At 42.8% G+C, this 115,343-nt stretch carries 106 protein-coding genes and 2 tRNA genes (2 of these 108 running past the window's edge); 56 read left to right on the top strand and 52 right to left on the bottom strand.

Annotated features, from left to right (window positions below; translation table 11 throughout):
- Nucleotides 1–651 carry the 3' end of an ABC transporter ATP-binding protein gene (locus tag P2G54_RS13595; RefSeq protein WP_275872024.1) on the top strand. Its footprint begins 1,146 nt before the window's first position, so 651 of the gene's 1,797 nt are visible here — the last part of the coding sequence; its start codon lies beyond the left edge, outside the window; it ends in the stop codon at nucleotides 649–651.
- Between the two features lie 66 nt (nucleotides 652–717).
- Nucleotides 718–1,041, top strand: coding sequence for a hypothetical protein (locus P2G54_RS13590; protein WP_275872022.1), 324 nt, complete (start codon nucleotides 718–720; stop codon nucleotides 1,039–1,041).
- Between the two features lie 39 nt (nucleotides 1,042–1,080).
- Here P2G54_RS13590 and P2G54_RS13585 read toward each other — a convergent pair whose 3' ends face one another.
- The 7 genes from P2G54_RS13585 to hemW form a co-directional block, all read right to left on the bottom strand.
- Nucleotides 1,081–2,448: a peptidylprolyl isomerase gene (locus P2G54_RS13585; protein WP_275872020.1), complete on the bottom strand. Its 1,368-nt coding sequence runs from the start codon at nucleotides 2,446–2,448 to the stop codon at nucleotides 1,081–1,083.
- A 49-nt stretch (nucleotides 2,449–2,497) separates the two neighbouring features.
- Complete coding sequence (locus tag P2G54_RS13580) at nucleotides 2,498–4,480, bottom strand: peptidylprolyl isomerase (protein WP_275872019.1); 1,983 nt, start codon at nucleotides 4,478–4,480, stop codon at nucleotides 2,498–2,500.
- A gap of 88 nt (nucleotides 4,481–4,568) precedes the next feature.
- Complete coding sequence (locus P2G54_RS13575; RefSeq protein WP_275872017.1) at nucleotides 4,569–4,982, bottom strand: ATP-binding protein; 414 nt, start codon at nucleotides 4,980–4,982, stop codon at nucleotides 4,569–4,571.
- 2 nt (nucleotides 4,983–4,984) lie between these two features.
- Nucleotides 4,985–5,320 carry an STAS domain-containing protein gene (locus tag P2G54_RS13570; RefSeq protein WP_275872016.1) on the bottom strand — a complete coding sequence of 112 codons (336 nt, stop codon included), beginning with the start codon at nucleotides 5,318–5,320 and terminating at the stop codon, nucleotides 4,985–4,987.
- An 18-nt stretch (nucleotides 5,321–5,338) separates the two neighbouring features.
- Entirely contained in the window at nucleotides 5,339–7,402 is a 2,064-nt protein-coding gene (locus P2G54_RS13565; protein WP_275872014.1) for a GAF domain-containing SpoIIE family protein phosphatase, read from the bottom strand.
- Nucleotides 7,403–7,505: 103 nt separating this feature from the next.
- On the bottom strand, nucleotides 7,506–7,817 hold the full coding sequence (locus tag P2G54_RS13560; RefSeq protein ID WP_275872013.1) for a DUF721 domain-containing protein: 312 nt from the start codon (nucleotides 7,815–7,817) through the stop codon (nucleotides 7,506–7,508).
- A 7-nt stretch (nucleotides 7,818–7,824) separates the two neighbouring features.
- Complete coding sequence (gene hemW, locus P2G54_RS13555) at nucleotides 7,825–9,015, bottom strand: radical SAM family heme chaperone HemW (RefSeq protein WP_345795476.1); 1,191 nt, start codon at nucleotides 9,013–9,015, stop codon at nucleotides 7,825–7,827.
- On the opposite strand from hemW, the gene P2G54_RS13550 reads away from it, so the two are divergent.
- The 8 genes from P2G54_RS13550 to gldN all read left to right on the top strand — a co-directional run bounded on the left by P2G54_RS13550 (nucleotide 8,993) and on the right by gldN (nucleotide 18,277).
- A complete protein-coding gene (locus P2G54_RS13550) occupies nucleotides 8,993–10,696 on the top strand; it encodes a BamA/TamA family outer membrane protein (RefSeq protein WP_275872011.1) in 1,704 nt (567 codons plus the stop codon). The two genes, hemW and P2G54_RS13550, sit on opposite strands and share 23 nt — an antisense overlap.
- 63 nt (nucleotides 10,697–10,759) lie before the next feature.
- On the top strand, nucleotides 10,760–11,815 hold the full coding sequence (locus P2G54_RS13545; RefSeq protein WP_275872009.1) for a DUF4271 domain-containing protein: 1,056 nt from the start codon (nucleotides 10,760–10,762) through the stop codon (nucleotides 11,813–11,815).
- 27 nt (nucleotides 11,816–11,842) lie between these two features.
- Nucleotides 11,843–12,616, top strand: coding sequence for a uroporphyrinogen-III synthase (locus tag P2G54_RS13540; RefSeq protein WP_275872008.1), 774 nt, complete (start codon nucleotides 11,843–11,845; stop codon nucleotides 12,614–12,616).
- Between the two features lie 75 nt (nucleotides 12,617–12,691).
- Nucleotides 12,692–13,669, top strand: coding sequence for a type IX secretion system membrane protein PorP/SprF (locus tag P2G54_RS13535; RefSeq protein WP_275872006.1), 978 nt, complete (start codon nucleotides 12,692–12,694; stop codon nucleotides 13,667–13,669).
- Nucleotides 13,670–13,837: 168 nt separating this feature from the next.
- On the top strand, nucleotides 13,838–14,932 hold the full coding sequence (gene gldK, locus P2G54_RS13530; RefSeq protein ID WP_275872004.1) for a gliding motility lipoprotein GldK: 1,095 nt from the start codon (nucleotides 13,838–13,840) through the stop codon (nucleotides 14,930–14,932).
- Nucleotides 14,933–14,978: 46 nt separating this feature from the next.
- Nucleotides 14,979–15,776, top strand: a complete 798-nt coding sequence (gene gldL / locus P2G54_RS13525) for a gliding motility protein GldL (protein WP_275872003.1) — start codon at nucleotides 14,979–14,981, stop codon at nucleotides 15,774–15,776.
- A gap of 38 nt (nucleotides 15,777–15,814) precedes the next feature.
- Entirely contained in the window at nucleotides 15,815–17,428 is a 1,614-nt protein-coding gene (gene gldM / locus P2G54_RS13520) for a gliding motility protein GldM (RefSeq protein WP_275872001.1), read from the top strand.
- A gap of 30 nt (nucleotides 17,429–17,458) precedes the next feature.
- Entirely contained in the window at nucleotides 17,459–18,277 is an 819-nt protein-coding gene (gldN, locus tag P2G54_RS13515) for a gliding motility protein GldN (RefSeq protein ID WP_275871999.1), read from the top strand.
- Between the two features lie 16 nt (nucleotides 18,278–18,293).
- Here gldN and uvrC read toward each other — a convergent pair whose 3' ends face one another.
- The 3 genes from uvrC to P2G54_RS13500 form a co-directional block, all read right to left on the bottom strand.
- A complete protein-coding gene (uvrC, locus tag P2G54_RS13510) occupies nucleotides 18,294–20,099 on the bottom strand; it encodes an excinuclease ABC subunit UvrC (protein WP_275871998.1) in 1,806 nt (601 codons plus the stop codon).
- 64 nt (nucleotides 20,100–20,163) lie between these two features.
- Nucleotides 20,164–22,470, bottom strand: coding sequence for a transglycosylase domain-containing protein (locus tag P2G54_RS13505; RefSeq protein WP_275871996.1), 2,307 nt, complete (start codon nucleotides 22,468–22,470; stop codon nucleotides 20,164–20,166).
- On the bottom strand, nucleotides 22,463–25,093 hold the full coding sequence (locus tag P2G54_RS13500; protein WP_275871994.1) for a tetratricopeptide repeat protein: 2,631 nt from the start codon (nucleotides 25,091–25,093) through the stop codon (nucleotides 22,463–22,465). Before P2G54_RS13500 ends, P2G54_RS13505 begins: the two co-directional genes overlap by 8 nt.
- Before the next feature lie 144 nt (nucleotides 25,094–25,237).
- Between P2G54_RS13500 and P2G54_RS13495 the strand changes: the two genes are divergently transcribed.
- The 8 genes from P2G54_RS13495 (at nucleotide 25,238) to atpG (ending at nucleotide 30,946) form a co-directional block, all read left to right on the top strand.
- Nucleotides 25,238–25,471 carry an AtpZ/AtpI family protein gene (locus P2G54_RS13495; RefSeq protein ID WP_275871992.1) on the top strand — a complete coding sequence of 78 codons (234 nt, stop codon included), beginning with the start codon at nucleotides 25,238–25,240 and terminating at the stop codon, nucleotides 25,469–25,471.
- Between the two features lie 45 nt (nucleotides 25,472–25,516).
- Nucleotides 25,517–25,900, top strand: coding sequence for a hypothetical protein (locus P2G54_RS13490; RefSeq protein ID WP_275871990.1), 384 nt, complete (start codon nucleotides 25,517–25,519; stop codon nucleotides 25,898–25,900).
- A 19-nt stretch (nucleotides 25,901–25,919) separates the two neighbouring features.
- Nucleotides 25,920–26,963 carry a F0F1 ATP synthase subunit A gene (gene atpB, locus P2G54_RS13485; RefSeq protein WP_275871988.1) on the top strand — a complete coding sequence of 348 codons (1,044 nt, stop codon included), beginning with the start codon at nucleotides 25,920–25,922 and terminating at the stop codon, nucleotides 26,961–26,963.
- 38 nt (nucleotides 26,964–27,001) lie between these two features.
- On the top strand, nucleotides 27,002–27,262 hold the full coding sequence (atpE, locus tag P2G54_RS13480; protein ID WP_073572558.1) for an ATP synthase F0 subunit C: 261 nt from the start codon (nucleotides 27,002–27,004) through the stop codon (nucleotides 27,260–27,262).
- A 75-nt stretch (nucleotides 27,263–27,337) separates the two neighbouring features.
- Nucleotides 27,338–27,832, top strand: coding sequence for a F0F1 ATP synthase subunit B (locus P2G54_RS13475; RefSeq protein WP_275871982.1), 495 nt, complete (start codon nucleotides 27,338–27,340; stop codon nucleotides 27,830–27,832).
- 10 nt (nucleotides 27,833–27,842) lie between these two features.
- Nucleotides 27,843–28,403, top strand: coding sequence for an ATP synthase F1 subunit delta (gene atpH, locus P2G54_RS13470; RefSeq protein ID WP_275871980.1), 561 nt, complete (start codon nucleotides 27,843–27,845; stop codon nucleotides 28,401–28,403).
- 25 nt (nucleotides 28,404–28,428) lie between these two features.
- Complete coding sequence (atpA, locus tag P2G54_RS13465) at nucleotides 28,429–30,006, top strand: F0F1 ATP synthase subunit alpha (RefSeq protein WP_275871978.1); 1,578 nt, start codon at nucleotides 28,429–28,431, stop codon at nucleotides 30,004–30,006.
- 64 nt (nucleotides 30,007–30,070) lie between these two features.
- Nucleotides 30,071–30,946 carry an ATP synthase F1 subunit gamma gene (atpG, locus tag P2G54_RS13460; RefSeq protein ID WP_275871976.1) on the top strand — a complete coding sequence of 292 codons (876 nt, stop codon included), beginning with the start codon at nucleotides 30,071–30,073 and terminating at the stop codon, nucleotides 30,944–30,946.
- 78 nt (nucleotides 30,947–31,024) lie between these two features.
- Here the strand turns inward: atpG and P2G54_RS13455 are convergent, their stop codons facing one another.
- The 5 genes from P2G54_RS13455 to P2G54_RS13435 all read right to left on the bottom strand — a co-directional run bounded on the left by P2G54_RS13455 (nucleotide 31,025) and on the right by P2G54_RS13435 (nucleotide 36,401).
- Nucleotides 31,025–31,429 carry a DoxX family protein gene (locus P2G54_RS13455; protein WP_275871973.1) on the bottom strand — a complete coding sequence of 135 codons (405 nt, stop codon included), beginning with the start codon at nucleotides 31,427–31,429 and terminating at the stop codon, nucleotides 31,025–31,027.
- A gap of 118 nt (nucleotides 31,430–31,547) precedes the next feature.
- The gene (locus tag P2G54_RS13450; protein WP_275871971.1) at nucleotides 31,548–32,795 is read right to left on the bottom strand and encodes an FAD-dependent oxidoreductase; all 1,248 of its coding nucleotides are present in this window, start codon (nucleotides 32,793–32,795) and stop codon (nucleotides 31,548–31,550) included.
- A gap of 106 nt (nucleotides 32,796–32,901) precedes the next feature.
- Nucleotides 32,902–33,906 carry a 4-hydroxyproline epimerase gene (locus P2G54_RS13445; RefSeq protein ID WP_275871969.1) on the bottom strand — a complete coding sequence of 335 codons (1,005 nt, stop codon included), beginning with the start codon at nucleotides 33,904–33,906 and terminating at the stop codon, nucleotides 32,902–32,904.
- A 94-nt stretch (nucleotides 33,907–34,000) separates the two neighbouring features.
- The gene (locus tag P2G54_RS13440) at nucleotides 34,001–35,446 is read right to left on the bottom strand and encodes an aldehyde dehydrogenase (NADP(+)) (RefSeq protein WP_275871968.1); all 1,446 of its coding nucleotides are present in this window, start codon (nucleotides 35,444–35,446) and stop codon (nucleotides 34,001–34,003) included.
- 64 nt (nucleotides 35,447–35,510) lie between these two features.
- Nucleotides 35,511–36,401: a dihydrodipicolinate synthase family protein gene (locus P2G54_RS13435; RefSeq protein ID WP_275871966.1), complete on the bottom strand. Its 891-nt coding sequence runs from the start codon at nucleotides 36,399–36,401 to the stop codon at nucleotides 35,511–35,513.
- A 131-nt stretch (nucleotides 36,402–36,532) separates the two neighbouring features.
- Between P2G54_RS13435 and P2G54_RS13430 the strand changes: the two genes are divergently transcribed.
- Nucleotides 36,533–37,393, top strand: a complete 861-nt coding sequence (locus P2G54_RS13430; protein WP_275871964.1) for an AraC family transcriptional regulator — start codon at nucleotides 36,533–36,535, stop codon at nucleotides 37,391–37,393.
- Here P2G54_RS13430 and P2G54_RS13425 read toward each other — a convergent pair.
- Together P2G54_RS13425 and P2G54_RS13420 are read right to left on the bottom strand one after the other, a co-directional pair.
- Nucleotides 37,383–38,441 (bottom strand): SMP-30/gluconolactonase/LRE family protein, encoded by a 1,059-nt coding sequence (locus P2G54_RS13425; protein ID WP_275871962.1) that lies wholly within the window; start codon nucleotides 38,439–38,441, stop codon nucleotides 37,383–37,385. The genes P2G54_RS13430 and P2G54_RS13425 overlap by 11 nt on opposite strands.
- A 23-nt stretch (nucleotides 38,442–38,464) precedes the next feature.
- Nucleotides 38,465–39,889 (bottom strand): M20 family peptidase, encoded by a 1,425-nt coding sequence (locus P2G54_RS13420; RefSeq protein ID WP_275871960.1) that lies wholly within the window; start codon nucleotides 39,887–39,889, stop codon nucleotides 38,465–38,467.
- 316 nt (nucleotides 39,890–40,205) lie between these two features.
- Here P2G54_RS13420 and P2G54_RS13415 point away from each other — a divergent pair, with 316 nt between their 5' ends.
- Complete coding sequence (locus P2G54_RS13415; RefSeq protein WP_275871959.1) at nucleotides 40,206–41,888, top strand: DUF885 family protein; 1,683 nt, start codon at nucleotides 40,206–40,208, stop codon at nucleotides 41,886–41,888.
- A 289-nt stretch (nucleotides 41,889–42,177) separates the two neighbouring features.
- Here P2G54_RS13415 and P2G54_RS13410 read toward each other — a convergent pair whose 3' ends face one another.
- The 10 genes from P2G54_RS13410 to P2G54_RS13365 all read right to left on the bottom strand — a co-directional run bounded on the left by P2G54_RS13410 (nucleotide 42,178) and on the right by P2G54_RS13365 (nucleotide 52,743).
- A complete protein-coding gene (locus tag P2G54_RS13410; RefSeq protein ID WP_275871957.1) occupies nucleotides 42,178–42,879 on the bottom strand; it encodes a Spy/CpxP family protein refolding chaperone in 702 nt (233 codons plus the stop codon).
- Between the two features lie 26 nt (nucleotides 42,880–42,905).
- Nucleotides 42,906–43,232 (bottom strand): hypothetical protein, encoded by a 327-nt coding sequence (locus P2G54_RS13405; RefSeq protein ID WP_275871954.1) that lies wholly within the window; start codon nucleotides 43,230–43,232, stop codon nucleotides 42,906–42,908.
- Complete coding sequence (locus tag P2G54_RS13400) at nucleotides 43,213–43,707, bottom strand: RNA polymerase sigma factor (protein ID WP_275871953.1); 495 nt, start codon at nucleotides 43,705–43,707, stop codon at nucleotides 43,213–43,215. The genes P2G54_RS13405 and P2G54_RS13400 overlap by 20 nt, the downstream gene beginning before the upstream one ends.
- Nucleotides 43,708–43,779: 72 nt before the next feature.
- Nucleotides 43,780–44,436, bottom strand: a complete 657-nt coding sequence (locus P2G54_RS13395; RefSeq protein ID WP_275871951.1) for an outer membrane beta-barrel protein — start codon at nucleotides 44,434–44,436, stop codon at nucleotides 43,780–43,782.
- A 35-nt stretch (nucleotides 44,437–44,471) separates the two neighbouring features.
- Nucleotides 44,472–47,231 (bottom strand): TonB-dependent receptor, encoded by a 2,760-nt coding sequence (locus tag P2G54_RS13390; RefSeq protein ID WP_275871949.1) that lies wholly within the window; start codon nucleotides 47,229–47,231, stop codon nucleotides 44,472–44,474.
- Nucleotides 47,232–47,446: 215 nt separating this feature from the next.
- On the bottom strand, nucleotides 47,447–48,181 hold the full coding sequence (locus P2G54_RS13385) for an MIP/aquaporin family protein (RefSeq protein ID WP_275871947.1): 735 nt from the start codon (nucleotides 48,179–48,181) through the stop codon (nucleotides 47,447–47,449).
- Nucleotide 48,182: 1 nt separating this feature from the next.
- Nucleotides 48,183–49,682: a glycerol kinase GlpK gene (glpK, locus tag P2G54_RS13380; RefSeq protein ID WP_275871945.1), complete on the bottom strand. Its 1,500-nt coding sequence runs from the start codon at nucleotides 49,680–49,682 to the stop codon at nucleotides 48,183–48,185.
- A gap of 68 nt (nucleotides 49,683–49,750) precedes the next feature.
- Nucleotides 49,751–51,316, bottom strand: coding sequence for a glycerol-3-phosphate dehydrogenase/oxidase (locus P2G54_RS13375; protein WP_275871943.1), 1,566 nt, complete (start codon nucleotides 51,314–51,316; stop codon nucleotides 49,751–49,753).
- 130 nt (nucleotides 51,317–51,446) lie between these two features.
- On the bottom strand, nucleotides 51,447–51,947 hold the full coding sequence (locus P2G54_RS13370; protein ID WP_275871941.1) for a phosphoglycerate mutase family protein: 501 nt from the start codon (nucleotides 51,945–51,947) through the stop codon (nucleotides 51,447–51,449).
- A gap of 61 nt (nucleotides 51,948–52,008) precedes the next feature.
- Entirely contained in the window at nucleotides 52,009–52,743 is a 735-nt protein-coding gene (locus P2G54_RS13365) for an RluA family pseudouridine synthase (RefSeq protein WP_275871939.1), read from the bottom strand.
- Nucleotides 52,744–52,854: 111 nt separating this feature from the next.
- On the opposite strand from P2G54_RS13365, the gene P2G54_RS13360 reads away from it, so the two are divergent.
- Nucleotides 52,855–54,042 (top strand): DUF4221 family protein, encoded by a 1,188-nt coding sequence (locus P2G54_RS13360; protein ID WP_275871937.1) that lies wholly within the window; start codon nucleotides 52,855–52,857, stop codon nucleotides 54,040–54,042.
- A 73-nt stretch (nucleotides 54,043–54,115) separates the two neighbouring features.
- On the opposite strand, the gene P2G54_RS13355 is transcribed toward P2G54_RS13360, so the two are convergent.
- From P2G54_RS13355 to ubiE, 4 genes are all read right to left on the bottom strand, one after another.
- A complete protein-coding gene (locus P2G54_RS13355) occupies nucleotides 54,116–54,742 on the bottom strand; it encodes a M15 family metallopeptidase (RefSeq protein ID WP_275872146.1) in 627 nt (208 codons plus the stop codon).
- 114 nt (nucleotides 54,743–54,856) lie between these two features.
- Nucleotides 54,857–55,615, bottom strand: coding sequence for an SDR family NAD(P)-dependent oxidoreductase (locus P2G54_RS13350; RefSeq protein WP_275871935.1), 759 nt, complete (start codon nucleotides 55,613–55,615; stop codon nucleotides 54,857–54,859).
- Between the two features lie 98 nt (nucleotides 55,616–55,713).
- Nucleotides 55,714–56,442, bottom strand: coding sequence for a porin family protein (locus P2G54_RS13345; protein ID WP_275871933.1), 729 nt, complete (start codon nucleotides 56,440–56,442; stop codon nucleotides 55,714–55,716).
- 23 nt (nucleotides 56,443–56,465) lie between these two features.
- Nucleotides 56,466–57,188: a bifunctional demethylmenaquinone methyltransferase/2-methoxy-6-polyprenyl-1,4-benzoquinol methylase UbiE gene (gene ubiE, locus P2G54_RS13340; protein WP_275871930.1), complete on the bottom strand. Its 723-nt coding sequence runs from the start codon at nucleotides 57,186–57,188 to the stop codon at nucleotides 56,466–56,468.
- Nucleotides 57,189–57,311: 123 nt separating this feature from the next.
- On the opposite strand from ubiE, the gene yihA reads away from it, so the two are divergent.
- The 3 genes from yihA to P2G54_RS13325 are packed head-to-tail and all read left to right on the top strand — an operon-like array spanning nucleotide 57,312 to nucleotide 58,736.
- Nucleotides 57,312–57,923, top strand: a complete 612-nt coding sequence (gene yihA, locus P2G54_RS13335) for a ribosome biogenesis GTP-binding protein YihA/YsxC (protein WP_275871928.1) — start codon at nucleotides 57,312–57,314, stop codon at nucleotides 57,921–57,923.
- A 38-nt stretch (nucleotides 57,924–57,961) separates the two neighbouring features.
- A complete protein-coding gene (locus P2G54_RS13330; protein WP_275871926.1) occupies nucleotides 57,962–58,384 on the top strand; it encodes a DUF5606 domain-containing protein in 423 nt (140 codons plus the stop codon).
- Nucleotides 58,385–58,427: 43 nt separating this feature from the next.
- Nucleotides 58,428–58,736 (top strand): hypothetical protein, encoded by a 309-nt coding sequence (locus P2G54_RS13325; protein WP_275871924.1) that lies wholly within the window; start codon nucleotides 58,428–58,430, stop codon nucleotides 58,734–58,736.
- 34 nt (nucleotides 58,737–58,770) lie between these two features.
- Here P2G54_RS13325 and P2G54_RS13320 read toward each other — a convergent pair whose 3' ends face one another.
- The 4 genes from P2G54_RS13320 to P2G54_RS13305 form a co-directional block, all read right to left on the bottom strand.
- On the bottom strand, nucleotides 58,771–60,702 hold the full coding sequence (locus P2G54_RS13320; protein WP_275871922.1) for an OmpA family protein: 1,932 nt from the start codon (nucleotides 60,700–60,702) through the stop codon (nucleotides 58,771–58,773).
- Nucleotides 60,703–60,740: 38 nt separating this feature from the next.
- A complete protein-coding gene (locus P2G54_RS13315) occupies nucleotides 60,741–61,229 on the bottom strand; it encodes a hypothetical protein (protein ID WP_275871920.1) in 489 nt (162 codons plus the stop codon).
- Nucleotides 61,230–61,306: 77 nt separating this feature from the next.
- Nucleotides 61,307–62,098, bottom strand: a complete 792-nt coding sequence (locus P2G54_RS13310) for a (Fe-S)-binding protein (protein ID WP_275871918.1) — start codon at nucleotides 62,096–62,098, stop codon at nucleotides 61,307–61,309.
- Nucleotides 62,099–62,166: 68 nt separating this feature from the next.
- Complete coding sequence (locus P2G54_RS13305) at nucleotides 62,167–63,501, bottom strand: 4Fe-4S dicluster domain-containing protein (RefSeq protein ID WP_275871916.1); 1,335 nt, start codon at nucleotides 63,499–63,501, stop codon at nucleotides 62,167–62,169.
- 103 nt (nucleotides 63,502–63,604) lie between these two features.
- Here P2G54_RS13305 and P2G54_RS13300 point away from each other — a divergent pair.
- The 7 genes from P2G54_RS13300 to P2G54_RS13270 all read left to right on the top strand — a co-directional run bounded on the left by P2G54_RS13300 (nucleotide 63,605) and on the right by P2G54_RS13270 (nucleotide 68,458).
- Nucleotides 63,605–63,677: transfer RNA gene (locus tag P2G54_RS13300), tRNA-Phe, on the top strand.
- A 273-nt stretch (nucleotides 63,678–63,950) separates the two neighbouring features.
- A complete protein-coding gene (locus tag P2G54_RS13295) occupies nucleotides 63,951–64,442 on the top strand; it encodes an RNA polymerase sigma factor (protein ID WP_275871914.1) in 492 nt (163 codons plus the stop codon).
- A complete protein-coding gene (locus tag P2G54_RS13290; RefSeq protein ID WP_275871911.1) occupies nucleotides 64,439–64,870 on the top strand; it encodes a hypothetical protein in 432 nt (143 codons plus the stop codon). The genes P2G54_RS13295 and P2G54_RS13290 overlap by 4 nt, the downstream gene beginning before the upstream one ends.
- A 3-nt stretch (nucleotides 64,871–64,873) precedes the next feature.
- The gene (locus P2G54_RS13285) at nucleotides 64,874–65,416 is read left to right on the top strand and encodes a DUF4252 domain-containing protein (protein ID WP_275871909.1); all 543 of its coding nucleotides are present in this window, start codon (nucleotides 64,874–64,876) and stop codon (nucleotides 65,414–65,416) included.
- Nucleotides 65,417–65,447: 31 nt separating this feature from the next.
- Nucleotides 65,448–65,942 (top strand): DUF4252 domain-containing protein, encoded by a 495-nt coding sequence (locus P2G54_RS13280; protein WP_275871907.1) that lies wholly within the window; start codon nucleotides 65,448–65,450, stop codon nucleotides 65,940–65,942.
- Nucleotides 65,943–66,178: 236 nt separating this feature from the next.
- A complete protein-coding gene (locus tag P2G54_RS13275) occupies nucleotides 66,179–67,300 on the top strand; it encodes a hypothetical protein (protein WP_275871905.1) in 1,122 nt (373 codons plus the stop codon).
- Between the two features lie 594 nt (nucleotides 67,301–67,894).
- Nucleotides 67,895–68,458 carry a hypothetical protein gene (locus P2G54_RS13270; protein ID WP_275871903.1) on the top strand — a complete coding sequence of 188 codons (564 nt, stop codon included), beginning with the start codon at nucleotides 67,895–67,897 and terminating at the stop codon, nucleotides 68,456–68,458.
- Nucleotides 68,459–68,574: 116 nt separating this feature from the next.
- Here P2G54_RS13270 and P2G54_RS13265 read toward each other — a convergent pair whose 3' ends face one another.
- The 3 genes from P2G54_RS13265 to P2G54_RS13255 are packed head-to-tail and all read right to left on the bottom strand — an operon-like array spanning nucleotide 68,575 to nucleotide 72,122.
- On the bottom strand, nucleotides 68,575–70,308 hold the full coding sequence (locus P2G54_RS13265; protein ID WP_275872143.1) for a M14 family metallopeptidase: 1,734 nt from the start codon (nucleotides 70,306–70,308) through the stop codon (nucleotides 68,575–68,577).
- A gap of 12 nt (nucleotides 70,309–70,320) precedes the next feature.
- A complete protein-coding gene (locus P2G54_RS13260; protein WP_275871901.1) occupies nucleotides 70,321–71,916 on the bottom strand; it encodes a M14 family metallopeptidase in 1,596 nt (531 codons plus the stop codon).
- Entirely contained in the window at nucleotides 71,913–72,122 is a 210-nt protein-coding gene (locus P2G54_RS13255; RefSeq protein WP_275871898.1) for a hypothetical protein, read from the bottom strand. The genes P2G54_RS13260 and P2G54_RS13255 overlap by 4 nt, the downstream gene beginning before the upstream one ends.
- Nucleotides 72,123–72,130: 8 nt before the next feature.
- On the opposite strand from P2G54_RS13255, the gene P2G54_RS13250 reads away from it, so the two are divergent.
- The 9 genes from P2G54_RS13250 (at nucleotide 72,131) to P2G54_RS13210 (ending at nucleotide 83,075) form a co-directional block, all read left to right on the top strand.
- The gene (locus tag P2G54_RS13250; RefSeq protein WP_275871896.1) at nucleotides 72,131–72,961 is read left to right on the top strand and encodes a universal stress protein; all 831 of its coding nucleotides are present in this window, start codon (nucleotides 72,131–72,133) and stop codon (nucleotides 72,959–72,961) included.
- A gap of 6 nt (nucleotides 72,962–72,967) precedes the next feature.
- On the top strand, nucleotides 72,968–74,203 hold the full coding sequence (locus P2G54_RS13245) for a cation:proton antiporter (RefSeq protein ID WP_275871894.1): 1,236 nt from the start codon (nucleotides 72,968–72,970) through the stop codon (nucleotides 74,201–74,203).
- 102 nt (nucleotides 74,204–74,305) lie between these two features.
- Nucleotides 74,306–75,334 (top strand): ferrochelatase, encoded by a 1,029-nt coding sequence (hemH, locus tag P2G54_RS13240; protein ID WP_275871892.1) that lies wholly within the window; start codon nucleotides 74,306–74,308, stop codon nucleotides 75,332–75,334.
- Nucleotides 75,335–75,472: 138 nt separating this feature from the next.
- Nucleotides 75,473–76,636, top strand: coding sequence for an MFS transporter (locus tag P2G54_RS13235; RefSeq protein ID WP_275871890.1), 1,164 nt, complete (start codon nucleotides 75,473–75,475; stop codon nucleotides 76,634–76,636).
- Between the two features lie 66 nt (nucleotides 76,637–76,702).
- A complete protein-coding gene (locus P2G54_RS13230) occupies nucleotides 76,703–77,305 on the top strand; it encodes a DUF2179 domain-containing protein (protein ID WP_275871889.1) in 603 nt (200 codons plus the stop codon).
- The gene (locus tag P2G54_RS13225) at nucleotides 77,305–78,012 is read left to right on the top strand and encodes a methyltransferase (protein ID WP_275871887.1); all 708 of its coding nucleotides are present in this window, start codon (nucleotides 77,305–77,307) and stop codon (nucleotides 78,010–78,012) included. The genes P2G54_RS13230 and P2G54_RS13225 overlap by 1 nt, the downstream gene beginning before the upstream one ends.
- Nucleotides 78,013–78,127: 115 nt before the next feature.
- Nucleotides 78,128–79,594, top strand: a complete 1,467-nt coding sequence (locus P2G54_RS13220) for an IPT/TIG domain-containing protein (RefSeq protein WP_275871885.1) — start codon at nucleotides 78,128–78,130, stop codon at nucleotides 79,592–79,594.
- A 29-nt stretch (nucleotides 79,595–79,623) separates the two neighbouring features.
- A complete protein-coding gene (locus P2G54_RS13215; protein WP_275871883.1) occupies nucleotides 79,624–82,008 on the top strand; it encodes a TonB-dependent receptor in 2,385 nt (794 codons plus the stop codon).
- A gap of 5 nt (nucleotides 82,009–82,013) precedes the next feature.
- Entirely contained in the window at nucleotides 82,014–83,075 is a 1,062-nt protein-coding gene (locus tag P2G54_RS13210) for a DUF4249 domain-containing protein (protein WP_275871881.1), read from the top strand.
- A gap of 13 nt (nucleotides 83,076–83,088) precedes the next feature.
- On the opposite strand, the gene P2G54_RS13205 is transcribed toward P2G54_RS13210, so the two are convergent.
- On the bottom strand, nucleotides 83,089–84,423 hold the full coding sequence (locus tag P2G54_RS13205; RefSeq protein WP_275871879.1) for a saccharopine dehydrogenase C-terminal domain-containing protein: 1,335 nt from the start codon (nucleotides 84,421–84,423) through the stop codon (nucleotides 83,089–83,091).
- Between the two features lie 121 nt (nucleotides 84,424–84,544).
- Between P2G54_RS13205 and P2G54_RS13200 the strand changes: the two genes are divergently transcribed.
- From P2G54_RS13200 to P2G54_RS13170, 7 genes are all read left to right on the top strand, one after another.
- Nucleotides 84,545–85,024, top strand: coding sequence for a cytidine deaminase (locus P2G54_RS13200; RefSeq protein ID WP_275871877.1), 480 nt, complete (start codon nucleotides 84,545–84,547; stop codon nucleotides 85,022–85,024).
- A 3-nt stretch (nucleotides 85,025–85,027) separates the two neighbouring features.
- Complete coding sequence (locus P2G54_RS13195; RefSeq protein WP_275871875.1) at nucleotides 85,028–85,672, top strand: alpha/beta hydrolase; 645 nt, start codon at nucleotides 85,028–85,030, stop codon at nucleotides 85,670–85,672.
- Nucleotides 85,673–85,755: 83 nt separating this feature from the next.
- On the top strand, nucleotides 85,756–86,193 hold the full coding sequence (locus P2G54_RS13190) for a UPF0158 family protein (protein WP_275871873.1): 438 nt from the start codon (nucleotides 85,756–85,758) through the stop codon (nucleotides 86,191–86,193).
- Nucleotides 86,194–86,281: 88 nt separating this feature from the next.
- Nucleotides 86,282–86,770: a GNAT family N-acetyltransferase gene (locus tag P2G54_RS13185; RefSeq protein WP_275871871.1), complete on the top strand. Its 489-nt coding sequence runs from the start codon at nucleotides 86,282–86,284 to the stop codon at nucleotides 86,768–86,770.
- Between the two features lie 73 nt (nucleotides 86,771–86,843).
- On the top strand, nucleotides 86,844–87,140 hold the full coding sequence (locus P2G54_RS13180; RefSeq protein ID WP_275871869.1) for a hypothetical protein: 297 nt from the start codon (nucleotides 86,844–86,846) through the stop codon (nucleotides 87,138–87,140).
- A 165-nt stretch (nucleotides 87,141–87,305) separates the two neighbouring features.
- The gene (carB, locus tag P2G54_RS13175) at nucleotides 87,306–90,125 is read left to right on the top strand and encodes a carbamoyl-phosphate synthase large subunit (RefSeq protein WP_275871867.1); all 2,820 of its coding nucleotides are present in this window, start codon (nucleotides 87,306–87,308) and stop codon (nucleotides 90,123–90,125) included.
- Nucleotides 90,126–90,149: 24 nt separating this feature from the next.
- Nucleotides 90,150–90,407, top strand: a complete 258-nt coding sequence (locus P2G54_RS13170) for a DUF4834 family protein (RefSeq protein ID WP_275871865.1) — start codon at nucleotides 90,150–90,152, stop codon at nucleotides 90,405–90,407.
- A gap of 13 nt (nucleotides 90,408–90,420) precedes the next feature.
- Here the strand turns inward: P2G54_RS13170 and P2G54_RS13165 are convergent, their stop codons facing one another.
- Together P2G54_RS13165 and P2G54_RS13160 are read right to left on the bottom strand one after the other, a co-directional pair.
- Entirely contained in the window at nucleotides 90,421–91,608 is a 1,188-nt protein-coding gene (locus P2G54_RS13165; RefSeq protein WP_275871863.1) for a class I SAM-dependent methyltransferase, read from the bottom strand.
- Entirely contained in the window at nucleotides 91,608–92,597 is a 990-nt protein-coding gene (locus P2G54_RS13160; RefSeq protein ID WP_275871861.1) for an aspartate-semialdehyde dehydrogenase, read from the bottom strand. The genes P2G54_RS13165 and P2G54_RS13160 overlap by 1 nt, the downstream gene beginning before the upstream one ends.
- Before the next feature lie 200 nt (nucleotides 92,598–92,797).
- Between P2G54_RS13160 and P2G54_RS13155 the strand changes: the two genes are divergently transcribed.
- Nucleotides 92,798–95,281: a lamin tail domain-containing protein gene (locus P2G54_RS13155; protein WP_275871859.1), complete on the top strand. Its 2,484-nt coding sequence runs from the start codon at nucleotides 92,798–92,800 to the stop codon at nucleotides 95,279–95,281.
- Between the two features lie 67 nt (nucleotides 95,282–95,348).
- On the opposite strand, the gene P2G54_RS13150 is transcribed toward P2G54_RS13155, so the two are convergent.
- On the bottom strand, nucleotides 95,349–96,416 hold the full coding sequence (locus tag P2G54_RS13150; RefSeq protein WP_275871857.1) for an isoaspartyl peptidase/L-asparaginase: 1,068 nt from the start codon (nucleotides 96,414–96,416) through the stop codon (nucleotides 95,349–95,351).
- Between the two features lie 180 nt (nucleotides 96,417–96,596).
- Here P2G54_RS13150 and P2G54_RS13145 point away from each other — a divergent pair, with 180 nt between their 5' ends.
- Together P2G54_RS13145 and scpB are read left to right on the top strand one after the other, a co-directional pair.
- Nucleotides 96,597–96,980: a TraR/DksA C4-type zinc finger protein gene (locus P2G54_RS13145; RefSeq protein ID WP_275871856.1), complete on the top strand. Its 384-nt coding sequence runs from the start codon at nucleotides 96,597–96,599 to the stop codon at nucleotides 96,978–96,980.
- A 3-nt stretch (nucleotides 96,981–96,983) separates the two neighbouring features.
- Nucleotides 96,984–97,544, top strand: coding sequence for an SMC-Scp complex subunit ScpB (gene scpB, locus P2G54_RS13140; protein WP_275871854.1), 561 nt, complete (start codon nucleotides 96,984–96,986; stop codon nucleotides 97,542–97,544).
- Between the two features lie 43 nt (nucleotides 97,545–97,587).
- Here scpB and P2G54_RS13135 read toward each other — a convergent pair whose 3' ends face one another.
- The 4 genes from P2G54_RS13135 to era form a co-directional block, all read right to left on the bottom strand.
- Nucleotides 97,588–98,211 carry a SprT-like domain-containing protein gene (locus P2G54_RS13135; protein ID WP_275871852.1) on the bottom strand — a complete coding sequence of 208 codons (624 nt, stop codon included), beginning with the start codon at nucleotides 98,209–98,211 and terminating at the stop codon, nucleotides 97,588–97,590.
- Nucleotides 98,212–98,360: 149 nt separating this feature from the next.
- Nucleotides 98,361–98,561, bottom strand: a complete 201-nt coding sequence (locus P2G54_RS13130; protein ID WP_275871850.1) for a hypothetical protein — start codon at nucleotides 98,559–98,561, stop codon at nucleotides 98,361–98,363.
- 76 nt (nucleotides 98,562–98,637) lie between these two features.
- A complete protein-coding gene (gene der / locus P2G54_RS13125) occupies nucleotides 98,638–99,951 on the bottom strand; it encodes a ribosome biogenesis GTPase Der (RefSeq protein ID WP_275871848.1) in 1,314 nt (437 codons plus the stop codon).
- A gap of 2 nt (nucleotides 99,952–99,953) precedes the next feature.
- Complete coding sequence (gene era / locus P2G54_RS13120) at nucleotides 99,954–100,847, bottom strand: GTPase Era (RefSeq protein ID WP_275872141.1); 894 nt, start codon at nucleotides 100,845–100,847, stop codon at nucleotides 99,954–99,956.
- Nucleotides 100,848–100,967: 120 nt separating this feature from the next.
- Here era and P2G54_RS13115 point away from each other — a divergent pair.
- A tRNA-Met gene (locus P2G54_RS13115) sits at nucleotides 100,968–101,040 on the top strand.
- Nucleotides 101,041–101,243: 203 nt separating this feature from the next.
- Here P2G54_RS13115 and P2G54_RS13110 read toward each other — a convergent pair.
- Entirely contained in the window at nucleotides 101,244–104,198 is a 2,955-nt protein-coding gene (locus P2G54_RS13110; RefSeq protein ID WP_275871846.1) for a triple tyrosine motif-containing protein, read from the bottom strand.
- A gap of 237 nt (nucleotides 104,199–104,435) precedes the next feature.
- Here P2G54_RS13110 and P2G54_RS13105 point away from each other — a divergent pair, with 237 nt between their 5' ends.
- Both P2G54_RS13105 and P2G54_RS13100 read left to right on the top strand, forming a co-directional pair.
- Nucleotides 104,436–105,866 carry a hypothetical protein gene (locus tag P2G54_RS13105; protein WP_275871844.1) on the top strand — a complete coding sequence of 477 codons (1,431 nt, stop codon included), beginning with the start codon at nucleotides 104,436–104,438 and terminating at the stop codon, nucleotides 105,864–105,866.
- Between the two features lie 69 nt (nucleotides 105,867–105,935).
- Complete coding sequence (locus P2G54_RS13100; RefSeq protein WP_275871842.1) at nucleotides 105,936–106,802, top strand: glycoside hydrolase family 16 protein; 867 nt, start codon at nucleotides 105,936–105,938, stop codon at nucleotides 106,800–106,802.
- 57 nt (nucleotides 106,803–106,859) lie between these two features.
- Here P2G54_RS13100 and P2G54_RS13095 read toward each other — a convergent pair whose 3' ends face one another.
- On the bottom strand, nucleotides 106,860–107,495 hold the full coding sequence (locus tag P2G54_RS13095) for a GDSL-type esterase/lipase family protein (RefSeq protein WP_275871840.1): 636 nt from the start codon (nucleotides 107,493–107,495) through the stop codon (nucleotides 106,860–106,862).
- Between the two features lie 104 nt (nucleotides 107,496–107,599).
- Here P2G54_RS13095 and P2G54_RS13090 point away from each other — a divergent pair, with 104 nt between their 5' ends.
- Both P2G54_RS13090 and P2G54_RS13085 read left to right on the top strand, forming a co-directional pair.
- Nucleotides 107,600–108,487, top strand: coding sequence for a hypothetical protein (locus P2G54_RS13090; protein ID WP_275871838.1), 888 nt, complete (start codon nucleotides 107,600–107,602; stop codon nucleotides 108,485–108,487).
- A 1-nt stretch (nucleotide 108,488) separates the two neighbouring features.
- Complete coding sequence (locus P2G54_RS13085; RefSeq protein WP_275871836.1) at nucleotides 108,489–109,082, top strand: class I SAM-dependent methyltransferase; 594 nt, start codon at nucleotides 108,489–108,491, stop codon at nucleotides 109,080–109,082.
- Here P2G54_RS13085 and P2G54_RS13080 read toward each other — a convergent pair.
- The 3 genes from P2G54_RS13080 to P2G54_RS13070 form a co-directional block, all read right to left on the bottom strand.
- On the bottom strand, nucleotides 109,079–110,428 hold the full coding sequence (locus tag P2G54_RS13080; RefSeq protein WP_275871834.1) for a neutral/alkaline non-lysosomal ceramidase N-terminal domain-containing protein: 1,350 nt from the start codon (nucleotides 110,426–110,428) through the stop codon (nucleotides 109,079–109,081). The two genes, P2G54_RS13085 and P2G54_RS13080, sit on opposite strands and share 4 nt — an antisense overlap.
- Nucleotides 110,429–110,431: 3 nt before the next feature.
- Nucleotides 110,432–111,595 carry an AIR synthase related protein gene (locus P2G54_RS13075; RefSeq protein WP_275871833.1) on the bottom strand — a complete coding sequence of 388 codons (1,164 nt, stop codon included), beginning with the start codon at nucleotides 111,593–111,595 and terminating at the stop codon, nucleotides 110,432–110,434.
- Between the two features lie 175 nt (nucleotides 111,596–111,770).
- Nucleotides 111,771–112,754: a D-alanine--D-alanine ligase gene (locus P2G54_RS13070; protein ID WP_275871831.1), complete on the bottom strand. Its 984-nt coding sequence runs from the start codon at nucleotides 112,752–112,754 to the stop codon at nucleotides 111,771–111,773.
- A gap of 143 nt (nucleotides 112,755–112,897) precedes the next feature.
- Here P2G54_RS13070 and P2G54_RS13065 point away from each other — a divergent pair, with 143 nt between their 5' ends.
- Nucleotides 112,898–115,084, top strand: coding sequence for a S9 family peptidase (locus P2G54_RS13065; protein WP_275871830.1), 2,187 nt, complete (start codon nucleotides 112,898–112,900; stop codon nucleotides 115,082–115,084).
- A 55-nt stretch (nucleotides 115,085–115,139) separates the two neighbouring features.
- On the opposite strand, the gene P2G54_RS13060 is transcribed toward P2G54_RS13065, so the two are convergent.
- A protein-coding gene (locus tag P2G54_RS13060; protein WP_275871828.1) for a hypothetical protein crosses the window boundary here: on the bottom strand, nucleotides 115,140–115,343 show its 3' portion. It continues 36 nt past the right edge of the window; the window shows 204 of its 240 coding nt (coding positions 37–240); its start codon lies beyond the right edge, outside the window; the stop codon is at nucleotides 115,140–115,142.

The following is a 115,343-nucleotide window of genomic DNA, read 5'->3' as shown; positions in this document are numbered from 1 at the left end:
GTCATTGGCACAACGGGCTCGGGTAAATCTACCATTGCCAACCTGCTCATGCGGATGTATGACCCTACCGAAGGAGGTATCCAAATCGATGGGAAACCAATTGAGGAATTCGATATCTCTTTCCTTCGTAAAAATATTGGTTTCGTTCCCCAGGATGTGTTTTTGTTTTCGGATACCATTGGAAATAATATCGCTTTCGGACTGGATGAAGCGAATCAGGAAATTATTGAACAAGCCGCTAAGGACGCAGATGTGTATCAAAATATTATCGATTTCCCCAAAGGATTTGACACCATGCTTGGGGAGCGGGGGATAACTCTATCTGGGGGGCAAAAACAACGGGTTTCCATTGCAAGAGCTATAGCAAAAGGTCCAAAAATCTTGATTTTGGATGATTGCCTTTCTGCTGTGGATACAAAAACAGAAAATGTGATCCTGAATGCCATGAAGAAAATCATGGAAAACAGAACCTCCGTGATCATTTCACATAGGGTCTCTTCAGCCAAACTTGCAGATCAGATCATCGTGCTGGATGATGGCAAAATTATAGAAAGAGGAAACCATCAGGAACTCATGAATCTCAAGGGAACCTATGCCGAACTTTACGAAAAACAAACTCAGGCCGGAGAGGCTGTAGACTCTGAATTGTAATTCTGAATTCCGGGATTTTTTGGCTAAAAGTCACTAACTTGATTGTTCACCAGTTGATTTTTAGACATGGAAGAGCAACATAAAAAAGGAATTAAGGAAATCGAGGCCACGCTCCAGGAAATTGGGCATAAAATAGAGGAACTCGTAAAGAAAGGCACAAGTGCAGGTCAGGATGTCAAGGAAGAGATCGAGAAGAAGATACGGGACCTGAAAGAAAAAAAGACCACACTTGAGGAGGAACTGCGGAAAGCCAAAAAAGTCGTAGAGCGGGAATATCAGGAAAGAAAGAAGGAATACGAACCCAAACTCAAAGAATCCAAAGGGTTTTTGCTGGAAGCTTTCAAGCAATTGGGATTTGCCTTTGAGGCCCTTTTCGGGAAAAAGGCCTAAGCAAAAAAGAGGCGACCGAATTTTCGGTCGCCTCTTTTTTTATCTTTCCTGCAGGGCATTGCAACGATCATATGCCGGGTCAATATCTATAAAGACATCCTCTTTGGCAGTCACAAACCAAGTACTTAAAATCTCATCCTCTTTTTTCCTTAGGGTAGCGGCTTTCAGCTTCTCATAGTCATCGTTTAAGTTGGCCCGATGCGCTGAATACTTATTCCTATAGTAGAGAATACGCACTTTTGTTCCTTCTCTGGGATCCTCGAATCGAATAGGCTTGGTGAGGGTTCCAACTTCCATACTGTCCAATGTGAAATAAAGAACAGGATCCTCGAGTGTTCTAAGAGTTAATCGGTTTGAATTGGTCCCAGGATCTGTGAAGAAACCTCCGTTATCGGATGTGTTACGGTCTTCTGAATAATCCTTAGCAGCTTTGGCAAAATCTAATCTTCCAGCCTCTATTTCTGTTCTCAGGCTGTCAAGGTATCTTTCGGTTTTTTGAATATCCTCTTCAGAGGCTTTTGGGATTCTGAGAATATGTCTGGTGTTGAATGCCCCGTTTTTAGTTTCCAACAATTGGATCATGTGAAAGCCAAAGTCAGTTTCTACGGGATCACTGATCTCGCCTTGTCTTAAGCCAAGTGCTGTAGCTTCGAATTCCGGAGCCAATTCCCCTCTTCTGAAAAAGCCCAAATCTCCGCCTTGTGCCGCTGAACCGGGGTCCTCCGAATAGCTTCTTGCAAGGTCAGCAAAATCAGCTTTTCCAGATAAAACATCCTCCTTGAACTGCTTTAATTGATTATAGATGTTCTCTTTTGTCTGTTGGTTTACTTCAGGCTTTTTGACGATTTGGCCTACCGTCACCTCTGCAGAAAAGAAAGGTAGAGAATCTGAAGGGATACTTTCGAAAAAGGACTTCACTTCTGCCGGAGATACAGTAACTCCCTCAGTGATGTTTGTTCTCATTTTCTGGACAATCATCTGCTCCTTTATCATATCCTCCATCTCACTTCGGAGTTGCTCGGCAGTTTTTCCATACATTTCCAAAATCATGTTTTCATCTCCTCCAAACTGCTGGAGCACCATGGAAAAGCGGCGCTCTGTTTCCAGGGTAACTTCCGGTTCAGAGACCATTACAGAGTCAATTTCTGCTTTGGCCACCATGAGTTTGTTGATGAGAAGAGATTCAAAAATCTCACAGCGAGTTGGAGGGGTAATTCCCTGTTGACTTTGGGCGATCGCCTCTATATAGGTTTGCTGTACATCAGACTCCAACAAAATGTTGTTGTCAACCTTGGCTACAATTTTATCCAGAACCTGCCCGGTCTGGGGAGGTGTCTCTTGGGAAAAAGCCTGGTTGAAAGTGATGCAGCTTAATGCGATAATAGAAAGTCGGCTTAATTTATTCATGTGTATATACTTTCCGGATTAAAGACCGGTGTAATTATTTCTTGCTAAATTATTGATTGAGTGCGATAAAAGCTTCCTCAAGAACTTCTGTGTTGATTTTTACTGGATATTTTTTTTGGAGCTTTTCAATAAGCTGTTTGTCCAAATATTCTTGGTAATCCCGGATGACCATACCTCTGCTTTCCTCAAATTTTCTGTCTCCCTCAGGCATTTTCTCTCCAAGCAAAACCAGATAATGATCTCCATTGAGCTCAATTTCCTGATAGGTTAATTCCGGATTAATCTGTGACAATACCGGGTGGGACGGGATTTCAAACAATCCATATTCAGTTTGATAAGCAAGCGGATGGTTAGTCTTGTACTCGGATTCGAAGGAGTTGACCAGTTCTTCGCTATAAACTTTGTTTTGGAGGTTGTTTCTTGCAGTAGTCAATCGGTCTCTGTCCAGGATTTTTACGATCAATGCATTTGCCCGGGATTTCCATTGATAGTTTTTTTGATGATCCTGAAAGAAAGCTTTTTGTCCCACTGTGTCTTGGATTCCCTTTTGCCACACTTCCTCATTCATCAGGGAAAATAGAAGAATACCATCTCTGTATTCTTTCAGCAGCATTTGGTATTCCTTGTTGTTGGCTTCCAAGTCACGCTCTTCCATTTCTGCCAAAAGACTCCCTGCAAAACGGTCATACCAAATAGTGAAGGATCCGCCTTTTGTCCGAGGGCTTACTTCATCGATTTCCATGTACTCTAGCAAGTCTTTGCCTGTATAGCTCTTTTGGTTCAGTTCAAAAATCTCTAAATCCTCAAGTCCCATAGTCTTCATTTGGCTGGCGAATTCAGATTTTGGAACTTGATTTAAGGAAGTTTCGAGTTTGGATACATTGGAATCATTTTCCTTAAATCCATATCTGGATTTCTGTATGGCAAGTACCTGGGACTGGATCATGCTCGATCTGGAGTCCCTGAGGATTCTCGAACGAATTATATCTTCCATTTCATCAAAAGAAGCCAATGGCTGCTTGTCCTCCAGCCTTAGAATATGGTAGCCATATTGAGTTTTCACTGGAGGAGAAACCTCCCCTTCTTCAGAAAGTGAAAATGCCGCCAATTCGAATTCGGGGATCATGGTGCCAACACTGAAATAGGGCAAGAGTCCTCCTTTTTGGCTGGTTGAGGGGTCTTCTGAATAGTTCTTGACAATGTCTTCCCAAATGGTGGTAGGTTTTTGGATTTCGGCATAGATGTCGGAAATCTTTCTTCTTGCCTGATCCTCACTGTTGGGGTTGTTAGGATCTACCCGAACCAAAATATGAGAAACCCGAACCTGACCGGGGTTGGGCATCCGTTCTTTTACTTCAATGATATGGTATCCGAAGCTGGTCAGTACTGGGTCAGAAATTTGTCCTGGCTGAAGGTTGTAGGCCGCGTCTTCGAATGGTTGTACCATTTGAAGGGACGTGAAATAACCCAGGTCTCCTTTGTTCACTCTAGCTGAAGGATCATCTGAATATTTTTCGGAAAGTTCCTGGATATTTCCTCCATTCTGGATTTCCTGCTTCACCTTCAAGGCCATTTTCAGCACAATAATACTGTCCTCGGAACTCGCACTGGGAGGGAACTGGAATAAAATGTGACTTGCTCGTATCACTTCCTGCATTCTGGAATAGGCTTTTCTAAGCTCACCTTCTTCCAATGAATTTTTGATGAGGTAGGGGGCTTTTAAGTTTTCCTTGAAAGATTCAAACTCCCGCTTAAATTCCTGAGTTTGGTCCAGTCCCAAAGCTTCTGCCTCCTTGACTTTTAATTTGTAATTGATGAAAAGGTCCAGGTTTTCTTGGAACTCTTCTTTCGTAATGGAAGCGGAATTTGCACTTGAGCTTTTTCCTTTTCCGATGAGGTAGATCAATTCATCCTTGGACACAGGCTGCCCTCCCACGGTTAGGAGTGGGTCATTTTGTGCTAAAACCTGTTCAGTGCCAAGTGTTGTAAAAAGCAGAAAATATAGTATTGCCGACAGAGCTCGGATATTCATGTATCAGAAGGCTGATTTGGAGATGCAATGTTACAAATTTATTAGGATTTCAGGGGAAATGCCTTTGAGGATTAGGATTTAACAAGAATTAGGATCGAAATCTTTTGATCAAGCGGCAGATATTGGTGCCCTGCTTGGATTCAAACTCGATTTCATCCATAATTTTCTTAACCAAAATAATGCCTAAGCCTCCTTTTCTCTTCTCTGAAATTACTTTTTTGAGGTCCGGTACCTCATAATCCAATAAATTAAATGCCTGTCCTTTGTCTTTGATTTCAAAAACCAATTTGTCCGGAAAATCCTGTACTTCCAGATTTATGTGGTTTTGTTCATTGCATTGATGGGAGTGGATAATGAGGTTTGCACATACTTCCTCTACGGCCAAAGTGACTTGATGCCGGTCTTTGGCAGCAATGTCCAACTTTTCCAGGGTGTCCTGAAGAAATGCCCTCAGGTCAGCCAGAGCAGTTGTACGGCAGGCTATCTGAATTTTGTGCTGCATTTTCAGTCTTCCCTAAGTGCGGTTGTCTTGTCCGGGAAAATGGAAATCAATTGGTCAAGTCCAAGGATTTTGAATACTTCTAAAACCCTTGGGGTCAAAGAGTAAATTTTCAAACTGATACCGTTTTCCTGAAAATCTTCTAAATAAGACATAAATACCCCTAGCCCTGCAGAGGAAATATATTCAAGCTTACTCCCGTCCACAAGGATAGATTGTGCTCCATTGTCAGCAAGAGAGCGAATGGATTCATCCAGTTGGATGGAGTTGCTGGCATCGATTTCACCTTCCAGAAGAAGGATGCTGTGATTTTGATCTTGTAATACTTCTATTGAAAGCATTTGTTTCATGTTTTGCACTTAGGTGAATTTCACAACCATCAGTGAATAATCATCATCTATCATTCCATCCCCACCCACAAATTCGTGTAGGGAATCAATCAGTTTCAATTGGATTTCTTTGGGACTGAGTTGGCTGTGGGCTTCCACAATGGATTGGATTAATCCTGTTCCAAACTGCTGGGAATTCTGGTTTTTGGCTTCCACTATCCCATCGGTATACAGTACCAAAATATCTCCTGACTGATATGAAAACGTCATTTCTTCAACGTGGTTTTCATATTGCATGTTTCTTAAAATACCTAAGCCCAGTCCATCAGGCATCAAAAACTCCGCCTTCCCACTGAGGTGATGATGGAGAAGGGTAGGCAAATGCCCAGCTCTGGAGTGACAAATGGTTTGTTCTTTGGTATTGATAATAAATATGGAGGCAGTAATAAAGTGGTTTTTTTCCAGGCATCTGCTCAATGCTGAGTTGGCCTGTATCATAAACTCTCCAGGGGAAAGTCCAAGCTGGATCAAGCTTTGGAATATCCCTTTCATCTGGGACATATGAAAGGCAGCTGAGGTTCCCTTTCCTGAAACATCCCCCATTACTAGGACAAAACGATCTTCATCCAATTGATAGGTGTCGTAATAATCCCCTCCAACCTCATCGGCAGCGTTGGAATAGGCTGTGATTTCGAAAGCCTTATTATGGTCCAGCCGGGTTGGGAGCAGTGATTTCTGAACTCTTTGGGCAATCTTTAGCTCTTCCTGGTAGCGTTCGTTTTGAATGGCCTGGTTGAGAAGGCGGTGGTTTTCCACTGCAATACATGCCTGCCGGACGAAGGTGCTAATGATGTTGGTCATCTCTTTATTGAATCCCTCTTTTACCTCCTTGCAGAGGATCATTTTCCCAATTATCTCTTTATTGACCACCAAGGGAGCAATTAGCGCTGATTCAAATTTGGGATGAGCTAGACGGATTGCCAAAAGGCCAAGGTTTTCAGGCTTTTCTTCACTTTCCCATTCGGTCACCTGTTTATGGGAATTAATTACTTTCCTCAATTCTTCCAAGGTATCCTGTTCCAAAAAGCGCAAATTAGAAATTTCAGTATGGGAGCTTTCATGCTGCAGTTCAAGCCATGCCCCGTCGGCATACGATGCACTCATACAGGAATCCACCAAAATATCCAAAACCTGCTCCTCGCTCTCTTCAGGTTTGATAGACTGACTAAGCCTCTGAAAGTTGATAGCTTCGGTCAGCTTCTGCTCAAATACGGAAGAAGTGGGTAGGTTGAAAAGCGTGACCAAAAAACTAAACAGAGCATAGACAAATACAAATACAAAGAGGATAATCAGGAAAAGATTGTCCATCAGATTGACCGGATAGGTCTGTTGCTGGCTGCTGTAGGAAAATGTCTGAATAAAAAGGAATCCCGTGCTCAGCAATATCAGAAAGAGGAAAAGAAGAGACTTCCATTTTTCTTTGAAAGTCAGATAAGGAATCCATTTCAGATTAGCAGATAGGATTAGGCCCAGTCCCGAAAGCAAGACCATTCCGAAAATAAAGCTATAATCAAAGGTGTTCTGATTGAAAAAAATAAAGAACATGGCCAGTAGCTGGGCAAATTCAAAGGTTTGCCACTGCTTGACCACTTTCTTGCTTCTTTGATAGAGTATAAGGTTTTTCCATAATATACTCGCAGAAATCAGAAAGGCTGTTACGAGGGCAAAATGAATGTGGTAGAAGAAGTTTTTCAAAAAAGGCTCTTGACCTAATTTACTGTCGCCCAGTACCTGATAGAAAAGATCGATTAGGATCATACTCCCAGAAGCAAATATTCCCGTGGAAGCTGCTCGCCAAATGAGATTTAGAAAATCATTTTGGGTGTTTCTGCTAATGGAATAGTTGTAGAACCAATAGACAGTAAGGAAAAATAGAATCTCAAGAATCCAGGTGAATTCTTGGGCGATTCCAGAGTCAATTTCATTGATGGTGCCAAAAAGCCTAACCAAGTCCACAAACAGCAAGGCCAGCCAGACAAGTATGGCCAGTAAAAAGCTGAGCTTTCCGATATTTAGGTTGGGCAGTTTCGGCATGGATTTACTCCCCCAATATTACTCAAAGGGAATGGAAAATGTGGCTAATGAACTAGATACCTAACTTGAGCTTTGTTAAAAATTACAAAAAGAGAAGGAATACTCACAGACAAATAAGTTCACTTACTATCCCTTCACCGACTTTTTCTTCTATAAGCCTGAGTATTTTACTCTTATTCATCTGTATTTCTCTCTTGACTGGGCCAGATGTCAATTTCACATAGAGCTTTTTATCTCGGATGAAAACAGATTCAGTACGGTCAGCAATAGTTTTTCCCACCAACTCTTTCCATTCGTGAATCAGTGATTTTTCCCGAAATTTTCCCTCCAGACGGTAAGCTTTCAAAAGCTCATTGAATGCTTCTTCTAAGGGTGCAGCTTCCTTTTTTCTACCGTTATTACTACCGTTGTACATTTTAAATTTAAATGAAAAGGGCCTCTGCGATGCTATCGGCAAGGATCTTTCCGGATTTGCTCAAAGATAGGTTTTTATCTTTCCAAATCAGCCAACCTTCGGAGCCCATTTGTTCTATCTCCCGCTTTTTCAAATCAAAAAGATCTGTCTTAAAATCCTCTCGGATCAAATCCAGGTCTATTCCCCAACTGGTCCTCAACCCGGTTAGAATGTATTCATTTAGCAGATCGGATTCACTCAACTCTTCGGTTTCAAATGGCAATTGACCGGTTTGAATATGCTTGAGATAGAGTGCATTGTTGGCTATGTTAAATCCTCTTTTTTTTCCGTCGAAGGAATGAGCTCCGGGTCCCAAACCCAGATAGGAAACTCTTTTCCAATAATTAGTATTGTGAATGGCATATTGTCCGGGCTTGGCAAAATTTGAAATTTCATATTGCTCGTAGCCAAATGCCTCTGTTTTTTCCTGTAAAATCTCGAATTGCTCAGCAACAAAATCCTCATCCGCAGGTTGAAACTTCCCTTTTTGACTCCAATTGCCCAGTGCGGTTCTAGGCTCCACTGTTAGAGAATAACAGGATAGATGGCTGGGGTCGAGTTTCAAGGCGGTTTCCAAATCTTTGTTCCAAAGGGAATGATCGGAATAGGGAAACCCGTAAATCAGGTCTATGCTGAATTTTTCAAAGCCTGCTTTTCTTGCTTTCTCGATAGCCTGAAGGGATTCCTTTGAATTATGAGCCCTGTTATAAAAACGAAGGACCTTATCGTCGAAACTCTGAATTCCAAGGCTTAGCCTATCTATTCCTAATGCTTTCCATGCTTCAAGCTTTTCTTGACTCAGATCATCCGGATTGGCCTCCAGAGTGACTTCAATGGGGGAGCTTTTAAACAGGGATTTGGCTTTTTCGAGAATCAAACCAATTTGTTCGGCATCGGGTAGAGAAGGGGTCCCTCCTCCGAAATAAATGGTTTCAATGGCCTCTCCATTCAAATAATCTTTCCTCATTTCCATTTCTTCCACAATAGAAAGAACCATTTCTTCTAGACGGGAGGTATTCGTGCTAAAGTGAAAATCACAGTAATGGCATGCCTGCTTGCAAAATGGAATATGGATGTAGATGCCTGCCAATTCGAATTCTTTTAATTTGCAAATATAATCTTTCCCAGTCCTGACATTGAAAAACTTCTTTTGGTTCATTCAGATTGCAATTCTTGCACTTGGCAATACGGCCTTTGCTCAGGACTCTGTTTGGTTAAGTGTAAAAGAAAATGGACAGGAGGAGCAAAGGGAATGGCAGGAGTTCAAGGATTTTGAAAAAGGGGAAAGATTTCTTGATTCACTTTTGAAAGATTACCAGTTGAAGGGATTTCCGGGAGCATTCTTTGACAGGATGAACATTGGAAAAGATTCCGTTTTGATTTTGGTCAAAACGGGTCCAAAAATCCAAAATGTAATCCTACGCAAAGGGAATGTTCCACAAGGCTTTTTGAATCAGGATTTTCCTTTGGTCCTTTCTTGGAATGAACTCAATTCGGTGTTAGGGCAGGTATTGAATCAGGCAGAAAATGAAGGATATCCCTTTGCAACGGTCAAACTGGATAGTATTTCCAGAGAGGAGGGAAGCCTGGATGCTTCAATGGCCTTTGATTGGGGGCCGATGATTCTTTGGGATAGTCTGAAGCTTGGAGATGGAAGCAAAACAGCACCGGTATACGCCCAATTGCTTTCAGGCTTGGGTCCCGGGGACCCTTTTTCTCAGAAAGATCTGGATTTGGCGGAGCGGAATCTCCGAAGATCTAATTATTTCAGGCTTAACGGGACTCCGGAATTGTATTTTCGCCAGAAAAAGGCCCAACCAATTTTCAACCTTATCGAAAGGAATGCCAATGTATTGGATGGTGTGATAGGAGTTCTTCCCAATGAAAATGAACCCGGAAAAGTTCTTTTTACAGGGCAATTTGATCTTGAGTTGAGGCATTTAGGAGGAAGAGGAAGAGATGTGGAGGTACATTGGCAGCGATTCAATCCCCTTACTCAAAACCTCAGCCTCAAGCTAAAGGAATCCTTTGTATTCAACTCATTATTGGATGTTTCTGCGGATTTTTCCCTTCTTAAGCAAGACAGCAGCTTTTTGAACCGTGTTTTCGGAATTGATTTTGCGTTTCGTGCCAATCCTCATTTGTATTTCCGTTTTTTCAACAGGAGGCAGGCTAGTGATTTGATTTCCACTTTGGCTTATAAAAATGCCGAGACTTTGCCCGATCTGGCTGATTTCAGGTGGAATCAGTTTGGGGTATCCATGGATATGAATTTGTTGGACGATCCTGTTTTTCCGAGAAGGGGGGCTCGGTTTGTGGGCGAGTTTTCTGCGGGCAACAAACGTATTTTGCAAAATACGGGAATTCCTGAGTCTGTTTATTCAGGTATAGACCTTAAGACTCCCCAGTATATGGGGAAAATTAGTGCAGAACAACACGTGTTTCTAAAGCCTCATTGGGGGGTATTTTTGGGTGCATTTGCGGGTTGGATAGAGAACAAGAACCTTTTGGTAAATGACCTGTTTCGTCTTGGTGGATTGAAGAGTATCCGCGGATTCAACGAAAACTATTTTTATGCAGGGAGATATATGTATTTGAATTTCGAACAGAGGCTTTTTTTTGGGAATGACTCGTATCTCCTGGTTTTTGCTGATGCGGGCATCTTAGAAAACCCTTATTTTGCAAATGAAATGGAAAAGCCAGTGGCTTTGGGAACTGGGATTAATCTTGAAACCGGTAATGGAGTGTTTAGATTTATCTACGCTGTTGGCAAATCCCAGGAACAGCCCCTGTCTCTTTCTTTGTCGAAAATTCATTTTGGGTATCTAGCGAGATTCTGATTTATGCGATTTTGTGTCCGGTTTGTGATTGTTTACTTGATGTTTTTAAGTACCATACCCACTATGGCCCAGGTAGTAGAAGATTGGTCCGATAGATGGCAGCAACCCAACTCTAAAGATTTTTTCTACTCCAATGACCGGATAAGCGTAGAGTTGGATCTCAATACCTTTCCTCTTTCCTACCTTCAACTCAAGGTTCCTGCGGAGACAGTGGTTTTCAGCGGAGAGAAACTTTGGTTTCATGCCAAAGCAGATACAGTATTATTTAGGAAAGTGCAGGAGCTTTCCCAAGAGTTAGAAAGTGGAGAAATTCTGCTGACCTTATTCAAGGAGGGAATTTCCCGAGATGAAGTTATTTTGAAAAAAGTATTGGGAAAGATACAGGAGGAAGGAGTTCGGGACAGTGATGAATCTTTGTTTTTGGTCAGAGATGTTTTGCCCCAAAATCTTCGCGACTTTTTTGTGGTTGCAATATTGGTGATTTTATTGATTTTGGCACTTTACAAACTTGCCCACCCGTACCTTTTTGAGGTGATGGCAAAACCTCAGAATATTCTGAATGCGGAAGATTTTTCAGAGACCGGGAGTTTGCAGAAATTCTTTTCTCTGGATGTCCTACTATTTGTCTTGCTGGTCAATATGATTCTTGCCTTGGCATTTACAGTAGGGTTGGCGATTTTTCATGAAGAGGAGCTTTCAGCTTTGATTGGGCTGGATTTTTCAGGTTTAATGTTGCTCTGGGGGATTGGCTCTTTAGGCTTGTTGTTGTTGACTGTGTTTAAGTTTATTGGGATTCGGGTTATTGCTTATTTATTTGACTTGGCCAAGCTGGAATTTGCACATTTTTTCTACTTGCTGAGACTGATAGCGTTAGGCGGAGGAGTTTTGATCTTGGTTTTGGCCTTTTATCTGGTTAATGATTTTCAGGGGATGCGTAGGGTGCTTGAAGTTTCTTTTTTAAGCTTATTCTGGGTATATCTTTTTGGGGTTGCTGCCTTAATGTTAATAATGATGAATAGGCTTAGCTTTAAGAAATACCATTTATTTACTTACCTTTGCATCGCCGAATTAGTGCCTTTTTTGATTCTATCGAAATGGATCATGGAATTAGGTCAATAAGTCAAACTTTAAAAGGATTGAACAAGCATGAGTGCAGCTATCAAGGATAGGTTTAAGCCAGTCAAAAGTATTCTTGTCTCCCAACCGAAGCCAAGTGATGTAAATTCCCCATATTTTCAGCTTGCAGAAAAATACAATCTCAAGATCGATTTTAGACAATTTATAAAGGTGGAGCCTGTACCACCCAAGGAATTTAGAAAGCAAAAAATTGACATATTAAAGCATACCGCAATTATTTTTACAAGTCGGAATGCGATTGATCATTTTTTTGCGATCTGTAAGGAGTTTAAGATTGAGATGCCAGCCGATATGAAATACTTCTGTATTTCAGACCAAACGGCCCATTACCTTCAGAAATACATTGTTATTCGGAAGAGAAAGCTTTTCGTAGGGCAAAAAACTGCTGAGGATTTGTTTGATTATTTCAAAAAGCATAAGTCCGAGAAATATTTGTTCCCTTGTTCCGATATCAGAAAGGATGATATTCCTGATTACATGAATAAAAACGGGATTGCATTTACAGAAGCTATTATTTACCATACCGTTGCGGCAGATCTATCTGACTTGGCAGATGTTAAATATGATATCCTTGCTTTCTATAGTCCTTCTGGGATAAAGTCCCTGAAACAAAATTTCCCTGATTTTGAGCAGGGTAATACTAGGATTGCAGCTTTTGGCCCCACCACTGCCCAGGCAGTCAGGGAAATGGGATTGATTTTGGATATTGAAGCTCCGCTTCCGAATGCACCAAGTATGACTGGAGCTTTGGAACTTTATATCAAAAAGGCCAATAATTTGTAATTCTTAGAATCAAAACCTGTGGTTTTTCAGTTTAAATTCTTACAATAGTTATAAATCTGGCTAAACCACAATAAAATGATTCAAAGCTTTCGTTGGAAGTACTTTTTTGGGGGCCTATCCTTTCTTTTCTTTTTTATCGGAAGGGAGGTAAAAGCCCAACAGGATGCCCAGTTTACCCAGTATATGTATAATGGCATGTACTATAATCCAGCATTTGCTGGGAAAGACGTAGGCTTGCGGTTTTCTGCATTGCATCGTAGCCAATGGGCTGGATATACTACTTCAACAGGATCCGGGGGGGCTCCTACTACCCAATTATTAACTGCACAGGGTAGATTGGAAGGGAAAAATACGGGGTATGGCCTCACTGTTGTCAATGATCAGATTGGCCCCTCGAGTAACCTGGAAGTCAACCTTCAGGGTGCTTTCCACAAAAAACTAAAGAGAACTACTTTTAGTGTAGGTGCATATGCAGGTATGTTTTCCTCATCAATAAACTATGGAGAACTCGTGGTGGTCAATCCTGAACCTAATCTACCTACCACCGGAAGGGAGAATTCCATGAATTTGAACTTTGGTTTTGGTATTTTGGCTGATCGAGGGGACTTTTATGTAGGCTTAAGTAGCAGGCATGTAAATGAACCTGATTTTGATTTTGGAGAGGGGGAATATGGAAATCAGCTGAAAAACCACTCCTATTTGCTTTTTGGTTATAGATTACGTCCAATTGGACAACTGACAATTGAGCCTAGCTTCCTCCTAAAAACCGTTTCATTTAATAATTTTTCCTATGATGTTAGCGTTATGGTTTCCCATCAAAATAGAATTAGTGGGGGGCTTGCTTTTCGCGGTGAAGAGTCGGTTTCGTTACTGTTAGGATATTCCTTATTAAAGGATAACTCCCTGACCTTGGGATATGCTTTTGATTTGGTAGTTAGTGGATTAGATGCAAAGTCTCCGACCAGCCATGAATTGATGATGAGATATAAATTAATCACGGCAAAAAAAATGGTTGAAAGAGTGATCCAAAGAACTCCAAGATTCCGGTTTTGAGAATACAATTAATTTGTCTAAAAGGTCAATTGGCAATAAATAATTATAGAAAAAAGTGATTTTAAAATTGGCAGGTTATTTGCATAATTCCTTAAAATTCAGCTAAATTTCGAGCTTAGCGTAGTTTTTTAACTGGCCATTTATTTGATGATATAAAAAATGTGATTTATGTATAATAAATTTAATTTTCGCTTTACACCAATTTTATTAGGGTTGGTTTTAGTGACATTTCTACAAGGATGTGGACTTTTAAATAAGAAGGGTTCAGCCAGCGAAAAGTTAAATCGTAGAGGGGAAGTAACAGGGGTTCCCAAGCGGGTTGCATGGCAGCAAAATCTCCCGATTGAGATGGTTCCTGTAAAGGCCGGTACATTCTGGATGGGACAGTCCGATGAGGACATTGCTTTTACCCAATCCTCTATGAACAAGCAGATCACTATTTCTGAATTTTTTATGGATAAGTATGAGGTGTCCAATAATAAATACAGACAATTTTTAGAGTCAGTGAAAAGCGGCGAGTATGCAAACTCAACCCCAACCACTTTGAAGGATCCTCCTCAATTGAATTATGATGAATTGAGACCGGACACAACCGTTTGGACCAGCAGTTTTACTTTCCATTACGGTGATCCATTGATGGAGTTTTATTTTGATCATCCAGCTTTTGACAATTATCCTGTTGTAGGAGTAAGTTGGGAACAGGCAAAGAAATATGCTGAATGGAGAACATATTACCAAAATGCCAACGATGATGCCGAATTTGATGCTCCAAGCTTCCGACTTCCAACTGAAGCAGAATGGGAATATGCAGCAAAAGGAGGTAAGGATGTGGCCAAATACCCTTGGGGAGGTCCGTATCTAAAAAACAAGAGAGGTTGTCTGATGGCAAACTTCAAACCTGGTAGAGGAAACTACATTGATGATGGATTTGCTTACACTGCTCCAGTCGATGTGTTTTTTCCAAATGGATTCGGTTTGCATAATATGTCAGGTAATGTTGCCGAGTGGGTGATGGATGCCTATTCTACTACTTCCAGATCCTTGACTTGGGATTTGGATCCAGTATATAATGTGGAATCAGAGCCTAGAAAAGTTGTAAGAGGAGGTAGCTGGAAAGATATCGCTCATTACTTAGAGACCTCCACCAGAACCTATGAGTATCAAGATGTGGCTCAGGCACACATTGGTTTTAGAACCGTAATGACATTTATTGGTAGATCAGGATCAATGGATGTCGCTGCTTCCAAACGAAGAAGAAGATAAAATATACAAACCATAAAAAACCCTAACCTTAATTTTATTTTGACACATGGCTAGAAACAAATCATTTTCTGAAAAATTTTATTTTAATGTGATGCCAAAAATCTATGGCATCGGTGCGGCAGTCGTAATTCTTGGAGCGATGTTTAAAATCCTCGATTGGCAAGGAGCCAGTTTGATGATTGGTGTCGGACTAAGTACAGAAGCCTTGATCTTTTTTCTTTCTTCTTTTGAGCCAAAGCCACATGAAGTCGATTGGACAAAGGTTTATCCTGAGTTGGCAGATGAAGCTGCCCCAGCCAAAAGAGCTCCAAAAGCGGCTTCAGGCGAAAGTGTTTCGCAAAAACTTGACGATATGTTGGCCAATGCCAAAGTTGGTCCAGAATTGATCGAGAGTCTGGGCAAGGGTATGCAAAACCTAGCCAGTTCAGCCGAAAAAATGGGGAATCTTGCAGATGCGGCGGTAGCTACCAACGAATATGCTACTAATGTAAAAACTGCTGCAAAAACCCTTGTGGATATGAACGCCTCCTATGGCAAAACTGCTGCGGCCTTGACTGAAATGTCCACAGCTTCTCAAGATGCTAAAGAGTATCATACCCAGGTATTGGCAGTGACCAAGAATCTTTCCGCTTTGAATGCAGTATATGAAATGGAATTGCAGGATGCGAACAGTCATGTGAAGACCCTTAATAAATTCTATTCTAACATGACTTCGGCAATGGAAGGTCTCAGTGAAGCCGGTAAAGAAACAGAAGCATTCAAAAATGAGCTTGCCAAGCTTAATCAAAACGTAAGTTCACTCAATAAGATTTATGGTGGAATGCTCTCCGCTATGAAAGGTTAATTTCTCTTCAATCATTAAAAACCATTAGCTACTAAAAAATGGCAGGAGCAAAAGAGACACCTAGACAGCGGATGATCGGGATGATGTACCTAGTACTGACAGCTTTGCTGGCATTACAGGTAAGTAACCAGATCCTCCAGAAATTTGTATTGATCAATGATGGGTTAGAGAGAACTTCCCGAAATTATATCAATAAGAATGAGTCCACAGTAGAAAGTATAGAATATACCGTGGAGCAGCAGGGAAACAATGAAAAGGATGTTCCCAAGGTTGCAGCGGCGAAGGAAATTAGGACAGCGACTTCTGAGATCTACACTTATCTTGAAGAGCTGAAGCAAGCCTTGATCCAGCAGTCCAATGCGAGAAATGAGGAAGGGCAGTTTGTCAACGCAAGTTTGAAAAACACAGAAGTTCCTGGAAATATGTTCGCCAATAATGGCAAGGGTGAAGAAATGAAGCAAATGCTGAATGCTTACCCCGTAAAAGTTCAGGAGATTTTGAGTAAGGTTGGAATTACCAACGTTAGCTTTGAGGAAATAGCAAAAGATGCCAAGGATATTGAGTTGTTTGCTAATGATATGGAAGCTAGAAATAAGGATTTTGTGGCTTTGAACTTCGTAAAGTCTCCAGTTGGGGCAGTAATGGCTCTGATTTCCAGATATCAGAATGAAGTTTTGAACATAGAGAGTGAAGCTTTGACTTCAGTGGCCAATACTATTGGTTCCTTTTATTTCAAAGCAGATATCACTGAGGCTAAGATTTCAGCGGTTTCCAATGTGGTAGCAGCGGGTACCAAGTTTGAAGGTACTATGTTTATTGCCTCAAGTTCTTCTTCCGCAGTTCCTACCATGAATCTGGAAGGGGGATCTGTAACAGTTGATGAAAAAGGATTCGGTAGAATCGAATTTACTGCTACTCCAGCATCAGAGTATGACGATCGTGGATTAGCCAGAAGAGTTCTTAAGGGGGAGATCATTACTAATGTCGGGGGAGAAGATAAAGTTCTTCCTGTAGAATACGAGTACTTCGTTGCTCAGCCGGTCATCAAGGTTTCCTCAGAGGTTGTTCAGCAATTGTATGCTGATTGTGCCAATGATTTGTTGATCGAGGTGCCTGCTTTGGGTAATACCTATGCTCCTGATTTTTCAGTGAGCAATGGACAATCCATCAAAGGACAGAAACCTGGCCAGGTTACAATCATCCCGGGTGCTTCCGGAAAAGTAAATATTGGAGTCAGCAGTGGAGGAAATAGAATTGGTGAGGTGGTTTATGACATTAAGCCAGTCCCTGCCCCATCTATCGTCCCTGCGATGTCCAATGGATCTCCAGTTGACTTAAGTCAGGCACAAGCTATAGGGTCTTTGACCGGATTGAAGATTCAGGCAATTCCTGAGCCGACTTTCGGTAGAACTATGGCTAGAGATGCCAACTTTGAGGTTACTGGTGGAGAGGTAAGATTGTTGAGGAACGATGTTCCAAGACAAACTATCCAAATCACTAACGGAAATAACCTTGCAATGCGTCAATTGCTTGAAAGTGCTAGACAAGGTGATGATATCGTTGTTGTGGTGAATCAGGTGACCAGAACCAACTTTAGAGGAAACAAAATTCCTTCTACTTTGAATCAAATCATCCGAATTGGAGTGAAGTAATTCTTCGGTTTGGATCCAGAAAATATAATTATGAAAAATTTTCTTCAAAAACTGATCTTATCCGCTCTCGGCATCATTGCATTTTTGCCGTTTTCGAGTGAAGCTCAAGTGGCTGCCACTAGTGTTAGTCCTTCAGGATATGGTGATCGGCAGTTCCAGATGGATACGGTGTTTTCGATCAAAAAAATACGGGAAGATGACAAGATGTACCAGATCGGTGTATGGAGAAGAATCGACCTCAGAGAAAAATACAATAACCCTTTGTATGGATCCGGTGATGCCAGAACCAATGGAATCATCAGTTACCTCTACAAAGCCGTTGTTGAGGAAAATGCTCTGGAGGTATTTTATGATGAGGAATTCACACAACCTCTTTCTATTTCAGAATTCCAGGAGAATTTCTGGTTGAATGCAACAGGTGACAGTATTTTTGTCAAACAGTTGTATTACTTGGACTTTAAAGAGGACTTTGTTTTTGACAAGCATCACTCAGATATCGTATTTGATATCAAATACATTCATTTGGTAATGCCATCTGAAACCAACTCTAATGCTGGGCAAAAGACGATTGCCTACATCAGGTACAAGGATTTCTATAATTATTTTAAGGATCATCCTGAGGCTCGTTGGATCAATGTTAGAAATATTTCGAAAGACTTGACTTATGAGCAGGCTTTTGATGCTAGAATTTTCAGGTCGGTGGTACGGAAGTTTACCAATTTGGATGAAGCTTTGATTGCAGATATGGTCAAACCAGACCACCCTAATCCGGATATGCAGGCTTATTTGGATGCCTTAGCTTTCGAATACAAGTTATTAGAATTTGAAAATTCCTTATGGGAGTGGTAAAAATAAAGGGGCTTATTTAAGCCCCTTTATTTTTTTCTTTCCATTCCATAAGGCTTTTTGCCTTACTTCTGCCAATGACCTTTGCAATTTCATCTTCTGTCGCTTTACTTATTTTTTTAACGGATTTGAAGTGGCTCAGAAGTTTATTTGCGGTGTTTTCTCCAATTCCAGCAATTTCCGTAAGCTCTGTTCCAAAGGCATTTTTGCTACGAACTTTTCTATGAAAGGTGATTGCAAAGCGATGTGCTTCGTCTCGGATTCGTTGCAGTAAGCGAAGGCTTTCAGATTTTTTATCAATATGTATTGGATAGGAGTCTCCCGGAAAATAGATTTCTTCCAGCCTCTTCGCGATGCCTATGATGGGCATTTTCCCATAAATCCCCAGTTCTTTTAATGCTTCTACCGCAGAAGATAGCTGTCCCTTTCCTCCATCGATCACAATCAACTTGGGAAGGGGCTTTTCTTCCTCCAAGAGCCGCTTGTATCTTCGGGTCACGATCTCCTTCATACTGGCGAAGTCATTGGGCCCCTCGACAGTTTTGATGTGAAAATGGCGGTATTCTTTCACTGCTGGCTTTCCGTTAAGGAAACAAACCATACTGGCAACGGGGCTTGTTCCTTGGATGTTTGAGTTGTCAAAGCATTCTATGTGATCTGGGATTTCCGGTAGATTGAGGTCTTGTTGTAACTGACGGATTACTCTGTCTTTTTTGTCTTGGTTCAGTCCCTGCAAAAGCGCTTTTTCTTTTTTGAAGAATAGGGCATTTTTCACTGAAAGCTCCAGTAGTTTCTTTTTGTCCCCGATTTTTGGAGTTACCAAATTGAGTCCTTCAATAGGATTACTGATTTCGATGTTGACCAAAACTTCTGCCGCATCGCTTTGGAATTGATCCTGAAGACGGATTAAAGCAGTCAATAAAACCTCTTCATTGTCCTCATCCAGTTTCTTTTTTAATTCAACGTTTTTGGAAACAATCAAGGCCCCGTTTTTAACTCTCATGTAGTTGACAAATGCATATTTCTCCTCAGAAACTATACTGCAAATGTCCAGGTTTGTAATGTTGGGGTTGGCAATTAGAGATTTGGCCTGGTACTTTTCCAAAAGCTCCAGTTTTTCTTTCATCCTGTGTGCCTTTTCAAATTCCAGATTTTCCGCGAATGATTGCATCTGTTGTTTGAAATAGGACTTGGCAATACCCAGATTCCCTTTTAAAACATGTTTTGCGTGTTCCAAATCCTCCAGATAATTCTTCTCAGACTGTTTGCCTACGCATGGACCTTGGCAATTTCCTATATGATACTCCAGACAAACTTTGTATTTGCCCTCTGCGATTTTATATGGAGAAAGATCCAGTTTACAGGTTCTGATAGTAAACAATTCCCGAATAAGTTCCAGAACATTGTTCATGGCCTTGACACTTGCAAAGGGTCCGAAATACGTTCCCCGTTTTGGGATCATTTTACGAGTTGGAAAAATTCTTGGGAAGTTTTCCTTCGGGATTAGTAGATATGGGTAAGTTTTGTCATCCCTTAACAGGATGTTGTACTTGGGCTGGGATTTTTTGATGAGATTGTTTTCCAGAAGCAATGCATCAAACTCGGAATCTACCAGGGTAATTTCGATGCGCCTGATCTCTTTCACCATTCTTCTGGTTTTGAGATTGACACCGGTATTTTTATTGAAATAGCTACTTACCCTCTTTTTCAGACTTTTGGCTTTCCCCACATAGATGAGTTCATTGGCTTCATTGAAATACCTGTATACCCCTGGGTGGTCGGGTAGGTTGTTGTGTTCTTCCGGAAGAAATGATGAAGATTGCATTGGCCTAAAATTAAAAAAACAGCCCGGGATTCAGGCTGTTTTCAATTATTTTGAGAAGGATACTTTAGAAGTCGTTTTTCTTGGCATCATAGTCAAACTCGACCATTCGCTGGCTCTCTTTCTCATAGACATCACAATCTATTTCAATGCTTAGCGGTCGCTCAGGTCTTGGGAAAGGTCCCTTGGTATAGCCCAAGCTTTCGTCTGCATAAACCTTTTCCATGTATTTTACCCAGATAGGCCTTGCGGTTCTACCGCCTTGACCATCAATCCAACTTCTGAAGTGAATCGCTCTGTCGTCTCCACCGGTCCAGGCTCCAGAGACTAAATCCTTACTGATACCCATATACCATCCGTCTGAAGCATTTTGGGTAGTGCCGGTTTTACCTCCTAGTTCGTTTCCTTCTCGGAGAGACCAAAGGACTCCTTGGCTGGTTCCTGATTCTTCTTCAAATCCTCCTCGGAGCATATAGGTCATCAAGTAAGCATGCTCCTCGCTCATTGCAGGGCGTTTTTTAGGAGTAAACTGCTGGATCACATTGCCATTTTTATCCTCAATTCTATCAATATAAAATGGAGTGGTATATTCTCCTTTGTTGACAAAAGTCCCAAAAGCTCCCACCATCTCGAAAACGGAAACGTCATTAACCCCAAGAGCCAAAGCAGGAACTTCTTCAAGGTCACTGGTGACTCCCAGTCGTTTGGCAGTTTCAACCACGATTTTTGGGCTGAGTTTTTTCATCATGTAGGCCGTGACTGAGTTCACGGACTGAGCCATCGCCTTTCGGATGGTCATTTTCTCATAGGAAAATTTGCCGTCAGCGTTGGAAGGACTCCAAGCTGGTTGCCCCGGTATGTAAACTTCCACCGGCTGATCGATCACAGAATAGCAAGGGCTATAGCCGTTTTCTATGGCAGCGGCGTAGACAAATGGTTTGAAGGTAGATCCAGGCTGTCTCTTTCCCTGTTTGACGTGATCGAATTTGAAATACTTGTGGTCAATTCCCCCAACCCAAGCTTTGATATGCCCCGTGTGAGGATCCATACTCATAAATCCTGTTTGAAGGAATTTTTTGTAATACCTCAGAGAATCCATAGTACTCATTAAGGTATCGATTTCTCCTTTTTCCCATGAAAAGACCTTCATCCTTTTCTTTTCATTGAGTTTGATGTTGATGGAATCGACATCGTCTTTGTATTGGAGCTTCAGGAGCCTATAGGCTTCTGTTCTTTTTACTGCATCTTCTATGAAATTGGGGATGACCCGGTTTTCACTGTCAATCCAAGGGTCCCGATTCCCCATTTCCCTGTAGAATTTCTTTTGGAGCTCGGACATGTGCTCCGACACAGCTTCTTCAGCGTAGCGCTGCATTCTACTGTCAATGGTGGTGTAGATTTTCAAACCGTCACCGAAAAGGTCATAGGTACTGCCATCTGACTTGATATTTTCCTTTGTCCATCTTAGAAGATCAGCTTTGATCACTTCCCGGAAATAAGTAGCGAGTCCCTTGTTGTGGTTCGCTACATTGTAGTCAAGTTCTATAGGTAATTGGGATATGGAGTCGTATTCCGCCTTGGTCAGCTGATCATTCTTCACCATTTGATTCAGGACAGTGTTCCTTCTTCTTAGTGAGTTCTCAGGATTGTAAACAGGGCTATAATAAGTAGGAGCCTTAAAAAGACCTACCAAAACAGCTGCTTCTTGGACATTAAGCTCCGAAGGCTTCTTGTTGAAGAATGTCTCCGCTGCAGTTTTGATCCCGTAAGCATTGGAGCCAAACTCGGAGGTATTCAGATATAGCGTGAGAATTTCATTCTTGGTATAAGCTCTTTCAAGCTGGGTGGCTACAATCCATTCTTTAGTTTTGATGATCAGCATTCTCAAGCCCGGAACCGAACTGAGATATCCTTGGTTTGCATCAGTCCTCGTCTTGAAAAGATTTTTTGCAGTTTGCTGACTGAGAGTGGATCCCCCACCGGCACTTTGTCCCAAGAGGATGGATTTCACAAAAACCCGGATCATGGCGGTCATGTCAATACCTGAGTGATTTTCAAATCTCACATCCTCGGTAGAAATTAGAGCATTGACCAAATTGGGTGAAAGCTCATTGTAATTGACCGGGCTTCTGTTTTCCCGGTAATAAGTGCCCAGCAATACTCCATCCGCTGAATACAGCTCGGAGGCTACTTCACTTTCTGGATTCTCCAGTGCTTCAAAGTCAGGCAGTGGACCAAAGAGCCCTAGAAAATTGACACTGACCATCCACACGAAAAGGATGAATCCGAAGACTCCAGCTCCAAACAGAATCCAAAGATATTTAATGGTTTTTCGTGCCCAGGTTGCGGTTTCGGTTTTTGTTGCTTTACTCATTCGTTTTCAAATTAGCCTCAAAGAAGGCTCTGTATTCTTCAATGTTTTTGGTTCGGTTTAGTACCTGGAAGTTTTCTATAGAGATAAAGAATGCATTCTTTTTCACTTCTTCCGGAAGGCTATCGGACTCGAACTCTTCCATAAACTTATTATAATATTCTCTGGCCTTTTCGGCATTGTTAAATGGACTGATTATGAAGATTGCCGTCTCCCTGTTCATGTTCATGTTTCCTGTCCTAAGTCTAGCATTGGAGAAATTCCTGGTGTGGAAACTTTCCAATGCCCCTACTAATCCCTGTGCGGCTGCGGACTGGTCCGGAGTCATATGCAAAACAACAATATGAGTCTGACTTTCATCCAATTTGAATGGAGAGTCTATTAAAGGCACTCTGACTGCAGTCGAATCCGTAATTGGTTTCTGGACCGCTGTTGAATCAGTTGCTGGAGATTGTTGCGGATTCAGGTTTGCCAATTCTTCCTGAGACAACAGGGGCATCAGCATATTCCTTGCCAATTCCACCAAGGCCTCATCTTTTGAATTTTCAATATAGGTCTCCAGTCTTTCCCTGTACTTGGTTTTGGCTTCCGTTTTTCCCGTGATCATGATATCCAGCAACAACAATCGTTCTGTATTGCGGGTCAGGGGGAATTGTTCCAATGTAGTCTTGATTAGCTGTCTTGCAGCAGTATAATTACCTCCATAATAGTCATTGTATGCTTTTTCATAATTTTTGGAGGACTCCAAATAGGCCAGGTTTCCGGAGGCGGCGTCAGGGTTATTGACTGAGAATGTATACCTCGACTCCGGGAATTCACTGTTTAATCTTCCCACATATTGTTGAAAATTCCCATTCAACTCTTTTTGCCCCAGATAAAGTAGATAATAGGCTTCTGGTTTTTTGTTGCTGTTTGGATACTCCCGTACCAAAGTCTCAAGGTTATCTATGCTTTGCTCTGTTTCTTTCAGCTCAAAGTACAGCAGCTTGCCCAACTCAAAATAAGATTCTTCCAGTTCCAGGTTGATGCCGTTTAGGGCCTCCGGAGATCTTGGGATATTTGCCAATAGGCTTTCCAGACTCGGCAACTGATTCAAAGGATTGTTTTCTTCTTCCAAAGCGGTGGAATCAGACTCTGTTTCTTCAGGAGTTAGGGTTTGGTTTTGGAAAAGAACGGCACTTCTTCTCCAATTGTCCTGAAGAGGTCTGTTGCCCCAGGTGCGGTAAAAATCAATCGAGCCTTGCTGCATGGCCATCGCGTTGTCAAAATAAAAGGAAGAACCGCTTCCCCTGTCTGAAAATGCTAGGAGGTTGTCGAAAATACTGCTGCTTTTTGGTTTTTCTTTGGCCCGGGCTTCTTCAAGTAACCTTTCCTCCTCAGCCTCGATAAAATTCATCGCTACCAATTCCTGCTCCTCTTTTGATAATTTACTTAGTCTGAGCAGGCTGTCATTGGCCTGGATTCGCTCAAAATGAAAAACAAACTGGTCCAATGTGGTTTTTTGATCAGCAATCTCTAGAGCTACCGGATCATCTTCCTTTATAAAGGTCAAGGCACTGTCGAGGTAATATTTGGTAGCCCGGTAGTCCTGAAATTCATTCAGGTTGATTTGTGCGAGTTTTTGGTAGATGTAGCCTTTAAGTCTTGGATTACTGCCGGGCTCTTTGGCTGCCTGATGAAGGAGATCCAAGGTAAGCGGAAGGTCCCCCTGTTTTTCTTCGAACAGGGCCCTTTCGTATACGACTACATCTTTTAGGTCCTTGTTTTTAGGATCCTTGTAAAGGTCTTCGTAATAGTTTCGAACCTTTCTCAGGTCTTTTGAAGCGTTGAGCTCTGCCACTTGCTGGGCATATAACTGGGCATAAAAGCTGCGTTCATAGGGAGGGTTTCCCTCTTGAGCTTTTTTGTAAAAATCATATGCCAAAGCATCCAGTCCTTCTCTTTGATATCTTTGGGCCAAGATAAAATTGATTCGAGAGGCTTCTTTGGCATCTTTACTGTATTCTATTGCCTTGTCCAATGCGCCTATGACTCCGCTGCGGTCCGCTCTGTTTTCATAGTAATAGGCCAAGGTTCTATACAGTTCATATCGGTTCTCATCGCTGATCCCGCTTTCCTTGGATAAGTAATCGATGGTAAAGTTGGCTTTTTCGAATTCGCCCAAATCCACATATAGTTTCAAAAGGCTTACTAAAGCCTGATGCCTGAGTTCCTTGTCCTTGCTGTTGACATTAACATATTTAAAGGTGTTCTGGGCATCGTCGAAATGGGATTGCAGGTAATCGATTTTTCCTAATAGAAAATAGCTGTCATCTACCCATTTCGAAATTCGGTGCCATTCTATGGCTTTAGATGCTAATTCTCGGGCAGATTGTAGCTTTTCCGAATTGGCCTGAATGGTCGAGGAGTCATATGGAATGAAGACGGGAAGTATTTGTGTGTAGTCCTCCTTGAAATTCTTTTTGACTTCAGCTTCTACCTCCTTGATTTTGACATCCGCCAAATAATAAGCATTGTAGTGGGAGGTGAGGTTGTGAAATGCCCGGTTTGTGAAGGTGTTGCGTTCAGAGGAACAGGCTCCTGCTAAAAATAAGATGACCAGCGAAAGTCTTGAAAATTTGCTCATGAGTGGATTTGCCCAATTTCAATACCAAAATAGGGGATTTGGTGTACTTAGCGAACGAATAATAGGATGTATTATTTTCAAAATTGAATTTCCGGGGAATTCTCCCTCGTATTTTGGTAATTTTAAGAAAACTTCCACTTTCCGATGAGCGAGAAAATTCCCGAGAGGAAACAACAAAAATCCGGTCCTCCAGCGTTTGTCAAATACCTGGGCTTGTCTTTTCAATTGTTTGCTGTGATAGGAGCGGGGACATTTTTGGGTTGGTGGATACAGCAGAAGAGTGAGATGAAGTTCCCCTTGTGGCTCTTATTGTTTTGTTTTTTGTCCATTGTTCTGGCTTTTTATCAACTCTGGAAATCCATGCAGGAGGATGAATAGGCCCTTTTCAAAAATTAAGGTAATTTTGCAGTCAATTTCCTGACTATGAAGCTGACCAAAAATTTCCATTTTAAATTTCTGCTGCTTACCGGAGTGATTGTGCTGTTGGTTTACGGACTTCAGAATCTTTTGCCTCAGACCGTTCATGAAAAGATCTGGGCCATACTTAGTTTCCTCGCAATCATGTCTTATGGGGTAGGTTTTGTCACTTTGTGGCTCTATAAGAAATCTCCAGAAAATTTCCTGCAAGTCAAGCTTTTAGGTATGATTGTTAGAATTTTGGCCTCATTAGCTTTCATTACAGTGCTTGTATTAGGGGGTATGGAAAATATTATTTTGTTTATAGCTGATTTCTTTATCATTTTTTTGATCTATATGGTTTTTGATATATACTCCTTTATGTCTAACTTGCGCCCGATTTCGAAGTAGCCCTCAAAAAAACGAGTTGATGACGCGCAAATTTCTGGCCCTAAGTCTTTTAATTTCAGCACTTTTGCTGAGTGTTTCTAGCGCGGTATTCGCGGCTGGATCTGAGACTGAAGAAAGTAATGAAAGTCCGACGGAATTTATCATGCACCACGTGAAAGATTCCCATGAATGGCATTTTTTCAATATTGGACATACTCATGTCACTCTTCCTTTGCCGGTAATTACCTATGCATCGGATAGAGGATTGGAGTTTTACATGTCTTCCGATTTCCAGAATCATGAAACTCATCTATTTGGTGAAGAAAATGCCCATAACGGAATCTATATTGATAGTCATGAGCATTTGGGAAGAGTAGACGGTGGTTCTATCTATGATTTTTCCATCACCAAGAACGTTGCAATGATGTTCATTGTGATTCTTTTGGTTGCTTATGTGGCTCTATCCGCTGCTCGTCACTATAAAAAACACGGAGCTGTTGCGCCTAAAGGTGCCGCTTCTATCGTGGAGCCGATTGTGATTTTCGTTCGTGATGAAATTGCAGAAAAGGCAATTGGTCCCAAATACAAGAAGTTTGTTCCTTATTTGCTGTCATTGTTTTTCTTTATTTGGATTGGTAACCTTTTGGGCTTGATGCCTGGTGCTGCCAACTTGACTGGAAACATTGCAGTTACCTTCACCCTTGCTATTCTAACCTTCATCTTGGTTAATATCAATGGTAATAAAGATTATTGGAAGCACGTCTTTGCAACTCCTGGAGTTCCTGCGCCTCTACTTCCGATTATTGTCGTAGTAGAATTCATTGGTCTATTTACTAAGCCTTTTGCCTTGATGGTCCGTCTCTTTGTAGCGATCACGGCAGGTCACATTGTGATTTTGGCATTCATTGCATTGGTGTTCATTTTCGAATCCTATGCGATTGGGGTAGTGAGTACCCTTATGGTTACCTTTATCAATATGATTGAATTGCTTGTTGCGACCATTCAGGCTTATGTATTTACCCTATTTACAGCAATGTATATTGGGGGAGCAGTAGCTGAGCATGCGCATGACGATCATCATTAATTAGAAATTTCTTTGTTCAATTTATAAATCTAACGTTTATGTTAACTTCTATCTTGTTGACTGCTGGATTGGCTCTTATGGGTGCTGGTATCGGTGCAGGAATTGTTGCGATTGGCGCAGGACTTGGTATCGGTCGTATCGGTGGCCAGGCTATGGAATCTATTGCTCGTCAGCCTGAGGCTGCTGGTAAGGTTCAAACAGCTATGCTGATCATCGCAGCTTTGATCGAGGTGGTTTCCCTGTTTGCAGTAGTAGTTTGTCTACTTATTGCTTTGAACGCAGGCGGTATCGCTTTCTAAGAACAAAAGAACAGGGATTGGCGCTAGGCCAATCCCTCCTTTATTGAACAAAACCGAAATTATACACAATACATCATGGATCTGATTTCACCTAGTTCCGGCCTGATTTTCTGGCAATTATTTGGCTTCTTGGCCTTGTTGTTTATCCTGGTTAAGTTTGCTTGGAAGCCAATGCTCGCAGCTTTGGAAGAAAGAGAGTCAAGCATCGAAAACGCATTGAAATCTGCTGAATTAGCCAGAAACGAAATGGCTAATTTGAAGGCTGAAAATGAAAAGCTTTTGGCTGAAGCAAGATTGGAAAGAGATGCTATTTTGGCTAAAGCTCAGGAAGCATCCAACAAAATGATCGAGGAAGCCAAGGAAGAAGCTGGAAAACAAGGAGCCCAGTTGATCGAGAATGCAAAGGCAGTGATCGAGACTGAGAAGAAAGCTGCTTTGGCCGAAGTAAAAACCCAAGTTGCTGTTCTGACTCTTGAAGTAGCTGAAAAATTGCTTAGAAAGAATTTGTCAGACGATAAGGCTCAGAAAGAGCTGGTTGATGAATTTGTGAAGGACCTTAAGTTAAACTGATAAACCTCCCATGTCAAACCATAGAGTAGCATCCCGGTATGCCAAATCTATTCTAGAGCTTTCCATCGATATGGGAAAGTTGGAGGAGGTATTCGCCGATTTTCAGAAGCTTTCTAAGATAGGTTCAGAAAATCGGGAATTGGAGCTTTTGCTCAAAAATCCAGTGGTAAAGTCCGACAAAAAGCTTGCTGTGTTGAAAGCCTTGATGCAGTCATCTGCTCAGGAAATCACTTTGGGCTTTTTGGACATCGTATCCCGTAAAAACAGAGAGGAAATTCTTTTGGATGTTGCCAAAGAATTTGTCAATCAATATAACCAACACAAATCCATTCAGGTAGCCGAATTGACTACTACCTTCCCGATTGATGAGAAGTTGAGAAATGAATTTGTTGAGGTAGTTAAGCAGATTTCGGGACGTAAGACTGTTCAATTGGTGGAGAAAATCAGCCCAGAATTGATCGGTGGATATGTTCTCAAAGTAAATGACCGTCAGTTGGACGAGTCTCTAAGTGGTAAACTGAGAATCTTGAAAAACCAGTTTAGCCAAAATCACTACGAAAGTAAAATCTAATCAAAAAGCATTAATAAATTCTATCATGGCAGAAGTAAGACCAGATGAGGTTTCGGCGATCTTAAGAGAGCAACTCTCAGGAGCCAGAACAGAGGCCGAACTTGAAGAAGTTGGAACGGTTCTCCAAGTGGGGGACGGTGTAGCTCGTATCTTTGGACTTTCTAAGGCTCAGGCCGGGGAATTGCTGGAATTCGACAATGGTCTGAAAGCAATGGTACTGAACCTTGAGGAAGATAATGTAGGTGCTGTACTCTTTGGTGATTCCAAAGAAATCAAGGAAGGAGATACAGTAAAAAGAACAAAAAAGATTGCTTCCATTCAGGTTGGTGAAGGAATGTTGGGCCGCGTAGTGGATACCTTGGGTAACCCAATCGACGGAAAAGGTCCTATCTCCGGCGACTTGTACGAAATGCCTTTGGAGCGTAAAGCACCTGGTGTAATCTACAGACAGCCTGTAACTGAACCTCTTCAAACTGGTATCAAATCAATTGATGCAATGATTCCAATTGGTAGAGGCCAGCGGGAATTGGTAATCGGTGACCGTCAGACAGGTAAGACTGCGGTAGTAATCGATACCATCCTCAACCAGAAAGAATTTTATGACAAAGGCGAGCCAGTATTCTGTATCTACGTTGCTGTAGGGCAGAAGGCTTCCACTGTTGCCGGTGTGGTAGCAGCTTTGGAAAAAGGCGGAGCCCTTCCTTATACAGTAGTAGTTTCTGCAGCTGCTTCTGATCCAGCTCCAATGCAGTTCTTTGCTCCGTTTACCGGTGCAGCTATCGGAGAATTCTTCCGTGACACCGGACGTCCTGCTTTGGTGGTTTATGATGATCTTTCTAAGCAAGCTGTTGCTTATCGTGAAGTTTCCCTATTGCTAAGAAGACCTCCGGGACGTGAAGCTTATCCTGGTGACGTGTTCTACCTTCACTCAAGATTGTTGGAAAGAGCTGCGAAGATCAATAAGTCTGATGCAATTGCGCAGCAGATGAATGACCTTCCTGAGTCTATCCGTCCTTTGGTGAAAGGTGGAGGTTCTTTGACTGCACTTCCAATTATCGAAACTCAGGCTGGTGACGTTTCTGCTTATATTCCGACTAACGTAATCTCCATTACTGACGGTCAGATCTTCTTGGAAACAAACTTGTTTAACTCTGGTATCCGTCCAGCGATCAACGTGGGTATCTCCGTTTCCCGTGTAGGTGGTAATGCGCAGATCAAATCCATGAAGAAAGTAGCTGGTACCTTGAAATTGGATCAGGCTCAGTTCCGTGAATTGGAAGCTTTTGCGAAGTTCGGATCTGACTTAGATGCAACTACAAAAAGAACCATCGAAAGAGGTAGAAGAAACCAGGAAATTCTGAAACAAGCTCAGTACTCTCCAGTTTCTGTTGCCAATCAGGTAGCTATTATTTATGCCTCTACAAAAGGTTTGATGGATTCCGTTCCTGTAGAAAAGGCAAGAGCATTCGAGAAAGAATTCTACACTTTGCTGGAGACTTCTTATCCAGAGGCTTTGCAGTTGATCTTGAAAGGAGATATCGACGGTGCGGGTGAGATCTTGAAGAAAGCAGCAGCTGAACTAGCTCCAAAATTCGCTAACTAATTGAATTGAATTCCGGAAGGTGAAAGCCTTCCGGGTATCTATACGCAAGTACTAAGAAAGCAAAATGGCTAACCTTAAGGAAGTAAAGCAACGGATCACATCAGTAGTCTCCACTCAGCAGATTACGAAAGCCATGAAAATGGTGTCCGCCGCCAAGCTCAGAAGAGCACAGGACAAGATCATTCAGATGCGTCCTTACTCTCAAAAACTTACTCAGATCCTGAACAATGTTTCTGCGGCATCTGAGGGAGCAGCTGATATTGTTTTCGCCGAAAAGCGCGAAGTCAATAAGGTTTTGATTATCCCTGTTACTTCTGATAAAGGGCTTTGCGGTGCTTTCAACTCCAATATTATCAAGGCTGTTAACCAGGCCGTATCCGAGCAGTTTGCAGGAAAAGAAATCACTATTCTTCCTGTAGGAAAGAAAGCTTTTGAAGCTTTCAAAAAGCGTGATTTTGCTCTTGTTTCCGATTTCTATCAGATTTTCTCCGATTTGAATTTCGATACTGCCAGAGCTGCTGCCGAGTATGCTATGAATGCTTTTGTAGCAGGTGAATTTGATCAGGTGGTTTTGGTGTTCAATGAGTTCAAGAACGTAGCAACCCAGATTGTGAGAACTGAACAGTTCTTACCTATGGCAAAGGAAGAAAACGAAGAGACAACATCAGGAGCTGAATCGGATTATATCCTTGAACCTTCAAGAGCTTATATCATTGAGGAGTTGGTTCCAACTTCTTTGAAAATCCAATTCTACAAGGCGGTCTTGGAAAGCAATGCTTCCGAGCATGGTGCCCGAATGACGGCCATGGACAAGGCTACTGAAAATGCCGGTGAGTTGCTGAAGGAGTTGCGGTTGATGTACAACAGAACCCGTCAGGCGGCCATTACCAACGAAATCCTAGAGATTGTGGCTGGTGCCAACGCTTTGGGAGGTAAATAATCTTACGAGAAATCAAAAAGAAACCACAACTCGAAAGGGTTGTGGTTTTTTGTTTATTGCAGTTGATGCTAGGGCACTTTAGTTATAATTGTACTTATTTTTTTTGGTCAGACTATCCAGCGAAAATCTTCCCCCTCCGAAAACAAGAAGACCTAAAAATGTCAAGAAAAACATCAAGGGAAGTTCTTTTCTTGAGAAAGGGTCATCCCAATGTGCATAGAAAGCGGCTGTAAGCATGGTGATCATTATGGGAATAGTGGCTAGGCGTAGCTTGAAGCCGATCATTACCAGAATAGCACAAATAACTTCTGCAAATGTGGCAAGCCCAAGCGAAATTTCAGGTCCCAAGCCAAATGGATCAGCAAATTTTATTTCATCCGCCATCAGTCGGTTGATTTTTGGAATACCGTGGGTTAGCAACATTCCCCCTGCTCCTAAGCGAATAATCAGTAATACTAAAGCCTTATCTATTGTTTCTTTCATTGGATTTATTTTACTCTAAAAATATTAGTTTTTCCAAATCAGAAAAGCCGAATTTTTTGGACGGCAAATGAATGTTGTTTTTAAAATGAAATACTTGCCCGTTTAAGTTTTCCTTTTTTCAAGCATATCTCCCTACCTCAAAGCCTGAAATTAGGAGAGAGGTGTCTTTTTGTAGGTGTAGTTCTGCCAGGATTTTTCCGGTAGCAGGGGCAAGAGAAACTCCCATCATTCCATGCCCACTGCCTACTAGAACGTTGGAATATCCTGGAGCAAACCCGATGTAGGGAAGTCCATCTGGAGAACAAGGGCGAAGACCTTTCCAGATTTGGTTTTCTGAAGGAAACTTGGCTTGAAAGTCAGGATAGTATCGGTTGATGCTTTCAAAAATCCCTTTCACCCTGTTCATGTTTATTTTTTGGTTGGTACCTGCAATCTCTAAAGTGCCTCCAAAACGGACTTTATTTCCATAGGGGCTTACGGCGACTTTCATTTCTGTCAGGATGGTTGCCTGCTTGATCTCAGGCTGGTTTTCCTGAATAAAGGAATAGCCTTTGCCTCCCATCATGGGAAGTGAGAAATTTAGCATTTTGGCCAACTCTCCAGACCAGGAACCACCGCAGAGTAGCACCTTTTCAGCTTCCAGTTTTCCTTGATCCGTTAAGACAGCAGTTACCTTAGTTCCTGATTTTTCGAAGCCTAAAACCTCTGTATTGGTATGAAATCTCACCCCTTTTTCGGTCAAATAGGTTTTTAGAAAACTATAAAGAGCGCTTGGATTCAAATGTGCATCCCCTGGAAATAAGACAGCTCCTTTTGCCTTTACTTCCAGGTTGGGCTCTACTTTTTGGATATCCTGTGGGCTGAGTATCTCAGCTTCAAGACCATATTTTCTGGCCAAATGGGCAAATTCCACCTCCTCTTTTTCCACAGCATCGGTCTTATAAACCATCATCAATCCTTTTTCCTGAAGGGCAAGGGCTACCTCAGGATGTTCTTCACGGAAATTCAGATAGAGAGATTTGCTCAGAAGGCCGAGGTTTTTCAAAAAAGGAATAGCCTTGGCTACCTGCTTTTCATTGGCGGCTCTGAAAAACAACAAAGACCATTGAAGCAATTTGTAGTCCAGACGGGGATGGATGTAAAAAGGGCTTTTTGAGGAAAACATCCAGGAAATCCCCTTACTGATCATTCCGGGTGCAGAAAGAGGGATGATGTGACTGGGGACAATCATTCCTGCATTGCCTGTGGAGCAATTTTCCGCCATATCCGTTCTGTCAATGATCGTGACTTCAATCCCTTCTTTTTGAAGGAAATAGGCGGAGAATAGTCCCACAATTCCCCCGCCGATGATGATGGTTGGTTTCATAGTTGAAGCAAAGCTGCGAACTCTACAGAATCTCGCAGGTTTTTAAATTTTCTTTCTGTCAATACTCCAATTACTGAGCTGGTTTAGATCCTCAAAATCTCTTGGATTAAATCACCTGAAATCCATGAACGTAGGGGTCGTCATCGTCTAGGATGATGGTATTGTATCCATAGACTTTTGCCCAACCCTCAATGCTCGGGACAATGGCTGACTTTCCGGCAATTTCAGTTTCTTCTTCGATTCTGCCGATAAATTTTGACCCAATGAAACTTTCGTGCACGAATTCATCTCCGGGCTTCAGCCAGCCTTTTGCATGCCATTGGGCCATTCTTGCGGAAGTTCCGGTTCCACAAGGAGAGCGATCAATGGCTTTGTCTCCGTAAAATACCGCATTTCGGGCAGTGCTGCCTTCATCCAGGGTTTTTCCAGTCCACATGATATGAGACAAACCCCTGATCCGCTCATGTTCGGGATGGACAAAGTCATACTTTTCATTCATCTTTTGGCGAAGGTTTCTCGCCATAGAAATGAGTTGTTCGGCTTTGAAATTCTCCAGACCGGGGAAGTTTTCCTGTGGATCAACTATACAATAGAAATTCCCTCCATAGGCCACATCCACCTTCAATTTCCCCAGTTCTTCAATTTCGATTTCCAGTCCTTCTGCCGCCAAATAGCTTTTCACATTGGTGAGTTTGACGGATTTGACTTTTTTCCCTTCTTGTTTGTATTCGACCAAAACCAATCCCGCTGGGGCTTCCATTCTCAGGAACCCAGGAGTTTTTGGATAAATAAGGCCTTCTTCAATGGCAACGGTGATGGTTCCGATGGTTCCATGTCCACACATTGGGAGACAGCCTGAAGTTTCTATAAATAAGATGGAAAAGTCATTTTCCGGATCATGAGGAGGAAATAGCATGGAGCCAGACATCATATCATGTCCTCTTGGTTCGAACATCAATCCTGTCCGAATCCAATCATAGTTTTCCATGAAATAATGCCGCTTTTCCAGCATGGTGTTTCCTTTTAAAAAAGGAACACCCCCTGACACTACACGTACCGGATTTCCACAGGTATGTGCATCAATACAAGAGAAGGTGTGTCTTTCAGACATAGTGAATCAATAATGAGGCTTTAATTCTTTGTAGAATAAGTGAGACTCGGGTAAGGGTTTGAAGGAGTTCAGTTGAAGCTTTATTTTATCGTACTTATTTTTCCCACTTGCCATTGACCATTCTCCAAATGCCCAGAGGATTTCCATCCCTTAATGCATCTGGGAGGAGTTCTTCCGGCATGTCCTGAAATGCGATTGGCCGCGCAAATCTTTTGATGGCATAGGCACCTACCGATGTGCTTCGTGAATCTGTGGTGGACGGGTAAGGGCCTCCATGCTGCATGGCAAAACCGACTTCCACACCTGTAGGAACTCCTTTAAACAGCAGTCTTCCACATTTTTCTTCCAGGAGGTTTAGGAGGAAAAGTTGGTCTTTCAGTTCTTCATCTTCAGCCCAAATGGTAATGGTCAACTGTCCATGGAGTTTCGTAGCGATTTCCAAAAGGTCATTCTGATCCTGGTAAACTACCATCATGGCAAAGGCACCAAATACCTCCTTTTGGAAAAGATTGTCCTTCAACCAATCTGAAGCCTTGATCTCGGCAAGAGCAGTACTTCCGTTGATCAGGTGCTTGGGATCTGCGACTTTGACCCAGCGAAGTTCTTCCCGGGACTGTAGAAATTGAATGGAGTCGTAATATGCCTGAGCGATTCCAGGGTGAAGCATGGGAGCAGAGGCAATGCCATTGAGTTCAGCTGCTATTGCTTTTTCATAGGCCTTGGCTTGGGACTCGGGCACGAAAATCAGTCCTGGGTTGGTACAAAACTGTCCTACTCCGAGAGTGAGGGAAGCCACGAAGGACTTGGCCAGACTTTCAATGTCATTAGCAAGCTTTTTCGGAAAGCAGAAAATAGGGTTAACCGAACCCATCTCCGCAAAAACAGGAATTGGTTCTTCTCGTTGGTTTGCTAGATCAAACAGCGCTTTTCCTCCACCATGGGAACCGGTAAATGCCACTGCTTTTGTTACGGGATGTTTGACTAAGGCCTGGCCCACATCTATTCCCCCTTCCACATGCGTAAAAATGCCTGCGGGTAAACTCGTTTTCAAAAGAGCTTGGTGGATGCAATCTGCTACCTTTCGGGAAGTTTCCGGATGGGCAGGGTGTGCTTTATAGATTACCGGACATCCCGAAGCAAGTGCCGAAATGGTATCCCCTCCGGCAGTAGAAAAAGCCAAAGGAAAATTGCTCGCACCAAAAACCACAACAGGACCCAATGGAGTCAGAAATCTTCGGATATCTGATTTGGGCAAGGGGCTTCGATTCGGGTCAGCCGGGTCAATTGTAGCTTCCACCCAACTTCCTTCTTTGACCAGATTGGCAAAAAGTCTGATTTGTCCCACAGTTCGCCCCAATTCACCGTTGATTCTTCCTTCCGGAAGATTGGATTCTTGCACCGCCAGTGGGACGATTTCTTCCCGGTTTTCTTCAAGAATTGTAGCCAAGGTTTCCAAAAAGGCTCCTTTTTCCTTTCCAGAAAGGTTTTTGTAGAAAAGGAAAGCCTCTTGGGCATCTGCAAAAATTTTATTTAGGTCCATGGTTTTTTAGGTTTTGGAAATCCAATTGTGCTCTATACCGAAAATATTTTGATCTAGATGCGAATCAGATAACAGGTCTATTTTTGATTCCTTCTTTGATAATGCGTTCGATTCTTTCCCGTTCTTCACCGATCAAGGTCAATCTTGGGGCTCGTACATATTCACTTCCGATTCCACAGTGCTGCTCGGCGAGCTTGATATACTGAACTAGTTTAGGATGAATATCGAGTTCCAATAAAGGTAAAAACCATCGGTAGATTTCCCGAGCTTCTTCGATTTTTCCTTCGTTGACAAGGTTATAAATAGTTACTGTTTCTTTTGGAAATGCACATACCAAACCTGCTACCCAGCCTACGGCTCCCATGAGTAATTCTTCCATTGCCAAAGTATCCACTCCACAAAGGATCTGAAACCTGTCCCCAAATCGGTTGATCATACGAGTGACATTGGAGATATCTCTTGTCGATTCTTTGATTGCCTGAATATTTGAACACTCAGCCAATTCAGCAAACATGTCAATAGTCACCAAAGTCTTATAATCCACCGGGTTGTTGTAGATCATCATCGGAAGCTTGGTGGCACTGGCAACTGTCTTGAAATAGGTCACTACTTCCCTCGCATCAGCTGCATAGCGCATCGGAGGGAGGATCATCAGGCCAGAAGCCCCCAGTTCTTCTGCCTTTTTGGCCCAGAATAGTGCATCTTGTGTGGCACCTTCAGCGATATTAAGAATAACAGGTACTTTTCCGTTTACATAGTTGACCGTTTCAGCAGTCAGTTGAATTTTCTCTTCCTGGGAAAGGACAGAGCTTTCACCCAATGTGCCTCCGAGAATAATTCCATGGACGCCGGATTCCAGTTGAAAATCCAGGTTTTTGAAAAATAAATCCATGTCCAAACTGCCGTCCGCATGAAATTTGGTAGTTACCGCAGGGAATACGCCTTTCCAGTTCATAGTTTTTTTATTTCAAAATTACCATGCTCGCTTTCCTCTTTCTTTCACCCGGTTAATCATTTATAATACTATATTGATAATTAAATTGATTTTGAAATCAGATTCTATTTAATACTATACCAATTTCTTGGATGGCAAAGATCATTTCCTTTCAAATACCCAAGTCTCAGAGGGAATTTGTCCGCTTTCAGGAAGACCGAGGCTGGCATTTTTACGATAGGCTCCACCAACATCCCCAACTTCAACTGACGGTGATTTTGGAAGGGAGGGGACAGTTTCTAAGTAGGGATTATGTGGGAAGGTTTCAGCCGGGTGATGTTTTCTTTTTGGGAGAAAATGCTCCTCATGTTTTCCGAAGTGATCCAGCCTATTTTGAAGAAAATTCGGATATGATTTCGGCTGGAAATACTGTCTTTTTTGACTTTCAGGCCTTGGGTAATGCTTTAGGGGAGGTAGAAGATCTTCAAAGCCTGAAAAAATTTACGGAAATGAAGAGTTCCTGCTTCCAGATTTTCGGGGAGAGCAATGAGAAAATCAGCGAAATTCTCCGGGTTTTTGGAGACAGTTCTGGATTGGGGAGATTTCAGTTGGGGATTCAGCTTCTGTCCCTGATCGAAAATGCAGGTAAGGAAATGAAACCCTTGAATCAGGTGGGCGTTTTGCCGGAACTTTCTGAAAAAGATGGAAACCGGATGAACCAAGTAATGCAGTTTATTTTCGAAAACTGTTTTGGAGCCATTTCCTTGGAGGAGGCAGCAGCAACGGCCAATATGAGCAAAGAAGCTTTTTGCAGGTTTTTTAAGCTCAGGACCAGGAAGACCTTTACCCAATACATCAATCAGCTCCGGATCAGTGAAGCACAGAAGCTTTTGGAGGAAACTGATTTGGGAATTGCAGAGATTGCTTTCCGGGTGGGTTTTGAAAACCTATCCTATTTCAACCGGAGTTTCCGAAGGGTTACGGGAAAGACCCCAAGGGAATTTAGGGGCTAGATTTTTTCAGTACCAGCATTTTTTGGTCCATCACATTTCCCAAAAAAAGGAAGTCCCCGAAAAGTACAGCCACCGAGGAGGCTGACATAGTCTCTCCGGAATCAATCCAAACCTTTTCGATTGGACTTCTTTCTCCTTGTTGATAAGTTACCTTGATAATTTCAGAGGGAGCCAATTCTTTCTTTCCTGCCGCATAGGCTGAAAATGTCATTAAATCAGGATGTGACCCAATCCAAAGGTTCCCAGCTTCATCCAGTTCAATATTGTCCACGCCAGTCCCAGCGTCGATATCCTCAATTTGACTCAAATCTCCATTTGAGTTTATGTCAAAAACCCGGATCAGAAATTTTCTGGAACTTGCAACAAATAAAAGATCCTTGTCAGAGTCATACTGAAGTCCATTGGGGTAGCCCATTCCTTCAGCAACGATTCTGAAATTTTCTCCGTCAAAATACCCCACATTGGCTACAGCTACTCCAAGGTAATTTTCCGCAAATATTCCCAGCCTGGAAGTATTGCCATGATCATTGGAATAGTAGAATTGATCTTTTCCCACCAAGACCAAGTCATTTGGGGAAATCAACAAGGGGTCCCGAAGAGTACGTTCATGCTGAACCGCTCCCTCTTGAATTGAAAATAACTCAACGGAATGTTTTCCCTTTACATGATTGATTACGGCGAGTTGATAGTGGTGTGGACCAAGCTCAAATAGGCTAATTCCATGAGGGAAAAGGGTCAAATCAGAGGGGAGGGGAATGCGTTGTGGTTGAAAAGGAGTTTTGCTCAAATCCAACCAATACAGGTCATGAATCCCCTCTTCACCGTCTCTTTTCTTGGCTCTGTCATCTACTGATAGTATTAAAAAACTATCTTTCCTCGAAATTGCCAAATCCTCGACTCCGGGTAAATTGATGGTTTGAAAAACCTCTCCAAATTCATTTTTTGGCTCAATTTTCCGAAAAAAACCTGTACTCCAAAAGGTGTAAAGTAGGAAGGCGATACCCATAAAAAGAATGATTCCAATGCTTGCAAGTATCTTTTTTAGCATAGCAGCTATTTTTGTTTGAGTGCTTAAAAGTTTCTGATCAAATGGTAGCTAAACTGGATAATCTCCTTGTAGTTTTCTTTGCTTATTTTTTCATCAATTCCATGAAAGCGCTCCATGGATTTTGAGTCGATCCACATGGGGTAGAAACGGTAGACTTCTTCGGAGATTTCATAGAAATAGCGGGAATCCGTGGCTCCTCCAAGCAAACCAGGTACTACTATAGTTCCAGGATATAGGCTGCGAATGGTTTTTTCCAGGATTTTGTAAGATTCAGAATCTACAGTTGACACCTTGGGTGGATTAGTCAAAAAGCCGACTGGCTCTACACGTACCTTATCGGAAACGGTGCTCTCGATGTGTGCTTGGACCGATTCAATGGTTTCGCCTGGGAGTATTCTAAAATTGATGGTGGCTTCGGCAACTGTTGGGATGACGTTATTTTTCACTCCTCCATTGATGATGGTAGGAGCTGTGGTGGTATGGGCATTCAAACCTGTCAGGAGTTGCTTTTTAAATAGCCAAGGATTAGCAAAGGCCATTCGGGTTAAAAAAGGGAGTTCTGGACCTATGTATTCCAGTTGGGAATCAATCGGAGGAATCAACTTATAGGGCAATTGGTTGTTTTCTAAGTCTACAATCGCCTGAGCTAGGATGCCGATTGTATTTTCCCGAGGAGGAGCTGAGCTATGCCCCCCGTTGGTTTCTACAATCAGCCGAAAAGAGGCAAACCCTTTTTCTCCCAAATTCACCATAGCTACAGGGGCATCTACACCAGGGACCATGTTTTCGGCAATATATCCGCCTTCATCCATGGTCATGGCTGCATGAACCCCTTGAGCCTTGAGGTGTTCGGCAATTTTTGCAGCTCCCTTTGGACCGCCTACTTCCTCATCGTGCCCTGAGGCAATGTAAATGGTGCGAGTAGGTTGGTAATTTTCAGAAAGCAATTTTTCTACTGCCTCCATCACGCCTATCAGGGTGCTTTTATCATCCATAGTTCCCCGGCCTATGATATGAGTATCCGTTATTTTCCCCTCAAAAGGTCCGGCTTCCCATTGATTCAAGGTAGGCTGATCAACCGGAACCACATCCTGATGGGACATGAGGATAATCGGCTTTAGGGATTCATCGGATCCTTTCCATTTGTAAAGAAGGCTATACGTATTGATTTTTTCTAGACTTAGGTTGGCATGAGTGAGGGGAAATGTCTCCTCCAGAAAACGGTGGAAACCAAAAAACTCCGCTGAATCTGGGATTGCATCCTCGCTGAAGGAAATGGTTTTGAATTGGATGGCTTTGGATAAGTTTTGGAACACTTCATCCGAAATGGCCACTTTTTCGATGGGTTCGGGATCGACTTGCTTGGAACTGAGCCTTAAGGTATTGAACAATAGTACGGCTAGTACTACAACAAATGCGATCAGAAGACCAAGGAATAATTTCTTCATAGGGGTGGTTTTAATTGAGGTTCACTGTAGAAAATGTATGGATTTACTGTAGAGTGAACTTTGAACAAGTTAATGATAAACCAAATCGATTGGCATACTCTGTATTTTTTTTTCAATCATTTGATTTATAGTAAGTTGAAACTCAGTCAAAAAGTACTTTTCACCTTTTAGATCCAGAAATGGGATAAATGGATAGAGGGAAATGCCAAATTTTTTTTAACTAGTTACTTTCTCAAAGGAGTGGTGGTAAGTTACTCGAACGCCTTTTCTTCCAAAATATCCTTTTGAGAAAAATAATTTTAACCAAATAACCTGTATGAAAAGACTTTATATAACCCTTTTTCTGTGTTTAAACTTGGGATTTTCCTGGGCTACCGAACTGGTGGATATGATCCAAACCTATCAGGCTGATCGGGGTGCTTTGGGAAGACTTTATACCAATCGTCTTTCGGATGAGTATTTCTCCAGAATGGAAAGTTTCAATCAGGAATACTTGGATGCCCTTCAAAAGAGGGATTACAGTTCTCTCTCCGAGGACGGTAAAATAGACTATGTGCTTTTCCGCAATTATCTCGAAAAGGAACAGGCTGAATTGGAATTGGACAAGAAGGCCTTCGAGGAAGTGAAGGCCGTTTTGGCATTTGGAGGTCCTCTTGAGGAGTTTGTGAAAGGAAGAAGAAGGGCTGTAACTCCGGATGCACAAAAATTGGCCCATGACTGGAATCAGGTAGCTATTCAAGTGGATGCCCAGCTAGCCAAGCTTTCCGGCTTACCTAAATACAATAGTTGGCAAAAGGCTGATTTGGCTGCTAGGGCGGTGGAGTCTCTAAATAGGGTGACTGCTGAGGCGTATGGATATTATTTTGATTATCATCCTGAATTCACTTGGTGGATGCCTGAGCCTTGGAAAAGATTGGACGCTAGCATGAAGGCTTATGCCAAGACTTTGCGGGATCATTATACCAATTCAGTGAAAGATGACGGTAGTGGAATCATCGGAAGACCAATAGGTAGGGAAGCCTTGGAAAAACAGCTGGCCTTTGAGATGATCGCCTATTCTCCCGAAGAATTGATTGCAGAGGCTGAAAAGCAGTTTGCCTGGTGTGAGAAGGAAATGCTGAAGGCTTCCAATGAACTTGGTTTTGGAAATGATTGGAAGGGAGCTCTGGAGATGGTAAAAGAAACCTATTTGCCCGCAGGGGAGTGGCCGGCGGAAGTAATTCGATTAGCGGAGGAAGCCACTGCCTATATGGAAGAAAATGATTTGATCACAGTTCCTGCCATGGCCAAGGAAACCTGGAGAACAACCATGATTTCCGCGGAAAGACAGCGGGTGAGCCCTTTCTTCCTGGGTGGGGAAGTGATCCAGATTTCCTATCCTACTTCTGAAATGAGCCATGAGGATAAGATGATGTCCATGAGGGGAAATAACCCTCATTTTTCACGGGCAACGGTTCAGCATGAGTTGATTCCGGGACATCATTTGCAGCAGTTTATGAGCCAGCGTTACATGCCTCACCGCAGAATGTTCCGTACGCCTTTTTGGACTGAAGGGTGGGCGCTGTATTGGGAATTTGTGCTTTGGGATAGGGATTTCCCGAGAGATCCCAAGGATAAAGTAGGCATGCTGTTTTGGAGAATGCACCGTTGTGCGCGTATCATTTTCTCTCTCAACTATCACCTGGGCAACATGACCCCACAGCAATGCATTGACCTCTTGGTGGATAAAGTGGGCCATGAATATGCCAATGCTGAAGCGGAAGTCCGGCGTTCCTTTGAGGGAAGTTACGGTCCTCTATACCAGATTGCTTATATGATCGGAGCCTTGGAGATTTATTCTTTGAGAAATGAAATGGTGGATTCAGGTAAAATGGGCGAAAAGGAGTTTCATGACATGGTCATGCAGCAAAATAATATGCCAATTGAAATTCTTAGAGCAAAGGTTACTGGACAGCCACTTGGAAAAAATCACAAAGCCAGTTGGAAGTTTTTAGATTAAATTCTCTCAAGATTTGAAAATTAAGCATTTAATACTAGGTTTCTAAAAATTAAAAACCTTTGTATGGAATATTTAAAAACTATTGGTTATCTGCTTTTTGTTGGAATTCAGCTTGCATTTATTTTAGGGGTTTTCTGGTTGGTATTTTATTATTCCTGGAAGACTATAAGGGAGTTTAGAAATAGAAAGGGCTGATGGGTTCATATTTTCCCAGACGTACATATAGAACGAAAAAAAGAAGGCCGAATCAGCCTTCTTTTTTTCGTTTAAACTTAACCAATATGAAGATTTAGTTTTCTGGGGTTTGTTTTAGGGTAATGATGACCACTCCATTTTTGCCTTCCACACCATATTTTTTCAAAGCCTCTTCCCCTTTGAGAACTGACATACTATTTATATCCTTTGGATTGATGTTACTAAAGGAGTTTACTTTTTTCAGGCCAGTTTTGGTTTCTATAAAGTAGAGTGGCTGCTCTCCGTTGCCATTGACACTTACGGCTACTTTGGGAGAACTGCCAGCTGTCCCAGAAACAGAGGAGGCCAAAGGAACTCCGTCCACGATCGTAACTGGTTCTGTGGAGGCTGAACCTTTAATTCGGATCATGGTTGGCTTATTGAGAATTTCTTTCTGTTCCTCTGTAAGTTGGTTTTTGATTGCAACGAGGGTGTTTAGCTGGTGCCTTTTTAATTGGTTTTCTAGATTAAGGACAGCGTCAAGTTGCCTGCTCACAGCTGACTGGTTGATTTTCTCCCCTTCCAAAAGGTCTCGAAGCTTTCGTGTTTCTTGATCTAAATCCCGTTTGAGTTCGGAAAATTGACCTGCATTTTCCGCATGGATTTTTTTGATGTTAGTTGCCTGATTATCTGTAAGTTTTAGCTGTTCACGCATTTCCATGATTCTATCCACGGAATAGAAATTGGCTTTCAGGATATCTTGAGCCTGCGAAATGCCCGCAATCAAGGTGAATAAAAGAAGAAGTGTCTTTTTCATACTATTTAATGGCTATATAGTTGGCTTTAAAATTCTGTGAGTAAAGAGGCCGTTGGAGATTCCCAGATATCCATTTCGGTAGTCTCTTCAATATGAAATTGAAGCTCTTGGCCGTTGATCTGCTCCAAGGTGATGATGAGAACCTCAGGGACTGGCTCGACTTGTGGTTCATTTTTTCCAAGAATCAAGAAACCAAAGACTAAACTTGCCGCAATACCGATCGGGATCCACCAATTGAAGGACTTGGCTTTGGCTTTTTCCTCCGGAAATTCTGGAATCTCCAGGTGCCGATCTTGCTTTTTCATTTCAGAAAAAAAGTCCCGTATCAATTCATCATTTTCCATTTTGCTCAAGGGTCTGGTTTTTTAGAATCAGTTCTCTCAGTTTCTTTTTCCCGCGGTCGTAGTGGGTACGTGCGGTTCCTATACTGACCTCCAGGATATTTGCACATTGCTCCAAGGTCATTTGATGGTAAAACACCATCAGAATCACCTCTCGTTGCCTTATGGGAAGCTGGCTGATGATTTCTTGATAATCTGTAGAATCAAGCTCCTCGTAGGTTTCCTGTCGGTCAAATTCTTCGAGCAGAGGCTGATTTTTATTGTTTTTTCTCAACTCATCAATTGCAGTAAAACGGATGACGGAAAAGAGCCAGCTTTTTGATTTTTCAATTTCTTGGAGCCTTGCTTTTCCTTCTAGGATTTTTAGATAACAGATCTGTAATACATCCTTTGCAAGATCCTCATCAAAGCCGCAGCATTGTCTCGCCCACAGGTAGGCATCCCGATGGTACTCTTTGAGGATATGTTCCAGCTCATTCCGCTTCATTTACATTGATTAATCGGAAAAGGGTAAAAATATATGACAAGTGAAGTGAAAAAATTCAGGAAAAGAATTCGATCACCTGCGCTCCCGAATTTGGAAAAGATAAGCTAAAGAAAATTCCAGATTGGTGGAGCTAATGTCAAATACCCGGTCTTGTCCTTCGGGATTGGTAAAATCGTATGAAAAGCGAACCTCTCCTGCCAGTGTGCTTTTCCCAAAAAGTTTGGAAATGCCCGCACCGGCAGTAAGTCCATACATCAGTTTTTTGGGACGGTCTTCTTCTCCTCCATAGGTGGGAAGTTCTGGTTTGGTGGGATTGGTGAATTCTCTCTGAACATCGGTAGCACTCAATAAGTAGCCCAAATGCGGGCCCATTTTTACCTGAAATCTCCCTGACCTACCAGCGAAGAAACTTGCCAATAAAGGGACTTTCAAATAGTTCAGTTCGGTGATGTTTTCCAATACCGGGTCGCTGTCTTCATTTTTCTGAGCAAAGCCCAGTGTAATGCTTTGAATGTTGAGTTCAATCCCTGCATTTTTTGAATTGAAATGCTCGAATACAAAAGCATAGGTTGGAGCCGATATGCCACTCACGGAAACTGCCCTTAAGTTAGCCGCCGGACGGTAGGAATAGGAAGCACTGCTGTATCCCGCCCGAATCCCAATACTCGTTTGGGAATAGGCCGAGAGGCTCAGGATAAAAAGAAGACTGCTTAAAATGATTCTCCTCATGCTCAAAATTAATGAAATATGCCGGCTACAGGCCCTTAATTTGAATTGATGGTGAATGTACCTGAAATAATTTCTCCGTCTATTCCCAGTCCGCGGATTTCTACAGTCATTGGCCCTGCCTGATCATTGGTATAGAAGGAGATGCTTACTTTTCCTGATTCATCGGTTACTAGATAAGGATTCCAATACAATGTTTGGCGCAAGTCTGATTCAAGATCTTTTTCTTGCGCATAGTCCAATTGGTAAAAATTCTGGCTAGCTCCGTATCCTTCTATGGTGAATTGGGTAAATCCGCTTGCTTTTCCGAGAGCGCTTGTTGCTGATTGGCCTTCCCCTTCTTTTAGGTACACGGCGATTACCCCGTTTCTTCCTTGGTCCCCAAGCATGGAGACGGTTCGGGAAACTATTTCCACCCGGTCAATATTGTTTGGGTTGACGGACCGAAGATTGTCCGCGGCGGTGGTACTTCCAGTACTTGCCAGTATTGCACCATCGACCATTACTATGGGCTCCATTGAACCCGAAACGGAGATAGCTCCTCCTCTCAGTCGAATTTGTTGTCGGCCACTTGCCCCTTCCAAGGTCACCCGCATACCGGGGACATTCCCTGCCAGACTGTTGACTAGGTCAACAGAATTTCCTGTTGCAAGGATTTTATTTCCAGAAACCACATAATCCGGATTTCCATAGATCGCTCTGGGTTGATCTATTTTTTCGTCTTCTACGACAATTGTTGCTAACTCTTCATTTTCCTCATCAATTGGGCGAATGGGTTCAGTCACAGATTTGGTTTTTGGGAAAGAAACATCCGTAGGGAGAGCAACAGGGGCTTTCAAAGGTTCGACCAATTCTATTTTTGAAACCGGTTTTTGCTTTCTGTCACTGGCCTGAATGGCCAGCTTCATGGGGCCGTAAAACTCCATTTCTTCCATAGAAAACTCTCCGTTTCGATCCGCTTCAAGCTCCACCATTCCTTGGAAATCATTGATGAATACGGTGACTTGGCCACTGGTTCCTTTGCCCTTGTCATCGTAGATCATTCCCCTTTGTACCAGAGATTTTTCAATCGGATAGGAAAAACGATCCAATCCCAAACTTGAAGGGATATCCTCCAGCTGAAGACTTTGTTGAATACTTGGGGATTGAGGTAGTACAGGGATTTGAGTTTGGTCCAGTACTGAAACTGAAAGCCGGGCCTGAATGGGTTTATTTGTACTAGTTAGTGTGGCGATGGATAAAGTGACCTTTTCTCTTTTCCCATAGGCCGAACGGTCGGTTTTCAAGGATACATTGGATGGAGTTGCGGCATTTTGGGGATTCCCTTCCTCAATTCGCTTGTAGGGGGAAAGTACCGACAATGACTTGATGAAAAAATGGTTGGGTCCATAATTTCGGTTCCAGTTGGTATAGGCCCGGAGGAAATATTTCTCTTCGCTCAGACTATCAGGCAGGTAAAAATCGCCCACTGCGATTCCATCACGAATTGGGAATTTCTTTTCGATAATAAAATCCCGGTTTTGATTGATCAACTCCACATGAAGGACTTTGCTGAGTTCATCTCTTAGGAAGGGATTTCCATACTTCAGATAAGCTTTAAAAAAGACTTCATCCCCGGAAAAATAAAAGGGTTTGTCAGTGTGTACGAAGATTTTTTCCTGAAAATTGGCTGCTGTTCGCTCCAGGTTTTGAAGTTGAATGGCCTTTTCGGCATTATAATCCAGCGGAAGCAAAGAGGAAATCCTTTTCCGGTCCATATCTCCCGCAAAAACCAAGTCCTGTGGATTCAACACCATTCCGTTTTCCCGCACGCGAACTTTGCCTCCATTGACTTCCAGCCAGGAAATCGGGTAAGGTGCGTCCACATAGGTATTCACCTGTGTGTATCCTTTTTCATAATGGATTTCAATTCTCCCCTTCATATTGATAAGGTATTCTCCGGGTTTTCCGGCCGGAGTGACCAGTTGGTCGGGCTTGTAGGGGATGACGGATTTACCAAGTTCATTGGCAAAAATGTCGGAACGGATGTTCATGCTTTCAGAACCTCCGGCTTTGTCGCCGTAAAGGTAAAACCCTTCTTTTTCATGCTCTCCTTTGAGCATGGCCCGAAACATGTTCATCGGGGATTTGAGATAAACTTCAGCTCGGTGCTGTTCCCAGATTTCGCGTTGGCTTTCGGTTTCGGCTTTGATTTCTTCAAATCGTGCCGCTCCTGCAATTCGGTGATTGGTAGGGGAGTCAAAAAATTCTTTTAGGTCAAAGGTGATCTTGTAGCCCAGATAGTTATTGACGATTTCGATGGGAAGCTGTGCGGAAGCTTTGAAAGTATTGTTTTCCTCACTTTCGGGAAAATCAATAAACCAGGGGTTTTGAATCTCGGTTTGGGCCGCTATGGCATCATTTCCAAGAAAGAGGTTTTGAAATTTCCGAAGATCTCTTTCCCAGTTTTTGTCTCTTTTTGCCTTGATTTCCACATCCGAAAGCTCAGTCTCCAGGGGTTTCATATTGAGGTTTACTGTAAGAGTTCCCCCAGGATTTAAAGTCACATTTTTGGTTTCAGCGACATATCCCATAAAGGAAAAGCCAAGTTCTACCGGTCCAGGTTGTAAATTGGTCAAGGTGTAATTTCCTTCCATGTCCGTGACGGTGGAAATAGTCGTGTTATTGACAAAGACATTGCAGAAAGGAAGTGTTTCACCCGTTTCTGCATCTTTTATTACCCCTTTAATGGTCGCTGTCTGGGAAAAAGCAGCATTGGTAAAGAGGAAAAAAAGTAAGATCCAATAATAGGTTTTCATGGGGTAAAATGAATGGTTGGGAGTTTTTGGATTTCAAAATTAGGAAACCAAAACATTCGCCAAAATAGAAAAATCCCCTCGTTTTCCTTGCCAAAGAAAAAGAGGAGGCTATTCCACTTTGTAAAGTATGAAACCCTAATTCTTACTCTTTTGTACGGAGTAGATTCTTGTGGGTTAAAACTATTCGGAATAAAAACCTTTTACAGGTTTTATGCTTAAGCTCCTACCAAGAGATAGAGGAAAGCCGCCAAGGCCGCTCCGACCAAGGGTCCAAATATAGGCACCCAAGCATATCCCCAATCAGAACTTCCTTTGCCCTTCATGGGTAGGAGTTGGTGGACTATCCTAGGTCCCAAATCCCTTGCAGGATTGATGGCATAGCCTGTGGTGCCTCCCAAAGACATCCCGATTACCCAGACCAAAAAGGCCACTGGAAGCGCTCCTATAGACCCCATTCCTATTGGGGTTTGGGTGCTGTCTTCCAGTTTTGCACCGGTGATGTAGAGGATTACAAAAATCAGCATGAAAGTCCCTATTATCTCCGAGATGAAATTGTTTTTCAGATTTCGGATCGCTGGACTGGTACCAAAAGGAGCAGCCAACTCTCCGGGATCCTGTGTGGCTTTGAAATGGTCGATATGCATCAACCAAGCCAAAAAAGCACCGATTCCAGCGCCCAATACCTGGGCTCCTATATAGCCCGGAGCCATGGCCCAGTCAAATTTGCCTGCCAGGCCCAAACCAATGGTAACGGCAGGATTGAGGTGAGCACCGCTGTATGGACCAGCCACCACTACTCCCATAAATACTGCCAATGCCCAAGCCGTGGTAATGACCAACCAACCGGAACCATTTCCTTTGGTTTGGGGTAAGACCACATTTGCTACTACTCCTGATCCTAATAGGAGTAAAATAGCGGTACCGATAATTTCTGCTATGTATGGATTCATGTTATTCTTCCCAATTTTTTGTTCTTTCTACTGCTTTTTGCCAAAAGTGAAGCAGTTTTTTTCGCTTGTCTTCCGGCATAGTGGGCTGGAAGCTCTGGTCAGCTTTCCAAAGCTTTTGGATTTCTTCCTGGCTTTCCCAGAAACCCAGAGCCAAGCCAGCCAAAAATGCGGCTCCGATGGCAGTGGTTTCGATGATTTTTGGCCGTTTGATTTCACATTCTAACAAATCGGCCTGGAATTGCATCAGGAAATTATTTGCTGTAGCTCCCCCGTCAACCCGGAGTTCTTTGGTCTGTTTACCGGAATCTTTTTCCATGGCCTTGATCACATCGTAAACCTGATAGGCGATTGATTCCAAGGCTGCTCTTGTAAAATGGGCTTTAGTGGTGCCTCTAGTAATTCCGAAGATTGCACCCCGGGCATTTTGATCCCAGTGGGGAGCTCCTAAACCTGCCAATGCTGGCACAAAATAAACCCCATCGTTATCATTCAAACTCATGGCAAGAGCCTCAGACTCTTTAGCTTGGTCAAAGAGTTCCAATCCATCTCTGAGCCATTGAATGGCTGCCCCTCCTATAAACACAGATCCTTCCAGGGCATAATTGATTTCATTTCCGATCTTCCATGCCACAGTGGTTAGTAGCTGGTTTTTGGACCGAACAGCATCCTTTCCTGTATTCATCACCAGAAAGCAGCCTGTTCCATAGGTGGTTTTTGCCATGCCGGGTTCTGTACAAAGCTGCCCGAAAAGGGCGGCCTGCTGATCTCCTGCTATACCTGCAATTGGGATTTTGTTTTTGAGTACATCCCCGGCAGTTTCACAATATATTTCAGAACAGGATTTTACTTCAGGAAGCATGCTTTTGGGGATTCCGAACAAGTTTAGGAGTTCCTGATCCCATTCCTGGCTGTGAATATTGAAAAGCATGGTTCTACTGGCATTGGTGATGTCAGTCAGGTGATGTGCTCCTTTGGTGAGTTTCCATACCAACCAGGAATCTACTGTGCCAAAGGCGAGTTCTCCAGCTTCTGCCTGTTGACGTGCTCCCTCCACATGATCTAGGATCCAACGGATTTTGGTTGCCGAAAAATAAGCGTCAATGATCAGTCCGGTCTTAGAGACCACAGCCTCGGCATGTCCTTCCTCCTTAAGTTGATTGCAATAGGAAGCTGTACGTCTATCCTGCCAAACGATGGCATTGTAGATGGCTTTTCCGGTTTTTCTGTTCCACACAATGGTGGTTTCACGCTGGTTGGTAATACCGATTCCGGCAATTTCGTCTACCCCTATTCCTTTGTTGACGATGGACTCGATCATGACCGAAGACTGGGAGGTCCAGATTTCTTCAGGGTCATGCTCAACCCATCCCTGTTGGGGAAAATACTGTTTGAACTCTTTCTGGGCTAGGGAAACGATTTGTCCCTTCTTGTCAAAAATTATGGCTCGGGAACTGGTGGTTCCTTGGTCCAAAGCCATGAGATAGGGTTTGTTTTGGGTCATTTTTTAGGTTTTTATTTGCCTCCAGAGGCAAATAGGAATGGGTTTATTTTCAAATTGTATCTATTGGTCTATGTTTTCAACAGGTATTTCACAGCCACTTTCTGGAAATCATCCAATTCTTTGGCTACCCAAGCCTCGTCTTTATTCAGTTCCTTGGCCATCAACCGGGCCACTTTTTCTGCTGAATCAAGGGCTGCCTGTGCATCTAAAATCAACATACGAATTCTTCTTGAAAGAACATCCTCAACTTTGACGGCCATCTCATTTTTTACGGACCAAACGACCTCAGCCAGGATGTTTGGGAAATCAGGGTGGATTTTTTCCTCCAATGTAGGATCAGTTTTGACAAGCTGCTGAATCGCTGCTGCCTCGGCACCGTATACCGCCCAATGTCCTTCCGGGATGTGCTTGGTGTAGCCGTGAAGTTTCAATTCAAAAGATTTGCTTGGGGAAATTCTTTCTCCGGTGATTTCTGTAAAATGATTGACTGTATCCTCTCCCATTTTTCGAAAGGTGGTCCACTTGCCTCCAATAAGTGTAGCAAGCCCACTTTCAGAAATCAACACCTGATGGGAGCGGGAAATCTCCTTCGTCTTGGTGCTCCCTTCCTTTGGTCTTGCCAATGGACGCAAGCCTGCAAACACCGCCTTGACATCTGCCCTGCTGGGCGCTTTGGCCAGATAGGTCCCTGCTGTTTCCAAAATGAAATCTATTTCCCTTTGCAAAGGATCCGGTTCCAACTTCGCTTTTTCCCGAAGGGTATCGGTGGTTCCAAGGACGAGTTTTCCATGCCAAGGAACTGCAAAAAGCACCCTTCCATCTTTGGTTTTTGGAATCATGATGGCATCATTCCCTCCTAAAAATTCCAAGTCCAAAACCAGATGGATTCCCTGGCTGGGCTGAATCATTTTCTCAGCTAAGGGGTTGTCCATTTTTAGGATTTTGTCTGCAAAAACACCTGTAGCGTTAACCACCATTTTCGCTTTGATGGTATACCTTTTTCCGCTGAGTTCATCTTTGGTTTTTAGCCCGATGATTTTCCCGTTTGGATCTTTGATCAACCCTTTGACTGGGCAATAATTGAGAATACATGCCCCGGCCTCATCTGCCGTCTGGGCGATGGCCAAAGCCAGGCGGGCATCGTCAAACTGTCCGTCGTAATATACTATGCCTCCTTTCAGCCCCTCTTGCTTTACCGTGGGTAGGCGGAGAATTGTCTCCTCCCTGGAAATAAAGCGGCTTTTTCCAAGTCTCAGATTTCCTGCCATCCAATCATAGATCTTCAGGCCCGAATTGTATAGAATTCGGTCTGACCAGGAAAAAACGGGAATGATAAACGCTTGATTGTGGGTGAGGTGTGGAGCATTTTGAAGGAGTTTTCCTCGCTCCTTCAAGGCTTCCAATACCAATCCGATATCACCTTGTGCCAAATAACGCACCCCTCCGTGAACTAATTTTGTACTTCGGCTGGAAGTCCCTTTTGCAAAATCGGCCTTTTCCAAAAGTATTACGGAAAGTCCCCTGGAAATGGCATCCAAAGCTACCCCCAGTCCCGAGGAACCGCCTCCAATTACAGCAATGTCCCAAGTTTTCTTGCTGTCAGCTAATTGCCCTATATTTTCTATTCGGTTCATTGATTTAAAAATATACTAAAAGGCTTTGAAAAATGTAGAGTTGAAGATTTGGATTTGATTACTTCCAGAATCTATAACTTTTTCCCTACCAACCGAAATTGGCAAAGAAAGTTGTTTCAGAAGCTGTTATTTAATACTCCTTATACAGCTTTCTAGTGACTGTCGATCCGCTTTTATCAATCTTCACTTCATAGATAAAATCATATTCCACATCCTCCAGATCTGCAAATTTTTCTCCCTCTTCCACAAAATAATTTGCCAGCTTACTGACTGTATTGCTATGACCGACAACCAGGATGTTTCCTTCCAGGCTTTGAAGTTGTTTGGCAAATCCCTCCTGATTCGTGGGATCGTAAGATTGAATTTCGATTCCAGCAGCTTCAGCAGTAGGCTGGGCAGTTTGGCGGGTTCTTTTATAATCCGTACTGAAAATATGCTTGATCTCCTCATCTTCAAGAATCTGGGCAAGTTTTTTGGCTCGCACATAGCCAACCTGTGCCAGTTCAGGGTCCTTATCCTCAACCAGCATTTTCTCAGCATGACGAACAATGTAAATGGTTTTTGGCTGGGGTGAACTGGAGCAGGAAGCCAGAATCAAAGCAGCGAAAAAAAGAATGAGGAGATTTTTCATGATTAAAATGTAAGAAAGCCTACCAACTTGACCAAGTTTATTGAAGTTTGGCAAATCGATTTTAGCCTGAGAATGAATTGTCCAGATGCTGATCTTTGGCTTTTACATTTTCAAAAACCAAGAACTGCTCCCAAAACTCCTCCTCCGGCAATGCTGCTCTCAGATAGAGTTTCTCCTTTTTGATGGGGTGGACAAAAACCAATTGGAAGGCGTGGAGGTTGATGCTGGCGTCCGGATTGGCTTTGGGGAATCCGTACTTGACGTCTCCTCGGATAGGGCAGCCCATAGAGGCCAGTTGTACCCGGATCTGATGAGGGCGTCCTGATATGGGTCGGACTTCAATCAACCAGTGGTCGTTTAATTTTCCAAGGGTTTTATAATTCAGTTCGGCTTTCTGAGAACCGGGAACTTCCCGCTCGTGAGCCGTCACTACATTCCTGTTTTCGTCTTTGGTCAGCCAATGGGTCAGCTTTCCCTGCTCCTCTTTGGGCCTTTTTTTGACAATAGCCCAGTATATTTTATGAATGTCTCTTTTGCGGAACAATTCCATCATTCGCTCCAGCCCTTTGGAAGTCCGGGCAAAAGCCACCAATCCACTTACCGGACGATCCAATCTATGGATGGGATGAAGAAAAACGGCTCCCGGCTTATTGTATTTTTGGGCGATGTATTCCTTGCAGTAATCGATTAAGGTTTTGTCCCCAGTCTTGTCTCCCTGGACTAAAATCCCCGAGGCTTTGTTGACCACCAAGAGATGGTTGTCCTCATATACTACTGTAAATGCTTTCTTTTTCATAATTAATTTCAAAGGTAGCTATTTTATGGGGAGGGAATTTTATTTTAATTCCTTTACTAGATTGTAATTAAACAGGTATTAGTATACTAGAAGTTTAAAAATAATAAATAGATGAAATTTCTTTGGATTATTCCCTTCCTACTTTTAGGCATTAGTTGCACAAATCCCCAAAATGAATCTTCTGACTCTCAAGATTCACAGAAGGGCTATTTCTTAGAAGCCCAAGACTCAACCGTAGTCCATGACATCATAGCCTCTACTTTTATTTATCAAGATGGGGATGAGGAACATTTGGTTTTTAAAGATGCAGCCGCCTCAACCGTATATGTGTTTGAAAGAGATGGAGGTAAACTGATCAACCAATGGACAAAGACTGGTGATGTGCCTGGGGCTTTTTCAATGGCTAGTAAAAACCTGATTTTAACAGATGAGGGAGAAATTGTGGTACTGGATATGATGTCAGGATTGCGGGTTTTTGAAAAAGATGGCGAACTGTTAAATAGTGCTCCCCCAGTGGCAAATCAGTGGAGTTTTGGAGGCGCTTTTAATTTGTTTCAGGAAAATCAGATAGTAACAATTCAAGGAGAAAAACACCTTCTTTACTCCTTGGACAAACTGGAGGCAGAACGGGAATATTCTACAGACTATCTTCAGAATCGAAAGAATCTCGTTCTGACAAACCTTAAAACAGGGGAACATCAATTGATTCTCCCCTTTCCGGAGGGATCCAAGTTTCTGAGCGGAAAGGTTTATCCTTTTGAGGATTTTCGTCCTAGATTTTCGGTGGATGAATCAGAAAATAAGCTATACCTAATTTTTCAAAATGAACCGGTTCTCTATACTTATTTCTGGAATGAAGGACAGCCTAACTTGGAATCTAGTCAGCGGATAGATTTGCCTGGGTTTGAAGAAAATGAAGGTTGGGAGCCGGGAGCTATTTCTATGGCCCAGGTTACAGACCAAGCCAATGAGCCCTTTCCTGCTAGGATTCAGGCTTTGGTTCAGATTGAAGATGGATTCATGATAAGCTTTAGCACCCAACCTGTTGATAAAACCATTTATCAGCTTTATAAAGAAAAACAGGCCACTAAGGAACAGTTTGCTCAATTACTCGAAGAGACTAAGAGAAAAACGGTTTTATTGGATAAATCAGGTCAAGTATTCCCGCTTGAACTTCCGGAAATGTACTACGAAAGCTTTCAGTTAATAGACGGGAAAATCCATTGGATGAAAAAGCCCGAAAGTGGAGTAGAAGCGGAAGAGTTTACCGTATACTGGGGAGAATTAAGGGCTCATTAAGTTTTTTCCCTTGGTCAATTAGTCTTCATCTCTACTAATCCCTCTTTTGGAAAGTGTCATTTTAGGGTATTTGTCAGTTGACGATTTTGAATTTTTCCCCGGCTTCTTTTCTGGAATAGGCATTGAAGTGCCACCACTCCGAACCGATCCCCGTAAATCCGGCTTCATTCATGACCTTTCTTAATAATTTCCTGTTTGCCAGCTGTTCAGGATTTAGTATTCCTTCTGCCAGCATCTGCTCCTCCCGTTCGGGATAAGCAGCATAGCCAAAGAAATCATAGCCTGTACCCATATCCAGGGTGCTGTCGGCTTTGGTGTTGAATATGGTCAGGTCCACAGCAACCCCATAATTATGAAGACTCCCCACTTTGGGGTCTGCTACATACAGGGGCTTGACGCTGTCGGGTTTATCCAGATTGTCCCAGAGAATCTGCTGTACCGAAAGGGGACGCACCCCATCATAAACCAACAAGGTGTAATCAGGGTTTTCCTGTTTCAATAGCGCTTGGGCAGTTTTCAGTTGCTCTGCAACCACTGGCTGTAGATAAGCAACCGTCAAGTCCCCATAGACATCCTGCTCAAAGAAATTGTCTGTAGTGGAATATTTCAGCTCAACTTTGATCCCCGGAATCACCTCTTTCAGATTGACCAATCCCTGTTCTATGAGAAGTTTTTCCAATCGGGGTTTTTCTTCTTCCATGTTCTGGGGCGCAGCGTTAGCTCTTTGTTGGGCGGAAAACTCAGCTTGATCACTTTTGGGAGTGCTGCATGCAAGAAGGAGAGCAAGAAAAAGAAAGGGATGATTTTTCAATGCTTAGCTGCTTTTGTTGACTACTGTTGCGGAAGCTTGGGCGGTTGGAAGGACTACTATGTCCGCCAAAACAACATGTGGAGGCCGGTTTACGCAAAACTCCACGATCTCGGCGATATCCTGGGCCAGAAGGGGCTCAAATCCCTGATAAACTTTTTCAGCGCGGGTTTCATCTCCTTTAAATCTTACCAGGGAAAATTCAGTTTCCACCATTCCCGGATGAATGCCGATTACTTTAATTCCAAAGGGATTCAGGTCTATCCGCATTCCTTTGGTAATAGCATCAACTGCATGCTTGGAACCGCAATACACATTGCCATTGGGGTATACTTCTTTTCCAGCGATGGATCCGATATTGATGATAGTACCGCTTTTTCTTTCACACATTCCCGGGATGATTGCCTTGGAGACGTAAAGCAAGCCTTTGACATTGATGTCCATCATGGCATCCCAGTCGTCTATACTTCCCGTTTGAATGGGGTCCATTCCATGTGCATTACCGGCATTATTGATCAATACGTCAATGTTTTCCCATTTTTCGGGTAGGTTTTCCAGAAATTTGAACACTTCTTCCTTTTCTCTGACATCGAAGACCAAAGGCAGTACTTCCGTTCCTTCGGGCATTTCATTTTTCAAGTCCTTCAGTCGATCAGCTCTCCTTCCCGTGGCGATGATGTTGTACCCGTTTTTTGCCAAAATCAAGGCGCAGGCCTTTCCAATCCCGGAGGTAGCCCCGGTGATCAATGCTATTTTTCGTTCCATGATTCCAAGTTAGGGTAAAACTGAAAAAACAAAAACCATAACTGGAAGCTATGGTTCAATCGATGGATTTTCGGGATAAATGTTCCCTCCAATTCCATTTACTGGAAGTTGAGGTAAACAGTGATGGTTTTTCTCTTGACAGAGGAAATCACGTCTTGAAGTTCCGGTATGGTGTTTTCCCGCTGGTAAAGGTTGTTCAATCCATGGGAAAACCGGATTTCTGGGGCAAATTTGAAATACTTGAAATAAAGCTCGAAGCCCATTCCCAATTCAATGGCATAATCTTGTCCAGTGGTAACCAATGGTTCCAGATTGGCTTCATCTTGGGTTTTAGTCCGAAACTGATAGCTGGCACCTCCAAGAAAATACATGCGGGTATTGTTGAAGCGCTGGGATCGGTACTTGAAAAGAAGGGGGATTTCCACAATGGTGGCTTCGGACATCAGGGTGTTGATCTCTCCCGGTATCAATTCCTCATCACCGCCGGGAACGTTGACACTTCCCGGATCTTCTGGGAAATAATGAACCTCTGTTTTGTATTCATAAAATCCCACCTTTGGGGTGAGCAAAAGCTGCACCTGGTCATGTACTCGGTACATTCCCAAAAAACCCAAGGAGAAACCGGGAGAATATCTTGGAAAGACAGCTCGAATATTGGGAGAAATCCCTGCATTTGGATCAAGAAACAGGTCATTGTATTCAATTCGGTAGGCACTGTTGTGTCCTGCCAAAAAGAAACCGTAGGAAATCAACTGATCATCCGAACCTGAAGAGCTGGTCATGCCGAACATTCCCTGGGCAGTACTTTGCTGCAGAGAAATGGCCATGAAAAGTCCGATAAGGGTAAATGTTACTTTACCCCTACATAAATTGAGCTGATACCAAAAGTGAGTGGCTTGCATACGGTGCTGTGAAATCCTACCTTTTTCAATACGGCCAGAAAATCCTCTCCATCCGGGAAGGCCTGAACTGATTCAGGAAGATAAGTATAAGCAGAATTGTCTTTGGATACAATTTTTCCAATTTGGGGCAAAATGGTATTGGAATAAAACGCATAAGCTTGCTTCATTGGAAAAGAACGCGGCTTACTGAATTCAAGAATCACTGTTTTGCCCCCGGGCTTTAAAACCCGGTACATATCCGCCAGTCCTTTTTCCAGATTTTCAAAATTTCTGACACCAAAAGAAACGATTACCGCATCGAATTTATTGTCTTCAAACAACAAACCTTCTGAGTCCCCCAATTGCATTTCAATCTTGTCCTCCAGTCCGCGTTTTTTCATTTTTTTGCGGCCCTCTTCCAGCATCCCTTCAGAAATATCCACCCCGATGATTTTGTCCGGATTCAGCGCCAAAGCCTCAATCGCAAAGTCCCCTGTACCGGTGGCAATGTCCAAAATCAGTTTGGGCTGATCTTTTCGGAGCATTTTAATTGCTTTCTTTCTCCAAATGATATCAATTCCAAGACTCAGTACGTGGTTGAGTAGGTCATACTTGGGACTGATGTTGTTGAACATCTCAGCTACCTGAGCTTTTTTAGGGTCTTCTTTATCTTTGTAGGGAAGGACGGACATCACAAAACTTTCTAATTCGGCGCAATATTACAGAAGAAACCCGAGTATGCGAAAATTGTTGACTTTTGAGGGGTTCCAAATGCTAAATAATAATACCTTATTTTTGCAGGGAAATACAAACTCATGATTCAGAAAGCCCAATTTGTAATATCCAACACCAATCCATCCAAATGCCCCAATCCTGACCGGGCGGAGGTTGCTTTCATCGGCAGGTCCAATGTGGGGAAAAGTTCCCTCATCAATGCCCTGACAGGAAAAAAAGAGTTGGCTAAAACTTCCCAGAAACCCGGTAAAACCCAGTTGATCAACCATTTTATGATTGATGACAGATGGTATCTGGTGGATTTGCCAGGCTATGGTTTTGCCAAAGTCAATCTGAAGGTAAAGCAGGGATGGGAGTCTATGATCAGTACCTATTTGACCAAAAGGGAAAATCTCTGTGGAGTATTTGTCCTGATTGACAGTAGGCTGGAGCCTCAAAAAATTGACATTGAATTTTTGGTGTGGTGTGGAACAGAAGGTGTTCCTGTGGTATTGGTGTTTACTAAGGCGGACAAGCAATCCAAGACCAAGACTGATCAGAATGTGAAAAAATTTCTGAAGAAGATGGAAGAGGTATTTGAGGAAGCTCCGGAATATTTTGTGACCAGTTCGGAGACAGGGTATGGGAAAGACGAGCTGGTAAAGTTTATTGAGGAATTGGTCAAAGAGTACGAGTCCGGAGAAATCATTTGATGTCAAGTTCTATATTTGCAAGCTGAAAATTATAACCCATGAATTTTAAAGAAATTGCTACAGTAGCCGGCAAGCCCGGATTATACAAAGTATTGAAGCCTTCCAGAACCGGTGTGATTCTGGAAAGCATGGATGAGAAAAAAGCCAAAATGGTAGCGGGGATGTCCCAGCGGGTAAGCATTTTGAGCGATATTTCCATCTATACAACGACTGAAGAAGGTGCTGAGCCTTTGGACTCGGTCATGAAAAAAATCGAAGCCGAATTCAAAGGAGACTTGGGTTTGGATGAAAATCCGGATGACAGTGAACTGAGAGCCTTCATGAAGCATGTTTTGCCTGATGTGGATGAATCAAGAGTGTATGTCTCAGATATCAAGAAATTGATCTCTTGGTATAAAATCATCCGAGTTCAGGCTCCTGATGCCTTGGTAGATTCTGAGGAGGAAAAATCAGAAGCCTAAAAATATCAAAGCCCGTTAATCGGGCTTTTTTCGTATCCAAAGTATGGGGGAAGATCAATCTGAAATAAAAGCTGCAGCCTTTGAGTTGCTCAAGCAGGAAATCGAATTGCCTGCTTTGGAGGAACATTTTGATGAGGAAAAAGCAATTAGGTTCATCGCCAACGCAATTGGTGAATTGCTTAACCGTGACTTTGAGCGTCTCCTCCAGATTTGCTATCGTATCGACCTGGGAGAGGAAAAGCTGAAAACAATTCTTTACAAATCCGAACCCGATCAGATCGCCCTGGATCTGGCCCGGGCATTATGGGAGCGCCATAAACAAAAAGCCGAAATCAGAAGAAAGTATTCCTGATTTCGGCTTTTTGTGTTTCGGCTTGTTTAATCCTTTAATTTTTTATTTCGATCACCTTAAACTCCGTACGTCTGTTGACCTGGTGTTCTTCCTCGGTCTTAGCATCCTCGATGATCAACTGGGATTCCCCATAGCCTTTGGCAACCAGTCTATCAGCCGAGATCCCTTGCGACACGATATAGTCCACAGCAGATTGTGCTCTTCTTTGGGAAAGATCCAAATTGTAGGCATCCGATGATCTGGAATCTGTATGCGAACTTAATTCGATTCGAATGCTCGGATTATCTTTTAGGATTTGAACCAATTTGTCAAGTTCCAAAGCAGCATCTGGCCGGATTTCGGCCTTATCTAGATCGTAATAGATGTTTTCCAGAATGATGGATTTTTCCAGAATCAATTGGTCCAGCACAATGGTAGTATCCAGAGTAATGTTGGTCACATCTTGGATCAATGTGCTTGGGTCAGGAGTTTTTCCCTTGGTGGAATAAGGTACAGATTTGGAGAAATAACCGTTTTTGGAGGTGATAATGGTAAAATCCGCTTCCGGCTCCAAAGTAAATCGAACCCGTCCGTTTCTATTGGAGAAATCACCTCCGATTTGCTTGTTGTTCCCGTCGTAAAGAACCACTCTTGCCTGTTCGAGAATGGCATCTGGCTCTCCTGCTACCCGTTGCTTGGTCGTGACATTCAGGAGTACATTGACAATTTTTGGTTTAGGGGTTTTGTCCTCAAAAAAGTAAATATCATCGTCTCCTTTTCCTCCTTCCCGATTGGAAGAAATAAATCCGCTTTTTGGATATTCTGAAAAGAAAATCCCGAAATCGTCATTTTTGGAATTGAAATTCTCTCCCAAGTTCTTGATGATTTGTTTCCCGGACTCGTCTTTTTCAGCCACGAATAAATCCAGTTTCCCATAGCCCGGATGCCCGTCTGAGGAAAAGAAGAATTTTCCGTCAGGGGCTATTCTCGGGAAAAATTCATTTCCCGGTGTATTGATGGTAGGGCCAAGGTTTACTGCATTTCCGAAATCACCATTTGCCAGTTTGGTGGCTTTGTACAAATCCAAGCCTCCGTAACCTCCGGGTCTGTTGGACGCGAAATACAATTCGCTTCCATCCGGGCTGAAAGCAGGGGAGGTGTTATACCAAGTTTCATCTTCGTTGACTGGCATCCAAATCGGCTGAGTAAATCCTGCTCCTCTGAAGTAGGAGGCAAACAAGGCTACTTCCGGGAGGTCCTTGGGAGAGGTGGAATTGCCACGGGCATAGATGATGGTGTTGCCGTCGGGGCTGATCGCAATGGCTGCTTGGTTGAGTCCTTCTTCATTACGGAATTCGGGCAAAGCCTGTACACTTCCCACATCGACACGTAAACCTTCAGCTCTAGTTCGGAACAGTTTAGTATAGGGAGTTCCCGTTGCAGGGTAGATCCCGGAGGCTTGACGGCCGGAGGTGAAATAAAGAAAGTTTTCACTCAATACCGGAGCATATTCCGCTCCAGCTGTATTCAACTCGGTATAGTTGGAAAGCACATGGTTGGGCAAGTAATTCTCTATCCCTTCTGCAAGCCGAATACTCTCTATTTCACGCTGCGCTCTGGCAGATAATTCTTCATCTTGGGTAAATTCTTTTGCTTTTTCAAAAGCATCCTTAGCCTCATCAGTCTTTTCCTGGGCCTTAAGACTTTGTCCCAAATGGAAATAATTTTCAAAGCTCGGTTCCTCCTCTATAAGTTTTTGGTAATAGGGAGCAGCGTTTTCTATCCGATTGGAAAGCCGGTAGGACTCTGCCATGATCCGGTTGGCTTCCTGATTTTCCGGATCCTCAGAGAGGATTTGTGAAAAAGTACCAATTGCATATTGGTATTCACCTGACAGAAACTGGTTGGTGCCTTTCTCCTGAAGGCTCTTACAGGACCCCAAGATGATCAGTAGGAAAATACTGAACTGCAAAAAATGGTTTTTCATTTGAAGCGGTGTTTCTGAACTATTCTGAATATTACTAATTAATTTGGAAAATATTTGTTCAACCAACTTTTTCCGGCAGAAACCCAAAGCTCCTGAATGTCGGCTTTGGTTTGGATTTGTGGGTTGATGACCAGAGTTTCTGGAGAAATTTCTCCTGCCTGAACTTGGGATTTTATCCCCAATGCCGGAGTCACCCGGATAAATCCTTCCTTGGCCTTGAAGCTTACTTTTCCCCGGTCGGTTAGGTTGATTTGGAGCAATCGTTCCAGTTCAGTCAAAACCCGGACAGAGCTGTCAATGGAGCATCCGCTGGCGCCCAAGCCGCTTTCATCCACCGCCAAAATCAAGATCTGATCATCAAGAACGGAAAATGAGGTGGGCATCATGTTGCCGTGTGTATTCCAACCTTCACAGAATTTTTTAAGACGGGAGGAAATGATCTCTATTTCTTCCGGATTTAAGCTGCGTTCAGCCTGATAAACCCATACTCTACTATGGTCCGGTAATTTTTCAAAATCTACGTACATACTGTTTCAATTTTGGGTAAAGAAAAACCCTTTCAACCTAACGGCAAAAAGGGTCAAATTGATTCAAAATAGAAGACTCAAATTCCCATGTCCTTGGCGATCATTTCCGCAAGGTCATAAACTTTGACGTCTTCTTCCCGCTCTTTGTTTTTAACTCCATCGGTCATCATGGTCAGACAGAATGGACACCCTACGGCAATTGCTTGGGCTCCTGTAGCCAATGCTTCTTCAGTTCGCTCGATGTTGATGTCTTTTTTTCCGGGCTCAGGTTCTTTAAACATCTGAGCTCCGCCTGCACCGCAGCAAAGTCCCTTGGTTCGGCAGCGTTTCATTTCCACCAGTTCCACGTCCAGTGCCTTGATCACTTCCCTTGGGGCTTCATAGACATCATTGGCACGACCCAAGTAGCAGGAATCGTGGAAGGTGATCTTCTTTCCCTTGAATTCCCCGCCCCCTTTGAGTGTCACTTTTCCTTCATTGATGAGTTGTTGAAGAAATTGAGAATGGTGGATCACCTCATAGTTTCCTCCCAAAGCCGGATATTCATTTTTGATGGTATTGAAGCAATGGGGGCAAGCGGTCACCACTTTTTTTACTTCATACCCATTCATTACCTGAATATTGGCTACGGCCTGCATCTGGAAAAGAAATTCATTTCCGGCACGTCTTGCCGGATCTCCGGTACAGGTTTCTTCAGGTCCCAAAACCGCAAAAGAAACCCCTACTTTGTTCAGGATTTTCACAAAGGCCTGGGTTACGGCTTTGTATCGCTCGTCAAAAGAGCCTGCACATCCGACCCAAAAAAGAACTTCCGGGCTTTCTCCTTTTGAGGCCATTTCGGCCATGGTTGGTATTTGATAGGTTGACATCTGTCTTCTTTGTTTTCAAGTAAATGGTAATCAATTCTGGAAATGGAGAGTTATGCTCAGACTTTCTCTCATTTCATTTCCTCTTCTTTGACTTTTTCGGCCCAGTTGAATCGGTCAGAAGGGCTGAATTTCCAAGGGGAAAAACTGGTTTCCATATTTTGGAACATGGCATTCCATTGTGCCGGAGTTCCGGATTCCTCCATCGCTACATAGCGTCTGAGTTGTAAAATGATGGAAAGGGGGTCGATATTTACAGGGCATGCTTCCACGCAGGCATTGCAACTTGTGCAGGCATTGATTTCCTCTTTGCTGATGTAGTCGCCCAAAAGGGACTTTCCGTCTTCCAGTCCTGCTCCACCGGCATCCAAGCTTTTGCCAACCTCTTCAGCCCGGTCTCTCACATCCATCATGATTTTTCGAGGTGAAAGCTTTTTGCCAGTCAGATTTGCCGGACATTCAGAGGTACAGCGCCCGCATTCTGTACAGGAATAGGCATTCAGTAGATTGATCCAAGAAAGGTCATTGATGTCTTTTGCTCCAAATCTCCCTATTTCTGCGGGAGCTTCGGAAGAGTTTTCAACAGGGATACCCAGCATCATGTTTACCTCATTAGTCACCTCGGGCATATTTTGCATCTCTCCTTTGGGTTTCAGGTTGGAATACCAGGTATTGGGAAAGGCAAGGAAAATATGCAGGTGCTTGGAGTAGGTGACATAAACCGCAAATGCCAAAATCCCTGCGATGTGGAACCACCAGGCAAAACGCTCGATGAAAACCAAAGAGGAGTTGGACAAACCTTCAAAAATCGGCTGAAGCAAGCTGCTGAAAAACAAGGTTCCCAGTTCCAAATAATGCGCATCTCCTCTGCCTGCCAAAATCTGGTCAGTGGCATTCATGCTCAGAATGGCAAGCATGAGAATGATTTCTATACTTAAGATCAAGTTCCCGTCCAGAGCAGGCCAGCCTTTCATCTCCGGCTTGGTGAAACGCTCCACTTTGAGGATGTTTCTTCGGATCAGAAAAACCACACAGGAGAAAAGAACGGCTACAGCGAGGAATTCAAATATGTTCATCAGGACCGTGTACCCTGAGCCCAGAATCGGGGCAAAGAGTCTGTGGGTTCCCAATATTCCGTCCAGTACAAACTCCAATACCTCGAGGTTGATCACAATAAATCCCACGTAGACGAGGAGGTGGAGGAATGCCGGGATCAGGCGTTTGAACATCTTTTTTTGACCAAAGGCAACCAGAAACATGGTCTTCCATCGGGCATTGGCTTGGTCGTTTCGGGTTTCGTCTTTTCCCAAAAGGATGTTCCTTTTGAGGAATTTGACTCTTTTGCTTAAAATAAAACCTGCAGTAGCAAGAATTATCAAAAAAGCGAGTTGCGGTAAAAAGCTCATAGTGATGAGATTAGCGGATTGTTTGGGTTTACTTCAATAAAATTTTCTTCAAATGGTTTGTATGAAAATATCAAATACCTACCTTTGCATCACTTTAAGAAAAGGTGATGTAGCTCAGTTGGTAGAGCATCGGACTGAAAATCCGTGAGTCGGTGGTTCGAGTCCACTCATCACCACGAGCCCCGAAGCAATTCGGGGCTTTTTTTATGTCTTTTTTCGAGGTATTTGCGTTCATTTCGGAAATTTTCATCCCATGCAAAGTAATAAATACTCTGCATGCATACTATTTTTTGAAACTAATTTAGGATCAATTTTCACTTGTGCCAAAGAAATCGGCCCTACTCCATTTAACTTATTCGGGAAGCGGGTGTTTTTCAACTCCTCTAAAATTTAATTTTTTTTAGATTGAAAGTGTAACATTCGTTAAAGCCCTGCATTAACCATATAGAATGAAGTCATTTTTTGAAGTACATATCTGGCCGAAGAGAAGCAAACTCTATCGGTTGGTCTACCTCTGGGTAAGGGATAGGTCCCTTGCAGAGGATATGCTGCAGAATGTTTTCGAAAAATCCTTCAATCGAGAGGGTGAACTCCAAAACCATCCCAACCTGATGGGTTGGCTGGTCCGAAGCCTTAAAAATGAAGTCTTGATGTACCTGAGGCAAAATAAGGTTTTGGATTCACTGGAGGGTTTGGAGGACTTGAAGTGGGATGATTCTGCAAAAGATGAGACGAAGGAATCAGTGAATAAAGTGATGTGCCTGTTAAAAACTCTCCCTTCAAAGCAGCAGGAGATTTTCCAATTGCGGGAAGTGGAAGGATTGAGTTATGAGGAAATAGCAACCTATCTGGAATTGAGTTTGGAGCAGGTGAAAGTAAACCTGCACCGTGCCCGAAAAACAATCAAAGAGCATATGCTCAGCCAAAAAATGACCAAATGAAGAAGAGAATAGAGGAGCTGCTGGAAAAATACTGGAATGGGGAAAGCAGTCTGGAAGAAGAAAAGGAACTGAAATCCCTGCTTCAAAATGCTGAGGGTTTTGAAGAGGAGAAGGAGCTTTTTGCCGGATTTGAAGAGTATGCGAGCCTGGAGCCAGAGCAAGTGAGGATTCCCAAAGGAAAGATTCGAAAGATGAGAATATCCTGGATGAGTTATGCTGCATCTGCAGCCATCCTCATAGGGACTTTCTGGGGATGGGGCATTTTCCAACAAAAGCAAGCAGAGCAAGAGGCTTATGAAGAGGTCATGATGGCTTTTGCATTGATACAAACCAATCTTTCAAAGGGTCAGGATCGACTGAAGCCCATGAATGAACTGAAATACCTGAATACAACTGAGCAACTATTTAAAGATCAAACCAAGAAATAAGCCATGAAAAAATATTTAATAATCCCCTTGATGGTTTTGGCATTTGCTTTTCGGGCACAGGCCCAAGATGATGCCATTCAGCGATTTTTTTCCAAGTATATGGAGGATGAGCGTTTTTCCCGTGTTTTCATTTCCCCGAAGATGATGCAGATGGCAGGAGGGTTTTTGAAAGACAACTCCGAAAAAGATCCTGATGCAAAAGATCTGGGTGAACTGATCCAGAAAGTAAGGGGAATTCGAATCCTTAGTTCAGAAGAAGTGGACGGAATGGCCATGTACAAGGAGGCCATGGGGACTCTGATCAAAAACAAATATGAGGAACTGATGGACGTACAGGATAAAGGTACCAGCCTGAAATTTATGGTTCGCGAAGAAGGGGGGCTGGTAAAGGAGCTCCTGATGGTCTCCGGGAATGGAAATGACTTTACGCTACTTTCTATGTTGGGAAATTTCACTTATAGGGATCTCAATATGCTGGCAGAAAAAACCGATATCCCGGGAATGGACCAATACGGGAAAGGTAATAATGCTTCTAAAAAGAACTGAATATAAACTAACCTAACTATTAAAACACATTATGAAAAAGCTGATTTTAACCTTGTCTCTTTTTGCACTGATTTTTGGAGTGCAGGCACAAAGCAAGAGCGTTCAGGCGCTTTATGAAAAATACAAAGGAGAGGAAGATTTCTTCCACATCGAGTTGGGCGGGAATTTCCTGAGTTTTGCTGAAGGGTTTAAAATTGATATAGATAAGGACGACATGGCCACTGTAGCCAAGTCTTTGGAAAAGCTGAACTTTTTCACGTTGCCGGATAATATTGATGCAAGTGGTGCGGAATTCAAAGCATTGCAAAAAGGACTGGAAAGAGAGCGCTATGAATTATTGATGGAAGCCTCTGAGGGTAAGAAAGGAGGGATGATGGTATATTCCAAAGGAGGAAATACCATTTCGGACCTGGTAGTGATGATTGCAGGGGAAGAGGGGGATTTGATAGTAGTGGAAATGAAAGGAAAGTTCGATCAGGAACTGGTAGCCAAGGCGACAAATTATAGCGCAAGAGGGTTGAATTAACACCTCAATTCATGAAAAATAGGGCGGTGGAGACACCGCTTTTTTTGTAGGGCAGGACATCGGGTCTAGCCTCTTTTTTATTTTACCATTCATCTGTATTGATTGTTATTTTCTAATCGCCTTTATAACTATTTTTTTATTATAAAAATCGTTAGTAAGCAAAAATATTTCACTAAATTCTTATCTTAAAAAATTCTGATCGGAAACGTTCACATCAAAAAACTAGTAAAATCTACATGAAGATTTATAAAATGCTTTTGCTGTCGATATTTCTTCTTTTTGAAAATGTGGTTAATGCCCAAACCACCTTTTCGAAAATAGCTGAATTCAAAATTGATCTTTTATACCCTGTAGAGATTTTAGACTACAATCCTTTCAAAAAACAATATCTGGGATATATCAATCAAGGAAGCAAAGGGAATAAAATCACTTTGTTTTCAGAAAGCGGTAAAGTCCTTGTCTCTGAAATTTTACAAGGGGAAGGACCCAACGAGATCGTAGAACCCATCAATCAAATAGCTTTTTCAGAAGAAGGAAATATTTGGATTCATTCCAGTCAAAATCTGTACCTGTACGATCAAAATCTTAAAAAGATAAAAAAAATACCCTTTAACTCTAAATACACAATAACCCGATACACTCCCAAAAAACTAAATTTTTTCAACGGAGAGGGTGTTAATGGAGATTACTCGTTTATCAGTCAACCTTCCGGATATTCCACATTTTTTGGATTTACAGATTTTTTGAAAGAAAATCTTCTGGAAGTATTTAATCCGAAAAACGAAAAGACTTACAACTTAGCGCCAGTTTCAGATCGGTCAAATTTTTCTAAACTGGATCCCTCCATTGAGTCAATTTATGCTCCTGTTTATTCGCTAGACAAAAGCCGTGGGAAACTATATCTGACCACTACTTTAGACGATGAAATAAGCATCGTTGATTTGAAATATAAACAAGTAACAGGGAGTATCAAGGTTAGCCATGGTGATTTTTCGGTACTGAAATCGTCGAAGATTTCCTTAAGCAATATACCTTCTAAAGGTCCAATAACTCTTGGAGCAAAAAATAGAAATATTTACATTCTATCCGATGGAACTGTCATATTGGAATATATAAAAGCTATTCCTCCCGGGATTTATGAACAGAAATTAGCTGACGACCGGAGTTACCATCACTTTGGAGATCCAAGTTACCGTCGAGTAATTCTGATTAGAGGAGGGAGACAGATCGGAGGAGATGTTGAAATACCCTATGGAGAAATCTCCATGCTTATGCCTGATGACACTTTCTTAATCAAGTTATTAAATCCCGAAGAAGAAGAGGATTTTACTCGATATGGGATTTTTCAATTGAAATAGATTTTTGCAATACTTTTAGCCGAGGTGAAATTGATCTTCTTCGCCCTCAGGTCTACGGTAATTCCCTTCATTGTTCCAGATGGCTTTAATATCCCGTTTGTTTAGCTCACAAAACTGTTGAATGATCGATGCCATAGAAGCTCCAAACGGCCTTGTTTTTTGGCAAAAACGATTATTTCTCCAATAGACCATATGATTTTAAAAAAAATGATAAAAAATTTTCATTCAATACAATCGATTGCGAAAAACTGATTTCGTTTATTGATGTGCTGACATGATTTTGTGTATTATTTTTTTACAGAATAAAATTCTAAAAAATTAGCGTTTCTTAGACAAATAAGGCTCTCGCTATCGATTGCGACATAATTTTATTGATTTCACAATAAAACACATGTTTGATTGATGAATGTCAAATAAAAGCATATTTTTATTGAAACTTTTTCAATTTAAGTTCCGTATTGTATCTTTGTAATGTGATTTAACACCACATCCATCAGACCCGATGGACCCTGTAGCCCAAAATACCTCCCTAGAATGGATCTGCCGTTCCGGGTTACAAAATCAAATTAGAACCTATTCAAACCAATTATTAAAATGAAAAAACTATTCACTATGCTTTTTGTTGCAGGATTGTCAACAGGAGCTTTTGCCGCAGGTGCAGAGAATTCAATCGAAATTAGACAGACAGAACCAGCCAAAGTAATGGTTGCTGTATCAGAAGCTCCTAAAGGTGCTTTGATTGTCAAAATTACTGACGGAGATGACCGTTTGGTATTGCGTGACAAGATCACCAAAGAAGAAGCTTTTGCAAAAAGATATGACCTGAGCGCCTTGGCTAAGGGTACTTATTCCGTAGAGGTTTTGGATGAGTCCGGCGTTTTGCGTTCCGCAACTCTTGAAAACTACATTATTGAAAAGCCATCTGTTTACTCCAGAGTTTCCAAAATCGAGGAAAACAAATACAGATTGCTTGTAAGCAACTTGAAGGCTAAGGACGTAACTGTTTCCATCTATGATGGAGACAAGTTGATCCACTCTGAGAAAGTTGAAAATCCTCAGGGACTTCACAAGGTATACAGCATCGAAAAGCCAGGAGCTAACATCAGCTTCCGAGTGACGACTGCCGGTGGATTCAACAAATACCTTTCTGCCCTTTGATTCTAAACCACTATATTGATAGAAACCCCGCTTTGGTCTGAGGCGGGGTTTTTCGTTTACAAAAAAAATCCCCGGTCCTTTTTGGGCCGGGGATTTTTAATTTTAAGCAGGTTGCTTTATTTCTTCCAGCTCGCCTTTCCGCCCTTTGCAGAATCAACAGTAATGGAATAGTTGGAGGCAGATGAAACGATCCACTTTACCTTCACAGCACTCATTCCCGGAATATTTTCTACCGCTATGCGCTCGGGAGAATCCTTCTGCTCCTTGAACTTCTTGAAGTCCTCATCCTCTACTACAAAACCGGCAACCACTTTGGCTCCTGAAATACTTACGAAATCAGGGCGTTCGATTTTATGTTTCATGTCCTGAGAGGAATGGGTAGGCATCATTCTTTCATTGAAAATAGTCGCCGTAATGGCTTTCAATCCTCCGCCCATATCTTCTTCTTTCACATCTATGACAGAAAGTTTTGGCGTGTGATAGGCATGGAAAATGGTAAAGGCTGAATTTCGGTGTGCATCTTGCTCCATCAGGAATCCCGGATGAGCTCTGCCAAAGGTTTTCTTGAAACCTCCGATTTCAATCTCTCCAAACTGAGGGTGCTGGTAGGTCTTCCAATCCACGAAGGCATCTCCAAAAGTAAGAAGCTGATCCACTTTTAGCTGCTCATCCTGATTTCCTCTGCCGGCATTTTGGTGGAAATACAGGTAGGAAATCATCAGTTCATTGGAATAGGTGAATATCCCTCTGTTGCCGTAGAACCAGTCAAGTTCCCCTCCAAATACGGTATACATGTCTTTGTAAACAGTGATGTATTTGTAGCCTGGCATCATTTCCTCTCCTTTTTTGGCGATGGCATCGTAGATGCGGATATCCTCTCGGTTGTAGGTATTCACATCTTCCTCAGCACCCGGACCTCTCAGGATCAGACCACCGTAGTTATGGTAACTCTGTGCTCCGGCAATGTTGGGGTGACTCATCACAAATTCCATCACGGATCGGTTTTCAGGCAGGGAGAATGGATATCTCAAGGCCCCTCTTTGGATGTAATCCGGTTGCCAGTTCCAGCCCCAATCACGGTTTGGATCGTAGTAACCTACCCCATCATCATTGACTTCTCCGTCTCCGTCATTGTCTATGCCTTCCTGCCCCAGCATTTCATATTCTCCAACTTGGTCGGGACCCACTGTGATCAGCCTTCTCGGATCCAGAGGATCTTTGATGTAGCGGCCTGTTGGGGATTTCCGGATCATCATGGTGATGTGACCGTCACCATCCAGATCGTCCATTCTGTCCTCACCGGCCAATCCGTCACCGTCATTGTCCAGGACCATCATCCCGGATCTTGGAGTATTGGCATTATTCGGCTTCAGGAAGAAATCATTTCTAGCATCTGGGTTGATGGTAGGCGTGATATAAAAGGTTTTATCTACAAGTAATTCTTGGATAAACTCGGTGTCTGCATGCATTTCGGTAAGGTACCAGGCAGCATACAAGGCAAATTCAGCTCCTTGAATTTCATTGGAGTGGATGTTTCCGTCAATCCACATGGCAGGTTTGTCGGTATCTTTTCCAGCAGAGAAATCCGTTATGGTCAGGGTCATGATATCTCTCCCTTCATAGGATTTCCCGATGGACTGGATTTTTGCCAAATTAGGATGTGCCTTTGCGATTTTTTGCATGACATCCACGAGTCCTTCATAGGTATAGTATCTGTTCCAGGCAACTTCTACTTTTGGCATGTGGGGAGAGCCCACCGCTTTGAAGAATTTATCCTGTGCATTCGCATCTATGGTTCCCAAGCTCATTGCACTCAAAGCCAGGGCAAAGAAGTAGTTTCTTGTTTTCATAATATTCATGGCTTAGAGTTTAATATTGGCTTTTACAAAACCTACATGAGCAGCTCCTGCCTTGACAGGGACCTCTCCATTTCCTTTGACGATCCAGCTGAGGCTGACTTTTTCATAGGCGCCGATGGAGTTGATCAGCTTGATTTTATCTCCGGAAATGATCCGGTCTGCAGGTACTTCCAAATCCACTCGAACTTTTCGAAGCCATCTGGATCGCTCTCCCATTTGAGAATGGGTAGGAAGTGGGGAGTTGTTGAACAGGTCGGCAGAGATTCTGGTCAGTCCGTTTCCTAGGCTTTCGGTTTTGATATTGTGCAGTTCCAAATTTGGCTGCATATCTGCCAGTTTAAGAATAAAGGCTGTATGCTCTGAAGCAATTTCCCCAACTTTATCATAAGAAGGGTTACTCATCAAAAAGGGTTTGATTCCTCCCACTTCCACTTTTTTTCCAGGGAAATCAGGGTGCTGGATTTCTGTCCAGGCTACAAAATTTTCCTGTTGGCCAAGAGAGTCGGCCCATGCCAGGTAGTTGGCTTCTGCATTGGTTTTTCCTTTTCCAAATTCAGGAGTCCAATAGCCCGGAGTACTGAAGCTCAGCCTTGCAAAATGGAAATAAGCCCATTGAAAGAAATCGCCGTTGGTACCCTGATTAGACTGTTGGAAGGCTTTTCGGGAAACCGTTTCGTTGTAGATTTCTGAAACCATGGCATTGATGGTCTGGTCCTTTTCCAAAATGGAGGTCACTACCCTTTTTCTGGCATCCGCTGCATTGTATTTAAGCGGGGCAGAAAGGTTGTTGGAGGGAGAAAAGGTGACAAAAGCAAAGATGTTCCACTGCTGGAAGAGATAATCCAACAAGGCACGGGATTCTTTTTGGGAAACAGGAATGTCGCCTGCCAAAGGCTCAAATACGGGGAATCTATAGGTTAGGGATTTGTTGAAAGCTATCCCTTCCTTCAAATCCTCCGCAAAGCTTCCGTCTTTGTCATCGTCCTTGCTTTCTGGGTACAAAAAGTATTTGCCGGCCTCTCCCTTGGAACGGTCAGCCTTTACCATTACCCGCTCATCTTGGGAAGAAGTCACATAATCTCCCATAGGATCTTCCACTCTCATCCAAGTAATATATCCATCTCCATTCAGGTCCGTGTAACCATTTTCTCCGGCCTTGCCGTCACGGTCGTGATCCACGGCCACAGCATTTCCTCTTCTTTCATATTTCAATGCCGCGTGATATTGCTCATAAGCATCTGGGGACATATTTGGAAAAATGTAAAAAGTGGTTTTCTCAAGTGCCGCTGAGTTTTCAGATACTAATTTTTCGGCAAACTGAAGAGCAAGTTCCACACTCAGGACATGGAAGCCTTCCACTCCTCCAACCACGGCTATGGCTGGTTTTTGATCCAATTCACCGGTACCTACCTTGAGTACCCAGATGTCTTTTCCTCCATCAGTTTTGGTGAGGGAGGTCAGAGTGGCGGAAGCATTGGATGCCACTCGCTGCAATCGCTGGTTGATCTGACTGAGTGTTGGGTAGTCCGATTGTGCCATCAGGACAGTCGGAAAACTCAGACTCGCCGTAAGCAAACAGCCGAGTATGGTTTTTTTCATAAGAAATTGGGTTTAGTAATTCTTTCAAAAAGAAAAATTCCTGGTATGGAATTCATCCAAATTTTATTAAAAATACTTGAAAAATGCGGTGTTAGTTTTTCGGAAAGTCCAAATGCTGCTTGAATGGGATTAGTATTGGATAAATGGGGGTATGCAGCTTTTAGTTGGACGAATGGGTATTTTTTACTTATTTCAGGCAAATCCATTTTAACCTATGTTTAGAAAGATCGGTTTGGCAATTGCTTTTTCCCCGAGGATTGAGGCGCTGATTTCGGAGGCCAGAAGGCTTGTGAAGGTGTTTGATTCGGAATTGGTGTTGATCCATGTCGGGGTAAAAACCCCAGAGCTGGAAGGGAAACTTCTCGAAATTCTGCAGAGGTTGGGATGTGAGGAGTTGAGGACGAAAGTGCTTTGGAAAGAGGGGAAGCCTGCAAAAATGATCCTGCAAGCCTGTCGGGAGGAACATGTGGATTTGTTGGTGGCAGGAGCTTTGAAGCGGGAGGGCTTGTTTAAATACTATTTGGGTTCAGTGGGTAGAAAGATAATCCGAAAATCCACCTGTTCGGTATTGACATTGATCGAACCCAAAACCGAAACATCCGATTTTTCGAAGGTGGTGATCAACGGAACCCAACTGGAAATTACCCCGAAGGTGATTGCCGGAGGGATCGCATTTTCAAAGAAGGTGAAGGCGGATAATGTGTCGATTTTGAATGAAATCAAAATGTACGGCTTGCAGATGGGTACTGCCAGTGAGGATTCTGAGGAGGAGATTGCCCAAACAAGACGTCAGCTTGTACAGAATGAGATCGAGTATGTACAGGGCCTATTAAAAACAATTGATAAGGGAGATTTGAAAATAAATATAAAAGTAACCGGCGGGCGCTGGGCTGTTGAGTTGGCAAGATTCTGTGAAAAAATCGAGGCAGATCTGTTAATTGTTGGAGATAGCCGAAGATTGAATTTCTTTGACCGGATTTTTCCCCATGATTTGGAAGACTTGCTGAGTACACTTCCTTGTAATTTGTTGATCATTAAAAATTAAGCCTCCATGGAAACTCTCAACCATAAGGAGGTAATCAATCTCCTTCTTCAGCTCGCCTCCATGTTGATCATGGCCAGGATCTTTGCAGAGATCGCCCGAAAACTCAAGCAGCCAGCAGTGGTCGGGGAAATCCTGGCTGGGATCGTGCTAGGTCCCACTATTTTGGGTTCACTGATGCCGGGTTTTCAGGATTATCTATTTGGTACTCATGAGATGACCAATATAGCATTGGATGGGTTTGTACAGATTTCGGTGGTTTTGCTTCTTTTTATTGCCGGTTTGGAGGTCGAGTTGCAAGTGGTATGGAATCAGGGCAAAAATGCCTTAAAAATCGCTGCAGCTTCCATGGCGTTGCCCATCATTGCAGGCTTTGTAGTGGCTTATGCCTTTCCCGAATTCCTGGGGGTGAATATTCATGACAGGGCAGTTGCCTCGACTTTCTTTGGCTTGGCTATTTCTATCACCGCCTTGGCAGTGGTGGCAAGGGTGTTGATGGATTTGAACCTCTTCAAAACTCAAACCGGACTCTTGATCATTGCAGCTGCCATGATTGTAGATGTATTAGGCTGGATTGTGTTTTCAGTGATTTTATCTCTTTCAGAATCCGGAAACGGAGGGCTTGGTGTATGGCCTACAATCGGACTTACGCTGGCTTTTACCCTGATCATGTTGACTGTGGGAAAAGGACTGATCAACAACACGCTTCCTTGGATCAACAAGAAGCTAGCCTGGCCCGGAGGCTTACTTTCCCTTTCCTTGGCAATTTGTTTTTTGGCGGCGTCTTTTACAGAATTCATTGGAATACACGCCATTTTTGGAGCTTTTATCATTGGTGTGGCTTTGGGAGATTCAGAATATTTGACCGAAAAAGCCAAGGAAATCCTTCACCAGTTTATCAATAATATCTTCGCTCCGATATTTTTCGTTTCAATTGGTTTGAAGGTGAATTTTATTGAAAGTTTTGATTTGGGAGTTACTGGGGTTGTAGTGATCGTCGGGCTTTTGACCAAATATTATGGAGCTTATCTGGGAGGAAGGTTTGCCGGGATAAAGAGGAATGAATCCATGATGGTGGGTTTTGGTCTCAGCACGAGAGGGAGCATGGATATTATCCTGGGCTTGATTGCCCTGGAATATGGGTTAGTCTCTGATTCACTGTTTATTGGGTTGGTAATTCTTGCCTTGATTTCCAGTGTGGCCTCGGGACCATTGATGGCTTGGGCAGGAAGGAAGGAAGCCTAAAAGCTTTTTTCAATCTCCCATATTTGAGTTCAATTGGCTTCGTTTAACTTTCTCCCTTACTTTTGGGTTCTTAAAGTTTATCACTTATCCAAGCTTTAGATCATGGCTAAAACCGGAAAAATTGGCGTATTACTTGTCAATCTAGGAACCCCAGACAGCACTCAGACTTCGGATGTGCGAAAATACCTACGCGAATTTTTAATGGACGGAAGGGTGATCGACATTCCATTTATCCCCAGATGGATGCTGGTGAATTTGATTATTGCGCCTTTTAGGGCTCCCAAATCTGCTGCTGAATACAGAAAGCTTTGGACTGATCGTGGATCTCCACTGCTATTTCATACTGAAGATCTGAAAGAAAAGCTGACTAAAAAGCTAGATCCCGAGAAGTATATAGTAAGTATGGCCATGCGCTACCAAAATCCCAGCATTGAAAAGGGACTGGAAGAGCTTATGAAAGCAAAGGTTAAAAAAATTATTGTGGTACCGCTTTTTCCACAATATGCCTCTGCTACCAATGGTTCTGTGATGGATAAAGTGATGGAAATTGCAAGGGGATGGCAAATCATTCCTGAGATGACTTTCATTAGTAATTACGTGGATCACCCGCTTTTCTTGGAAGCTTGGGCCGAACTCGGAAGGGAAGCTATGAAGAAGCATGATTATGAAAAGTTTGTATTTTCTTATCATGGATTACCGGAAAGGCAGATTCGCAAGGGTTCTGTAGATGGATATTGCCAATTGGGAGCATGCTGCAACAAGTATGGGTTGAAAAATCAGTTTTGCTATCGGGCCCAGTGTTTCCAGACTTCCCGATTGCTTGCTGAGAAATTGGGGATTCCTGCTGAGAAAGTGCTTACCTGTTTTCAGTCCCGCCTCGGGAAGGATCCTTGGATTCAGCCTTACACAGAGGATGTGATCAAAGAATTGGCTCAAGAAGGTGTGAAGAAAGTATTGGTGTTTTCACCTGCTTTTGTGGCTGATTGTCTCGAAACCACTGTTGAGGTAGGTCAAGAATACAAGGAACAGTTTGAAGAGTTGGGGGGTGAGCACTGGGATTTGGTTCCAAGTCTCAATTCCAATGACACTTGGGTTGATTGTGTCCAAGATTTAGTCGAAAGCCGTTCCTAACCGAAAATCTCGTTTGCTTCCTGCTTATGGAGTGGATTGTCAAAATCTAGGATATTGGGATCAGCAGTAGGTCGGGTATTCCATGCCAAATTCGTACTTTGCACCTGATCTTCACCCTCCTATTAATTTTTGCCGGTCTTGCAAAAGCAATCTTCACAGTTTCTTCTGATCCTTGGGATCTTACTGGTTGCCATCAACCTGCGAACTTCAATTGCTTCAGTGGGGCCTTTAATTCCTTTTATCAGGGATGACTTGGATCTGTCAAACGGATTGGCTGGATTTCTGACCACCCTTCCTTTACTGACTTTTGCAATTTTCTCGCTCATATCCCCATCCATTGGAAAACGAATGGGGAATGGCAAAGCCATTTTCATGGCCCTGTTGATTTTGCTTTTCGGAATGGTGTTGCGGGTTCTTGGAGGGATAGAGTTGCTATTGCTGGGAACTGCATTCACGGGTATTGGAATTGTGCTCGCCAATGTCTTGCTGATCCCTCTGATTAAAAACCAACTTCCCGAAAAGCTTGGACTAATGACAGCCCTGTTGGCCACAGGGATGTCCTTGTTCGCAGCGGTTGCCGCAGGGTTAAGTGTTCCTATTGCTGTTGGTTGGGGACTTGGGTGGAGAGGAGCCTTGGTGTTTTGGGTGGTGTTTTTGCTACTAGCAATTTTGGTATGGTTTCCCCAAATCAAAAGGGCAAGACCTACCCAAAAAGCAGATACATCTCCTGTAAAAAATGTATGGAAGTCCAGGCTAGCCTGGCAAGTTACCCTGTTTATGGGGGCACAGTCTGTGATGTATTTTACCTTGATCACTTGGTTGCCTGATATGTTGGTTTCAAGGGGGATGAGTCCAGAAAAAGCTGGCTGGATCTCATCCGGAATGCAGGTTGTCTCTCTGATTGGTTCCTATTTTGCACCATCGATTTTGATCCGCTTAAAAGAACAGTCTCAGGTGATCCTGGCAGTAGGCTTGATGTATATCCTAGGCTATTTGTTGTTGTTTTCTTCAGTGGAAGGGGTGATTTATTTTTCTTTGACCATCATAGGATTAGGAATGGGGGCTAGTCTCAGCATCGCCTATACTCTGATTTCTCTGAGGACAGCAGAGGATAGGACTACTTCTAAATTATCAGGGATGGTTCAGTCTTCGGGTTATGTTCTGGCTGCATTTGGTCCCATGCTATTTGGGATATCCCTTGATTTTTTCAACAACTGGAATGTGCTGATCTATTTCATGCTCTTCTTTTCCCTTCAGTTTTTGTTTTTTGGAATTCCTGCAGGAAAAGACCAAAAAATCTAAGTCCTCAATTACTTCAACCTTGGGATAATTGGGTGTAATTTTGTCTGCCAATAAAAGAAACAAGACATGCAGGAACTTCTACAGGATTTGGGTATTTCAGAGCAGCTGTTCAACTATTTGATCATGCCCTTATTGATTTTTTTCGCAAGGGTTGGGGATGTATCCATCAATACCTTGAGGATCATGTTTATGATGAATGGAAAGAAAAATGTTGCTCCGTTCTTAGGGTTTTTCGAGGCACTGATTTGGCTTCTGGCAATTGGTCAGATTTTTCAAAATATCAACAATCCTTTATCCTATATAGCCTATGCGGCAGGTTTTGGTACGGGAACTTATGTGGGTATGTTTTTTGAGGAAAAGCTCGCTTTGGGAAGGGTTTTGGTAAGGGTTATCACGCCAAAAGCACTTCCGGAACTTATGGATTTTATGAAAGAGAGAGATTATCGCTTTACCAATGTGGGAGCAGAGGGAAGATATGGGAAAGTGAATTTGCTCTTTACGGTGATGAAGCGGGAAAATCTCAAGGAATTCGTGACCAAAGTAAAAGAGGTGGACGAAAAGGCCTTTTATACCATAGAAAGTGTGAAGCGGGTATCTGAGGATGAATTGAACGTGATGGAAGACCGACCTAGATTTCGAGTGAAACTTCAAAGCAAAGCCCGGATCTGATGGGGAACTCCTGGTTTCAGTTTCAGCAATTTCGGGTAGAGCAGGACCGCTGCGCCATGAAAATCAGTACAGATGCAGTGGTTTTAGGGGCTTTGGCCAAGACAGACAATCCTAGACGGATTTTAGATATCGGAAGTGGAACTGGGGTCATTGCCCTGATGCTGGCTCAGCGGTTTCATGAAGCACAAATCACTGCTGTAGAATTGGATATGGAAGCCTCAGCTCAGGCGGAGGAAAATTTCAAGGGGAGCGTCTTCAGAAATCGACTTGAACTCTGGCAGGGAAGGATCCAAGATTTCAAGTCGAGTGATTCCTTTGACTTGATTGTCAGCAACCCGCCCTATTTTCCGGATCATCTCAAATCTTCCGACCCTAAGAGGAATCAGGCGCTGCACACGGATGAGTTGCCATTTGGAGAGTTGATAGCTCAGGTTGATGAACTGCTTTCTGAAGAGGGGGAGTTTTGGCTGATTCTTCCTCCCCGTCAAATGCTGGATTTCGAAAATCTTGCAAAGGACTTTGGTTTGTTTCCTTCTCAGCAATACCGAATGCAGGATAGCCCTAATAAACCTGTTCATCGAATCATAGCATCATTTTCTTGGAAAAAGCAGGAAATCCAAGCTTTTAACTTTTTTATAAAAGAAAATTCTGGAGAGTTTACGCTCTTCTATAAAGACCTGATAAGTGGATATTTATTAGGGTTTTAGATTTTTTGATTCTATTAAAGCCCGCATTTGACCTTTTTATGTGAAGTAAATCTAATGCGTGTTGTATTAGCGGTTGATTTCAATATTTTTGAATGATTAAACCACTACCACATTTATGCGAAATCTTCTGTCTATTGGCATTATTGCAATGCTTTTATTGGGATGGGGCTGTACTGAAGAAGAAGACGGTCTGACTTCGGTTGCTACGGAGGAGGCCTTGTTTGTCAGTGGGGAGAAAATCCGTCTTTTGGGGCGTTTGATTTCTAACCAGGCAATGAATGCAGATGACCATGGATTTTATCTTTCCAGCTCGGAATCCTTTACATCGCCCATAAAAGTGTCTCTTGGGGTGAAAGATGGTCCCGGAAGATTTATTGGAGAAGCGGATGGTCTTGAGATCGGGGAATTGTATTTCGTCAAGGCCTTTGCTTCAATAGGTGGACAGGAGATTATGGGAGAGGTGCTGGAAATTCAAACCCTCTTGCCTGCCATTATTGATTTTTCCCCATCTTTTGCAAAAGCCGGTGATGAAATTATTATAACGGGAAAAGTCCTTCCTGAAGACACCAGGGTGTTTTTTGGAGATCAGGAGGCAACGGTTTTGGAAAATACCTTTGAAGCCAAAATAAGGGTAAGAGTTCCTCCTTCCACAACCGAAAAAAATGTTCCAATCAGAGTTCAGGTTAGAGATCTTACCTTAGAGTTTGAGGACAATTTTGAATATCAATCCGGTAAATATTTTCTAGTTTCTGAAGTGCCTGGTGGAGTAAGGGTTTATGACAACATATTTTTCCAAAATTCCGAAGGACTATATTTTGGACTTGGTAGGCAAAAAAATTCAGAACTGTATCCTTATATCCAGAGATATAGTCTCCAAAGCGAGACTTGGGAGCAGCTCAGTTTCCCCGGAACTTTGCGGGAAAAGGCATTTGCCACAGAACATTTCTTAGGAGGGGGTACGATTCAGTTAGGTAGGGATGAATTTCTTGATGATCGAACCTTTTGGAAAATCAATGGCAGTAATTTTGAGAAGCTTCCGAATTTGCCATTTTCAAGTAACGCATCCGTCGCTTTTGAGCTTAAAGGCAATCTCTATTTGCTTGGTGGAGAAGCTGAAATGGCTAGGAGGGTAGCTCGATATAATCCAATTACATTATCATGGGATATGTTGATGGACGCTCCCTTCGAGATTTCAAATGAACGTCCATTTTTTATTTATCGTGATCATGTCTATATGATCGACCCTGAAGGGGTATTGTGGGAAATTGATCCCGATTCTAATTCTTGGCAGGAAAAAAGTTTCTACCCTGGCAACACAGGGAGTGCCAATGGGTATGGCATGGCCTTAGTCCTTGGCGATAAAGCTTATGTGGGTTTATACAGAAGATCTCAGGATATGTGGGAATTGGACATGAATACACTTTCTTGGAAACCAAAAAACTCAATGGGGGGGCTGCCTCAAAGTGTTACTGTTGGACATTATGTTCGAGATGGTAAGATTTATATACTCCGTGAACCTGAAGTCCAAATTCCTGGAGTAATCAATATTGAGATGTACCGCTTTGATCCTGATGGCATATGAAATATATCTACTTGAAAAATTTCTTTTTAATGCTATTTCTGATTTGGGGTCAGACAGCATTTTCCCAGACCCAAACTGTAAAACGTGAGGTGGTGGGTCGCGATATAGGCCAACTCAAGGGAATCCGAATCTCCGGTAGAATCATAGATGAAATTACAGGAGAGGCGCTTGTAGGTGCCACTGTTACGGTTCCAGAGATAAATGTTACCCGAGTTACAGATACCAATGGTGCTTTTGAGCTCATCCTTGATAGGGCCGAGTACAACCTACAGTTTCGATATGTCGGCTACGAATACATAGAATACCCCATTACTGCTGTTGGAGACGGGAGGCTTTCAATTCGTATGATCCAAGAGGATTTTGAATTGGATGATGTGGTGATTTTCGGAAGAGATCCGGAAAAGAATATCCGGTCTACCGAAATGGGGGCCATTACCCTAAGCATGAACACTATGCGGGAACTTCCTCCTTTTTTGGGAGAGGTGGACATCATCCGGTCCATGGCTACCCTTCCCGGTGTAAGCCAAGTGGGAGAGGCCTCTGCAGGATTGAATGTTCGTGGTGGAGGAGCTGATCAGAACCTTATTCAGTTTGCAGGAGCCCCAATTTATAATCCAACTCACCTGTTTGGGCTTTTCACTTCATTCAATGCAGATATTGTCAATGATGTAACGCTGTATAAGTCTGTAATCCCCGCTCGTTACGGTGGTAGAGGCTCCTCGATTTTGGATATTTTGCCCAAGACGGGAAGTCTAGACAAGTGGGGAGGTGATTTGATGCTGAGTAATAACTCGGGGAAAATAGGCTTCAATGGACCCTTGGTCAAGGATAAAGTTTCGGTGCGAGGCGGATTCAGAGGCTCTTACATCAATTGGTTCCTAAATACCCTGAGTAATCCAGATCTTAAAAACTCCCGAGCCAATTTCTATGATGGGAATTTGGTGGTCAGCGCTCCTTTGTCCGATAAACAGGAGTTTACTTACAGCTACTACACCTCCTATGATGATTTTGCCTTTGCTTCGGATACCACCATTTCCTGGAAAAATGACAGTCATTCCCTGCAATGGAAAAGTAAATTTAGTGAGAAGCTCAGCATGGAGGCATTGGGGTATTTCACCCGTTATGATTACAGTATTTTCAACAGGTCCGGGATCAATGATTTTGATTTGAATTCCGGAATTGAAGATTACGGGATCAAGGCATTTATGATGTATGAGTTGAGCCCAACCCAGAAGCTGACCTTTGGTGTGGATTCCAAAAATTTAACTATTCAACCAGGAGAGCTTGTCCCATACGAGGGGCATGAGTCGGGCATTCTTCCCCAAAAAGTACAGAATGAATTTGGCCGAGAGTCGGGGGTTCATTTCCAGCATGAATTCGAAGTCGGAGAGAAATTCGGAATGTCCTATGGATTACGCTATGATACCTATCAATATTTAGGGCCTAGAACAGTCCAACAATATGCCGAAAACAAGCCTGTTTCCGATGGGAATTCGATCGGGGAAACCACCTATGGGGATGGGGATAAAATCATGAGCTACGATGGCTTGGGACCTCGGGGTTCATTACGTTATTCCTTATCAAAGAATAGTTCCATTAAAGCGGGTTACAACAAAATGTACCAGTTTATCCATTTGATTTCCAATACAGCAACGATTGCTCCCACAGACATCTGGAAATTGAGTGATGAATTTTTGAAGCCACAGATCGTGGACCAATATTCCCTGGGGTTCTACAACAATTTCAAGGGAAATATCTTTGAAACGTCAATAGAGGTCTACTATAAGGACATTCAGAATGTTGTTGAATATAAAGATGGTGCAAACCTGATCCTTCAAAACAATCTGGAAACAGAACTCGTGCCGGCTCAAGGCAGAGCCTATGGTGTGGAAATGTATGTGAAGAAGAACTTGGGCCGATTGACCGGTTGGGTTTCTTATACCTATTCCCGAAGCTTGAGAAGGGTGATTACTCCATATGAAGAGGAAATCATCAATGATGGTGAGTGGTATGCCTCCAACTTTGATAAGCCCCATGACCTTACCTTGATTGGGAATTATAAAGTGAGTACCAATACTTCAATTTCTGCGACATTTGGCTACAGCACCGGTAGACCTGTGAGTTTCCCTCAGGCCAAATTTGACTATTTTGGGAATTCTCTTGCCTACTTTGGACGAAGAAACGAGCAAAGATTACCAGACTTTCACCGCCTTGATTTTTCTGTGAATTTCAAGCTGAAGGGGAAAGGAAGCTTCTTTGATGGGGACTGGACTTTTTCCATTCTCAATGTTTATGGACGAAAAAATCCATTCTCACTGTTTTTTGTGGATGAATTGGGAGCTCCGCCACAAGCCATGCGTTTGGCAGTGTTGGGAGTGCCTCTTCCTAGTATTTCTTACTCCATTAAGTTTTGATCAAAATGTTTAAAAGGTTTATATATCTTTTGTTGCTTGTTCCGGTAGCCTGTATTGATCCCTATGAAGTGGATATCGAGGAGGGAGAACAACTCTTGACAGTGGAAGGGATCGTTACCACACAGCCCGGACCCCATAGAATTCGGCTCACCAAAAGTGACACCTATGGCTCTGTATTTGAAGGCTTGATTCGGCCTGTTACTGGTGCTACGGTGATTATCAGAGATGATTTGGGAGAAGTAATCTTCCTTGAGGAGAATGCCGAGGAAAGGGGGGCATATTATACACCTTCTGGATTTTCGGCTGTGATTGGAAGATCTTATTCTTTGCAGATACAGACTCAGGATGGAAAAGTCTATACCTCTTTGCCTGAGAAGGTAGAGGATGTACCGCAAATCAAAGACCTCTCAGTTGCTACCTTAAGAATCCCAGTGGAGGGAGAGACCAATGACCGATCAGGAATTCAGGTCATTGCGGAGATTGATGACCCAGTAGAGGAAAATAACTTTTATCTCTGGCAAAATGGGCCATCGGTATATGTGCTGGAGACCCGGCCTGATTTATATACTCCAAGGCCTTCCGATACAAATCCAAGTCGCGACCCTCAGCCGAAACCTTGCTGTATCACCTGTTTTAGGTCGGAGGATATCGGCAACCAAAGTGTATTTATTGCTCAGGATGACAATTTCAATGGATTGACTACTCAAATCCCTGTGGCATTTATTGAAGACGACGGTCTAAGATTTGTCAATACTTATAGAATTGACATTAGGCAGATCGGAATCTCTCAGGAGGCTTACCGCTTCTTGAAACTGGTAAAGCAACAAGTGGAAATCAGCGGTTCGGTATTTGATCCTCCTCCGGCAACTATCCGTGGAAATATGATTAATCTTGAAAACCCTGAGGAAGTGATATTGGGATACTTTATAGTTGGTGCAGAAGATACCAAGAGACTCTATATTGATAAAAATGACCTGACTTTTGCTCAAAACGTTGCCATTATCCCAGATGACTGTAGAGAGGTGGAGGGAGCTCAGCTTGACCCTCCTGCAGATTGGAATCCCTAAAAAGAAACCCGGATCAATTCCGGGTTTCTTCTTTTTCGGAAAAGCTTATTCCATATTTTTCAAGTTCATCCAAGATCGGATTGTAAAGTTGGGGAACCACGGGAAGATGTAATCCTTTTAGCTTGATTTTCCCTTCCAAAAATAAGTCAACAGCGATTGCCAGTGGGAGCCCCACCGTTTTTGCCATGGCGGTGTAGGTGGAGTCTTCTCCAAAGGAGACCAGGCTGGAAGTGGTTTTCCGGATTCCTTCCTTTCCCTTGATTTCAAATAAGTGCTGCATGACAATCATGTCTTTGTCATCTACTTCCAATGCCCAGTCCTTTTCTAAAATTGCCTGAAGAATAGCTGCAGGGCTTCCGGTAGTTATTGGGAGTTTTCTAGTGGAGAAAAAACCCAGCCACTGGAGTTTTTCGAAAGAAGGGAAATCCAGATCTGGGATTATTCCGCTCAACTTTTCCTCTACCGAGAGAGTCGGGTCATAAGGTAAAAAGGCATTGAGGAATTCCCGAAGGGTACTGCCCTCCGGCATTTCCATTCGGAAGCTGTCATCGGTCATGCCCAGTTGTACAAATATATCCCAAGCCTTGCAATAGCCTGCCCGTCTTAGTGTCCCTCTCAACATGGTTGGGATTTTTTCCAAGCCGTATACTTGGCGATAGCTTAAGGAATCACGGTTGGGATATCCATCAAAATCTCCCAGCCCATCAAAATGTACAGTTTCTAATCGTCTGAAAAGTTGATGATAGGGGACAAACTTCAAATCCCCATGTTCTATGTACCGGGAGGTTCCCTGTCCGGCAAGTACTACATTTCGGGGGTTCCAGGTAAACTTGTATTTCCAGGGGTTGTTCTCGGATTGGGGTGCCAATAACCCTCCGCAAAAGGACTTGAATGAAAGGATCTCCTCATTTTCAGCTTTCGCTCGGTCGATGATACGCATGGCTGACATGTGGTCTATCCCCGGGTCCAGTCCACATTCATTCAGAAAAAAAAGTCCTTTGGATTCGATTTCGGATTTCATTTTCCTCATTTCCTCTGATTCGTAGGATGCCGAGAAAAAATGCTTTCCAAGTTCCAGGCAGTCTTTGGCAACTGTAGGATGCATGAAAGCAGGCAGCATGGAAATGACTACATCAGCTTTTTCAATGAGTTTTCTCCTCTGTTCCGAATCCTCACTGTTTAGCGAGACCGCTTTGGTACCGGGTCTGTTTTTTAGCTTGAGGCTGGCCATTTGTACATCCAAATCCGCTAAAATCAGGTTTCGGTTTTTACTGGTACAGCTGTCTGCCAGATAATCGATCAGAAAAGTGGAGGATTTGCCTCCCCCTAGTATCAGAATTGTATGCATGGAATGGTAATTTCAGTACCTAAAATGGCCAATAATTTTGGCAGGGAAAACCATTTTTCTTCAAAATGGCAAACAAATGCTTACTTTGATCCGTTGGATTTCACCCTAGAAATTTTTAAAGATGGAGAAAATAGAAGAAAGAAGTCATATCGAGGTTTTAGAACTTCATGAGTTGAGTGATGAAGAAATTATGTTGTTAGAAAGGGCAAAAGCCGTTAGCAAGCAGTCTTATTCCCCCTATTCCGGCTTTCATGTGGGAGCGGCAGTTCTTCTGGAAAATGGCGAGCTGCTTCAGTCCAGTAATCAGGAAAATGTAAGCTTTCCCACAGGAGTTTGTGCAGAACGGTTGGTACTGGGCTATGCAGGGGCAAATTTTCCAGATTCGGCTCCTGTGATTTTAGGAGTAGTAGCTCAGCGGGAAGGAGAGGAGTCCTGGGCTGGAGTGTCGCCCTGCGGAATTTGCAGACAAACCATCAATGAGTCTGAAGTTAGATTTGGGAAGCCTGTAACCATGTTGTTTTTAAGGCCGGACGAAAAAGTATTTAGAGTAAAAGGAATCCGGAATTTGCTTCCCCTGAAATTTGACGATTTGAAAAGCTGAGTTTTGAAAAAGTTATTGGAGTTTTCTTATCAGGCTCATTATTCACTTTCCCATGAGCCCACATTTCAGGAAAGGGAAATATGGCTGGTTTTACATGGTTATGGACAACTAGCAGAATATTTCATCCGGAAGTTTCGGGACTTTGACAATTCTGAACGACTGATTGTGGCCCCTGAGGGTACAAATTATACCTATTTGAGTGGTTTTCAGGGGAGAGTAGGTGCCAACTGGATGACTAGCCATGAAAGGGAGGTTGCAATAATCAACAACCATAGGTTTTTGGACACCTTGATGGAAAAGCTTCTGTCTGGTTTTGAGGTTCAACCCAAAATCAATTTGTTGGGATTTTCCCAAGGAGCAGCTACGGCTACCCGATGGGCGAGTAGGTGGTCAGGCCGGGTTCAAAGATTGGTACTTTGGGCTGGAGGATTTGCCCATGATCTCCTTTTGGAAAATGCGAGAGAAAAATTTTCAGAAACTGAATTGATTATGGTATTGGGAGATAAGGATGGGCTCATTACCCCAGAAAGTATTCAGAAGCAGGAAATGTTTGTCAAAAGCCTTGGAAAAGCCGTTGAAACTTTGACTTTTGCGGGGGGACACGAGTTGGATTCCGTAATTTTGAAAACCCTTTTTGAAAGGGAATGAAAAGACCCTGTAAATGCTTTACTCAAAACAATTTGAGGAAATATTGACTTTGATTATTTTTCCAAAAATTTTCTAAACCACCAATGCTCTCGCTTACAGAAAAAGAGGTAGATCACATCTCTACCCAATTATTAAAAGGAATGGTCTGCTTCTACCAGCTGGACAAAAAGAAGGTTCATCAGATGCCAGATGATGAGGATTATTTTAATTATGACCTCACTGAGGAAGAAGAGGATATTCTGGATGAAATAGAGGATAATCCGAACAATTTTGCTGAGTTCACGAAAATGGAGCCGGCTCAGGAACACCAAGTCATGCAGGATTTTATAGACCGAAAGGTGAAGGAAAGAAATCTAGCTGAGGAACTGGTCAGCGCGTTGACCAAGCCCAAGTCAATGACGGCTTTCAAATTTCTGATTGATGAGTCTAAGTATAAAAATGACTGGGTAGAATACCGCAAGATGAAATATCAGGATTGGGTAAAAGAGCAAGTAGATAGCTTTAACTATTCAGAAGATTAATAGGAAACCGTCTGTGTAAAGACGGTTTTTTTGTTTGGATGCCAAGGACATATTCCGGTTGTGTCCTTCAAAAATTGTAAATTTCTGTATGACTACTTTTGATCAGATTTCAATTCGAAACGAACTCCGTCCCGGGGATTTGGGACAGGTAGCCGCTTTACATGGAAAAATCTATTCTGAAGAGCATGGGTTCGGACTGGGGTTTGAAGCCTATGTGATGGAAAGCTTATTGGAATTTTACAGACAGTATGATCCTAAAAGAGACCGGGTCTGGGTGGTTGAAAAAGGAGAGGAGATGATAGGGTTTTTATTGCTCATGCATCGGGCGGATTCCCAGGCTCAACTGAGATATTTTATTCTCCAAAAAGAATACCGGGGTCAGGGCCTTGGAAAAAAGCTCATTGAAGAATGGATGGATTTTTACAATTCTGTGGGATACAAAGGAGCCTATTTGTATACCACTTCAGGACTGGATCCCGCGGTCAGTTTGTACGAACGCTGTGGTTTCCGGAAAATCAGTGAAATGAAATCCCGAAACTTTGGTGTGCCATTGCTGGAAATGCTTTTTAAACTCTGAGGTTTCATGGGGCTTTAGAGCTAAATGATGTTGGGAAAACAGTAACTTGATTTCAATTCAATTCGGAAAACCAATGGAAAACGAACTTAAAACCTACCCAAAAGGACATTTTATTTTAGTTGGAATGGCAATAGGCATACCAATAGGAATAGCTTATAGCATTTCCATTGGAAATTTCGCCTTTTCAGGGGTAGGTATAGCAATTGGTGTATCCATAGGGGTTGCCTTGGAAGAAAAGTATAAAAAAGAAGGTCGGATCCGTGAGTTGACAGAAGAGGATCAAAAGAAGAGGAAAAAAATGGTGGGTTATGGTTTTGGCTTGTTTTTGACTGGAATACTGGCTTTTCTTTGGTTTGTTTTCAGGAAATAGGAGTGTTTGAATTGTAATTCTCTGATTGACTGCTAATTCCTTTGGTTTCGGATTTAATTCCGGATTTGGACTTTATTGAAACTTTACCGTGCCCCTTCGGAATATTTTTATAATTTTGCCCCAATTTGGACTTAAGTAAAATATTCTCTTCAACCTCCCTCTCTAATGCCTAAAGACAGTAGCATCAAGCACGTTCTCATCATTGGTTCAGGTCCCATTGTCATCGGTCAAGCTTGCGAATTTGATTATTCAGGTTCTCAGGCTGCACGCTCCCTTCGTGAAGAAGGAATCACTGTGACTCTGATCAATTCCAACCCGGCTACGATCATGACAGATCCAGTGACCGCAGACAACGTGTACCTGCTTCCTCTGGAAAAGAAATCCATCAAAAAAATCCTTAACGATCATCCCGATATCGATGCGGTTTTACCCACCATGGGTGGACAGACAGCCTTGAATCTTGCGATTGATTGTGATAAAGCCGGGATTTGGAGCGCTTTTGGCGTCCGAATGATCGGGGTGGATATTGACGCGATAGATACCGCTGAAAACCGCGAGAAATTCAAGGAACTGATGGAAAAAATCGGAGTCGGTGTCTGTAAAGGGGCTACCGCTACTTCATTCCTTCAGGGTAAAGAAATCGCACAGGAAATCGGATTTCCACTGATTATCCGTGCATCCTACACCCTTGGTGGTGCAGGTGGAGCTTTTGTTGAAAAAGCCGAGGATTTTGAAAAATACCTCAGCGCAGGCCTTCAGGCATCTCCAGTGCATGAGGTTCTGATCGAACAAAGTATCCTAGGGTGGAAAGAGTACGAGCTGGAAGTCATGCGTGACAATATCGGCAACATGATCGTGATCTGTTCCATCGAAAATTTCGATCCAATGGGAGTGCATACCGGAGATTCCATCACGGTTGCTCCTGCCATGACACTTCCTGATACAGTCTATCAGCGCATGAGAAATTATGCGATCACCATGATGAACAGCATCGGGAATTTTGCCGGAGGATGTAACGTACAGTTTGCGGTGAGCCCCGACAACCAGGAGATCATCGGGATTGAAATCAACCCAAGGGTATCCCGTTCTTCAGCCCTAGCCTCCAAGGCAACTGGTTATCCAATTGCAAAAGTTGCGGCGAAATTGGCCGTAGGTTATAATCTGGATGAATTGTCCAACTCCATTACCGGAACTACCTCTGCATATTTCGAACCTTCCATTGACTATGTGATCGTGAAGATCCCACGTTGGAACTTTGACAAGTTCAAAGGCTCTGACCGTAGACTGGGACTATCCATGAAAGCTGTGGGTGAGGTTATGGGTATTGGTAGAAACTTCCAGGAAGCGCTGCAAAAAGCCTGTCAATCTCTGGAAATCAAGAGAAACGGATTGGGAGCAGATGGAAAAGAACTTAGAGATCAGGAAAAGATTCTGTACTCTCTGGCAAACCCAAGCTGGAACAGGCTTTTCCATGTATATGATGCGTTCAAGCTGGGTATTTCCTTCAGGACTATCCATGACTTGACTAAAATCGACAAATGGTTCCTCAAGCAAATCGAGGAATTGATTCACTTAGAAGCAGAAATCGAGAAATTCGACATCAATACCATTCCATTTGAATTGATGGATCTTGCCAAGAAAAAAGGGTATGCAGACCGTCAAATTGCCCATTTGCTGGGATGTATGGAAAGTGAGGTATTCAATAAGCGCTATGAAGAAATGGGGATCAAGCGGGTGTATAAACTCGTGGATACCTGTGCTGCGGAATTTGAAGCCCAGACTCCTTACTATTATTCTTCCTTCGGTGAGGAAAACGAATCCAAGCAATCAGACCGCAAAAAAATAGTCGTGCTAGGTTCTGGACCTAACCGTGTGGGCCAAGGGATTGAGTTTGACTATTCCTGTGTGCATGGCGTACTGGCTGCAAAGGAATGCGGCTATGAAACCATCATGATCAACTGTAACCCGGAGACTGTATCCACAGACTTTGATATCGCGGACAAGTTGTACTTTGAACCGGTATTCTGGGAGCATATTTATGAAATCATCCTGCATGAAAAGCCTGAAGGTGTAATCGTGCAGTTGGGAGGGCAGACAGCTTTGAAATTGGCTGAAAAGCTTTCCAAATACGGAATCAAGATCATCGGAACCAGCTTTGAGGCTTTGGATCTTGCAGAGGACAGAGGCTTGTTCTCCACGCTTTTGAAAGAAAACAATGTTCCTTATCCAGAATTCGGTACGATTCACAATACCGATGAGGCATTGGAGCTTTGTAAAACCATTGGCTTCCCGCTTTTGGTTCGTCCAAGCTATGTATTGGGTGGTCAGGGTATGAAGATTGTAATCAATGAGAAGGAGCTTGAAGAGCATGTAGTGAACGTGCTGAAGGATATCCCGAACAATGAAATCTTGCTAGACCACTTCCTGGAAGGAGCGATTGAGGCAGAGGCTGATGCCATTTGTGATGGAGAAAATGTCTACATCATCGGTATCATGCAGCACATTGAGCCAGCAGGTATCCACTCTGGAGATTCCTATGCAGTTCTACCTCCCTATAACTTGGGTGACTTGGTAATCCGACAAATCGAAACTTATACAGAGAAAATCGCTTTGGCTTTGAAAACTGTAGGTTTGATCAATATCCAGTTTGCGATCAAAAACGATAAGGTTTATGTGATCGAGGCAAACCCACGAGCTTCGCGAACCGTACCTTTTATCTGTAAGGCCTACCAGGAACCTTATGTGAATTATGCGACTAAGGTGATGCTTGGAGAGAAAAAAGTGACGGATTTTGAATTCAAACCTGTGAAAAAGGGTTATGCAATCAAAGAGCCTGTTTTCTCATTCCACAAATTCCCGAATGTGAATAAGGAGCTCGGTCCTGAAATGAAATCCACCGGAGAAGCGATCTATTTTATCGATGATCTGATGGATGATTATTTCTTGAAAATCTATGCTGAGCGTAACTTATACCTGAGCAGGTAATTTCGAATAAAAATCTAATCCGTTTTGGTAAAATTTCTTGTAATAATTTTAGGTGTTGGATGGCTTTTGGGCCAGTTGATCCGGTATTTTCTTAGAACCAAGTTGGCGAGATTCGCCCAGCAGGTAGCAGAAATGGAGCGTGAGCAGCAAAGAGCCCGTCAGTCTAGTTCAAGACCAAAAGAAGAAGTGAATGTGGACTTTATCCCTAAAGAACATAAGGAAAAACGCCACAAGGATATCCAAGGCGGAGAATATGTAGACTATGAAGAAGTGAAGGAGTAATCCTTCACTTTTTTTATTTTACCCTTTTGCACCAAAAAATCTTAAACCCGCTTTGGGTTTTTGTGCCGATCAAATAGTCCTCACCTCCGTCTTTCAAACCGAATTTCTTTTTCAATTCCTCAGATCCAGAGGCGTAATTTCTGGTAAGTACATTGGCTTTCCCATTGGGGAAGCGCTTTTTGAGTTCCTGCTTTTTCGGCGGTATTTCTTCCAAGATTTCGAATACTCTTCCCGGAATATTCTTTGGGGTTTCGAAGGAGGTATAGAGATGGCTGTTTTTCTCCAGTTTTTTCAAGCCAAACCGCTTCCCAAATAATTTAAATGCGCCGGCTTTTAAGATACCACTCAGAGGTTCAATCAAGTATTTTTCTGCCTCCCCAAATTCCGATAATGCTTGTTCTTCCTCCTCAGTGGAAAAGGAAAATTCAGGCATGTTACTTCCTAGATCCTGGACCGTTATCTGCGGGCTTTGATTTATTGCTTGCTTGTCCCAATGAAGAAGCAATTCCTTTACTTCGTTTTTAACAGATAATACCGTGATTCTCTGGATTGCCGGAATCTCTTCCAAGGCTTGGGAAATATCCAGCATTGGTGAATATTTCAGGAGAATCCGATCTGATTTTAGAGTTAACAAATCCCAAGCTGAAACCAAATCTGGCTCACAATCCTGAATTTTGTAGAGCTTTTGATTTCCTTTTCCGCGACGGGCAGGATCGGCATAAATGAGGTCAAAATGGAGTTTAGTCTCTTTTAAAAGTGCCAGTCCGTCTCCCTGATAAAACTCAAATTTCCCAGGGGCTAATTGTTTAAGGTTAAAGCTGGAAATCTGAAAAAGTTCCTCCTGCTGCTCGCAATAAACTGCCTTTTCAAAACCTTTTGATAAGAAATAGGCGTCTACTCCAAATCCTCCTGTAAGATCGATCATTAGCTTACCCGATTCTCCCTCTGCTTTGAATTTGGCAGTTTCTTCTGAAGAACACTGCTCCAGGGAAATCGAGGCAGGGTAGATTATGGCCGGGTTTCCTGTCCATTCCGGCAATTTTTTGGCAACCTTTTGTCTGGCAGCAATTTGCTGTACGGCTGCTTTCAGCTCAAAATTGACTTTTCCCTGATATTTTAAAAGTAAAAGTGCAGGATCTTCCTGAAGATGATCCTGCACAAATTGTTGGAATTCAGCGCTATGAAAATCGCTGATATGCATTATACTAGGCCATTTGCAACCACGTATTCCGCGATCTGAACGGCATTGGTTGCAGCTCCTTTTCTCAAGTTATCAGCTACGATCCACATGTTGAGGGTGTTCCCCTGTGATTCGTCTCTTCTCAGCCTTCCTACAAATACCTCGTCCTTTTTATGAGCTGTAATCGGCATGGGATAAAGGAAGTTGGCAGGATCGTCCTGAACAACTACACCTGGAGTTTCGGCAAGTAATTTTCTCACCTCATCCAGATCAAAATCCTCTTTGAATTCCACGTTAACTGATTCAGAGTGTCCACCCATGGTAGGGATTCTAACTGTGGTGGCAGTTACCTGGATCGTGTCGTCAGAGAAGATTTTTTTGGTTTCATTGATCATCTTCATTTCCTCCTTCGTGTAGCCGTTTGGCTGAAATACATCGATATGGGGAAGAACGTTCATATCAATCTTGTGAGGATAAACCATTTCAGGGGTTTCTCCGGCACGCTCCGCCATCATTTGATCTACAGCAGCCTTTCCGGTTCCTGTTACAGACTGATAGGTAGAAACCACAATTCTTTTGATGCCATATCGCTGGCGCAAAGGCTCCAATGCCAACACCATCTGAATAGTGGAGCAGTTGGGGTTTGCTATAATCTTATCTTCTTTGGTGAGTTCTTTTGCATTAATCTCCGGAACCACCAATTTTTTGCTGGGATCCATTCTCCAAGCAGAGGAGTTGTCGATTACAATGGTGCCTACTTCAGCAAATTTTGGTGCCCACTCCAAAGAAGTGCTTCCTCCTGCGGAGAAGATTGCTACATCAGGTTTCTGGGAAACAGCATCCGCTAAACCTATTACCGTATATTTTTTTCCTTTATACTCAATTTGTTTGCCTACTGATCGCTCAGAGGCAACCAAAAGAAGTTCGTCATAAGGGAAGTTGTGCTCATCAAGCACTTCGAGAATTTCTGAGCCTACCAGTCCGGTGGCTCCAACCACTGCTAATTTCATTAGTTTTAATAGGTTAACTGATTCGGAATGCAAAAGTAAGGGCTAAGCATTCATTTTCAGGATAATCTGAGAAAAAATATAGGGGAATTTCTGATTTTGGCAGGAGGCGTTAAAAATTCTCAATTCTTTTATATATTTAGGTAAGGTTTTTTAATTCATTTTTTGTGATTGGCTTCTTTTTTAAAATCTATTCATTCTCGTTGCTGTACTTTTTTTTAGGTCTGGCTCAGATTGCTGTTGGCCAAAATTATCGGCAGGATTTTGAGTCTGATTTCGAAATTCTCAGTTATCCTGAAGAATTTCTTCCAGGTTGGAAGGGCAATCAGGTTAGGAGTACTTCCTCCCGGATTTTTCAATTGAATTCCCAAGGAAAAGACGGGAGCAGGGCTTTAGCTGTGCAGCCAATATCAACCTTTGATGGGGAACTGTTCGTCAGCTTGAATCCAAGTGACTTTCAAAATCCAAAGTTGGTTTTCTGGGCTAAAACCTTTCAAAACGGGACTGGAAATCGTCCTGCCTTGGTTTATTATTCTTGGGCTGAAAGCTTGGAAGGGACATTTACGGAAGCTGTACTCCTTGGATCTGAAAGCGAGTTTCCAAATGAAAATGGGGAGTATAAGAAATTTGAAATCCCTGTTCCTTCTTCTTTTCAAAGCTCGGAATCCCTCTTTTTCAAATTGGAAATCCGCTATGGTCCGGGTTCGGGGACCTGTGCCAGATGGATTATGGATGATTTTGAATTTGGGGAATTTGAGGAGGATTTGGTACTTCCCCAAGTAAGTTGGGTAAGAGGTTTTGATGCAATGGAAGTGGAACTTCAATTTACCGAAGCAATAGACCCGGTTTTTTCCCAAATCCAACTGAATTACAAGCTAGACGGAATGGAGCCGGAACAAGCAATCTTAAAATCCGGCTCCTTGGTTTTACTTCGTTTTGGGGAGATGTTAGTAACTGGAAAATCATATCAACTGGAAGTGAAACAAATTCCGGATTTGGCTGGGAATTTTCTGAAAGACACGATCTTGAATTTTGAATTTTCTGATCCAAGCTTGATCCCAGCAAAGGCTTTGGTAATTAATGAGCTGATGCCATCCCCTAGGGCTGAGAATCCCTTGCCCAATGTTGAATACATTGAATTGTTTCATACCGGAGCTTATCCATTTCGATTGGAAGGCCTGAACTTGTCCAACTCCCGAAGCGGTACTTTGCTTGGGGATCGCTGGCTCAATCCCGGGGAGTTCCTGATTTTGGCTCCAGAAAGTCAAATAGGTTTGTTGGAAGAATTTGGTGCTGTCCTCGGCTTAAGCTCATGGCCTACTTTATTGAATTCAGGGGATGAAGTGTTACTGAGGGATGATCAGGGCAAATTGATTGACCGCTTGAATTATACTACTTCATCATGGGGATCAAGTGAATTGAGTGGCGGTGGATACAGTCTCGAGGTGGTTAATCCCTATTTTTCCTGTGATCAGTCTGGTCTTCTAAAAGCTTCATTTGATCCGAATAGGGGGACACCCGGTAGACAAAACTCCATTTTTGATGATACTCCCGATCTAAAAGGTCCTGAGCTGCTGGCTTATCGTTTTTTGTCTGACACTTTAATGATATTGGATTTTTCTGAACCTATTTCCCAGGATATAAGCCTGGAAAATTTCACCTTTTCCATTGAAGTGGGGCTGGATTCTGTCCAGGTTTTACAGAGTCAGGCTCAGCTATACTTTACCATTCCCTTTTCTGAAAACGAATTGGTTTTACTTCAGCTTTCCGATTTGAGTGACTGTTCCGGTAATCTTTTGGAACAGGATGATCCTTTTGAGATCATCCGCCCAACAGTGGCGAGGTCCGGAGAGATTTTGATTAATGAATTGCTTTTCAATCCCAGAAGTGGAAGCCCCAAATTCGTGGAACTATACAATCCCACTGAGAAGCATCTTGAAATTGGGGACTGGGCTTTGGCCAATAGGAACGAAATGGGATTCCCGGATCAGATTAGAAAATTGTCGGACAAAGGCTTAGTCCTGGCACCTGGCCAGTATTTGGTGATCACCACGGATGGAGGAAGGTTACAATTGGAGTATCCCAAATCTTCTTCAGCAAACTTCCATATTCTACCATCTCTTCCCAGTTATCCCATAGCGGGTGGTACAGTGGTCTTGTTGGATTCCGATACTCAAATCTCTGAATCATTTGCTTACTCCGAAGACTTGCATCATCCCTTGTTGAGGGATCCCAAGGGGGTTTCCTTAGAAAGGATTTCTACAGAAACCTCTGCGGATATTCCATCCAACTGGCATTCGGCATCCGGTGTGGAGGAGTATGCTACCCCAGGGAGGAAAAATTCCCAACTGATTCCCGGGGAGTTTGAAGGGGAACTGATACAAATTGATCCGGGTATATTTGATCCAGAGGGTAGTAATGGGAATACGTTTGCGGCCATCCGGTACCAATTGGGACAAAATGGATGGGTTGGCTCATTTAGGATATATGATTTGGGAGGAAGATTGGTGCAGGCCTTGGCTCAAAATGAAATTCTGGGAACAGAGGGTTTTTTCACTTGGACAGGGACTGATGGTGCCGGCAAAAAAGTACGGCCGGGTTATTATATATTGTTGGTTGAGCTATATAACCTAGATGGAGAGCTCCGAACCATAAAGAAGACAATTGTAGTAGCCGAAAGGCTTTAATTAGAGTGTTTTTTAATAAAAAAAGCCGTTTGAAAGATTTCAAACGGCTCTCCTTTTCTAATCGAGTTTATTTATCGTCTTTGTAAATGAAGGTTTTTGCCTCTTCTCCGGCTTTTCGGTAGCCTCGATACATTCCCTCGGAATTGAATGGCATGGCAATATTTCCCATTTTGTCTATGGATATGATCCCGCCTGAGCCTCCGATTTTCACAAGTTGGCCCATTACTACCTCATCTGCAGCTTCCTGAAGGGATTTGCCTCCATAGCGCATAATGGAAGCAATTTCATGGCCTACGACTGTTCGTATGAAGAATTCCCCATGTCCGGTTGCAGAGACCGCGCAGGTTTCATTGTCAGCATAGGTTCCAGCTCCTATAATCGGAACATCCCCAACTCGTCCATAGCGTTTATTGGTCATGCCTCCTGTAGAGGTAGCAGCGGCGATATTTCCATTTTTGTCAAGTGCAACGGCGCCAACTGTTCCGAATTTTCTATCCTTGAAAAATGGGTCTTCCAATTCCAATTCCAAAAGGGCGCTGTGGTCCAATTGAGTCTTTTCCGTTTCCTTGATTTTCTCCAGTTGTTCGAACCTGTGTTGTGTAAAGAAGTAAGAGGGATCAACTAACTCTAGGTTTTGTTCTGCCGCAAATTGCTCGGCACCTTTTCCGATCATAAATACGTGGGGAGAGTTTTCTAGGACTGCTCGGGCGGCAGTGATGGGGTTTTTAACAGTGGTGATCCCTGCTACGGCTCCGGCATTTCGGTCTGCTCCATACATGATTGCTGCGTCCAATTCATTTTTTCCTTCATTGGTAAATACAGCGCCCTTTCCCGCATTGAACAGAGGACTGTCCTCCATGACTTTTACAGCAGCGATTACGGCATCCAAGGAACTGCCTCCATTTTCTAGGACGGCAAAGCCTGCATCCAGGGATTCTTTGAGCTTGGCCCTGTACTCCGCATCCTGTTCGGGAGTCATATTTTCCTTTTTGATGGTTCCGGCACCTCCGTGGATAGCTAAGGCAAATTCCGACTTAGAACTTTCCTTTTCGGGAACAGCTTGATCTGTTGAGCTTTCTGTACAGGAAGTAAAAAGAAATCCTGCAATGCCAAGACTGAGAAGTATTTTTTTCATGGGTAATAATTACTTGAACTTGAGCTCTAAATAGGGGAAAAATCGGCGAATAGCGCAAACCCAACGATTAATTTTGATAATAGGCAGATTTTAAATTTTTGTAATTCCGAGCGCTCCGTGTATTTTAGGGAACTTTAATGTAAAATTCACGTCCACGTATTACCATCTAAAAGTTTTATTATGAGTCAGGAAGGAAAAACAGCTTATTCTCCGGAAGAACTGAAGGAATTTGAAGAGCTAATTTTGCAAAAACTTGCTGTAGCCAAAGAGGAATTGCATACTCTGAAGGAAACATTGAGCAAGAAAAACGATAGCGGGACTGATTTTACGGCTTCTACTTCTAAATTATTGGAAGATGGGGCAGATACTTTGGAAAGGGAAAGTTTGAACCAATTGGCTTCCCGACAGCAAAAGTTTATTATCAATCTTGAAAATGCCCTGATCCGAATCAAAAATGGAACCTATGGGGTTTGTGTGGATACAGGTAAACTGATCTCAAAAGAGCGTTTGAAAGCTGTTCCTCACACCATGCATTCCATTGAAGCAAAATTGGCAAAGAAGTAAGTTTTGGAGTTCCTGCACAGGCATATTGAGGCATTGATCTTTTGTAGTCCAGGGCCATTGGGCCTGGGTGAAATCCAGAAATGTCTGACCGAAATGTTTGAGGCTGAAGTGCCAATGGAGCATATTGAACAGGCCATTCAAGAGCTTGGTGAAAAATATCAACAGGATGATTTTTCCTTTGCTTTGGAGCATCTAGGGGGAGGTTACCAATTTCTTACCAAGCCTGCATACCAAACCAGTATTGGCATTTTACTGAAACAGCAATCTCAAAAGCGCCTTTCCACAGCACAACTCGAGACCTTATCCATCATTGCCTATAAGCAACCCATCACTAAGGGAGAAGTGGAGCAAATCCGGGGAGTCAACAGCGACTATTCCATACAGAAATTACTGGAAAAGGAGCTGATCGAGATCAAAGGGAAGTCGGAGAATATTGGACGCCCTTTGATTTATGGGACTTCCGGTAAGTTTATGGAGTATTTTGGGATCAACACCATTCAGGAGTTGCCACAACCTAAGGATTTTTCTCAGCCGGAAAATCAAATAGGAGAGGAAAAAGAATAGGTTCAGTGTGCAGTAGCAGTGACCAGTTGGCAGACTTTTGATTCTAATCTAAAGGTTTGATCTTGGCCAATTGTGCTATCAAATATTTTCTTCCAGTTTTAACTTCTTCACATAGAACTCGGGTCCGTCTTGTTTCTCCTTTTTTGAATATTCTTCCCGAAAGCTCAAATTGAATTCCAGGTTTCAGATCTGAAAGAAACACCTGGGGGCAATCCTCGCTAGTTTTGTCATATTTGCTCATTTCCTTCATTAGGAAAAGATCCCTTGCCGAACTTGCCATTGGGTTTTTCATGTGAAGGCTGAGAGGGATTAATATATTTTTCGGAAAAATCTCCGCTCTTAGAAGGGGTGAAATTAAAAATTGGAAAGTCTTTTTCCATTCGGATCCATGAGGAGGGATTTTCATTCCATAGGCAAGAAAAGCATGCAAATGGGCTACCTCATGGATATAGGTAAGGAGAAATTGATAGGGGTTGAGGTCTCCGTTGATCGTGATAGTTTGGATGCTACGGTCTTTACGGTAGCGGAAATCTCCTAATTTGGTTTTTCGGGCTCGGGTTACCGTAAAATGAAAAGGTTTTTTCTCCCAAATTTCAATGCAATAATCAATACTTGAAATAGGTAGATGACGGGAAAGGATTTGCCGGAGTTGTTCCGTGGAATTCATAGGGAAAAGTACAAAACTTCATCAAGTTGGAGAAATTTGAATTTACCCTTAGAGGGAATTTTTAGATAGGAGACTTGCCAGTGTATTTACCTTTTATCAAAAAAAAGAGTCCCGATTTCGGGACTCTCAATTTTTGGGAAGGAAAGAAATTATTTTACTTCTTCCACAACTTCTTCAACTACTACAGCAGTAGAATCAGTAGTTTCTTCAACTACCTCGACAGCCTCTTCAGTTGTTGTTTCGTCAACGATTTCCACTACTTCAGTAGCTTCTTCCTTAACTTCTTTGTTGCCGCAAGATGCAGTAGCGAACAAGCCAGCGATTGCGAAAATTGCAAATACCTTTTTCATTTTTTGTGGTTTTCTTAATTACAGTGCAAAGGTATTGTAACTTCAGTTAATAAAGCAATGACCGTTCAAATATTTTTTATTTGTTTTTATAAATGATTTTAACAGGAACTCCCTCAAAGTCAAAGTTTTCTCTGAGTCTGTTCTCCAAAAATCTGGTGTAAGGATTTTTGATGTATTGGGGCAGGTTACAGAAGAAGGCAAAAACCGGGTTTTTGGTAGGCAATTGGGTTACATATTTGATTTTAATGTACTTACCTTTCCATGCCGGCGGAGGATATTTTTCAATTTCGGGAAGTAGGGCTTCGTTGAGTTTGGAAGTAGGGATTCTACGGTTTTTGTTTTCATAAACCTTCACCGCCAATTCAATTGCCTGGAAAATCCGCTGCTTTTCAGTGACGGAAGTGAAAATGATAGGGATCCATTTGTTTTCTCCCAGGCGATCCAGCATTTCATCCTTAATTCGATTCATGGTCTTGTGGTCCTTTTCGATCAAATCCCACTTATTGACCATGATCATGACTCCCTTATTGTTTTTGATAGCCAAGCCGATCAGGTTGATGTCCTGAGCTTCCAGTCCACGGGAAGCATCCACCATAATGATGATGACATCAGATTCTTCCAAAGTCCGAAGGGAACGCATGACAGAGTAGAATTCTATGTCTTCCTTCACCTTGGCTTTTTTACGGATTCCTGCCGTATCGGTGATGATAAAGTCCTGCCCGAAAAGCTTGTATCTGGTGTGAATCGCATCCCGGGTGGTACCGGCTTCATCGGTTACAATGGATCGTTCCTTTCCTAGCAATGCATTGAGGAAAGAGGATTTTCCTACGTTGGGTCTTCCCAAAATGGAAATTTTTGGAATTCCGGCATCTGGATCTTCTTCTCCCTCCTCTTCAAAATGGGTGATAACCGCATCCAGTAATTCGCCTGTTCCACTTCCGCTGATTGCGGCAATTGGGAAAATTTCAAAATCGCTCAGGCCAAGTGCATAAAACTCATTTGCCATAAGAGACTTTTCCAGGTTGTCTGCCTTATTTGCTACAATGTAGATGGGTTTTTGGGTGGAGCGGAGTTCATTGGCAAATTCCTTGTCCAAATCCGTCAATCCGTCATGGCAGTCCACGACAAAAAGGATTACATCAGATTCCTCAATAGCAAGTTTTACCTGCTTTCGGATTTCAGCTTCATAAATGTCATCTGAGCCAGTAACGTATCCTCCTGTATCGATCACGGAGAAAAACTTGCCTGACCATTGGGCATGTCCATAGTGGCGGTCTCTTGTGACACCACTCATATTATCCTCAATGGCTTTTCGCTCTTCCACTAGTCTGTTGAAGAGGGTGGATTTGCCTACGTTAGGTCTTCCTACAATTGCTACAATATTTGCCATGATTAGGATGGGTCGTACCCAAATTTTTTCAGTTTCAGTTTATTTTTTCTCCAATCGGGTTCCACCTTGACAAAGGTCTCGAGATGAACCTGCTTTCCAAAAAAGGCTTCCAGTTCTTCCCGGGCTTCAATACCGACTTTTTTCAGCATTTTGCCCTTTTCACCAATGATGATGCCCTTTTGGCTGTTTCGCTCTACGAAAATGGTGGCACGGATTCGGATGATTTTTTCGTCCTCGTGAAAATCCTCGATCCCTACTTCTGTGCTGTATGGGATTTCCTTTTTGTAGTTTTTAAAGATCTTTTCCCGGATGATCTCGGAAGCAAAGAACCTTTCAGGTCGGTCAGTTAGTTCCTCCTTGTCATAAAAAGGGGGATGTTCCGGTAGCCTATCCAGAATTTCCTGTAGAATTCGCTCCGTATTGAATTTTTCCTTGGCGGATACAGGGATGATGGTATCTGCTTTGATCCGGTCCGTCCAATATTTGGTCACTTCGTCCAACTGTCCTTCTTTGGCCAGATCTATTTTATTAATGACCAGAATTACCGGAATACCGGATTTGTTGATCCGCTCGATGATGGATTCTATTTCTGCATCATTTTCAAAAAGGTCAGTTACGAAAAGTATGATATCGGCATCTTCCAGGGAAAGATTGACGAAATTCATCATGCTTTTGTGCAGCTCATACTGAGGCTTGAGCATCCCCGGGGTATCGGAAAACACGATCTGATATTGATCCGAGTTGATCAGCCCCAAGATCCGGTGGCGTGTGGTCTGGGCTTTGGAAGAAATGATGGAAAGACGCTCGCCCACCAAAATATTCATCAGCGTGGATTTGCCCACATTGGGCTTTCCGATGATGTTGACGAATCCTGCTTGGTGTTTTTGAGTGATCATTCCAATTAAATTTTTCACAAAGGTACTTGATTTTTGAGAGTTTGTCCTTACCTTTGTATCACAATTCGCCGGAAGGGCGATTGAAGAAAGAAATAAAGGTTTAAAAGCCTAAAAATATATCGCGGGATGGAGCAGTTGGTAGCTCGTCGGGCTCATAACCCGAAGGTCACAGGTTCGAGTCCTGTTCCCGCTACTACGAAGCCGATCAGAAATGATCGGCTTTTTTTATGCATAAAAGTTAGAGCCTACTCCAAATCATCGCTTTTTTTAATTCAAGCTTAAACGGCACTCAGCTATGGGATTTTGTTTGAAGGACTCGAATGATATAGACTATCCGTTAATTTTCAATTTCCACAAAGCTAGACCTTAGTAATCGGCTTTTCTCTGACAAATTGCCTAAAATCTAAGTAGAAAATCACTGAGGTTGTCTTTTCGGGTAAGTCCAAGCTTTTTTCTGACCCGATAGCGACCGATTTCAACTCCCCTAACTGAAATACCCAAGAGATTAGCTATTTCTTTGGTGTTGAGATTCATTCGAATGTAGGCGCTGAACTTGATTTCCTGGGGTGTGAGTTCCGGATACCGCTCTTTGAGTCGGGTGATGAAATTTCCATGAACCTGATCAAAGTTTTCGGCAAATTGGGACCATTCCTGACCTCCTTCCAAATCCTTGTCAATGGACTTGATCAGCCGGTTGAGTTGGCTGTTCATTAACTTTGCTTTCTCATCCTTGGCAAGTGTCTTTAAGGAATTTTTTACGGTTGTGAGCAATTGGTTTTTCTGGATCAGGTGCATAGCTGAAGAAGTAAGCTCCTGGTTTTTCAACTCTACATCGGCTTGGAGTTTGGCGTTTTTTAGTGCCATTATCTCTCTTTCGGACTTCTGCGTCAATGACTCGATTTCATTGTCTTTCCGCTTTAAGGCTTTGTTTTTTTCCAGTTCCAATTGTTTGGTTTCGCTTTTATGTCTCCTGTCCAGCCACTTGAAACCAACCATTAAGATTGAAAATATGGAACCCCCATAGATCAGGTAGGCAACATATGTTCGGTAAAAGGGCGGCGAGATTTGAAAGGGAAATTCGATTTCCTCTGTGACATCATCAAATATAGTTTTGGCACGAACACGAAATATGTAATCCCCTTCCCGTAAGTTGGTGTAGCCTTTTTTGTTTTCCGCGGTCCAGGTGGACCAGTCCTCATCAAAATTTTCAAGTTTATATTGATACAGAATCTCATCTCCGCTTTCAAAATGAGGGGCTACATAATCGAAGCTGAAAGAGTTTTGGGAAAAACTGAAACTAGGAGGATTCTGATTTTCGGATTGTTCCAACTCCTTCTTATGGCCCGCAAATAAAAGTTTGTTTTCTTTTCCCCAATTGGAAATTTCCCGGAAAATAATTTTTGGCTTATCCGAATTGGGGATGTCCAGTTGGGGCCTGTAATGGATAAATCCCTGTTTACCGCCAATCAGGATATTTTGATTGTCCAAGGCGATAATGTTGGCCAGATCATCATTCCAAAAGCTTCGGATTTTATTGAAAGGAGTTGAGTGTACCTTCAGTTTGTGATTGCTTTGGGGTTTGATGACCCCAAGCTTTGTTTGTTCTATAAAGTACAAATTGCCAATATCATCCGCTTCCATGTCAGCCATCACCGTTCCATATCCGAATAAATCATTGAACTCATTCAATGGCTTGAAGTAATCACTGTTGAGCTCGTATCCATAAAATCCGCCATTTGCAGTGAAAATCAATCGGTTGGAAATCTTATATACATTGATTAAAACGTCATTGGGGAATCCTTGGGCGCTGTTGTAGAGTTTTCTTTCTATGACTTCAGTGTAATCCTCATTAAACCGAATTTTAAAAACCCCCTTGTAACCATGGGCGACCCATAAAGTATTCCCGTCAAATTCCATGACTCTGGAAGATTCATTGAATCCCTGGATTTTCTTGATGAAGGCCAAACTTTCATTTTTCCATTCAAAAAGATTTAACCCGGTGTAGGTTCCCTGAATGAAAAAGTTGGGTCTATTGGGGATGGGCTTCAAAATCCAGGCTCCCTGTTCTTCTGAAATTTTTCGGGCTTGTTGGTTTTCAATCAAAAAAGTCCCGTTGTGATGTCCGAGAATTACTTTCCCGTTAATATCCTGAACGGAATAAACTTGTCCGGCACTTCCTTTCACAAAGTCAGTTTTGCCATCTTTCCAAACAAAAAGTCCATTATTGGTGCCTAAATAGAATTCCTTGTCCTTTTTTAAGGCAGCATATCCTGCTCCGGAAATCCCCATGCGATTATCGATTTTGGTGAATGGAGAATGGAGATCAATTCGTGCGACTCCATTGTTCATCGCCAACCATAGATTCTGTTGTTCGTCCTCGTAGATGTAGTTGATGGTCAAATCCATCAAGCCTGAATTTTTGTCAAGGTGTAGAACCAAATTACCTCCTTTGTCCAAAACAAATATGCCTGCATTTTGGGTGCCTAAAGCAATATTTCCATTTTTGAGCCGGGTGCTATAATTGATCAGAAATTCATCCTTCCAGAAATCTTCACTCAATGGAAATGGTTTTATAGTTCCATCGTACAAATATGCTCCATGGGAAAAGGTGGTGATCAGCCATTGATCTTGCTCATAGTTCAGGATGTTTGAAATTCTCTTATCCTTGAAAAAATCACCGTTTCGGATCAATTCAAAGCCTTCAGGCTTGATTTGAAAAAGTCCACTGTCGGAAATCTGCGTATAGAGCAGATTGTCCACTTGGAAGGAAATGTCCAGTCTACGGTCAGAATCGATAACCTTGATTTCTCTTCCATCATAGCTATAGATTCGTTTGAATGTGCAAAAATAGATTTGATTTCCTACCCCAAACACTTTCCATGTTTCGTCAAAGTCCCGAACGGATGAAGGCAAGCTGTCAGCGAGGGAGGTGTATTGAAGTTGGCCGGTTTCATCTGAGGAGAGATACCCGAAATCAGCCTGACTTCCCACATAGATTTTACCGTCTATTCCAAAAAAGGCTGATCGGACTTTGGTGTTGTTTAGTCCGTATCTATTCCATGATTTTCCATCAAATTCCAAAAGCCCCAGATTGTTGGCGACGAATAACCTACCGGCATTATCCTGAATGATATCCCAATTTTGTATTCCTGCCTTATAGGTGGAGGCTTCATAATTTGTAATGAAAGGCAAGCCCTGAAAATCGCCGGAATTTTGGGCGCTTAGGGAATTTACAGACAGAATCATTCCAATAAGGAATATCACAACTTTGCTGTTCAGCTTTATTTTCGTCTTGGTGAGATTCATCAAAAGTGAGAAATTACCTTTTTTTAATTGTGAATTTGATTTCATTACAAAATGTTTAATACTGAATGTATTAGCAACTTTTTGACTGAATTGATGAATTTTTGATGTATTGTTTTTTTCTAGTTGATGAATTCTTGTAGGGGGGAGATTTTTGTATCTCAAAAGTTAGATGAAGAGCTTTAGCCATCCAAATAACCTTTGAAATCGAGCATGTCATGATCGCCATTGAGGCGTTTTTTGCCATGTAAGACAGGCTATCTGATCATTTAAACAAATAAAAAGATGAAAAGACAGTTTCTAAAATTCTCAGCTTTAATATTGTCCTTAGGCCTAGTATGGGGCTGTGACAATAATTTTTCGGAGGTCCCGGTTGTGGATAATCCTCCCAAGATTTCCCTAGGTGCCATTACCAGCGGTTTGACTGAAGGTGAAGACTTCAAACTTGAAGTTACTTTAACAGACGGCGTTGACAAAGGGACTATAAGTACTTTAGCAAGTTTTTCCTATACAATTACTCTTGTTAGTAGTTCTACTCCATCAGGCACTCAAGGAGGTAGTACAGTTTTTTCAGGTTCCCAAGATTTGACCGGTGATTCTGAAAAAGTAACGATTTTGATTCCGGGTGGATTTGAACCTGGAGACTACAACCTGGATATTTTGGTTCTGGATAGTAATGGGAATCAAAGCACGGAAAACCTCTCTTTTAAGGTTGGTTTGGCCAGACCTGACTTTGATATCACTGGGGAATGGACCATGGAACCTGTAGCTGGGGCCATGAAAGTTGGTCCTACGCCTGGAAGTGCTGAGTGGTGGCAAAACAGTGCAGGTGATGTTACAGCTAGGGCCTGCTTTTTCGATGATATCTATACATTCAATGCCGATGGCAAATTTGACATCAATATGGGTAGCTCCACTTGGGTAGAGGCTTGGCAAGGTGTGGCAGCGGATGGTTGCGGGGCACCGATTGCACCTTTTGACGGCTCAGGATCCTACACGTATACCTACACTAGCACAACCTTAACCTTAATTGGCGAGGGAGCTCATTTGGGGCTGGCCAAGGTCAATAACTCCGGAGAAATTTCCAATGGTGCTGCAGTGGCAGATCAAATTGCTTATACCATTGTAGAACAGTCCCAAGTGGGAGATACAAGAAAAATGACCCTTAGAATTGAAGCAGGTTCTGGTGTTTGGTGGGAGTTTAAATTGATCTCAGGAGCTCCAGCAATTTCCGCCTTGGTGGGGAATTGGAAAATGGAACCTGTTGAAGGCGCTTTGGCGGTTGGTCCTACAGCAGGAAGTCAAGAGTGGTGGTCAAATTCCGCTCAAGATGTAACCACAAGATCCTGCTTTTTTGATGACGTGTATACATTCGAAGCAGATGGTACTTTCTCTATGGATATGGGATCAGAAACCTGGTTGGAGGCCTGGCAAGGCGTTGCAGCCGATGGCTGTGGAGCTCCAATTGCACCCCATGATGGATCAGGTAGCTATGGATACCAATACGATGGAGCTACTTTGAAGTTAACTGGACAAGGCGCTCATGTTGGTCTTGCCAAGGCCGTAAATGCCGGAGAACTTCCCAGCGTTGTCGTGCCAAATGATGTTACCTATCAAGTTGTCAGCCTGACGGAGAATGCCGGGGTTAAAAGAATGACTCTACATATTGAAACCGGGTCTGGAGTTTGGTGGACATTCAAACTTATTTCTGAATAATTTATTTGCTGGGGGACATTTACATGCTTGCATGTAAATGTCCCCTTTTCAATTTAAACTTCATTTTGGATGAAATACTGGCTTTTTTGCTTGACTGGTTTTTCCATTTTCGGATTTAGTTGTTGCGTTCCTGATGAGGAAGGGAATCCCATTGACCAAGGAGATAATTTAGAAGTGGTGATTCCAGCGACAGGCTTTAGCACTCCTAAAGTCTATGATGGAATGACCTTGGTCTGGGAGGATGATTTTGAAGGGAATAGCCTGGATTTGGACAGCTGGAGTCATGAAACCGGCAATGGTCAAAATGGTTGGGGGAATAATGAATTGCAATATTATCGTTCCCAAAACACCTCATTTAAGGCTGGTAACTTGATCATCACTGCCAAAAAAGAAGACTTTGGCGGAAAGAATTATACCTCATCAAGGATTGTCACCAAAGACAAAAAGCAGTTCAGGTATGGAAGGATTGATATCCGGGCTGTCTTACCCAAGGGGCAGGGAATTTGGCCTGCTTTGTGGATGCTGGGCTCAAACTTCAATACGGAAGGATGGCCAGCCAGTGGGGAGATAGATATCATGGAGATGGTTGGCGGCAATGGCCGGGAAAATACGGTGCATGGAACAGTTCATTGGGAGCATGACGGTTCACATGCAGAATTCGGAGGGAGTTACAAACTACAGTCAGGTACCTTTTCAGATGAATTCCATGTGTTTTCAATTGTTTGGGATTCTCAAGCGATTCGTTGGCTGGTTGACAATAAGGAATACCATGTGATAGATACTACACCTGCACAGCTGGATGAATTTAGAAAGAGCTTTTTCTTTATTTTTAATGTTGCCGTTGGTGGCAACTGGCCCGGTTCACCGGATGCAAGTACCTCATTTCCTCAGCATATGATTGTGGACTATGTCCGGGTTTTTCAATCGGACAATTAATCAAAACCCCTTTGCCTAAAATAGGCAAAGGGGTTTTGAATGTTAATTTTTAATCTCTTACAATCGGATCTTTCTGGCAATTACACTGGCCATGATTCCCAGTCCTTCTTTGTTGGGATGAACACCGTCAGGGAGAAGTTCGGCTTTGTCCATCAAAGGTGTATAAAGATCAATCAGTTCTGCATTTGCCGCTTGTGCAATTTCTACGAGCATCATTCTTTGTTCATTGTTCATCACCGAAGCTGTGATCCCAAAATTATCCTTGGTTACCGGTACAGGCATGATGACATATACTTTTCCATCCACGGGCATATGCTCCCTGAATTCAGTGATCATGTCAAGGTAATCCTTTCGGAATTCGGCTTTGTGTGCCCAGTTCTGAGGTTTGGAATCATTGGTTCCCAACATAATTACCAAAATGTCGGGTGCAAATTCCTTTACTTCCTCAAATTGTGGTTCATTCCAATAGGGGTAATCTCCCTTACGAAGTAGGGTTCTGCCACTGACACCAAAGTTTTTTACTTCATAGGCATCTCCTAAAATAGATTGCATCTGCAGGGGATAGCTATCAGGATTCTCTCTTCCCGGTCCTTGGGTGATAGAGTTGCCCACACAGGCGACTTTGAGTGGAGATTGGGCAAAAGTGGCCGCACTGATCAGCAGGGCAGCGATAAGGAAGGTAAATTTTTGCATAGGTCTTTTGGGTTGAACTTCCCTCTTTCTAATTAAGGGAAGTTTGTTTTTGGAATTTGAGATTGATTGAACAATCAACCAAAGTAGGAAATTTTGGGAAGAAAATGGCCTATTCCTATGGACTGTGGATTCCGGAAACCTATTTTTACCAAATGCATTTTCTCAAGGAATTTTACCTCCGATTAACCTGGCTTTCTATTGATGTGGTCTTGGGAGCCATGGGAGGAATGCTTTTTTTCTCAAAGCTGCTTCGGGTTGATTTGGTTTGGGAAATCTATGCTTTGTTAGGCTTGACCGTTTGGAGTATTTATACGGCCGACCATTTGTTGGATTCCCGAAGAAAAGCCGAATTTGATCTTTCTCCCCGTCATCAGTTTCATGCCCGGAACCAAACCCTTTTGGTTTTTGCCTTGGCAATAGTGGTACTATTGGGTTTGGCTGGAGCCTATTTTGTTTTTGGATTAGGGGCTGAGCTCTCTTGGAGCTTGGTGTTGGGAGTTCTGATTGCAGGAAGTATGGGATTGATCCGTTTAGCCGGCAATGCTGTAAACGGACTGAAGGAAATCAGCACGGCGCTTTTTTATTGTTTGGGGATTGCCTGGATTCCCATTCTGCGGGCGGATCCCTTGGATATGAATTGGATCTTCTGGGCTTTTTTTGCAGGATTTTCTGGGCTGGCCTTTCTGAATTTACTCATGCTTTCCTTTCTGGACCGCAAGCAAGATCTTGCCTTGGGCTTTTCCTCTGCTGCCAGGCTTTTTTCTGAAGTGGGTCTGCTGAATTTGATCCGTAGAATGGCCTTTCTATTGATCTTTTTGGGACTTTTTGGTTTTATTTTCCTTCCCTCTCTCTATAAGTTCCAGGCCTGCCTTTTACTCATTATGTGTTTGATTCACTATCTGAGTTTTTTTAATTCAAAACTGACCGCCGATGAAGTAAGAATGCGAACAGAAGCGGCATTTATGCTTCCTTGGTTTTTGGTCTTGCTTTGAAATGAAGGATGCTTATCGCTATCTGGCCTGGATTTATACTCCACTTTCCAAATTGGTTTTTGGCAAGAAACTCCAAGAGGCCAAAACCTGCTTTCTTACTGATTTTTCAGGGAAAAAGATGCTGATTTTAGGGGGAGGAGACGGATTTGATTACAAGCCTATGCAAAAGCAACTGCAAGGTGATTTTTGGGAGATTTCGACCTCTATGCTCGAAAGAGCCAAAAGAAATCTTCCCACCTCTAGTCTAAATTTTCACCTTGGAAAGTTTGAGTCTGAGGAGTCTTATAACCTTATCCTGTTGCCCTTTGTATTGGATACACTAAGGGATGATGATCTGGAAGCTTTACTTTTTAAGCTCAATGGAAATTTGAAAAAGGGAGGGAGAATTTTCCTTTCTGATTTTTTTGGTCCAAAACACTTCCATCAAAAAATCATGCAGAAGTTGATGATTGGATTTTTCAGATTGCTTACTTCCCATCCACGAAAGGATTTGCCGGATTACAAGAGCTATCTGAATCCTCTGGGATTCAGTTTAATTGAGGAAAAAATATGGAGTGATGGTTGGATTCGTGCCCAGCTTTGGGAAAAAACTTAAGGCTTTTCCAATTCAATGATCCTAGAGATCAACTCATCGAAATATCTTCCGTTTCCGGGGCCATACCAGTTGGTTTCCCGCACTTCATGGTAGTGTTCATCATACAAGTCATCAGGAGTAATATAGCCAATGTAGCCTCCATTAAAAGTGGTGATAATAAGGTTCAGTCCTTTTTGGTTCGCGAGTTTTTCCCATTTCTCATAAAAGACTCCCGAAATCTCTCCGCTTGAAGCAATCAACAAGGTGTTGCCAATCCTGGTAATGTCCAGATGGGGGTTGGTGTCTCCCATAAGATAGTCAAATAGCCAGGGTCTGATCCGTAGATTGTCTGAAATTCGGAGGTGAGGTTCCCGTAATTTCAAGTCCAGTCTTCCTGATTCAATCAAAGCCAGATGATCCGTGCTAAAGCCTACCATCTTCATCCGGTTGAGGGAATCCAAAGAGAGGGCATATTGTCGAATTAGTTCAGGGCTGTTGCCAAGAGGAAGAGGTCTGTGAGAGCCTACCGTCCCCGCGGCAAAAAGCGCAAAGTCAAAGTTATTGGCCTCCATTTCTTGCATCAGGTAATATGGATAATCTCCAGATAGCCCCATGAATTTCGAGCTCAGACAGGTAGCATGAGCTGAATAGGTCAATAGGGTAGCCTTTTCCCCTCCTTTTTTGGAAAATATCAGTTGGCGTACAAAAGGGTCAGTGGGACCGTCTTTGACAAATCTGTTGGCGACCAATTCAGCTGCATCGGCCTTTCGAAAACTGATGGAAACAGTGTCCAGTTTTTTTTCTGCATTTTGGAGGGCTTCCAGGCTTTTGGCTACCATCAGGTCAACGGTTGTTTGCTGAAACCCTCCCAAGGCGAATTTGCCTAAAGGTCCGGGGATATAGCCCCCCATGCCGGAATGGGTGTGGGTTGCAGTGAAAATCAATTGGTCCAGATCTGGAAATTGGGACTTTAAACCTTCTTCCACCGCTTTTGCCAGATAGGGGTGAACGATCAGCAATTCATAATTAAGCCAGGCAATCTGTTGCTTTCCATTGCTAAGGAGGATGCTTTTGACAAAGCTGCTATCCTGGACAAATTCATACTTGCCTCGTGGAGCATAGCCGACAAGGGCTACAGGTTCTGAGGGGGTCATATTTGCCTTCCCCCATCCTGCAAGCCAGTTCTCTCCCATACTGCTAGGGAATTTTTTGGTTTCTAGTTCCTGAAAGGTCTGCTTATAGAAATCCTGTTCCTGAATAGGACTGCGATCTACTCGGGCAATGGTAGCTAAGGCGATTAGGGTAAAAAACAGAAAGATCCCAAGCAGGATCTTTCCAAAAAGTTTTAATGCCTTATTCAAGTTCATGGATTAGTATTCAAATTTACCATAAGGGCTTTGGATTGTTACTTTTTTGCCTTCATGAGGTTCGACACGTCCAATGATCTGGGCTTCCACACCATAGGACTCGGCAATATCGATGACCTCATCGGCATGGCGCTCGTCCAGATAGACTTCCATACGATGGCCCATGTTGAACACCTTGTACATTTCTTTCCAGTCAGTGCCGCTCTCCTCCTGGATAATGCGGAACAAAGGAGGGGTTTCAAAGAGATTGTCCTTGATCACATGTACATTGTCCACAAAGTGCAGTACTTTGGTTTGGGCTCCACCGCTGCAATGTACCAATCCATGGATATGGGGACGAAGGTAATTCAGAACATCTACCATAATCGGAGCATAGGTCCGAGTGGGAGATAGTACCAACTTACCCATGTCTAGGGGAGCGCCAGGAGCTGGATCGGTTAGGTTGTATTTTCCGGTATATACCAAATCATCAGGCACTGCCGGGTCAAAGGATTCTGGATATTTTGTTTTCAATATCTTGTTGAAAACATCGTGACGGGCAGAGGTCAGACCATTACTTCCCATGCCTCCATTGTATTCGGTTTCATAGTTGGCTTGTCCATAGGAAGCCAAACCAACAATCACATCTCCGCCTTGGATTTTGTCGTTTGAGATGACTTCGTCTCTTCTCATCCTGCAGGTGACGGTACTGTCCACAATGATCGTCCGTACCAAATCCCCCACATCGGCAGTTTCTCCTCCGGTCAGAACCACATTGACTCCATTGTCACGGAGCATTTGCAGAACCTCTTCTGTACCTTCAATAATGGCGGAAATAACTTCACCTGGAACCAGATTTTTATTTCGTCCAATCGTGGAGGAAACAAGGATGTTGTTGATGGCACCTACACAAAGGAGGTCATCTGTATTCATGATAATGGCATCCTGGGCGATTCCTTTCCATACGCTCAAGTCACCGGTTTCCTTCCAGTACAGGTAGGCTAGAGAAGATTTGGTCCCTGCCCCGTCAGCATGCATGATATTGCAATACTCTGGGTCAGCTCCTAGTGTGTCCTCAACTATTTTGCAGAATGCTTTTGGGAATAATCCTTTGTCCAGTTTGGAAATGGCCTGATGCACATCTTCTTTGGAGGCGGAAACACCGCGCTTCATATAGCGCTCGTTCATGGGAATTGGGTTTGGTTACCTGCTGCAAAGGTAGGCAATCCCAGCCAATGGGGAAGGGAATTGATGGAAATTCTAGTGAGGGTTTCCCTTGGTTTTCGGGGAGTACCTCAGATAACAACTGACAAATAGGTTTTGAACGACCAAATTGTATGGAAAACGTTTCCCAAAAAGGAACTCAAAACATTTCCTCAATCAGTTGAGTGTAGAAATCCCTAACCTCCATACCAATGGCCCGGACTTGTTGCGATATCAGACTTGTTTCGGTCTGACCAGGGACCGTGTTGATTTCAATGAAGTAAAAATCACCGGTTTCATGCTCGAGGAAATAGTCTATTCGGACTGCTCCCTTGCAGTTGAGTTTTTCATATACCTGAGTGACAATTCTTCCCACTCGGTCAGCTTCTTCCAGGGTCATTCTGCCCGGGGTGATCTCCTCTGTTACTCCAGCTGTGTATTTGGCTTCAAAATCGAAGAATTCCTTGCTATTCACAATTTCCGTAGCAGGGAGCACTGTAATGATTCCTTTACCTCTAAACACCCCTATTGAAAATTCCCTGCCGGAAACAAACTCCTCAACCAATACCTGTTTGTCCTCCGCAAAGGCTTTGTCCAAAGCCTCTGGAAGTTCCTCCCAGGTTTTCACCTTACTCATTCCTATGGAACTTCCTCCATTGTTGGGTTTGATGAAGACAGGCAGACTGAGCTCACTTTGGATGCGGGTTTTATTTGCTTCCGAATTTTCAAATAACTGAATGGACTTGGCAACATGCAGTTCCGGAATATCCTGGACAATTGCCTTGGTATATCCCTTGTTCATGGTAATTGCCGAGGTGAGTTGATCGCAAGTGGTATAGGGAAGTCCAAGCATGTCAAAATATCCTGCGAGTTTTCCGTCTTCCCCGGGAGAGCCATGTAAAATATTGAATACCCCGTCAAAGGTGATTTTTTCATCCCCGATTGTGATGCTGAAATCATTCATGTCCACTGGGATTTTTTCTCCGGAAGCACACATGAAATGCCAGTCTCCTGGATAAATCAGGATTTTGTATACATCATATCGCTCATGATCGATGGTCTTTTCAACTACAGTGGCACTTTTCAGGGAAATGACGGATTCACCTGTAAATCCACCGGTGACCAAAGCAATTTTTTTCTTCATGGCTGGAAAATTTTGGATTACGAAGTAGCTTATTTTTCCTGAACCCTCCAAGGGTTTCGAAGGAGGCAGAACTCCGAAAATGGGTTTTTTCTCTATATTAGCTTCGATTTATTCGAACGTTTTTACCCATAATTTATAGTAAGATGATTAAAAGTGTAAAAGCTCTTGGCTTTAGCCTTTTGCTGGGCCTTGCCCTGTTGGGTCAATCCCAGGCCCAGTCCCTCAAAAAAGTGACTTTGGAGGATGTATTCAAAAAAGGCACTTTCTCCCAAAAGTCCGTATATGGAATCAACTGGATGAAGGATGGACAGTATTACAGTTCACAGGTGAACCGCGGAGGTTTCCCCACTGTGATGAAGATCAATGTGGCGACTGGAGAGGAAGAAGGAGTTCTTTTGGACGGAAGAGCATTGGGGGTGAATTTTTCAAGCTATTCTTTCAATGCAGATGAATCAAAAGCTCTTGTTGCTACAGATGTTGAGTCTATTTACCGCCGTTCTTCCAAAGGGGTGTTTTATGTAGTGGATATGGCTACCGGTGAAAAGCAACAGCTGATGGGGGGTGAAAAAATCTCATATGCTACCCTTTCTCCGGATAATGATAAAGTGGCCTTTGTGAAGGACAATAACCTTTTCATGGTCGAATTGGCTACCAACAAACTAATTCAAATCACTTCTGACGGGGAATGGAATAAAGTCATCAATGGCGCAGCAGACTGGGTTTATGAGGAGGAGTTTTCCATGGCTCAGGCTTTTAAATGGTCTCCTGACGGAAAAAAGATCGCTTTTATCCGCTTTGATGAAACAGAGGTCCCTGAATTCAATATGCAGATTTGGGGCGCGCTCTATCCACAAGATTATAAGTTCAAATATCCAAAAGCGGGTGAAAAGAATGCCGAAGTAAGTATCCATGTGTATGATCTGGCTTCTGGGAATACCCGGACTATTGATGCAGGAACGGAAAAGGATATCTATTTACCTAGAATTTACTGGACAAAAGATGCCAATCAATTGGCTTTTTTAAGGCTAAACAGGTTGCAAAATCAGCTCGATCTTTTCCATGCGGATGCATCCACAGGAAAGAGTAAGCTGATTTTATCTGAAAGTGCGGAGACCTATGTGGACCTCGATTACAATGACAACTTGCAATACCTGAGTGATGGAAAAAGCTTTATCCGTACTTCCGAGCAGGATGGGTTTAAGCACATTTATCATCACAATATGGATGGAAGTTTGATCCGTCAAATCACCTCAGGCAACTGGGAAGTCAGCTCCCTGATTGGAGTGGATGAAAAGGCTAAGAAAATTTATTTCGTTTCCACCGAGGAATCTCCTTTGGAAAGAAACTTCTATGTAATTGATTTCAATGGGAAGAAAAAAACGGCTCTGACTCCGGCAAAAGGTACTCATTCTATCAATATGAGTCCGGATCACAAGTTTTTTATCGATTACTATTCCACTACAGATTCACCGGTAATTGTTAGTCTGAACGAGGCTTCAGGCAAGACCATAAAGGTTTTGGAGGACAATGCCGACCTGAAGGAAAGGCTGACCAGTTTTGCTTTGGGTAAGAAGGAGTTTTTCACTTTCCCGACGGTGGATGGAACCGAACTCAATGCCTATATGATCAAACCTGCTGATTTTGACCCCAACAAAAAGTACCCGGTTTTGATGTATGTATATGGTGGTCCAGGTTCACAAAACGTATTGAGCAGCTGGGGAGGTACCCGTGATTTCTGGCATCAGGCCTTGGTTGCGGAAGGGTATATCGTCGCATGTGTGGATAATCGTGGAACCGGTGCAAGAGGACGGGATTTCAAGCATTCTACTTATGCCAATTTGGGTAAGCTGGAGACCATTGACCAAATCGAAGGAGCCAAGTTTTTTGCGAAGCAATCCTTTGTAGATCCGGGAAGAATCGGAATCTGGGGCTGGTCTTATGGTGGGTATATGTCTTCCCTTTCGCTGATGATTGGAAATGACGTTTTCAAAACCGCCATTGCAGTAGCTCCGGTGACCACCTGGAGATATTATGATACGATCTACACAGAGCGATATCTTCAGACCCCACAGTTGAATCCCTCAGGTTATGATGACAACAGTCCTATTACCCATGTTAACAAGCTGAAAGGAAACTTCTTCCTGATCCATGGAACCGGAGATGATAACGTACATTTCCAAAATTCTGTGGATTTTGTCAACGCGCTGATTGCTGCCGATAAGCAGTTTGAGAGCTTTTATTATCCTAACAGAAATCACGGAATCTATGGCGGGAATACCACCTGGCATTTGTATACCATGATGACGGATTTCCTGAAGAGGAAGCTGTAAATAGACTGGATAGAGAAAGCCGTAAAATTCATTTTTTACGGCTTTTTTATTTATTCTAGGAAAATTTAATCTGATCCAGATAGAATTTCATCCGGCTGTGGTTCATGGGCAAAAAGTCAATCTTGTCGATTTTGTCCAGCTTATGATTGTAAAATACCTCAATGTATTCATCCCGAAGTAGATAGAGATTGACCTTGTGCCCGTAGTACCTGATGCCCACCACAAAAGTGCCCTCAAGGTAGAGGGTTTTGATTTTTTG

This window comes from Algoriphagus sp. CAU 1675 (assembly GCF_029222925.1).
Lineage (GTDB): Bacteria > Bacteroidota > Bacteroidia > Cytophagales > Cyclobacteriaceae > Algoriphagus.
This window is presented reverse-complemented; position numbering and strand designations above follow the sequence as displayed.

Bases quoted from the DNA above. Each gene is read 5' to 3' on its own strand.
- carB (WP_275871867.1), top strand. From the start codon at position 87,306: ATGCCTAAAGACAGTAGCATCAAGCACGTTCTCATCATTGGTTCAGGT.
- P2G54_RS13250 (WP_275871896.1), top strand. From the start codon at position 72,131: ATGTTTAGAAAGATCGGTTTGGCAATTGCTTTTTCCCCGAGGATTGAG.
- P2G54_RS13200 (WP_275871877.1), top strand. From the start codon at position 84,545: ATGGAGAAAATAGAAGAAAGAAGTCATATCGAGGTTTTAGAACTTCAT.
- era (WP_275872141.1), bottom strand. From the start codon at position 100,847: ATGATCACTCAAAAACACCAAGCAGGATTCGTCAACATCATCGGAAAG.
- P2G54_RS13570 (WP_275872016.1), bottom strand. From the start codon at position 5,320: ATGCTTTCAATAGAAGTATTACAAGATCAAAATCACAGCATCCTTCTT.
- P2G54_RS13580 (WP_275872019.1), bottom strand. From the start codon at position 4,480: ATGAATATCCGAGCTCTGTCGGCAATACTATATTTTCTGCTTTTTACA.
- P2G54_RS13535 (WP_275872006.1), top strand. From the start codon at position 12,692: ATGATTCAAAGCTTTCGTTGGAAGTACTTTTTTGGGGGCCTATCCTTT.
- gldK (WP_275872004.1), top strand. From the start codon at position 13,838: ATGTATAATAAATTTAATTTTCGCTTTACACCAATTTTATTAGGGTTG.
- P2G54_RS13475 (WP_275871982.1), top strand. From the start codon at position 27,338: ATGGATCTGATTTCACCTAGTTCCGGCCTGATTTTCTGGCAATTATTT.
- P2G54_RS13425 (WP_275871962.1), bottom strand. From the start codon at position 38,441: ATGCTAAAAAAGATACTTGCAAGCATTGGAATCATTCTTTTTATGGGT.
- P2G54_RS13080 (WP_275871834.1), bottom strand. From the start codon at position 110,428: ATGAACTTGAATAAGGCATTAAAACTTTTTGGAAAGATCCTGCTTGGG.
- P2G54_RS13585 (WP_275872020.1), bottom strand. From the start codon at position 2,448: ATGAATAAATTAAGCCGACTTTCTATTATCGCATTAAGCTGCATCACT.
- P2G54_RS13190 (WP_275871873.1), top strand. From the start codon at position 85,756: ATGCTCTCGCTTACAGAAAAAGAGGTAGATCACATCTCTACCCAATTA.
- P2G54_RS13440 (WP_275871968.1), bottom strand. From the start codon at position 35,446: ATGGACCTAAATAAAATTTTTGCAGATGCCCAAGAGGCTTTCCTTTTC.
- atpE (WP_073572558.1), top strand. From the start codon at position 27,002: ATGTTAACTTCTATCTTGTTGACTGCTGGATTGGCTCTTATGGGTGCT.
- P2G54_RS13090 (WP_275871838.1), top strand. From the start codon at position 107,600: ATGGCCTATTCCTATGGACTGTGGATTCCGGAAACCTATTTTTACCAA.
- P2G54_RS13070 (WP_275871831.1), bottom strand. From the start codon at position 112,754: ATGAAGAAAAAAATTGCTTTGGTCACCGGTGGATTTACAGGTGAATCC.
- P2G54_RS13295 (WP_275871914.1), top strand. From the start codon at position 63,951: ATGAAGTCATTTTTTGAAGTACATATCTGGCCGAAGAGAAGCAAACTC.
- P2G54_RS13435 (WP_275871966.1), bottom strand. From the start codon at position 36,401: ATGAACTGGAAAGGCGTATTCCCTGCGGTAACTACCAAATTTCATGCG.
- P2G54_RS13270 (WP_275871903.1), top strand. From the start codon at position 67,895: ATGAAAAAACTATTCACTATGCTTTTTGTTGCAGGATTGTCAACAGGA.
- P2G54_RS13205 (WP_275871879.1), bottom strand. From the start codon at position 84,423: ATGCATACAATTCTGATACTAGGGGGAGGCAAATCCTCCACTTTTCTG.
- P2G54_RS13220 (WP_275871885.1), top strand. From the start codon at position 78,128: ATGCGAAATCTTCTGTCTATTGGCATTATTGCAATGCTTTTATTGGGA.
- P2G54_RS13560 (WP_275872013.1), bottom strand. From the start codon at position 7,817: ATGTACAACGGTAGTAATAACGGTAGAAAAAAGGAAGCTGCACCCTTA.
- P2G54_RS13225 (WP_275871887.1), top strand. From the start codon at position 77,305: ATGGGGAACTCCTGGTTTCAGTTTCAGCAATTTCGGGTAGAGCAGGAC.
- P2G54_RS13260 (WP_275871901.1), bottom strand. From the start codon at position 71,916: ATGAAAAAAACCATACTCGGCTGTTTGCTTACGGCGAGTCTGAGTTTT.
- atpA (WP_275871978.1), top strand. From the start codon at position 28,429: ATGGCAGAAGTAAGACCAGATGAGGTTTCGGCGATCTTAAGAGAGCAA.
- P2G54_RS13245 (WP_275871894.1), top strand. From the start codon at position 72,968: ATGGAAACTCTCAACCATAAGGAGGTAATCAATCTCCTTCTTCAGCTC.
- P2G54_RS13320 (WP_275871922.1), bottom strand. From the start codon at position 60,702: ATGAAAAACCATTTTTTGCAGTTCAGTATTTTCCTACTGATCATCTTG.
- P2G54_RS13490 (WP_275871990.1), top strand. From the start codon at position 25,517: ATGAAGCTGACCAAAAATTTCCATTTTAAATTTCTGCTGCTTACCGGA.
- P2G54_RS13540 (WP_275872008.1), top strand. From the start codon at position 11,843: ATGAGTGCAGCTATCAAGGATAGGTTTAAGCCAGTCAAAAGTATTCTT.
- P2G54_RS13360 (WP_275871937.1), top strand. From the start codon at position 52,855: ATGAAATTTCTTTGGATTATTCCCTTCCTACTTTTAGGCATTAGTTGC.
- P2G54_RS13165 (WP_275871863.1), bottom strand. From the start codon at position 91,608: ATGCATATCAGCGATTTTCATAGCGCTGAATTCCAACAATTTGTGCAG.
- P2G54_RS13230 (WP_275871889.1), top strand. From the start codon at position 76,703: ATGCAGGAACTTCTACAGGATTTGGGTATTTCAGAGCAGCTGTTCAAC.
- P2G54_RS13145 (WP_275871856.1), top strand. From the start codon at position 96,597: ATGAGTCAGGAAGGAAAAACAGCTTATTCTCCGGAAGAACTGAAGGAA.
- P2G54_RS13290 (WP_275871911.1), top strand. From the start codon at position 64,439: ATGAAGAAGAGAATAGAGGAGCTGCTGGAAAAATACTGGAATGGGGAA.
- P2G54_RS13075 (WP_275871833.1), bottom strand. From the start codon at position 111,595: ATGAACGAGCGCTATATGAAGCGCGGTGTTTCCGCCTCCAAAGAAGAT.
- P2G54_RS13275 (WP_275871905.1), top strand. From the start codon at position 66,179: ATGAAGATTTATAAAATGCTTTTGCTGTCGATATTTCTTCTTTTTGAA.
- P2G54_RS13415 (WP_275871959.1), top strand. From the start codon at position 40,206: ATGAAAAGACTTTATATAACCCTTTTTCTGTGTTTAAACTTGGGATTT.
- P2G54_RS13500 (WP_275871994.1), bottom strand. From the start codon at position 25,093: ATGAGCAAATTTTCAAGACTTTCGCTGGTCATCTTATTTTTAGCAGGA.
- P2G54_RS13330 (WP_275871926.1), top strand. From the start codon at position 57,962: ATGAATTTTAAAGAAATTGCTACAGTAGCCGGCAAGCCCGGATTATAC.
- atpB (WP_275871988.1), top strand. From the start codon at position 25,920: ATGACGCGCAAATTTCTGGCCCTAAGTCTTTTAATTTCAGCACTTTTG.
- hemW (WP_345795476.1), bottom strand. From the start codon at position 9,015: ATGAACCAAAAGAAGTTTTTCAATGTCAGGACTGGGAAAGATTATATT.
- P2G54_RS13315 (WP_275871920.1), bottom strand. From the start codon at position 61,229: ATGTACGTAGATTTTGAAAAATTACCGGACCATAGTAGAGTATGGGTT.
- P2G54_RS13185 (WP_275871871.1), top strand. From the start codon at position 86,282: ATGACTACTTTTGATCAGATTTCAATTCGAAACGAACTCCGTCCCGGG.
- P2G54_RS13400 (WP_275871953.1), bottom strand. From the start codon at position 43,707: ATGAAGCGGAATGAGCTGGAACATATCCTCAAAGAGTACCATCGGGAT.
- P2G54_RS13420 (WP_275871960.1), bottom strand. From the start codon at position 39,889: ATGAAGAAATTATTCCTTGGTCTTCTGATCGCATTTGTTGTAGTACTA.
- P2G54_RS13390 (WP_275871949.1), bottom strand. From the start codon at position 47,231: ATGAAAACCTATTATTGGATCTTACTTTTTTTCCTCTTTACCAATGCT.
- P2G54_RS13265 (WP_275872143.1), bottom strand. From the start codon at position 70,308: ATGAAAACAAGAAACTACTTCTTTGCCCTGGCTTTGAGTGCAATGAGC.
- P2G54_RS13215 (WP_275871883.1), top strand. From the start codon at position 79,624: ATGCTATTTCTGATTTGGGGTCAGACAGCATTTTCCCAGACCCAAACT.
- ubiE (WP_275871930.1), bottom strand. From the start codon at position 57,188: ATGTCCGTCCTTCCCTACAAAGATAAAGAAGACCCTAAAAAAGCTCAG.
- gldL (WP_275872003.1), top strand. From the start codon at position 14,979: ATGGCTAGAAACAAATCATTTTCTGAAAAATTTTATTTTAATGTGATG.
- P2G54_RS13410 (WP_275871957.1), bottom strand. From the start codon at position 42,879: ATGAAAAAGACACTTCTTCTTTTATTCACCTTGATTGCGGGCATTTCG.
- P2G54_RS13505 (WP_275871996.1), bottom strand. From the start codon at position 22,470: ATGAGTAAAGCAACAAAAACCGAAACCGCAACCTGGGCACGAAAAACC.
- P2G54_RS13305 (WP_275871916.1), bottom strand. From the start codon at position 63,501: ATGAGCTTTTTACCGCAACTCGCTTTTTTGATAATTCTTGCTACTGCA.
- P2G54_RS13105 (WP_275871844.1), top strand. From the start codon at position 104,436: ATGAAAAGACAGTTTCTAAAATTCTCAGCTTTAATATTGTCCTTAGGC.
- P2G54_RS13285 (WP_275871909.1), top strand. From the start codon at position 64,874: ATGAAAAAATATTTAATAATCCCCTTGATGGTTTTGGCATTTGCTTTT.
- P2G54_RS13135 (WP_275871852.1), bottom strand. From the start codon at position 98,211: ATGAATTCCACGGAACAACTCCGGCAAATCCTTTCCCGTCATCTACCT.
- P2G54_RS13455 (WP_275871973.1), bottom strand. From the start codon at position 31,429: ATGAAAGAAACAATAGATAAGGCTTTAGTATTACTGATTATTCGCTTA.
- P2G54_RS13255 (WP_275871898.1), bottom strand. From the start codon at position 72,122: ATGGATTTGCCTGAAATAAGTAAAAAATACCCATTCGTCCAACTAAAA.
- P2G54_RS13355 (WP_275872146.1), bottom strand. From the start codon at position 54,742: ATGGAAGAAGAAAAACCCCGATTGGAAAAACTTCTCATAGAACAGGGA.
- P2G54_RS13575 (WP_275872017.1), bottom strand. From the start codon at position 4,982: ATGCAGCACAAAATTCAGATAGCCTGCCGTACAACTGCTCTGGCTGAC.
- P2G54_RS13100 (WP_275871842.1), top strand. From the start codon at position 105,936: ATGAAATACTGGCTTTTTTGCTTGACTGGTTTTTCCATTTTCGGATTT.
- P2G54_RS13065 (WP_275871830.1), top strand. From the start codon at position 112,898: ATGATTAAAAGTGTAAAAGCTCTTGGCTTTAGCCTTTTGCTGGGCCTT.
- P2G54_RS13280 (WP_275871907.1), top strand. From the start codon at position 65,448: ATGAAAAAGCTGATTTTAACCTTGTCTCTTTTTGCACTGATTTTTGGA.
- atpH (WP_275871980.1), top strand. From the start codon at position 27,843: ATGTCAAACCATAGAGTAGCATCCCGGTATGCCAAATCTATTCTAGAG.
- P2G54_RS13210 (WP_275871881.1), top strand. From the start codon at position 82,014: ATGTTTAAAAGGTTTATATATCTTTTGTTGCTTGTTCCGGTAGCCTGT.
- P2G54_RS13370 (WP_275871941.1), bottom strand. From the start codon at position 51,947: ATGAAAAATCTCCTCATTCTTTTTTTCGCTGCTTTGATTCTGGCTTCC.
- P2G54_RS13110 (WP_275871846.1), bottom strand. From the start codon at position 104,198: ATGAAATCAAATTCACAATTAAAAAAAGGTAATTTCTCACTTTTGATG.
- P2G54_RS13430 (WP_275871964.1), top strand. From the start codon at position 36,533: ATGGCAAAGATCATTTCCTTTCAAATACCCAAGTCTCAGAGGGAATTT.
- P2G54_RS13450 (WP_275871971.1), bottom strand. From the start codon at position 32,795: ATGAAACCAACCATCATCATCGGCGGGGGAATTGTGGGACTATTCTCC.
- P2G54_RS13160 (WP_275871861.1), bottom strand. From the start codon at position 92,597: ATGAAATTAGCAGTGGTTGGAGCCACCGGACTGGTAGGCTCAGAAATT.
- P2G54_RS13495 (WP_275871992.1), top strand. From the start codon at position 25,238: ATGAGCGAGAAAATTCCCGAGAGGAAACAACAAAAATCCGGTCCTCCA.
- P2G54_RS13385 (WP_275871947.1), bottom strand. From the start codon at position 48,181: ATGAATCCATACATAGCAGAAATTATCGGTACCGCTATTTTACTCCTA.
- P2G54_RS13395 (WP_275871951.1), bottom strand. From the start codon at position 44,436: ATGAGGAGAATCATTTTAAGCAGTCTTCTTTTTATCCTGAGCCTCTCG.
- P2G54_RS13180 (WP_275871869.1), top strand. From the start codon at position 86,844: ATGGAAAACGAACTTAAAACCTACCCAAAAGGACATTTTATTTTAGTT.
- P2G54_RS13325 (WP_275871924.1), top strand. From the start codon at position 58,428: ATGGGGGAAGATCAATCTGAAATAAAAGCTGCAGCCTTTGAGTTGCTC.
- P2G54_RS13130 (WP_275871850.1), bottom strand. From the start codon at position 98,561: ATGAAAAAGGTATTTGCAATTTTCGCAATCGCTGGCTTGTTCGCTACT.
- P2G54_RS13310 (WP_275871918.1), bottom strand. From the start codon at position 62,098: ATGTCAACCTATCAAATACCAACCATGGCCGAAATGGCCTCAAAAGGA.
- gldM (WP_275872001.1), top strand. From the start codon at position 15,815: ATGGCAGGAGCAAAAGAGACACCTAGACAGCGGATGATCGGGATGATG.
- der (WP_275871848.1), bottom strand. From the start codon at position 99,951: ATGGCAAATATTGTAGCAATTGTAGGAAGACCTAACGTAGGCAAATCC.
- uvrC (WP_275871998.1), bottom strand. From the start codon at position 20,099: ATGCAATCTTCATCATTTCTTCCGGAAGAACACAACAACCTACCCGAC.
- glpK (WP_275871945.1), bottom strand. From the start codon at position 49,682: ATGACCCAAAACAAACCCTATCTCATGGCTTTGGACCAAGGAACCACC.
- P2G54_RS13375 (WP_275871943.1), bottom strand. From the start codon at position 51,316: ATGAACCGAATAGAAAATATAGGGCAATTAGCTGACAGCAAGAAAACT.
- P2G54_RS13150 (WP_275871857.1), bottom strand. From the start codon at position 96,416: ATGAAAAAAATACTTCTCAGTCTTGGCATTGCAGGATTTCTTTTTACT.
- P2G54_RS13545 (WP_275872009.1), top strand. From the start codon at position 10,760: ATGGCCCAGGTAGTAGAAGATTGGTCCGATAGATGGCAGCAACCCAAC.
- P2G54_RS13345 (WP_275871933.1), bottom strand. From the start codon at position 56,442: ATGGCCATTTCTCTGCAGCAAAGTACTGCCCAGGGAATGTTCGGCATG.
- yihA (WP_275871928.1), top strand. From the start codon at position 57,312: ATGATTCAGAAAGCCCAATTTGTAATATCCAACACCAATCCATCCAAA.
- atpG (WP_275871976.1), top strand. From the start codon at position 30,071: ATGGCTAACCTTAAGGAAGTAAAGCAACGGATCACATCAGTAGTCTCC.
- P2G54_RS13085 (WP_275871836.1), top strand. From the start codon at position 108,489: ATGAAGGATGCTTATCGCTATCTGGCCTGGATTTATACTCCACTTTCC.
- P2G54_RS13365 (WP_275871939.1), bottom strand. From the start codon at position 52,743: ATGAAAAAGAAAGCATTTACAGTAGTATATGAGGACAACCATCTCTTG.
- P2G54_RS13095 (WP_275871840.1), bottom strand. From the start codon at position 107,495: ATGCAAAAATTTACCTTCCTTATCGCTGCCCTGCTGATCAGTGCGGCC.
- P2G54_RS13590 (WP_275872022.1), top strand. From the start codon at position 718: ATGGAAGAGCAACATAAAAAAGGAATTAAGGAAATCGAGGCCACGCTC.
- P2G54_RS13445 (WP_275871969.1), bottom strand. From the start codon at position 33,906: ATGTCTGAAAGACACACCTTCTCTTGTATTGATGCACATACCTGTGGA.
- hemH (WP_275871892.1), top strand. From the start codon at position 74,306: ATGGCTAAAACCGGAAAAATTGGCGTATTACTTGTCAATCTAGGAACC.
- P2G54_RS13350 (WP_275871935.1), bottom strand. From the start codon at position 55,615: ATGGAACGAAAAATAGCATTGATCACCGGGGCTACCTCCGGGATTGGA.
- gldN (WP_275871999.1), top strand. From the start codon at position 17,459: ATGAAAAATTTTCTTCAAAAACTGATCTTATCCGCTCTCGGCATCATT.
- P2G54_RS13565 (WP_275872014.1), bottom strand. From the start codon at position 7,402: ATGCCGAAACTGCCCAACCTAAATATCGGAAAGCTCAGCTTTTTACTG.